At 67.0% G+C, this 109,853-nt stretch carries 119 protein-coding genes, 1 tRNA gene and 2 riboswitches (2 of these 122 cut by a window edge); of the genes, 77 read left to right on the forward strand and 43 right to left on the reverse strand.

Features of this window, described 5'->3' with window-relative positions; all coding sequences use genetic code 11:
• Positions 1–176, reverse strand: the 5' end (the start) of a protein-coding gene (locus EDF57_RS25955) for a DUF2279 domain-containing protein (RefSeq protein ID WP_243840975.1). The gene continues 1,042 nt to the left of window position 1, outside the view; the window shows 176 of its 1,218 coding nt (coding positions 1–176); the start codon lies at positions 174–176; its stop codon lies off the left edge, out of view.
• Between the two features lie 135 nt (positions 177–311).
• Here EDF57_RS25955 and EDF57_RS09315 point away from each other — a divergent pair, with 135 nt between their 5' ends.
• The 3 genes from EDF57_RS09315 to EDF57_RS09325 all read left to right on the forward strand — a co-directional run bounded on the left by EDF57_RS09315 (position 312) and on the right by EDF57_RS09325 (position 3,486).
• Positions 312–1,349: a phytanoyl-CoA dioxygenase family protein gene (locus EDF57_RS09315; RefSeq protein ID WP_243840976.1), complete on the forward strand. Its 1,038-nt coding sequence runs from the start codon at positions 312–314 to the stop codon at positions 1,347–1,349.
• Positions 1,350–1,620: 271 nt separating this feature from the next.
• The gene (locus EDF57_RS09320) at positions 1,621–2,658 is read left to right on the forward strand and encodes a KpsF/GutQ family sugar-phosphate isomerase (protein ID WP_243654375.1); all 1,038 of its coding nucleotides are present in this window, start codon (positions 1,621–1,623) and stop codon (positions 2,656–2,658) included.
• Positions 2,659–2,664: 6 nt separating this feature from the next.
• A complete protein-coding gene (locus tag EDF57_RS09325; RefSeq protein WP_134093991.1) occupies positions 2,665–3,486 on the forward strand; it encodes a manno-octulosonate cytidylyltransferase in 822 nt (273 codons plus the stop codon).
• A gap of 81 nt (positions 3,487–3,567) precedes the next feature.
• Here EDF57_RS09325 and kdsA read toward each other — a convergent pair whose 3' ends face one another.
• Positions 3,568–4,410: a 3-deoxy-8-phosphooctulonate synthase gene (kdsA, locus tag EDF57_RS09330; protein ID WP_132268478.1), complete on the reverse strand. Its 843-nt coding sequence runs from the start codon at positions 4,408–4,410 to the stop codon at positions 3,568–3,570.
• Positions 4,411–4,668: 258 nt separating this feature from the next.
• Between kdsA and EDF57_RS09335 the strand changes: the two genes are divergently transcribed.
• Positions 4,669–5,475 (forward strand): sugar phosphate isomerase/epimerase, encoded by an 807-nt coding sequence (locus EDF57_RS09335; RefSeq protein WP_134093992.1) that lies wholly within the window; start codon positions 4,669–4,671, stop codon positions 5,473–5,475.
• Positions 5,476–5,503: 28 nt separating this feature from the next.
• On the opposite strand, the gene EDF57_RS09340 is transcribed toward EDF57_RS09335, so the two are convergent.
• From EDF57_RS09340 to EDF57_RS09385, 10 genes are all read right to left on the reverse strand, one after another.
• Entirely contained in the window at positions 5,504–7,087 is a 1,584-nt protein-coding gene (locus EDF57_RS09340) for a GMC family oxidoreductase N-terminal domain-containing protein (RefSeq protein WP_134093993.1), read from the reverse strand.
• Positions 7,088–7,551: 464 nt separating this feature from the next.
• A complete protein-coding gene (locus EDF57_RS09345) occupies positions 7,552–7,761 on the reverse strand; it encodes a hypothetical protein (protein ID WP_134093994.1) in 210 nt (69 codons plus the stop codon).
• A gap of 201 nt (positions 7,762–7,962) precedes the next feature.
• Positions 7,963–8,169 (reverse strand): hypothetical protein, encoded by a 207-nt coding sequence (locus EDF57_RS09350; RefSeq protein ID WP_132268485.1) that lies wholly within the window; start codon positions 8,167–8,169, stop codon positions 7,963–7,965.
• 113 nt (positions 8,170–8,282) lie between these two features.
• Complete coding sequence (locus EDF57_RS09355) at positions 8,283–8,711, reverse strand: DUF1810 domain-containing protein (RefSeq protein WP_134093995.1); 429 nt, start codon at positions 8,709–8,711, stop codon at positions 8,283–8,285.
• Between the two features lie 3 nt (positions 8,712–8,714).
• Positions 8,715–8,984, reverse strand: a complete 270-nt coding sequence (locus tag EDF57_RS09360; protein ID WP_134093996.1) for a hypothetical protein — start codon at positions 8,982–8,984, stop codon at positions 8,715–8,717.
• A gap of 156 nt (positions 8,985–9,140) precedes the next feature.
• On the reverse strand, positions 9,141–9,977 hold the full coding sequence (gene dapD / locus EDF57_RS09365) for a 2,3,4,5-tetrahydropyridine-2,6-dicarboxylate N-succinyltransferase (RefSeq protein WP_134093997.1): 837 nt from the start codon (positions 9,975–9,977) through the stop codon (positions 9,141–9,143).
• Between the two features lie 142 nt (positions 9,978–10,119).
• Entirely contained in the window at positions 10,120–10,935 is an 816-nt protein-coding gene (locus tag EDF57_RS09370) for a hypothetical protein (protein ID WP_243840977.1), read from the reverse strand.
• A gap of 174 nt (positions 10,936–11,109) precedes the next feature.
• The gene (gene gmk, locus EDF57_RS09375) at positions 11,110–11,763 is read right to left on the reverse strand and encodes a guanylate kinase (RefSeq protein ID WP_132268493.1); all 654 of its coding nucleotides are present in this window, start codon (positions 11,761–11,763) and stop codon (positions 11,110–11,112) included.
• Positions 11,764–11,857: 94 nt separating this feature from the next.
• Positions 11,858–12,337, reverse strand: coding sequence for a hypothetical protein (locus tag EDF57_RS09380; protein ID WP_134093998.1), 480 nt, complete (start codon positions 12,335–12,337; stop codon positions 11,858–11,860).
• Between the two features lie 34 nt (positions 12,338–12,371).
• Entirely contained in the window at positions 12,372–12,872 is a 501-nt protein-coding gene (locus tag EDF57_RS09385) for a ClpXP protease specificity-enhancing factor SspB (protein ID WP_132268771.1), read from the reverse strand.
• Positions 12,873–13,073: 201 nt separating this feature from the next.
• On the opposite strand from EDF57_RS09385, the gene hisB reads away from it, so the two are divergent.
• The 16 genes from hisB to EDF57_RS09465 all read left to right on the forward strand — a co-directional run bounded on the left by hisB (position 13,074) and on the right by EDF57_RS09465 (position 23,040).
• On the forward strand, positions 13,074–13,676 hold the full coding sequence (hisB, locus tag EDF57_RS09390) for an imidazoleglycerol-phosphate dehydratase HisB (protein ID WP_132268497.1): 603 nt from the start codon (positions 13,074–13,076) through the stop codon (positions 13,674–13,676).
• Complete coding sequence (locus tag EDF57_RS09395; RefSeq protein ID WP_134093999.1) at positions 13,676–13,969, forward strand: YciI family protein; 294 nt, start codon at positions 13,676–13,678, stop codon at positions 13,967–13,969. The genes hisB and EDF57_RS09395 overlap by 1 nt, the downstream gene beginning before the upstream one ends.
• Complete coding sequence (gene hisH, locus EDF57_RS09400; protein WP_134094000.1) at positions 13,966–14,604, forward strand: imidazole glycerol phosphate synthase subunit HisH; 639 nt, start codon at positions 13,966–13,968, stop codon at positions 14,602–14,604. The genes EDF57_RS09395 and hisH overlap by 4 nt, the downstream gene beginning before the upstream one ends.
• 1 nt (position 14,605) lies before the next feature.
• The gene (gene hisA / locus EDF57_RS09405; RefSeq protein ID WP_132268503.1) at positions 14,606–15,334 is read left to right on the forward strand and encodes a 1-(5-phosphoribosyl)-5-[(5-phosphoribosylamino)methylideneamino]imidazole-4-carboxamide isomerase; all 729 of its coding nucleotides are present in this window, start codon (positions 14,606–14,608) and stop codon (positions 15,332–15,334) included.
• A complete protein-coding gene (locus tag EDF57_RS09410; protein WP_132268505.1) occupies positions 15,331–15,576 on the forward strand; it encodes a hypothetical protein in 246 nt (81 codons plus the stop codon). The genes hisA and EDF57_RS09410 overlap by 4 nt, the downstream gene beginning before the upstream one ends.
• 4 nt (positions 15,577–15,580) lie before the next feature.
• Entirely contained in the window at positions 15,581–16,342 is a 762-nt protein-coding gene (gene hisF, locus EDF57_RS09415; RefSeq protein ID WP_134094001.1) for an imidazole glycerol phosphate synthase subunit HisF, read from the forward strand.
• 148 nt (positions 16,343–16,490) lie between these two features.
• Entirely contained in the window at positions 16,491–16,661 is a 171-nt protein-coding gene (locus tag EDF57_RS09420; protein WP_166675222.1) for a PEP-CTERM sorting domain-containing protein, read from the forward strand.
• 63 nt (positions 16,662–16,724) lie between these two features.
• Positions 16,725–17,051, forward strand: coding sequence for a phosphoribosyl-ATP diphosphatase (locus EDF57_RS09425; protein WP_134094002.1), 327 nt, complete (start codon positions 16,725–16,727; stop codon positions 17,049–17,051).
• A 35-nt stretch (positions 17,052–17,086) separates the two neighbouring features.
• On the forward strand, positions 17,087–17,464 hold the full coding sequence (locus EDF57_RS09430; RefSeq protein WP_132268511.1) for a histidine triad nucleotide-binding protein: 378 nt from the start codon (positions 17,087–17,089) through the stop codon (positions 17,462–17,464).
• Between the two features lie 176 nt (positions 17,465–17,640).
• Complete coding sequence (locus EDF57_RS09435; RefSeq protein ID WP_134094003.1) at positions 17,641–18,105, forward strand: YbgC/FadM family acyl-CoA thioesterase; 465 nt, start codon at positions 17,641–17,643, stop codon at positions 18,103–18,105.
• A complete protein-coding gene (gene tolQ, locus EDF57_RS09440) occupies positions 18,102–18,812 on the forward strand; it encodes a protein TolQ (protein ID WP_132268514.1) in 711 nt (236 codons plus the stop codon). The genes EDF57_RS09435 and tolQ overlap by 4 nt, the downstream gene beginning before the upstream one ends.
• Positions 18,812–19,270, forward strand: a complete 459-nt coding sequence (locus EDF57_RS09445) for an ExbD/TolR family protein (RefSeq protein ID WP_134094004.1) — start codon at positions 18,812–18,814, stop codon at positions 19,268–19,270. The genes tolQ and EDF57_RS09445 overlap by 1 nt, the downstream gene beginning before the upstream one ends.
• A 14-nt stretch (positions 19,271–19,284) precedes the next feature.
• A complete protein-coding gene (locus EDF57_RS09450) occupies positions 19,285–20,238 on the forward strand; it encodes a hypothetical protein (protein ID WP_134094005.1) in 954 nt (317 codons plus the stop codon).
• Positions 20,235–21,650 carry a Tol-Pal system beta propeller repeat protein TolB gene (gene tolB, locus EDF57_RS09455; protein ID WP_132268520.1) on the forward strand — a complete coding sequence of 472 codons (1,416 nt, stop codon included), beginning with the start codon at positions 20,235–20,237 and terminating at the stop codon, positions 21,648–21,650. Before EDF57_RS09450 ends, tolB begins: the two co-directional genes overlap by 4 nt.
• Positions 21,651–21,800: 150 nt before the next feature.
• Positions 21,801–22,334 (forward strand): peptidoglycan-associated lipoprotein Pal, encoded by a 534-nt coding sequence (gene pal, locus EDF57_RS09460; RefSeq protein ID WP_243840978.1) that lies wholly within the window; start codon positions 21,801–21,803, stop codon positions 22,332–22,334.
• A gap of 172 nt (positions 22,335–22,506) precedes the next feature.
• Positions 22,507–23,040, forward strand: coding sequence for a J domain-containing protein (locus tag EDF57_RS09465; RefSeq protein ID WP_132268522.1), 534 nt, complete (start codon positions 22,507–22,509; stop codon positions 23,038–23,040).
• 157 nt (positions 23,041–23,197) lie between these two features.
• Here EDF57_RS09465 and infC read toward each other — a convergent pair whose 3' ends face one another.
• Both infC and pdeM read right to left on the reverse strand, forming a co-directional pair.
• A complete protein-coding gene (gene infC, locus EDF57_RS09470; protein WP_132268524.1) occupies positions 23,198–23,719 on the reverse strand; it encodes a translation initiation factor IF-3 in 522 nt (173 codons plus the stop codon).
• Between the two features lie 234 nt (positions 23,720–23,953).
• Positions 23,954–24,670 (reverse strand): ligase-associated DNA damage response endonuclease PdeM, encoded by a 717-nt coding sequence (pdeM, locus tag EDF57_RS09475; RefSeq protein ID WP_134094006.1) that lies wholly within the window; start codon positions 24,668–24,670, stop codon positions 23,954–23,956.
• A gap of 59 nt (positions 24,671–24,729) precedes the next feature.
• On the opposite strand from pdeM, the gene hemF reads away from it, so the two are divergent.
• From hemF to EDF57_RS09490, 3 genes are all read left to right on the forward strand, one after another.
• Positions 24,730–25,623 (forward strand): oxygen-dependent coproporphyrinogen oxidase, encoded by an 894-nt coding sequence (hemF, locus tag EDF57_RS09480; protein WP_134094007.1) that lies wholly within the window; start codon positions 24,730–24,732, stop codon positions 25,621–25,623.
• A gap of 113 nt (positions 25,624–25,736) precedes the next feature.
• The gene (locus EDF57_RS09485; RefSeq protein ID WP_132268529.1) at positions 25,737–26,522 is read left to right on the forward strand and encodes an SDR family oxidoreductase; all 786 of its coding nucleotides are present in this window, start codon (positions 25,737–25,739) and stop codon (positions 26,520–26,522) included.
• A 215-nt stretch (positions 26,523–26,737) separates the two neighbouring features.
• Positions 26,738–27,127, forward strand: a complete 390-nt coding sequence (locus tag EDF57_RS09490; protein ID WP_134094008.1) for a hypothetical protein — start codon at positions 26,738–26,740, stop codon at positions 27,125–27,127.
• Here the strand turns inward: EDF57_RS09490 and EDF57_RS09495 are convergent.
• Positions 27,121–27,606, reverse strand: coding sequence for a hypothetical protein (locus EDF57_RS09495; RefSeq protein ID WP_134094009.1), 486 nt, complete (start codon positions 27,604–27,606; stop codon positions 27,121–27,123). The two genes, EDF57_RS09490 and EDF57_RS09495, sit on opposite strands and share 7 nt — an antisense overlap.
• 301 nt (positions 27,607–27,907) lie before the next feature.
• On the opposite strand from EDF57_RS09495, the gene EDF57_RS09500 reads away from it, so the two are divergent.
• The gene (locus EDF57_RS09500) at positions 27,908–30,001 is read left to right on the forward strand and encodes a bifunctional (p)ppGpp synthetase/guanosine-3',5'-bis(diphosphate) 3'-pyrophosphohydrolase (RefSeq protein ID WP_134094010.1); all 2,094 of its coding nucleotides are present in this window, start codon (positions 27,908–27,910) and stop codon (positions 29,999–30,001) included.
• Positions 30,002–30,016: 15 nt separating this feature from the next.
• Here the strand turns inward: EDF57_RS09500 and EDF57_RS09505 are convergent, their stop codons facing one another.
• Both EDF57_RS09505 and EDF57_RS09510 read right to left on the reverse strand, forming a co-directional pair.
• Positions 30,017–30,340, reverse strand: coding sequence for a DUF1905 domain-containing protein (locus EDF57_RS09505; RefSeq protein ID WP_208324828.1), 324 nt, complete (start codon positions 30,338–30,340; stop codon positions 30,017–30,019).
• Complete coding sequence (locus EDF57_RS09510; protein ID WP_243840992.1) at positions 30,337–31,338, reverse strand: peptidylprolyl isomerase; 1,002 nt, start codon at positions 31,336–31,338, stop codon at positions 30,337–30,339. Before EDF57_RS09510 ends, EDF57_RS09505 begins: the two co-directional genes overlap by 4 nt.
• 132 nt (positions 31,339–31,470) lie before the next feature.
• Here EDF57_RS09510 and EDF57_RS09515 point away from each other — a divergent pair.
• From EDF57_RS09515 to EDF57_RS09525, 3 genes are all read left to right on the forward strand, one after another.
• Positions 31,471–31,561, forward strand: a tRNA-Ser gene (locus EDF57_RS09515).
• Positions 31,562–31,710: 149 nt separating this feature from the next.
• Positions 31,711–33,513 carry a diguanylate cyclase gene (locus EDF57_RS09520; protein ID WP_279587439.1) on the forward strand — a complete coding sequence of 601 codons (1,803 nt, stop codon included), beginning with the start codon at positions 31,711–31,713 and terminating at the stop codon, positions 33,511–33,513.
• A gap of 167 nt (positions 33,514–33,680) precedes the next feature.
• Positions 33,681–34,808 (forward strand): GGDEF domain-containing protein, encoded by a 1,128-nt coding sequence (locus EDF57_RS09525; RefSeq protein WP_134094013.1) that lies wholly within the window; start codon positions 33,681–33,683, stop codon positions 34,806–34,808.
• A gap of 9 nt (positions 34,809–34,817) precedes the next feature.
• Here the strand turns inward: EDF57_RS09525 and EDF57_RS09530 are convergent, their stop codons facing one another.
• From EDF57_RS09530 to EDF57_RS09550, 5 genes are read right to left on the reverse strand one after another with little or no spacing between them, the layout of a single operon-like run.
• Positions 34,818–35,603, reverse strand: coding sequence for an SDR family oxidoreductase (locus tag EDF57_RS09530; RefSeq protein ID WP_134094014.1), 786 nt, complete (start codon positions 35,601–35,603; stop codon positions 34,818–34,820).
• Between the two features lie 15 nt (positions 35,604–35,618).
• Positions 35,619–36,389, reverse strand: a complete 771-nt coding sequence (locus EDF57_RS09535; protein WP_134094015.1) for an SDR family oxidoreductase — start codon at positions 36,387–36,389, stop codon at positions 35,619–35,621.
• Positions 36,386–37,207: an NAD(P)-dependent oxidoreductase gene (locus EDF57_RS09540; protein ID WP_134094016.1), complete on the reverse strand. Its 822-nt coding sequence runs from the start codon at positions 37,205–37,207 to the stop codon at positions 36,386–36,388. Before EDF57_RS09540 ends, EDF57_RS09535 begins: the two co-directional genes overlap by 4 nt.
• Complete coding sequence (locus EDF57_RS09545) at positions 37,197–37,982, reverse strand: carboxymuconolactone decarboxylase family protein (RefSeq protein WP_134094017.1); 786 nt, start codon at positions 37,980–37,982, stop codon at positions 37,197–37,199. Before EDF57_RS09545 ends, EDF57_RS09540 begins: the two co-directional genes overlap by 11 nt.
• Before the next feature lie 10 nt (positions 37,983–37,992).
• Positions 37,993–39,465 carry an aldehyde dehydrogenase family protein gene (locus EDF57_RS09550; protein ID WP_134094018.1) on the reverse strand — a complete coding sequence of 491 codons (1,473 nt, stop codon included), beginning with the start codon at positions 39,463–39,465 and terminating at the stop codon, positions 37,993–37,995.
• A 194-nt stretch (positions 39,466–39,659) separates the two neighbouring features.
• On the opposite strand from EDF57_RS09550, the gene EDF57_RS09555 reads away from it, so the two are divergent.
• From EDF57_RS09555 to paoC, 7 genes are all read left to right on the forward strand, one after another.
• Positions 39,660–40,316 (forward strand): GntR family transcriptional regulator, encoded by a 657-nt coding sequence (locus tag EDF57_RS09555; RefSeq protein WP_243840979.1) that lies wholly within the window; start codon positions 39,660–39,662, stop codon positions 40,314–40,316.
• Between the two features lie 122 nt (positions 40,317–40,438).
• Positions 40,439–42,733 (forward strand): TonB-dependent receptor, encoded by a 2,295-nt coding sequence (locus tag EDF57_RS09560; protein ID WP_134094020.1) that lies wholly within the window; start codon positions 40,439–40,441, stop codon positions 42,731–42,733.
• Positions 42,727–43,293, forward strand: coding sequence for a hypothetical protein (locus EDF57_RS09565; protein ID WP_132268556.1), 567 nt, complete (start codon positions 42,727–42,729; stop codon positions 43,291–43,293). Before EDF57_RS09560 ends, EDF57_RS09565 begins: the two co-directional genes overlap by 7 nt.
• Positions 43,290–44,768, forward strand: coding sequence for a PepSY-associated TM helix domain-containing protein (locus EDF57_RS09570; protein ID WP_134094021.1), 1,479 nt, complete (start codon positions 43,290–43,292; stop codon positions 44,766–44,768). The genes EDF57_RS09565 and EDF57_RS09570 overlap by 4 nt, the downstream gene beginning before the upstream one ends.
• A gap of 151 nt (positions 44,769–44,919) precedes the next feature.
• Positions 44,920–45,585 (forward strand): aldehyde dehydrogenase iron-sulfur subunit PaoA, encoded by a 666-nt coding sequence (paoA, locus tag EDF57_RS09575; protein ID WP_134094022.1) that lies wholly within the window; start codon positions 44,920–44,922, stop codon positions 45,583–45,585.
• Positions 45,582–46,532, forward strand: a complete 951-nt coding sequence (locus EDF57_RS09580) for a xanthine dehydrogenase family protein subunit M (RefSeq protein ID WP_134094023.1) — start codon at positions 45,582–45,584, stop codon at positions 46,530–46,532. Before paoA ends, EDF57_RS09580 begins: the two co-directional genes overlap by 4 nt.
• Positions 46,529–48,727, forward strand: coding sequence for an aldehyde oxidoreductase molybdenum-binding subunit PaoC (gene paoC / locus EDF57_RS09585; protein ID WP_134094024.1), 2,199 nt, complete (start codon positions 46,529–46,531; stop codon positions 48,725–48,727). The genes EDF57_RS09580 and paoC overlap by 4 nt, the downstream gene beginning before the upstream one ends.
• On the opposite strand, the gene EDF57_RS09590 is transcribed toward paoC, so the two are convergent.
• Positions 48,717–50,039: a cobyrinate a,c-diamide synthase gene (locus EDF57_RS09590; RefSeq protein WP_243840980.1), complete on the reverse strand. Its 1,323-nt coding sequence runs from the start codon at positions 50,037–50,039 to the stop codon at positions 48,717–48,719. The two genes, paoC and EDF57_RS09590, sit on opposite strands and share 11 nt — an antisense overlap.
• Positions 50,040–50,211: 172 nt before the next feature.
• Positions 50,212–50,436, reverse strand: a riboswitch (cobalamin riboswitch).
• 102 nt (positions 50,437–50,538) lie between these two features.
• A riboswitch (cobalamin riboswitch) is annotated at positions 50,539–50,730 on the forward strand.
• A 173-nt stretch (positions 50,731–50,903) separates the two neighbouring features.
• Here EDF57_RS09590 and EDF57_RS09595 point away from each other — a divergent pair.
• From EDF57_RS09595 to cobU, 9 genes are read left to right on the forward strand one after another with little or no spacing between them, the layout of a single operon-like run.
• The gene (locus EDF57_RS09595; protein ID WP_134094025.1) at positions 50,904–52,859 is read left to right on the forward strand and encodes a TonB-dependent receptor; all 1,956 of its coding nucleotides are present in this window, start codon (positions 50,904–50,906) and stop codon (positions 52,857–52,859) included.
• Positions 52,859–53,266, forward strand: coding sequence for a DUF1636 domain-containing protein (locus EDF57_RS09600; RefSeq protein WP_134094026.1), 408 nt, complete (start codon positions 52,859–52,861; stop codon positions 53,264–53,266). The genes EDF57_RS09595 and EDF57_RS09600 overlap by 1 nt, the downstream gene beginning before the upstream one ends.
• Positions 53,263–54,291 (forward strand): nicotinate-nucleotide--dimethylbenzimidazole phosphoribosyltransferase, encoded by a 1,029-nt coding sequence (gene cobT / locus EDF57_RS09605; protein ID WP_134094027.1) that lies wholly within the window; start codon positions 53,263–53,265, stop codon positions 54,289–54,291. The genes EDF57_RS09600 and cobT overlap by 4 nt, the downstream gene beginning before the upstream one ends.
• Complete coding sequence (locus tag EDF57_RS09610; protein WP_134094028.1) at positions 54,288–54,869, forward strand: histidine phosphatase family protein; 582 nt, start codon at positions 54,288–54,290, stop codon at positions 54,867–54,869. Before cobT ends, EDF57_RS09610 begins: the two co-directional genes overlap by 4 nt.
• 13 nt (positions 54,870–54,882) lie before the next feature.
• Positions 54,883–55,620 (forward strand): adenosylcobinamide-GDP ribazoletransferase, encoded by a 738-nt coding sequence (locus EDF57_RS09615; RefSeq protein WP_134094029.1) that lies wholly within the window; start codon positions 54,883–54,885, stop codon positions 55,618–55,620.
• Positions 55,617–56,606 (forward strand): aminotransferase class I/II-fold pyridoxal phosphate-dependent enzyme, encoded by a 990-nt coding sequence (locus EDF57_RS09620; RefSeq protein WP_134094030.1) that lies wholly within the window; start codon positions 55,617–55,619, stop codon positions 56,604–56,606. The genes EDF57_RS09615 and EDF57_RS09620 overlap by 4 nt, the downstream gene beginning before the upstream one ends.
• Complete coding sequence (gene cbiB, locus EDF57_RS09625) at positions 56,603–57,565, forward strand: adenosylcobinamide-phosphate synthase CbiB (protein ID WP_134094031.1); 963 nt, start codon at positions 56,603–56,605, stop codon at positions 57,563–57,565. The genes EDF57_RS09620 and cbiB overlap by 4 nt, the downstream gene beginning before the upstream one ends.
• Positions 57,553–59,007: a cobyric acid synthase gene (locus EDF57_RS09630; RefSeq protein WP_134094032.1), complete on the forward strand. Its 1,455-nt coding sequence runs from the start codon at positions 57,553–57,555 to the stop codon at positions 59,005–59,007. The genes cbiB and EDF57_RS09630 overlap by 13 nt, the downstream gene beginning before the upstream one ends.
• Positions 59,004–59,510: a bifunctional adenosylcobinamide kinase/adenosylcobinamide-phosphate guanylyltransferase gene (cobU, locus tag EDF57_RS09635; RefSeq protein ID WP_132268579.1), complete on the forward strand. Its 507-nt coding sequence runs from the start codon at positions 59,004–59,006 to the stop codon at positions 59,508–59,510. Before EDF57_RS09630 ends, cobU begins: the two co-directional genes overlap by 4 nt.
• Before the next feature lie 60 nt (positions 59,511–59,570).
• Here cobU and EDF57_RS09640 read toward each other — a convergent pair whose 3' ends face one another.
• The 6 genes from EDF57_RS09640 to EDF57_RS09665 form a co-directional block, all read right to left on the reverse strand.
• The gene (locus EDF57_RS09640) at positions 59,571–61,424 is read right to left on the reverse strand and encodes a methyl-accepting chemotaxis protein (protein WP_134094033.1); all 1,854 of its coding nucleotides are present in this window, start codon (positions 61,422–61,424) and stop codon (positions 59,571–59,573) included.
• 300 nt (positions 61,425–61,724) lie between these two features.
• A complete protein-coding gene (locus tag EDF57_RS09645; RefSeq protein ID WP_134094034.1) occupies positions 61,725–62,606 on the reverse strand; it encodes a flagellin in 882 nt (293 codons plus the stop codon).
• Positions 62,607–62,974: 368 nt separating this feature from the next.
• The gene (flgH, locus tag EDF57_RS09650) at positions 62,975–63,748 is read right to left on the reverse strand and encodes a flagellar basal body L-ring protein FlgH (RefSeq protein ID WP_132268584.1); all 774 of its coding nucleotides are present in this window, start codon (positions 63,746–63,748) and stop codon (positions 62,975–62,977) included.
• Positions 63,749–63,759: 11 nt separating this feature from the next.
• A complete protein-coding gene (gene flgA / locus EDF57_RS09655) occupies positions 63,760–64,197 on the reverse strand; it encodes a flagellar basal body P-ring formation chaperone FlgA (protein WP_132268586.1) in 438 nt (145 codons plus the stop codon).
• Positions 64,198–64,201: 4 nt separating this feature from the next.
• Entirely contained in the window at positions 64,202–64,987 is a 786-nt protein-coding gene (gene flgG / locus EDF57_RS09660; RefSeq protein ID WP_134094035.1) for a flagellar basal-body rod protein FlgG, read from the reverse strand.
• A gap of 55 nt (positions 64,988–65,042) precedes the next feature.
• The gene (locus EDF57_RS09665) at positions 65,043–65,786 is read right to left on the reverse strand and encodes a flagellar hook-basal body complex protein (protein ID WP_132268589.1); all 744 of its coding nucleotides are present in this window, start codon (positions 65,784–65,786) and stop codon (positions 65,043–65,045) included.
• Positions 65,787–65,933: 147 nt separating this feature from the next.
• Here EDF57_RS09665 and EDF57_RS09670 point away from each other — a divergent pair, with 147 nt between their 5' ends.
• From EDF57_RS09670 to EDF57_RS09685, 4 genes are read left to right on the forward strand one after another with little or no spacing between them, the layout of a single operon-like run.
• Entirely contained in the window at positions 65,934–66,446 is a 513-nt protein-coding gene (locus EDF57_RS09670; protein ID WP_243654380.1) for a flagellar basal body-associated FliL family protein, read from the forward strand.
• Positions 66,443–67,462, forward strand: coding sequence for a flagellar motor switch protein FliM (fliM, locus tag EDF57_RS09675; protein ID WP_132268591.1), 1,020 nt, complete (start codon positions 66,443–66,445; stop codon positions 67,460–67,462). The genes EDF57_RS09670 and fliM overlap by 4 nt, the downstream gene beginning before the upstream one ends.
• Positions 67,459–68,064 (forward strand): hypothetical protein, encoded by a 606-nt coding sequence (locus EDF57_RS09680; protein WP_132268592.1) that lies wholly within the window; start codon positions 67,459–67,461, stop codon positions 68,062–68,064. The genes fliM and EDF57_RS09680 overlap by 4 nt, the downstream gene beginning before the upstream one ends.
• Positions 68,061–68,750, forward strand: a complete 690-nt coding sequence (locus EDF57_RS09685; protein WP_243840981.1) for a magnesium transporter — start codon at positions 68,061–68,063, stop codon at positions 68,748–68,750. Before EDF57_RS09680 ends, EDF57_RS09685 begins: the two co-directional genes overlap by 4 nt.
• A gap of 98 nt (positions 68,751–68,848) precedes the next feature.
• Here the strand turns inward: EDF57_RS09685 and EDF57_RS09690 are convergent, their stop codons facing one another.
• Positions 68,849–69,301 (reverse strand): hypothetical protein, encoded by a 453-nt coding sequence (locus EDF57_RS09690; protein ID WP_134094036.1) that lies wholly within the window; start codon positions 69,299–69,301, stop codon positions 68,849–68,851.
• Positions 69,302–69,388: 87 nt separating this feature from the next.
• On the opposite strand from EDF57_RS09690, the gene EDF57_RS09695 reads away from it, so the two are divergent.
• On the forward strand, positions 69,389–69,682 hold the full coding sequence (locus EDF57_RS09695; RefSeq protein ID WP_132268596.1) for a hypothetical protein: 294 nt from the start codon (positions 69,389–69,391) through the stop codon (positions 69,680–69,682).
• Positions 69,679–71,517 carry a hypothetical protein gene (locus EDF57_RS09700; protein WP_243840982.1) on the forward strand — a complete coding sequence of 613 codons (1,839 nt, stop codon included), beginning with the start codon at positions 69,679–69,681 and terminating at the stop codon, positions 71,515–71,517. The genes EDF57_RS09695 and EDF57_RS09700 overlap by 4 nt, the downstream gene beginning before the upstream one ends.
• A 124-nt stretch (positions 71,518–71,641) precedes the next feature.
• On the opposite strand, the gene EDF57_RS09705 is transcribed toward EDF57_RS09700, so the two are convergent.
• From EDF57_RS09705 to flgE, 3 genes are all read right to left on the reverse strand, one after another.
• Positions 71,642–72,550, reverse strand: coding sequence for a flagellin (locus EDF57_RS09705; RefSeq protein WP_132268598.1), 909 nt, complete (start codon positions 72,548–72,550; stop codon positions 71,642–71,644).
• A 20-nt stretch (positions 72,551–72,570) separates the two neighbouring features.
• Positions 72,571–74,667, reverse strand: coding sequence for a flagellar hook-associated protein FlgK (gene flgK / locus EDF57_RS09710; RefSeq protein ID WP_166675224.1), 2,097 nt, complete (start codon positions 74,665–74,667; stop codon positions 72,571–72,573).
• Positions 74,668–74,728: 61 nt separating this feature from the next.
• Positions 74,729–76,054, reverse strand: a complete 1,326-nt coding sequence (gene flgE, locus EDF57_RS09715; RefSeq protein ID WP_132268599.1) for a flagellar hook protein FlgE — start codon at positions 76,052–76,054, stop codon at positions 74,729–74,731.
• 174 nt (positions 76,055–76,228) lie between these two features.
• On the opposite strand from flgE, the gene EDF57_RS09720 reads away from it, so the two are divergent.
• From EDF57_RS09720 to EDF57_RS09745, 6 genes are all read left to right on the forward strand, one after another.
• The gene (locus tag EDF57_RS09720; RefSeq protein ID WP_132268601.1) at positions 76,229–76,717 is read left to right on the forward strand and encodes a flagellar biosynthesis repressor FlbT; all 489 of its coding nucleotides are present in this window, start codon (positions 76,229–76,231) and stop codon (positions 76,715–76,717) included.
• 20 nt (positions 76,718–76,737) lie between these two features.
• On the forward strand, positions 76,738–78,075 hold the full coding sequence (gene fliI / locus EDF57_RS09725) for a flagellar protein export ATPase FliI (protein ID WP_132268602.1): 1,338 nt from the start codon (positions 76,738–76,740) through the stop codon (positions 78,073–78,075).
• Positions 78,059–78,493: a hypothetical protein gene (locus tag EDF57_RS09730; RefSeq protein ID WP_132268604.1), complete on the forward strand. Its 435-nt coding sequence runs from the start codon at positions 78,059–78,061 to the stop codon at positions 78,491–78,493. Before fliI ends, EDF57_RS09730 begins: the two co-directional genes overlap by 17 nt.
• Entirely contained in the window at positions 78,493–79,527 is a 1,035-nt protein-coding gene (locus EDF57_RS09735; protein WP_134094182.1) for a peptidoglycan-binding protein, read from the forward strand. The genes EDF57_RS09730 and EDF57_RS09735 overlap by 1 nt, the downstream gene beginning before the upstream one ends.
• A 172-nt stretch (positions 79,528–79,699) precedes the next feature.
• Complete coding sequence (locus EDF57_RS09740) at positions 79,700–80,578, forward strand: sigma-70 family RNA polymerase sigma factor (RefSeq protein ID WP_134094037.1); 879 nt, start codon at positions 79,700–79,702, stop codon at positions 80,576–80,578.
• A 265-nt stretch (positions 80,579–80,843) separates the two neighbouring features.
• Positions 80,844–82,274: an alginate export family protein gene (locus EDF57_RS09745; protein WP_134094038.1), complete on the forward strand. Its 1,431-nt coding sequence runs from the start codon at positions 80,844–80,846 to the stop codon at positions 82,272–82,274.
• Positions 82,275–82,403: 129 nt separating this feature from the next.
• On the opposite strand, the gene EDF57_RS09750 is transcribed toward EDF57_RS09745, so the two are convergent.
• From EDF57_RS09750 to flaF, 3 genes are all read right to left on the reverse strand, one after another.
• Complete coding sequence (locus EDF57_RS09750) at positions 82,404–83,024, reverse strand: response regulator (protein WP_132268609.1); 621 nt, start codon at positions 83,022–83,024, stop codon at positions 82,404–82,406.
• The gene (locus tag EDF57_RS09755; RefSeq protein WP_134094039.1) at positions 83,021–85,675 is read right to left on the reverse strand and encodes a PAS domain S-box protein; all 2,655 of its coding nucleotides are present in this window, start codon (positions 85,673–85,675) and stop codon (positions 83,021–83,023) included. The genes EDF57_RS09750 and EDF57_RS09755 overlap by 4 nt, the downstream gene beginning before the upstream one ends.
• Before the next feature lie 230 nt (positions 85,676–85,905).
• Positions 85,906–86,364: a flagellar biosynthesis regulator FlaF gene (gene flaF / locus EDF57_RS09760; RefSeq protein ID WP_347876948.1), complete on the reverse strand. Its 459-nt coding sequence runs from the start codon at positions 86,362–86,364 to the stop codon at positions 85,906–85,908.
• A 219-nt stretch (positions 86,365–86,583) separates the two neighbouring features.
• On the opposite strand from flaF, the gene motA reads away from it, so the two are divergent.
• The 13 genes from motA to EDF57_RS09825 all read left to right on the forward strand — a co-directional run bounded on the left by motA (position 86,584) and on the right by EDF57_RS09825 (position 96,232).
• Entirely contained in the window at positions 86,584–87,468 is an 885-nt protein-coding gene (gene motA / locus EDF57_RS09765) for a flagellar motor stator protein MotA (protein ID WP_021233049.1), read from the forward strand.
• Entirely contained in the window at positions 87,452–87,814 is a 363-nt protein-coding gene (locus EDF57_RS09770) for an STAS domain-containing protein (RefSeq protein ID WP_134094040.1), read from the forward strand. The genes motA and EDF57_RS09770 overlap by 17 nt, the downstream gene beginning before the upstream one ends.
• On the forward strand, positions 87,811–88,176 hold the full coding sequence (locus EDF57_RS09775) for a response regulator (protein WP_132268615.1): 366 nt from the start codon (positions 87,811–87,813) through the stop codon (positions 88,174–88,176). The genes EDF57_RS09770 and EDF57_RS09775 overlap by 4 nt, the downstream gene beginning before the upstream one ends.
• Positions 88,173–90,422, forward strand: coding sequence for a chemotaxis protein CheA (locus EDF57_RS09780; protein WP_134094041.1), 2,250 nt, complete (start codon positions 88,173–88,175; stop codon positions 90,420–90,422). The genes EDF57_RS09775 and EDF57_RS09780 overlap by 4 nt, the downstream gene beginning before the upstream one ends.
• Complete coding sequence (locus EDF57_RS09785) at positions 90,419–90,910, forward strand: chemotaxis protein CheW (RefSeq protein WP_132268618.1); 492 nt, start codon at positions 90,419–90,421, stop codon at positions 90,908–90,910. The genes EDF57_RS09780 and EDF57_RS09785 overlap by 4 nt, the downstream gene beginning before the upstream one ends.
• Positions 90,910–91,797: a CheR family methyltransferase gene (locus EDF57_RS09790; protein WP_132268620.1), complete on the forward strand. Its 888-nt coding sequence runs from the start codon at positions 90,910–90,912 to the stop codon at positions 91,795–91,797. Before EDF57_RS09785 ends, EDF57_RS09790 begins: the two co-directional genes overlap by 1 nt.
• Positions 91,794–92,825 carry a chemotaxis response regulator protein-glutamate methylesterase gene (locus EDF57_RS09795; protein WP_134094042.1) on the forward strand — a complete coding sequence of 344 codons (1,032 nt, stop codon included), beginning with the start codon at positions 91,794–91,796 and terminating at the stop codon, positions 92,823–92,825. Before EDF57_RS09790 ends, EDF57_RS09795 begins: the two co-directional genes overlap by 4 nt.
• Positions 92,826–92,837: 12 nt before the next feature.
• Positions 92,838–93,227, forward strand: a complete 390-nt coding sequence (locus EDF57_RS09800) for a response regulator (RefSeq protein ID WP_207913048.1) — start codon at positions 92,838–92,840, stop codon at positions 93,225–93,227.
• Between the two features lie 5 nt (positions 93,228–93,232).
• Positions 93,233–93,763, forward strand: a complete 531-nt coding sequence (locus tag EDF57_RS09805) for a chemotaxis protein CheD (protein ID WP_132268626.1) — start codon at positions 93,233–93,235, stop codon at positions 93,761–93,763.
• A 29-nt stretch (positions 93,764–93,792) separates the two neighbouring features.
• On the forward strand, positions 93,793–94,128 hold the full coding sequence (locus tag EDF57_RS09810) for a hypothetical protein (protein WP_243840983.1): 336 nt from the start codon (positions 93,793–93,795) through the stop codon (positions 94,126–94,128).
• A gap of 12 nt (positions 94,129–94,140) precedes the next feature.
• Positions 94,141–95,007, forward strand: coding sequence for a flagellar motor protein MotB (locus tag EDF57_RS09815; RefSeq protein ID WP_132268628.1), 867 nt, complete (start codon positions 94,141–94,143; stop codon positions 95,005–95,007).
• Between the two features lie 113 nt (positions 95,008–95,120).
• Positions 95,121–95,558 carry a hypothetical protein gene (locus EDF57_RS09820; protein WP_314463893.1) on the forward strand — a complete coding sequence of 146 codons (438 nt, stop codon included), beginning with the start codon at positions 95,121–95,123 and terminating at the stop codon, positions 95,556–95,558.
• An 83-nt stretch (positions 95,559–95,641) separates the two neighbouring features.
• Complete coding sequence (locus EDF57_RS09825; RefSeq protein WP_166675225.1) at positions 95,642–96,232, forward strand: PilZ domain-containing protein; 591 nt, start codon at positions 95,642–95,644, stop codon at positions 96,230–96,232.
• A gap of 69 nt (positions 96,233–96,301) precedes the next feature.
• Here EDF57_RS09825 and fliP read toward each other — a convergent pair whose 3' ends face one another.
• Genes fliP through EDF57_RS09840 form a run of 3 tightly spaced genes read right to left on the reverse strand, consistent with a single transcriptional unit; the run spans position 96,302 to position 97,617 of the window.
• The gene (gene fliP, locus EDF57_RS09830; protein WP_134094043.1) at positions 96,302–97,045 is read right to left on the reverse strand and encodes a flagellar type III secretion system pore protein FliP; all 744 of its coding nucleotides are present in this window, start codon (positions 97,043–97,045) and stop codon (positions 96,302–96,304) included.
• Positions 97,038–97,379 (reverse strand): flagellar biosynthetic protein FliO, encoded by a 342-nt coding sequence (locus tag EDF57_RS09835; protein WP_134094044.1) that lies wholly within the window; start codon positions 97,377–97,379, stop codon positions 97,038–97,040. The genes fliP and EDF57_RS09835 overlap by 8 nt, the downstream gene beginning before the upstream one ends.
• Positions 97,380–97,383: 4 nt before the next feature.
• Positions 97,384–97,617, reverse strand: a complete 234-nt coding sequence (locus EDF57_RS09840) for a FliM/FliN family flagellar motor switch protein (RefSeq protein ID WP_132268634.1) — start codon at positions 97,615–97,617, stop codon at positions 97,384–97,386.
• A gap of 118 nt (positions 97,618–97,735) precedes the next feature.
• Here EDF57_RS09840 and flgC point away from each other — a divergent pair, with 118 nt between their 5' ends.
• The 8 genes from flgC to EDF57_RS09880 all read left to right on the forward strand — a co-directional run bounded on the left by flgC (position 97,736) and on the right by EDF57_RS09880 (position 102,684).
• Positions 97,736–98,143, forward strand: a complete 408-nt coding sequence (gene flgC, locus EDF57_RS09845; RefSeq protein ID WP_132268636.1) for a flagellar basal body rod protein FlgC — start codon at positions 97,736–97,738, stop codon at positions 98,141–98,143.
• An 11-nt stretch (positions 98,144–98,154) separates the two neighbouring features.
• Entirely contained in the window at positions 98,155–98,514 is a 360-nt protein-coding gene (locus EDF57_RS09850; RefSeq protein WP_132268638.1) for a flagellar hook-basal body complex protein FliE, read from the forward strand.
• A gap of 113 nt (positions 98,515–98,627) precedes the next feature.
• A complete protein-coding gene (locus tag EDF57_RS09855; protein WP_132268639.1) occupies positions 98,628–98,891 on the forward strand; it encodes a flagellar biosynthetic protein FliQ in 264 nt (87 codons plus the stop codon).
• 4 nt (positions 98,892–98,895) lie between these two features.
• Positions 98,896–99,681, forward strand: a complete 786-nt coding sequence (fliR, locus tag EDF57_RS09860) for a flagellar biosynthetic protein FliR (RefSeq protein WP_132268641.1) — start codon at positions 98,896–98,898, stop codon at positions 99,679–99,681.
• Between the two features lie 4 nt (positions 99,682–99,685).
• Positions 99,686–100,780, forward strand: a complete 1,095-nt coding sequence (gene flhB, locus EDF57_RS09865) for a flagellar biosynthesis protein FlhB (protein WP_132268643.1) — start codon at positions 99,686–99,688, stop codon at positions 100,778–100,780.
• Positions 100,781–100,878: 98 nt separating this feature from the next.
• A complete protein-coding gene (locus tag EDF57_RS09870; RefSeq protein ID WP_243840993.1) occupies positions 100,879–101,970 on the forward strand; it encodes a flagellar basal body P-ring protein FlgI in 1,092 nt (363 codons plus the stop codon).
• Between the two features lie 2 nt (positions 101,971–101,972).
• Positions 101,973–102,272: a rod-binding protein gene (locus EDF57_RS09875; protein WP_134094046.1), complete on the forward strand. Its 300-nt coding sequence runs from the start codon at positions 101,973–101,975 to the stop codon at positions 102,270–102,272.
• Complete coding sequence (locus tag EDF57_RS09880; protein ID WP_132268648.1) at positions 102,262–102,684, forward strand: flagellar biosynthesis protein FlgN; 423 nt, start codon at positions 102,262–102,264, stop codon at positions 102,682–102,684. The genes EDF57_RS09875 and EDF57_RS09880 overlap by 11 nt, the downstream gene beginning before the upstream one ends.
• Before the next feature lie 297 nt (positions 102,685–102,981).
• Here the strand turns inward: EDF57_RS09880 and EDF57_RS09885 are convergent, their stop codons facing one another.
• The 4 genes from EDF57_RS09885 to EDF57_RS09900 form a co-directional block, all read right to left on the reverse strand.
• Entirely contained in the window at positions 102,982–104,211 is a 1,230-nt protein-coding gene (locus tag EDF57_RS09885) for a bifunctional diguanylate cyclase/phosphodiesterase (protein ID WP_166675226.1), read from the reverse strand.
• 280 nt (positions 104,212–104,491) lie between these two features.
• Positions 104,492–105,595: an XRE family transcriptional regulator gene (locus EDF57_RS09890; protein WP_243840984.1), complete on the reverse strand. Its 1,104-nt coding sequence runs from the start codon at positions 105,593–105,595 to the stop codon at positions 104,492–104,494.
• A 681-nt stretch (positions 105,596–106,276) separates the two neighbouring features.
• Positions 106,277–106,699: a flagellar biosynthesis protein FlgB gene (locus EDF57_RS09895; RefSeq protein WP_132268651.1), complete on the reverse strand. Its 423-nt coding sequence runs from the start codon at positions 106,697–106,699 to the stop codon at positions 106,277–106,279.
• Between the two features lie 11 nt (positions 106,700–106,710).
• Positions 106,711–109,416 (reverse strand): SBBP repeat-containing protein, encoded by a 2,706-nt coding sequence (locus EDF57_RS09900; protein ID WP_134094048.1) that lies wholly within the window; start codon positions 109,414–109,416, stop codon positions 106,711–106,713.
• 99 nt (positions 109,417–109,515) lie between these two features.
• On the opposite strand from EDF57_RS09900, the gene EDF57_RS09905 reads away from it, so the two are divergent.
• Positions 109,516–109,853, forward strand: partial view of a flagellar motor switch protein FliG gene (locus tag EDF57_RS09905; RefSeq protein WP_132268655.1) — the 5' end (the start) only. The gene runs 697 nt beyond the window's last position; 338 of the gene's 1,035 nt are visible here — the first part of the coding sequence; its start codon is at positions 109,516–109,518; the stop codon falls past the right edge of the window.

The following is a 109,853-nucleotide window of genomic DNA, read 5'->3' on the forward strand; positions in this document are numbered from 1 at the left end:
CCGGCCGCCGTGATCACCCCAGCGGCAAGCGCCTGATCCTCGATCCGACCCGTCGGAGCCGAAAAACCGGCCTCCGGAAGGGCTGCCGTGCCGCCGAACGCATCTGCCCAGGCGGGAGTGGCCGGCAGGCAGGCGGCCAGCGCCAGAACCGCCCGGCCGCGGGAACCCATCCTCATGTATCGTCTTACCCTGAAAAGTTATGCCATTTACCAGCCAAGGACATTCGACGATCCGAGGACCACGAAATCAGTTGCCAGCGACCTGTCAAAGGGGCCATTGCGAAGCCCCCCGAAATCGGTAGCCCTCTTCATATGATTGTTCTCAAGCCGGTCAAGTCGTTACTCATGCTACCCGTCTGGATCTTCCAGCTCGGCACCACTGCAAAGAGTTTTCTCGACAATCCGCTTCTGGGTTCGCGGCGATTGAACGGTTGGGGCCTGCACCGGGCGCGGGTGAAAGTGGCGGGGGCGCTGTGCAGCTGGCGACGGGCGCGCCTTGCGGGAAAAGTGCGGAAGGACTGGCGCGAGGCTTTCGACCGCGACGGTTTCGTCGCCATCGAGAATGTCATTCCGGCCGAAGAGTTTGCGGCGCTGCGCCAGGCGATCCTGGCATACGAGGGTGAAGCGCGCGAAATGCGGCAGGGAGATGCGATCACTCGCCGCCTCGCCGTCGATCCCGCGATGCTCCGGGTCATTCCCGCGCTGCGCCGCCTGCTCGACCGCGACGATCTCAAGGCGCTGTTCCACTATGTCGCCGGTTTTCGCATCGCACCGCTGCATTATATCCAGACCATCGTGACGCACGACGCCAGCAACGAGGCGGACCCGCAGGAATCGCTTCATGCCGATGCCTTCCACTCATCGCTGAAATCCTGGCTGTTCCTGAATGCGGTCACGGCCGACGAGGCGCCTTTCACCTTCGTGCCGGGATCGCACCGGTTGACCACGGCGCGGCTGGACTGGGAATATCGCCGCAGCTTGGCCGATCCGCGCGCGATCGACCGGCTGTCCGCGCGCGGTTCGCCGCGGGTGCGGGCGGGGGACCTTGCCGAGATGGGCCTGCCCGCGCCGCGGCCGCTGGCCGTTCCCGCCAATACCTTGGTGGTGGCCGATACCCTGGGCTTCCACGCGCGCGGCGATTCGGTTCGGGCGATCGAGCGTGTCGAGATCTGGTCCTATTGCCGCCGCAATCCCTTTGTGCCCTGGCTGGGAGGCGACCTTCTCAGCCTTCCGGGCCTTGCCGAGCGCCGCGTCGGGTGGCTTTGGTCCTTGCGCGATCGGTTCGAGAAAGTTGCTGGGCAGCCCTGGCGCAGTGTCGGAATAAGGCGCGCGGTAGATTCGTTAGACTGATCCGCCTGCACTTCCTTGCCTCGGAACTGTCACGATTAAATTTCGTCAACTATATGTGACTTCTACCTGTCGGCGCTTGTGCGGAATTTGCGGCAGATCGAGCAATTCAGGGATTATGTGGGGTTTACATAGGGTGGTGTGCTGCGTAGCACAAATTCGCGGACTATGCCGGCGTCTAACAGTACATGTCAGGACTGTGGCGTTGTGCAGTGCGGCCAGCAAGGTGTAGGCGATGCGCAGCAATCGAAAGCACGCGAGCAGGGGGGTAAAGTTGTCGAATTCGGTCGTCCCGATAACAGTCGGGGCAAGCAATCTCATTATATCCAGAGCACGCGAAGTCATCGACATCGAAGCACGCACTCTGGATAGCCTGGCCGCATCGCTGGGCGCGAGTTTCACCAAAGCCTGCCAGCTTCTCGCCAGCGCCACTGGACGGATCGTCGTGGCCGGCGTCGGCAAGTCCGGGCATATCGGCCGCAAGATCGCCGCCACCCTCTCGGCAACCGGCTCGCCCGCCATGTACCTTCACCCCGGTGAGGCCGCCCACGGCGATCTCGGCATGGTGGTGGAGGGTGACGTGATCCTCGCCATTTCCAATTCCGGCAACACTGCCGAGCTGCAGGTCCTGTTCGACCATGCGGAGCGCTGCGAAATTCCGGTGGTCGGCATGACGTCTCATGCCGATTCGCTGGTGGAACGCCGCTCGGACATCTGCGTGTTGCTGCCGGTCGCGACCGAGGCCTGTCCTTCGAATATCGCGCCCACCAGCTCGACCACGCAGCAGCTGGCACTGGGCGACGCCATCGCCATGGTGCTGATGGACATGCAGGGCGTCTCGAAGGAGAGCCTCAAAGCGCTTCATCCGGGGGGTTCGATCGGCCTGCGTCTCGCTTCGGTCAGCCAGCTCATGCACGGCACCGACAAGCTTCCGCTCGTCGACCTCGACCTGCCGATGGACGGCGTCATCACGTGCATGACGTCCATGGGCTTCGGCATTGCCGGCGTCGTCGATCCGGCCGGACGCCTTGCCGGGATCATCACCGACGGTGACTTGCGCCGCCACTTCAAGGTGCTCGACCAGGTCTGCGCGCGCGACGTCATGACGCCGCGCCCCAAGATGCTGCGGGCGGACATGGCGGCGGAGGATGCCCTGCGTTTCCTCAACGATGCGCAGATCACATGCGCTTTCGTGGTCGGCGAAGACGGCCCGCGCTGCGCGGTGGTAGAGGACGAGATGGTGGCCACGATCAACCAGATCCCGGTCGGCATCATCCACCTGCACGATTTCCTTCGCACCGGGCTCAGCTGAACCTCCGTGACATCCCCGAATAGCGGCAACAGTTTTGCCATCATCATCCCTGCGCGCTTCGCGTCGAGCCGGTACCCCGGCAAGCCGCTGGTTCGCCTGGCCGGCGCCACCGGCGAGGAACGCAGCCTGATCCGCCGCAGCTGGGATTGCGCCATGGGCGTTCCCGGCGCGGCCGGCGTCTGGGTCGCCACTGACGACGACCGGATCGCCGCCGAAGTGGAGAGCTTCGGCGGGCAGGTCGTCATGACGTCGCCCGATTGCGCCAACGGCACCGAACGCTGCGCGGAAGCCATTGCCACGCTTGGGCCGGTCGCCGATGTCGTCGTGAACCTTCAGGGCGATGCGCCGCTTTCTCCCGCAGGTGTGGTCCCCGCGCTGGTCGAGCGCCTTTCGGCAGATCCGGAGGCCATCATGGCCACCCCCGCCGTGCGCGCCTCACGTACCGTTTACGAACATCTGGTCCAGGACCAGGCCGAGGGCCGGGTCGGCGGCACCACCGCCGTGATCGACGGCCGCGGCCGGGCGCTTTACTTCTCCAAGCGCGTGCTGCCCTATCTTCCGGCAGAGGCCGCCGCGCGGGAATTCCCGCCGGTCCACCTGCACCTCGGTCTCTATGCCTACCGCCGCGCCGCGCTGGAGCGCTACGTCGCCGCGCCGCCTTGCGAGCTGGAACTGCTGGAAGGCCTGGAACAACTCCGCTTCCTCGACCTTGGCCTGCCGGTCTCGGTCGTCACGCTCGATCCGCTGTCCTGGGATGCGATCGAGCTGAACAACCCGGGCGACAAGCCAGTGATCGAACGCATCCTCAAGGAACGCGGCATCGCCTGAAGGCGATTGCCGAAGGGGGCGGCGCCGCGAAGCCACCGCCCTGTTTTCCTCAGTTCCGATTTCGCTCAATCCCGGTTTCGCTCAATCAATGTCGAGGGGCGGGAAGGCCTTGACCAGGCGGTCGATGGCCTGGACCTGTTCGAGATAGGCGCGTAGCCGGCCGAGCGGCAAGGCGCAGGGGCCATCGCAGAGCGCCTTGTCCGGATCGGGGTGCGCTTCCAGAAACAGCCCGGCGATACCGAGGGCCATGCCCGAACGGGTGAGGGCAGCAGCCTGCGTACGGCGACCATCGGCGCTGTCGACCCGTCCGCCCGGGCGTTGCAGCGCATGAGTCGCATCGAACACCACCGGGGCCATGGCCTTCATCTCGTCCATTCCCAGCATGTCGACGACGAGGTTGTTGTAGCCGAAGGAGGAACCGCGCTCGCACAGCAGCACGCGGCCATTGCCGGCCTCTTCGCATTTGCGGATGATGTGACGCATCTCCTGCGGGGCGAGGAACTGCGGCTTCTTCACGTTGATGACCTTGCCGGTGCGGGCCAGGGCGACGACGAGGTCGGTCTGGCGGGCGAGGAAGGCCGGGAGCTGGAGAATATCGGCGACTTCCGCCACGGCCTCCGCCTGGAACGGTTCGTGGACGTCGGTCAGCACGGGCACGCCGAAGCGGTCCTTCACTTCGGCGAGGATCTTCATTCCTTCGTCCAGCCCCGGACCCCGGAAGGACGAAATAGACGAGCGGTTCGCCTTGTCGAAGCTGGCCTTGAACACATAAGGAATGCCAAGCTCGCCGGTGACCCGTACGAATTCGGCGGCAACGTCCATCACCGCCTCGCGGCTTTCCATGACGTTCATGCCCCCGATCAGCACGAATGGCCGGTCGTTGGCGAAAGTCAGGTCGGGAAGCAGGGTAACGGAGGGAATCATGGCGTGGCTCGGTCCTCGTCGATCGGGAGAGAGGCCGTCGCCGGGCAGGCCGCCGCCGTCAAGGCGTTTCCGGCTTTCAGGCCCCAGAACCGGCGCGATACGCCATCGCCGCACTCGCCGGCCTGCCTGTCCTGCGGGCCGTTTGGGCGCGCCGCCGTGTCATCTGGGGCTATCGCGTGATGAAGGCTTCGCGGCGGCTGAAATGACGGCTATTCAGGGCGGCGTAACAGTCGCACCCGCCGTCACGAGGATAATACCATGCCCCACCCCTTAGGCATCGACAGCCGCACGGTCGCGGGGATGGGACCGCTCGAACATGTCCGCCTGGCGGGCGAAATGGGCTGCAAGGCGGTGTCGATGGGCCTGGAGCAGGAGGCCGGGCGGAGCGAGGGCTACGCAGCCTGGTCGCTGCGCGAGGATGCGGCCCTGCGGCGCGAAGCCCAGGCCGCACTGGCGGACGCCGGCCTGCGCATCGGCCTGGGCGAGGGCATCAATGGTTCGGCAACGCGCCCGCCCGAGGATCATGCCGCGGACATGGACATCTTCGCCCGGCTCGGCACCCGCCGCATCGGCGCCCGCGACAACGGGCTCGAACGGGAACATGCCTTCGACTACATGGCCCGCCTGGCCGAAATGGCGCGTGAGCGCGACATGGACTTCGGCTTCGAATTCTCTCCTGTCATGACTGTTCGCACGCTTCGCGAAGCCCTGGCTCTCGTGGCGCATATCGGCGAGGATCGGGTGAGCGTGACGGTCGACGCATTGCATTTCTTCCGCGCGGGCGGGGTAGCGCGCGAACTGGCGGAACTCGACGCCGCGCTGATCGGCCACGTCCGCCTTTGCGACGCCGCGCTCAAGGCCCTCGGCGATCATGCCGAGGAAGCCGAGCGGGGCCGCCTGATTCCGGGCGAGGGCGAACTGCCCCTTCGCGAATTCGTGGATGCCCTCCCGCGCGGCAAGACGCTGGGCCTGGACCTTTCGCTTCCTCAGGCGGCGCTGGGGGTGGAAGCCGCGCGGGACTATCTCGTGGAAGTGGTCGCCCGCACGAGGGCGCTGCTGGCCTGAACGGCGCGCCGGGCTGGTTCTCGACGGATCACCGGCTGTCAGCCAGGATCATTTCCGCGCCTTTTTCCGCGATCATCATGGTCGGCGCATTGGTGTTTCCGGACGTGATGGTGGGCATCACCGAGGCATCGATCACGCGCAGGCCCTCCACCTGGAGAACGCGCAAGCGGGCATCGACCACGCTGCCCATCGCCGCGGTACCGACCGGGTGGAAAATGGTGGTGCCGATCGCGCCGGCTGCGCTGCGCAAGTCTTCCTCGCTCGCGCGTTCGGGGCCGGGCCGCAGTTCTTCCGGGGCATAGCGGGCGAGGGCGGGCCGGGCGACGATCTCGCGCGTGAGGCGGATCGACTGGGCCGCGACGGCACGGTCCTCCTCGGCCGAGAGATAGTTCGGGCGTATGCTCGGCGCGGCGGCGGGATCGCGGCCGGTCACATGCGTGCTGCCGCGACTTTCCGGCCGCAAGTTGCAGACGCTGGCGGTGAAGGCCGGGAAGGGATCGAGCGCGCCGCCGAAGGCTTCGAGGCTGAGCGGCTGTACGTGGTATTCCAGGTTCGGCGTGGAATAGCGGGCGTGGCTGCGGGTGAAGACGCCAAGCTGGCTCGGCGCCATGGCCATCGGACCGCTGCGGCTGAGCGCATATTCCAGGCCGATCAGCGCCTTGCCCATCAGATTGGCAGCGCGCTGGTTGAGCGTGGACACCCCCGTCACCCGCCAGGCGCAGCGCAGTTGCAGGTGGTCCTGCAGGTTCTCCCCCACTTGCGGCAAATGGCGCAGAGCAGTGATGCCATGGCCGGAAAGCCGGTCTCCATCGCCAATGCCGCTGCGTTCGAGAATCGCCGGCGAACCGATGGCGCCTGCCGAAAGCACGACTTCGCCGCGCGCGCGGGCGGTTCTGGGCTGGCCGCTCACCGTATAGGTGACGCCGACGGCGCGGCCGTCCTCGATCAATACGCGCTCGACGCTGGCACCGGTCTCCACCTTGAGGTTGGCGCGGCTTCTTACCGGCTTGAGAAAGGCATCCGATGCGCTCCAGCGCCAACCCCGGCGCTGCGTGACCTGGAAGAAGCTGGATCCTTCGTTGTCACCCCGGTTGAAATCGGGCACCGCGGGGATGCCCTGCTGGCTGCAGGCCTCTCGAAAGGCTTCGAGGATGTCCCAGCGCAGCCGCTGCTTCTCCACGCGGATTTCGCCGCCGCTGCCGTGAAACGCGCTGGGGCCCTCGTAATGATCTTCGGCGCGGGTGAAGTAGGGAAGGACCTCGTCCCAGCTCCAGCCTTCGTGACCGGCCTGCCGCCACTGGTCGTAGTCGGCGGCCTGGCCGCGCATGTAGATCATGCCGTTGATCGAGGAACTGCCGCCCAGCACCCGTCCGCGCGGATACTTGAGACTGCGGCCGCCCAGCCCGGCTTCGGCCTCGGTGGACAGGCACCAGTCGGTACGGGGATTGCCGATGCAATAGAGATAGCCGACGGGGACGCGAATCCAGAGGTAGTCGTCCTTGCCGCCCGCTTCCAGCAGCAGCACCCGGCGCCGCGGGTCCGCGCTCAGCCGATTGGCAAGGACACAGCCCGCGCTTCCACCGCCGACGACGATGTAATCGAATTCTCCCATCACCAAGGGCTAGGCCGCGATTTCCCCGCGATCAAGCGTTCCGCGAATCGCGCCGTAAACCCGCTCCGGCGATGCTGGAAAGGATGCGCCCGGCAGGGTTTCCGAAGCGTGTCGTTAAATTTCTGCAACGGACTGTCTTCCGTTGGGGACATGGCGAATACACCCGCCACCGAGACGGAGTATTCGGACGAGTAGAGGATGACGCGAAGGCGCCGTCCATACGAGGGCCGTCGGTGCAAGGGATCGATTGTTCGTCGGGGGGCGAGAGATCGATCCGGGGCGGGAGCGCAGCATGAAGCCATGCCGCGCTCGGGACACGCTTCCATCGGCGGCTCATTTTTTCACGCACATCTTCGGCGATGTCCGGTCGCGGGTCGATTTTTCGGGCGAGTTCTTTCGGCCGAATTCCAGAGGCCGGAGCGGGGTTCAGGGCGCCTCCAGATGGAAGCGCCCCACGTCACGCTTCAGGGTGAAGATTGCGCCGGGGCTTGCTGCTGGGCACCCGCCGGCGCGAGATGATCGGGATTGGGGCGGCTCCAGACGCCGATCGACAGCCAGAGAATGACGATGGCGATGGCGAACACGCCGAAGATTGCTGCCAGGATATGCGGAAGGATCGGCAAGGCGGCATCGCCGCCGCGCCGCAGGTCGCCTTCCTGAGCATGTATCGTCATGGAATGCGTCGTAGTGGAAAGGCCCGTCCGCGCGGGATGGGATTCGGCCTTGTCGGCCCCTGCCGCAAAAGCTGTGTCCTGCATTCCTGTCTTCCTCTCCATGAGGATCCTGCGCCGCCACCAGGCAACGTCGGTCCTTCTCGTTTCTCCCGAGCACAGATCAGGACAAGTCGGCCCGTCAGGCAAGCAAATTCGGCAGGGTCAGTTGCCGAGTGCGTGCTCCTCGGCGGTCACGGGATGTCCCTGGGACGGCGGCTGGTCCCACCAGGCGCGCGAAATCCAGATCGCGGACATCGCCAGAATCGCCAGAACGAGGCTGGCCAGCAGTACATAGCGGACGATGTGCGGCGTGCTGCCCGAACGGGCTTCGTCTTCGTCCAGATGAACTTCATCACCGACGCGTTGCATCTCGGCTCTCCCGTGGCCCGACAGCTTTGGGAGCGGCTCTGCGGCCGCCGTGCAATAAGGGCCAACAGGGGAAACGCGCTGGCGGTGCTTCGGGTTCCCGAACGAGCGAAGCGCTAGGGCTCCGGTGCGGTGCCGAGGAGCTGGAGCGTCCGTTCGTCCCGCTCGCCTTGGAAGAACCCATCGAGCGCGCGGCCGAAACGCGCTTCGCCGCCGGCCGCTTCGAACAGCGTCATGGCGCTGCGAAACTTCATGGCATCGAGACCGCCCAGGATCTCGGCCGCGCTGCGTTTGCCGAGCCATTCCAGCATGATCTCGGTGCATTCATCGAGACGGGCGCCGAGAATCGGATGGGCCAGATAGGCGCGGGCCTCGCTCAGGTCTGAAATGGCGTAGAACTGCGAGGTTTCGCTTTGTCCCAGGCCGGCCACTTGCGGGAAGATGTACCAGATCCAGTGGCTGCGCTTGCTGCCGTGTTCCAGCTCCGCGACCACGCGGGCATAGTCGCGGGACTGGGCATCGACGAAGCGCGCCAGCCCCGCCACGGGTCAGCTTCCGGTCTTGCCCGCGGCCGGCTCGGGGCTCTGGACGCCGGGTTGGGACTGGGGATCGACATCGCCCCGCTGCACGGCCTCGCGGGTGTCGGCGGCGCCGCCGGTATCGTCCGGGGCCTTGACCGCGCCGAAGATCCAGATCGCGGACATGGCGGCAATGGCCAGGACCAGGCTGACGAGCAGGACGTAGCGGACGACATTGGGCGTCGCGCCGGCACGGGCTTCGGTCTTTTCGACGTGAACTTCCTCGCCGCGGGTATCCATGGGCATCTCCCGGTTTCCGGCCCGATCTTCGATCGCTTCAGGCCGATGTTCCAGGGATCAACGCCCCATCGTCCCTGCCGTTCCGAGGGAACCGGATGCAGAAAGGGGCCGGACGCGCTGGCATCCGGCCCCTTTCGGACGGGATCGGTGGAGCGATCAGTCGCGCAGCAGCTCGTTGATGCCGGTCTTCGAGCGGGTCTGCGCGTCCACGGTCTTGACGATCACGGCGCAGTAGAGCGACGGGCCGGGGGTGCCGTCAGGCAGCGGCTTGCCGGGCAGCGAGCCGGGGACCACCACCGAGTAGGGCGGAACCTTGCCGATGTGGACTTCGCCGGTCGCGCGGTCGACGATCTTGGTCGACGCGCCCAGGAACACGCCCATCGAGATCACCGCGCCTTCGCCGACGACGACGCCTTCGGCCACTTCCGAACGGGCGCCGATGAAGCAGTTGTCCTCGATGATGACCGGGCCGGCCTGCAGCGGCTCAAGCACGCCGCCGATGCCGACACCGCCCGAGATGTGCACGTTCTTGCCGATCTGCGCGCAGGAGCCGACGGTCGCCCAGGTGTCGACCATGGTGCCTTCGCCCACATAGGCGCCGATGTTCACGAAGCTGGGCATCAACACCACGTTCTTCGAGATGAAGGTGCCGCGACGGGCGACGGCGCCCGGGACGACGCGGAAGCCGGCCTTGCGGAAGTCTTCGTCGGCCCAGCCGTCGAACTTCACCGGCACCTTGTCGAATGCAGGCGCGCCGCCCGCGCCGTGAGCGACGGGGGCGTTGTCGTTCAGGCGGAACGAGAGGAGCACGGCCTTCTTCAGCCACTGGTTGACCTTCCAGCCACCATTGCCGCCCGGTTCGGCGACGCGGGCAGCGCCCGATTCGATCAGGCCGAGGGCTTCGTCGACCAGCTTGCGCACGTCGGCGCTGGCGGGGGTGACGGTGTCGCGCGCATCCCAGGCGGCTTCGATCGCGGTTTCGAGTTCGGACATGTTCGCGTCTCCGGAAAGGTCGTTCAGATTTTCTGTTCCGGGCGCGCGTAGAGCCTGCGGTGGGCGAGGACAAGTAAGAAGGGAGCGCGGGACATAAGGCCGGCGCTCTCCGGGCAGGCGGGCGGCGGTTTCGGGCTCCGCCTCAGCGGACCGGCGAAAGCTGGGCGGAATCGATGTGCCAGCGCAGTTGTCCGGGCGTGGCCCCGTCCACACCGTTGACGCGGCGCAGGACGTACTTGCCGCGGAACCGCTGGCTCGATCCGTCGTCCAGCGTCGCGTCCACCGTGACGGGCACCGTCTGGTAGACCGAGCCGGCCCCGGCGTCGCCAGGCTCCATCGCGCCGATGGCGACATGGGTGGCGCGGGTATGGGCGAAGCCGGCCGTGAACTGCGCCATCGTCTGGCGCGGCGGGCCGTCGTCGCCCCACTGCTGCCAGGCCGTCCCGAAGTCGCGGGCATTGAGCGCGGAGTAATAGCGTTCGACCACCGCGGCGGCGGCTTCCTTGCTCTTGGGCGCGGGGCGGCATCCCGGCATGGGATCTCCCTTCGAATCGAACAAGGCGCAGCTGCGGGCGATCTCGTCCTCGATCATCGCGCAGCTGTTGGCGACGTTGCAGGGGGGGCGTGTGGCCGGGGAGACGTTGCGGCACAGATCCGCGCGGCGCTGGGCGGCAGTGGCGCCCAGTTCCTCCGCGCAGGAGAGCGGGCCGGAGCGCTGGGCCGCGCCGTTCTCCGCCAGCGCGGTCGGCGATCCAGCAGGCGAAGCCGATGGAGATGCCGAGGTCGGGGCCGAGCTGCTTGCGGGGCCTTGCGGGTCCGAAGCGACCGCTTGCGAGTGTGTCTCCGAAGCCGGCTGCCGATCGGGCGCGGCGTTGCAGGCACCCAGCATGAGCAGGCCCGCCAGGGGCAGGCCCGACAGGCTGAGCGACCGGATCGCGGACTTTCGTGGCGGCATCATCGCTCTCTCCCGTGGCGCGCCCGAGCAGGGCCAGTTCCACATCTACGCGCCAGACGCCCGCAGGTGCCCGAACGGACGGGAAAAAATGCCGGACCGCCTGCTGGGCAGGGCGTGGAGAGGCAGCGGCGCGACGCGCGGCTGCCCGTCACCCTCGCTGCTTTCCCGATACCGCGATCAGGGCGTCATCAGCTCGCGCACGAAGCCGATCAGGCCGGTCTGGCGCGCGCGGCGCATGCGTTCCGCGGCGAGGATCTTCTTCACTTTCTCGAAGCAGGCTTCGATATCGTCATTGACGACGACATAGTCGTAGCCGTCCCAGTGGCTGATTTCCGAGCGTGCGCGTTCCATGCGGGCGGCGATCACGTCCATCGAATCGGTGCCCCGGCCGGTAAGGCGGCGGCGCAGTTCGTCGATGCTCGGTGGCAGCAGGAACACGCGCACGACGTCGCGCTCCAGCTTCTGGTAGAGCTGCTGCGTGCCCTGCCAGTCGATGTCGAACAGATAGTCCTGCCCGTCCTTCAGCCCGGCTTTCACCTGGGCCTTGGGCGTGCCGTAGCTGTGGCCGAAGACATGCGCCCATTCGAGGAACTCGCCTTCGTCCACCATGCGGTCGAACTCGGCCTGGCTGACGAAGAAGTAGTCCTTGCCGTCCACCTCACCCGGGCGGGGCTTGCGGGTGGTGCAGGACACCGAGTTGCAGATGTGCGAATCGTGCTCAAGCAGCATGCGCGAGATCGTCGTCTTGCCGGCGCCGGAAGGCGAGGACATGATGAGCATGAGGCCGCGCCGGGCGAGCGTGTCGGCGGGATTGTCCGGAGAATTGACCATGTGCCCCGATGCCGCCGCCGGGCGCGCAAATCAAGGGGTGAGGTGAAGGCAGCGGATCGCGGAGCGAGCGGAAAGCCCTTCGCCCCGGATCAGGTCATTCCAGAATGTCGGGCACCAGGCCGGTTTCGTCTTCGCCGTCCTCGGCCATGTCCTGGATCTCGGCTTCGCCCTTGACGCTGGCCTTGCGGGCGCGACTGCGGTCGTAGAGCGTCTTGGCCGCCAGTCCGCCGATCACCAGCGCCGCACCGGGCGCGGAGCCCAGGGCCACGCGGGCAATGGCGGTATGGAGCATGGACTGGGTGAAGGAACGGCCGCGCAGGATCTGCTTGGCCTTTTCCGGGGTGTAGCGCTTGCCCAGCAGTGCGTGCTCGACCGCCCGGCGCGCGAAGAAAGTGCCGCTGCGCAGGGCGATGTCGGCAATGGCCAGGTTGGTGGCCGTGCTGGGGCTGGGCCCCCGCAAGGTGTTGGCGCGGGCGCGGGCCTTGGCGGCCGTGTTCTTGACCGCCGCTCCGGCCTTGCTCACGCCGCTGCCGACGCTTTTGCCGACTTTCTTCGGAACCGAGGTGACGCCCATGGACCTTGCTTTCCCGGGCTTTCTCCTGCCCGCCTTACTTCTTCTTGCCGAAATCGACCGAAACGACGTTCGATCCATCCTCGCTGGGAGTAATGCGCGAAGCAACGTCGCGTTCCGAATCGTTCTCGGGCGCGGAAAGCTCGTCTTCCTCGTCGTCGTCGGACATGGCCTGGAACTGCAGGCCGAAATCGACGGCCGGATCCACGAAAGCGGTGATCGCGGCGAAAGGGATCACCAGCTTGGACGGGAGCTGGTTGAAGCTCAGGCTGACGGTGAAGCCGTCTTCGCGCACCGCCAGGTCCCAGAACTTGTTCTGGAGGACGATGGTCATTTCGTCCGGGAACCGCGCCCGCAGCTCGGCAGGGATCGAGACCCCCGGCGCTCCGGTCTTGAAGGTGATATAGAAGTGGTGCGTACCCGGCAGCATGCCATTGCTGGCTTCCACCTGGCCTAGCACCCGGCCCACAACGGCGCGCAGGGCCTCCTGCACGATCTCATCGTAGGGGATCAGGCTGTCTTGTGGCGTATCGTTCATCGCGCCCTTGGTGCTCATGCTTCCGGTGCCGGTCAAGCGTGTTCAAGCGTAAAATAACACGTTCCGACGGGTTTTCCCTAGGTCGTTTGTGCCGGGCATGAAAATTCGCCGCGACCAAAGATTACCTGGAAAACGCTTTTCGCGCACACTTGGTGCCGGGCGGAATTGATTCCCTGACATAGCGGGCTATAGGCCCTTGGCATGCGCACTGCCTCGATCACCCGCAAGACTCACGAGACCGACATCGCCGTGGAGGTCAACCTCGACGGCACCGGGGCCTATCAGGTTTCCACCGGAATCGGCTTCCTCGACCATATGATCGAGCAGTTCAGCCGCCATTCGCTGATCGACATCGCCTGCCGCATCAAGGGCGATCTCCATGTGGACCAGCACCACACCACCGAAGACAGCGCCATCGCCATCGGCCAGGCCATCAGCCAGGCCCTGGGCGACCGCGCGGGCATCGGCCGCTACGGTGACGTTCATTCGCCCATGGACGAGGCCCTGAGCCGCGTTTCTCTGGATATTTCGGGCCGCCCCTACCTGGTCTGGAAGGCCGGCTTCACGCAGGACAAGCTGGGCGAGTTCGATACCGAGATGGTCGAGCACTGGTTCCACTCGATCGCGCAGGCCGTGGGCATCACCCTGCACATCGAACTCCTCTACGGTTCCAACAACCACCACATCTGCGAAGGCATCTTCAAGGGCTTCGCGCGCGCGATGCGCACCGCGGTGGAACTCGACCCGCGCAAGGGCGGGGCGATTCCTTCCACCAAGGGCATTCTCGGACAGGACACGCTCTGATGGCCAGCTTCATCATCTCGCTTCGCTACACCGCCCCCGTCGAGGAAGTGGACGGCCTGCTGGCCGATCATGTCGCCTGGCTGCGCGCGAATCATGCGGCGGGCCATTTCCTCGGCTGGGGCCGCAAGGTCCCGCGTGACGGCGGCCTCATCCTGGCGAAGGGCAGCAATCGCAACGAGGTGGAAATCCTCGCCGCCGCCGATCCTTTCGTGGCGGGCGGCGTGGCCGAGTTCGAAGTGATCGAATGGGCGCACGGCTTCCTTGACGACAGCATCGCCGGGCTCGCCGGATGACGGCAGGCCGCCCGATCCTGGCGCTGATCGACTACGGCGCGGGCAATCTGCACTCGGTGGCCAATGCCCTGCGCGCGGCCGGGGCCGAAGACGTCGCGATCACGGCCAATCCGGACGTGGTGCGCGCGGCGGACCGTATCGTCCTGCCCGGTGTCGGCTCCTTCCGCGCCTGTGCCGAGGGTCTCTGGGGCATTCGCGGCATGGTGGAGGCGATGACCGAGCGCGTCCATGTCGGCGGGGCGCCGTTCCTCGGCATATGCGTGGGCATGCAGCTGCTTGCCACGCGCGGGCTGGAACACGGGGTGACGCGCGGGCTCGACTGGATCGGCGGCCAGGTCCAGCGCATCGAGCGTACCGACCCTGCGATCAAGATCCCGCACATGGGCTGGAACGACGTTTCGCTCGGTCGCAAGGACCCGGCACAGGGCCTGATCGAGCCGGGCGAGGCCTATTTCCTGCATTCCTACCACTTCCAGCCCGATGATGGCGCGCATGTGGCGGCCATGACCGACCATGGCGGCGGCCTGGTCGCGGCCGTGGCGAAGGACAATATCGTGGGCGTGCAGTTCCACCCCGAAAAGAGCCAAGCCTACGGCCTCGCCCTGCTTTCCCGTTTCCTCGAATGGAAGCCCTGAGATGATCGTTTTTCCCGCCATCGACCTCAAGCAGGGCCAGGTCGTGCGCCTTGCCGAAGGCGACATGGACCGCGCCACCGTTTATGGCGACAATCCCGCCGCGCAGGCCATGCTCTTCGCCGAAGCGGGTTCGCAATATCTCCATGTCGTCGATCTCGACGGCTCCTTCGCGGGCCGGGCGGAGAACCGCGAGGCGGTGGAAGCGATCCTCGAAGCGTTCCCCGGCCATGTCCAGCTCGGCGGCGGCATCCGCACGCGCGAGGCGGTGGCCGGCTGGTTCGACCTGGGCGTTTCGCGCATCGTCATGGGCACGGCCGCGCTGAAGGACCCGCAGTTCGTCAAGGACATGGCGCGCGAATATCCCGGCGGCATCGTCGTCGCGGTGGACGCGCGCGACGGCATGGTCGCGACCGAGGGCTGGGCGGAAGTGTCCGACGTCTCGATCGTGGACATGGCCCGACGCTTCGAGGATGCGGGCGTGGCCAGCCTGCTCTTCACCGACATCGGCCGCGATGGCCTGCTCAAGGGCTGCAACATCGACGCCACCGTCGATCTCGCCCGCCGCACCGACATGCCGGTGATCGCCAGCGGCGGCGTGAAGGGCCTCGACGACATTCGCCTGCTGGCGCTCCATGCCGGTGACGGCATCGAAGGCGTGATAACCGGCCGCGCGCTCTACGACGGCCGCCTGGACCTGGCCGCCGCGATCGCCATGGCGGAGAAGGCGTGAACGAGAACCGCCTCGTCGCGGTCCTGGCGCTGGCCATCTTCGTGCCCGGCGCGCTCTATGCCCTGCGCGATTATCGCGAAGGCCGCGCGCGCCTGATGCTGTTCAGCCGGGCGCGGTCGAAAGTGGAAACCTCGCTTCAGGAGAACCCGCGCAAGTTCTGGGGCTACACCGCGTTCAACCTCGCCGTGTGCCTGACCGTGGGCGTGTTCTGCGTGCTGCTGTTCTTCAAGCCGGTGGAGTGATCCCATGACCGTCCGCATCCGCGTCATTCCCTGCCTCGACGTTGCCAACGGGCGCGTGGTCAAGGGCGTGAACTTCGTCGATCTCGTCGATGCCGGCGATCCCGTGGAACAGGCGCGCGCCTATGACGCCGCCGGGGCCGACGAATTGTGCTTCCTCGATATTTCCGCCAGCCACGAAGGGCGCGGCACCCTGCTCGACGTGGTGCAGCGCACGGCCGAAGTCTGCTTCATGCCGCTCACCGTCGGCGGCGGCGTGCGCACGGCCGAAGATGCCCGCGCCCTGTTGCTGGCCGGCGCGGACAAGGTGGCGGTCAACTCCGCCGCCGTCTCGCGGCCGGAAGTGGTGGCGGACATCGCCGAGAAGTTCGGATCGCAGTGCATCGTCGCCTCGGTGGATGCGCGCAGGGTTGCGCCCGGAAAGTGGGAGATATTCACTCACGGCGGCCGCAAGGCGACCGGGATCGACGCGCTCGAACACGCGGTGAAGCTTGCGGACTACGGCGCGGGCGAGCTGCTCGTCACCTCGATGGACGGCGATGGCACGCAGAGCGGCTACGACCTCGACCTCACCCGGCTGATCGCGGACAGCGTCTCGGTGCCGGTGATCGCCAGCGGCGGGGTGGGCAATCTCGATCATCTCGTGGCGGGCGTGACCGAGGGCAAGGCCAGTGCCGTGCTGGCGGCCTCGATCTTCCATTTCGGCAAGCACTCGATCGCGCAGGCCCATGCGGCGCTGCGCGCGGCGGGATTGCCCGCGCGCGGGTGAGGGCGGATGCCTGGGCGTCCTTTGGGACGGCCGTACGGAAATGACCCATCCGATCATGCCCCGGATCGGGACAGGCCCCGATCATCCCTTGCCGTTCCCGGCAGGCCTGCCATGGGTCCTGTCAACAGTCCCCCCGCAGGAGCCCCCCGTGCCTCGCTACCGCTGCCTGCCCGCTTTTGCGGCGATGGTCCTCGTTCCCCTGCCGGCTTTCGCCGCCGACGCCACGCGCCTGCCGGAGCCGAGCGGACTGTTCCTCCTGGCCCTGGGCGTCACCGGCGTGGCGATCGGCCGCCGCTTTTCCTCCAAGCGCCCGGACTGATCGCCGGCCCGCGCATGTCGGGCCGGCCTTGACCCTGCCGCCCGCGCGTCGCATGGGCATGGCATGAGCAGCCCCGACACTCTCGCCCGCCTCGAAGCGACGATCGCCGCGCGCCGCGCCGCCGATCCCGACAGCAGCTATGTCGCCAAACTGCATGCCAAGGGGCTGGGCAAGATCGCGCAGAAGCTGGGCGAAGAGGCCACCGAAACGGTGATCGCCGCCCTGACCGAGGACGACAAGGCGCTGGTGGGCGAAGCCTCGGACCTGATTTTCCACCTCATGGTCCTGCTGGGCGCGCGCGACGTGCCTTTCGCGGCCGTGCTGGCCGAACTCGACCGCCGCGAAGGCATCTCCGGCATTGCCGAGAAGGCTGCTCGCGCCGCGGACTGAATGCTCGCCCGTATTCGCATCTCCGGGAGAACCCCATGCCGATCGACCCCAAGCTGCCCTACGACGATAACAATATCTTCGCGAAGATCCTGCGCGGCGAGCTGCCTTGCGACAAAGTCTACGAAGACGAATTCGCGCTTGCTTTCAACGACATCCGCCCGCAGGCGCCGGTCCATGTGCTGGTGATCCCCAAGGCCGCTCATGTGTCCTGGGACGACTTCACCGCCAATGCCGACGATGCGGAAATCGCCGGCTTCATGCGGGCGGTCGGCCATGTGACGCGCCAGCTCGAACTCGACGAGCCGGGCTACCGCCTGATGGTGAACATGGGCACCAATGGCCACCAGGAAGTGCCGCATCTTCACGTCCACATCTTCGGCGGCCGCCAGTTCTTCCAGATGATCGCGGAGTAAGGCGCGGATCGGGAAGTCTGCACATGGTCCCGGACCCGATCCGGGACCATGCCGACGCCAGGCAACGACAAATCCGACAATTACGACGCAATTAACCGTCCATCCGCCCGCACGCGCGGGATAAGTGCGACGAACGGATTGCGCTGCCGGTCTCGCCCGCTACACATTCCGGTGGCATGAGCAGCGACCCTCTTCCCCCCAGCGGCGTCCTCGATGGACCGACCCACCGCTATGCGCTCCGTGTGTTCTATGAGGACACCGACGCCGGCGGCGTGGTCTATCACGCCAGCTATATCCGCTGGATGGAACGGGCCCGCTCCGACCTGCTCGACCTGCTCGGCATAGACCAGCGCGCCGCGCTGGAGGCCGGGGAGGGGCTCTACACCGTGGCGGAAGTGAATATCCGCTACCTCTCGCCCGCGCGCCTCGGCGACGCGGTCGTGATCGACACTCACGCGCTTCAGGTCGGAAGGGTGAGCTGCACCCTGCGGCAAGTCGTGCGGCGCGGAGAAATTCGCCTTGCCGAAGCCACGGTAAAGGTCGGGTTCATCAGTCCTGAAGGACGACCGCGCAAACAGCCCGCCGCCTGGCAACATGCTTTCGCCTCGCTCATGCAAGAGCATCCGAGAGGACTAGAATGACGTTCGAACTGCTCGCCTCTGCCGTGACCATCGGCAGTGATTCCGATCACCTCAATCCGGTAAAACTGTTCCTCCACGCCGATATCGTCGTGCAGGCGATCATGGCCGGGCTGATCCTGGCGAGCGTCTGGGTCTGGGCCATCATCATCAGCTTCATGCTGCGCATCGGCAGCCTCAACCGCAAATGCGCGGATTACGAGGAAGGCTTCTGGGAAGCCCAGAACTTCGAGGCCTACCAGAAGGAACGCCGCCGCGGTGACGTGCCGATGGGCAAAGTCGCCGGCGCGGGCCTGGCCGAATGGCGCCGCAATGCCGCCATGCCCAAGTTCGACCCCGAAGGCGCGCGCGAGCGCATCGGCCTGGCCATGACCTCCTCGGTCGGCGAGGAGAGCGACCGCATCTCCAACCGGCTGAACTTCCTGGCGACCGTGGGCTCGGTGGCGCCTTTCGTGGGCCTGTTCGGGACCGTCTGGGGCATCATGAACAGCTTCTTCCAGATCGGCCAGCAGCAGAACTCCTCGCTCGCCGTGGTTGCCCCCGGCATTTCCGAAGCACTGTTCGCCACCGCCATCGGCCTGTTCGCGGCCATTCCGGCGGTCATCGCCTACAACCGCTTCTCGCACCGCGTGAACCTGTTCGAATCGCGCCTGCAGCGCTTCGCCGATCGCCTGCACTCCGCGCTCACGCGTGAGCTGGAGCAGCGCTGATGGGCATGGGCCTATCCGGCGGCGGCAGGCGAGGCGGGCGCCGTAGCGGCGGCGGACGTACCCCCATGGCCGAAATCAACGTGACGCCGCTGGTCGACGTCATGCTGGTGCTGCTGATCATCTTCATGGTCACTGCGCCGCTGCTCAAGGCCGCGGTGCCGATCGAGCTGCCCGACAGCCGCGCCAAGGCCATGAACGAGGAGCAGGACCAGATCACGATCTCGGTCCAGCGCGACGGCACGATCTATTACGAGACCGATGCACTGGCGCCGGGCGAACTGGCGGAACGTCTCGCTTCGGTTCCGGACGGTGCCGATGGCCGCAAGCCGCAAGTCACCCTGCGCGCCGACAAGGCGCTCGACTATGGCCGGGTGATCGACGTGATGGGGGAACTCAACCACGCCGGATTCACGTCGATCTCGCTGGTGACGGGTGTCAGCAGCGGTTCAGGCGGCTGAGTTAGGCTGGCACGATGGCAATGCTGGGATTGCGCAAGGACGAAGGGCTGGGCCTTACGCTGGCTGTCGCACTGCATGTGGCGGTGCTGGCGGTGATGGTGCTGCGTCCGGCGCAGAACGAGGTGGTGAAGCCGCCTGAGCGCATCGAAGTGACACTGAGCGACCAGGTGGGCATGACGTCCACCTCGCCCGACCCCTATAGCCAGGCCGCGCCGGACATGGCGCCAGAACTGGGCGAAGCGGCCCCGCCGCCGGCTCCCGCTCCCGAGCCTCAACCTCAGCCCCGTCCGGAGCCGCAGCCCGCGCCGGTGCCGCCGGCGCCCGCGCCGCGCCCGCAGCCGCCCCAACCTCGGCCTGCGCCGCGTCCCGCTCCGAAGCCTGCTCCGAAGCCTGCGCCCCCCAAGCCGGCGCCGCCGAAGCCCGCCGAAAAGCCCGCGCCGCCGAAGAAGGCTCCGGCCAAGCCCGCACCCAAGGCGCCCGCCAGCCGTGACAGCGCGATCGACCGGATCGTCGGCAAGCCCGGTTCGTCCGCGAGCAAGGCCACCACGCCGCCCAAGAAGGCAGGCGGCAGCCGCGTTGGCGCCGACTTCCTGTCGGGCGTTTCGGGTGCCACCTCGACGCAGGGCAAGGGCCAGCCGGCCGCGGCGCTCGGCCCGGCAGCGGTTTCCGCGCTCAACGGCGCGATCAGCCGCCAGCTCAAGCCGCACTGGGCGGCCCCGCAAGGCGCCGATGCGGAACTTCTGGTGACGACCGTGCGCTTCCGCCTCAACAAGGATGGTAGCCTCGACGGGGAGCCGCAGGTCCTGCGCACGACCGGCCAGAACGCGGCCAACTCGGCGCAAGTCCAGCGGCACCAGGAACAGGCGATCCGCGCCGTGAAACTTGCCGCCCCGTTCAATCTGCCGGAAGACCTCTACAACGGTTGGAAGGTCATCACGACCAACTTCGACAGAAGGCTATCGCAATGAAAAAGATCATCCACCTTGCTGCATTTGGCCTGCTGCTTTCCGGTTCCGTGGCAGCTCTCGCGCAGAGCGCCCCGCCGGCAACGCCCGTCCAGCCCGCTCCCGCGGCGCCCGGCGCGCCTGCCGCGCCTGCCGACGAGGATGGCGGCCTTCAGGTGACCGTCTCGGACGATAGCGACTGGCAGGACCTCGGCATCGCCATCACCACCTTCGCGACCGATGCCGACGTGCCCACCGGCACCAATGCCGGCTCCACCGCCGCACTCGGCCGGGCGCTGTCGCAAGTGGTCGCCGCGGATCTCAAGAACAACGGCCTGTTCAAGCCCTCGGGCCCGGACGGTCTGCCGCAGCCGGTCTATGCCCAGATCCAGACCCCGGACTTTCCGGTATGGTCGGCCCGCAGCGCCGACATGCTGGTGCAGGGCTATGTCCGTGCCGGCGCCGGCGGCCAGCTCACGGTGGGCTGCTATCTCTACGACGTGGCGCTGAAGCAGCAGCTCGTGAAGGGCGGCTGGCAGGTTCCGCCTTCGGACTGGCGCCGCGCCGCGCACAAGTGCGCCGACATGGTCTATTCGCGCCTGTCGGGCGAGAGCCCGTTCTTCGATTCCAAGATCGCCTATATCGCCGAGACCGGTCCCAAGGACCATCGCATGAAGCGCCTGGCGATCATGGATTCGGACGGCGCGAACCACCGCTACCTGACCAGCGGCCAGTCCACCGCGCTGACCCCTCGCTATTCACCGGACTATTCGAAGATCCTCTATCTGTCCTACCTCAACGGGCAGCCGAGCATCTATGTCTACGACCTGGGCAGCAACACCCAGAAGCTGATCGCCCGCACCGGCAACCCCACGATGGCGCCGCGCTGGTCGCCTGACGGCAAGTGGGTGCTCTATTCGATGGCTTCGGGCGGCAATACCGACATCTATCGCATCTCGTCGGCCGGCGGCGGCACGCCGCAGCGCCTGACCAACACGCCGGGCATCTCGATCGGCGGGTCCTATTCGCCCGACGGCAGCCAGATCGTGTTCGAGAGCGACCGCTCGGGCAACCAGCAGATCTATGTGATGGGCGCGGATGGCTCCAACCAGCGCCGCATCAGCTTCTTCGGCGGCCGCTCGGCCACGCCCGAATGGAGCCCGCGCGGCGACCAGATCGCTTTCACCCATGTTGCCGGCAACTTGCGTATCGCCGTCATGAACCCGAACGGCGGCGGCATGCGCCACCTCACGGATTCGTGGCAGGACGAAGCGCCGACCTGGTCGCCCAACGGCCGCATCATCCAGTTCTTCCGTACCGCGAAGACGGCGGGAACGGCCTCCATCTGGCAGGTCGATCTCACCGGCCGCAACGAGCGCAGGCTGCCGACCCCGGTGGGTGCCTCGGACCCGGCATGGGGCCCCGTTCGCCCCTGATTACCCTCTGAGACCAGCGCCCTGTCAGATCTGCCTGGACGACGTGCCCAAGACGGGGCGTTCGTTCAGGTTGACAGGGTAATAAATTAATCGGAACTTCAAACTACGCAGGCCATTCATAATTGGCTGCGCACGATAGGAGATTGCCTCATGCCTGCCCTCATGTACCCCCGTCATGTGAAGACCGGATCGACAATGCTCCTCCTCGCCGGGGCCCTTGCCATGTCGGCTTGCGCGTCCAAGGCACCCAAGGAACTGCCGCCCGAGCCGGGCCCGGCCACCACCACCCAGACCACGCCGCCGCCCAGCGGCCCGCAGCCGGGCAGCCAGGCCGATTTCGTGGCCCGCATGATGGGTTCGGACACCATCTACTTCCAGCTGAACGAAGATACCGTCGATTCGGCTGACCAGGCGGCGCTGTCGAAGCAGGCCCAGTGGCTGCAGCAGTACCCGAGCAAGCGCGCCACGATCGAAGGCCATGCCGACGAACGCGGCACCCGCGAATACAACCTCGCCCTGGGCGAGCGCCGCGCCAATGCGGCCAAGAACTACCTCATCAGCCTGGGCATCGACGCCTCGCGCCTGAACACCGTGAGCTATGGCAAGGAACGCCCGATCGCTCTGGGTTCGGACGAAGCCTCCTGGGCCCAGAACCGCCGCGCGGTTACCGTCACGGTAGACTGATCGCTCGGTCGCAAGATGTGAAGAAGGCCCGGTTCGCGATGGCGAGCCGGGCCTTTTGCATGAGGGATCCGCGCGATTCCCGGCTACCGGGCGGCTGGAACCGGAATTCCCGCATGGACCTTGAGCCTTACGCACTTGCATTGGCTTCGGGTCGGCAGGTATCGCCCTTCGAATGAGTCGCGCAGGTCGATCGATGGATTGGGGTTTCCCGCGCTGGCGCAGCTACGGCAGCTCGCGCGAGGCTGCGCAAGTGCGTCTGTGCGATCGGCATGGTTGCACCGAGCCCGGCAATTGCCCCGCGCCCAAAAGCCCGAACAGCCCGGATCGCTGGTACTTCTGTCAGAAGCACGCCGCGGAATACAACGCGGGGTGGGACTATTTCGCCGGGCTCGACGCCGAAGAGGCAGCGCGCCGGGAATCGGACGAGCGCACCGAGAGCGCGGGTTTCAAGGAATCAGCGCACTATGGCTGGGGAGGCTCCGGCGACGGTTCGCGCAGCCGCGACGAATTGCGCGCGCTGGAAGCGCTGGGTCTCGATCCCGATGCGGAGTTCGATGCGGTGCGCAGGGCCTGGCGGACGAAGGCCAAGGAAGTGCACCCCGATGTGAAGCCCAACGATCCCGAGGCGGCCAAGGCGTTCCAGACCTACCAGCTGGCCTATGAAGTCCTGCGCGCGGCGGAAGAGCGCCGGGAGTGGAAGGGCTGAGAGCCGGGAAGCCGGGCGCGGTTCACGGCTGATCCCGGTCATTCATCATCGGGACGGCCATGACCATGCGGCCCAGAAACAACATGCGGCCCATAGACAAAGAGCGCGCCTTGCGGCGCGCTCTTCGTGTTTTTGCCGTGAATGACGGGCCGAATGCTTACTTGGGCGAAAGCACCATCAGCATCTGGCGGCCTTCCATGCGCGGATAGGCTTCAACCTTGGCAATATCCGCGACGTCTTCCTGCACCTTGCGCAGCAGGTTCATGCCCAACTGCTGGTGCGAAAGCTCACGACCGCGGAAGCGCAGGGTGACCTTCACCTTGTCGCCATCGAGAATGAACCGATGGACGTTGCGCATCTTCGTGTCGTAGTCGTGATCGTCGATGTTCGGACGCATCTTGATCTCTTTGATCTCCTGCGTCTTCTGGGTCTTGCGCGCGGCATTGGCCTTTTTCTGGGCCTCGTACCGGAACTTGCCGACATCCAGGAACTTGCACACCGGCGGATCCGCGTTGGGCGAGACCTCAACCAGGTCGAGGCCGACTTCGGCCGCCTGTTCGATCGCCTGGCGCGTATACATGACGCCGATGTTCTCGCCGTCCTGGTCGATAACCCGGACCTTGTCCGACTGGATCATGTTATTGTAGCGCGGGCCACTCTTGACCGGTGGCGTCATCATGCGCCGGGGTGGGGGTGCTATAAGCGTTCTCCTGAATCGTTTCTGTCGCTAGGCGAGTGGAGGCGTCATTAATGCGAATCGCGTCGACACGCAAAGCACGATTTCAAGGAAATCTATAGGACGCCTAAAGTGTCTTGTCCGGGCTCACGCCCGATAGTGGGCCGGTGCCGCAAACAACGACCGGATGGCCGTTTCTGTTCGGCCCTCGGATCGACCGAAAGTGCATATAGGTACTCAGGCGGCCGCGCGCCAGAGGGGGTAGCGCAGCAGCTGGTCCTTTGCCGAGAGAATCGCGTCGATCTCTCGCGCTGGTTGCAGGGCCTTGAGGATCGCCGGATCGGCGGCGTCCATACCGCCCGTCAGGGCGCCGAAAGCAGGCAGGATCAATCGATTGCCGCTGTGGACCACGCAAGGCCGCGCGATTCGCCGGCCGCGGGCGTTGATGATCAGGCGCGGGTGGAAATGGCCCGACAGTTCGGGGCCGGTGGTACCCGGCCGCGCCTCGTGTCGCAGGGCGATACCCGAAACTTCGATTTCCTCTACCCGCGTGCCGCCAGCCTCGCTGCCGAGATGGGGGTCATGGTTGCCGGTGATCCACACCCAGTCGAGCGCGCGGGTGAGAGCGCCCAGCATTCCGGCGGCATGGGGATCGAGCCGCTCGGTCCCCTTGCTGTCGTGAAAGTTGTCCCCCAGCGCGAAAACCCGGCGCGCGCCGGTCTGCCGTACCGCTAGCGCGATACGTTCCAGCGTCTCGCGGCTGTCGTAGGGAGGGAGCATCTGCCCGCCCCGGGCAAAATAGCTGGCCTTTTCCAGGTGCAGGTCCGCCACCAGCAGCGCCTGTTCGCGCGGCCAGTAGAGCGCGGCGCCCCGCGCGGCCCCGGAACCGGCCGGAGACCCGGCGGGCGGCGGGACCAGTTGCAACTCCTGTGAAAGGAACGAAAAGGGAACCATGGCTTTCCCTTGCCGCAGGCCGTGCGATTTGGCAAGCGCCCGGCGGAAGAGGAAATGCGATGACCGACAGGATTGCCCAAGACTGGAATGACCAAACCGGCCGAGCCCGCGCGTGGTTCGAAACCCTGCGCGACCGTATCTGCGCCGAGTTCGAGGCGATCGAGCGGGAGGCGGGGTCTTCGGCGGTTTTCGAATATACCCCCTGGCAGCGCGCTGCAGTGGAGGGCCGCGGGGAAGGCGAGGCCGGTGCCGAGACGGGCGGTGGCACGCGCGGGCTGATGAAGGGCAAGGTCTTCGAGAAAGTCGGCGTGAACGTCTCCACCGTCGTCGGGGCACTGTCGAAGGACTTTGCCGGCACGATCAACGGCGCCTCGGCCGAGCAGAACGCCTTTTCGGCCACGGGCATCAGTCTGGTCGCGCATATGGCCAATCCTCACGTCCCGGCCGTGCACATGAACACGCGCTTCCTCACGACGACCAAGGCCTGGTTCGGCGGCGGCGCCGATCTCAACCCGCCGATCCCCTATGCGCAGGATACGGAAGAATTCCACGCCGAGCTAAAGGCGGCCTGCGATGCGCACGGGGCGGGCTACTATGATCGCTACAAGGCCTGGGCGGACGATTATTTCTACATCCCGCACCGCAAGGTCCATCGCGGTGTCGGCGGCATCTTCTACGACCACCTCGAATGCGCCGACGCGGCGGGATGGGAGGCGAACTTCGCCTTCACCCGCGCCGTGGGAGAGGCTTTCCTGGCGGTGTTCCCGCGCCTGGTGCGCAGGCGCATGGGCCTGGACTTCACCGCCGGTGACAAGGCCGTGCAGCTGGAATGGCGCGGTCGCTATGCCGAATTCAATCTGGTATACGACAGGGGCACGCTGTTCGGCCTGAAGACCGGCGGCAATATCGACGCGATCCTCATGAGCCTGCCGCCCGAAGCCACCTGGTCCTGACCGCATCTGTGCGCCGCAAGCAAAGCTGACCGGCTTGAAGCGGTCCTAATCGGCTTTCATTCTTTCCCCTATCTAGCGCCCCGACACCGCAAGTTTGCAAGAAGGATAGCTTCATGGATCTCAAGATCGCCGGAAAGACTGCGCTCGTAACCGGATCGACCGCCGGCATCGGCCTTGCCATCGCCGCGAAGCTGGCGGCGGAAGGCGCCGAAGTCATCGTCACCGGCCGCAACCAGGCCAAGCTCGATGCCGCTGCCCATACCGTGGGCCAGCTGGGCAAAGTGCGTGCCGTGCTGGCCGACCCGGCGACGGCCGAAGGCGCCAGGGCGCTGACGGAGGCGGTTCCCCAGGTGGACATCCTGGTCAACAACCTGGGCATTTACGAAGCGCGCCCCTTCGTGGAAATCACCGACGAGGAATGGCGCGAGATCTTCGACGTCAACGTCCTCAGCGGGATCCGGCTTTCGCGCCACTATTTCCCGGGCATGCTGGAGCGCGATTGGGGGCGGGTGATCTTCATCTCCAGCGAGAGCGGCCTGATGACGCCGGGTGAGATGGTCCACTACGGCATGACCAAGACGGCGCAACTGGCCGTGGCGCGCGGCATGGCGGACGCCACGCGCGGCACGCAGGTTACCGTGAACTCGGTGCTGCCGGGGCCCACGCGGTCGGAAGGGATCGTCGAGTTCATCCGCTCGGTGGTGGAGAACAAGGACGCCTCCGAAGCGGAGCGCGAAGAGGAATTCTTCACCAAGCTGCGCCCGCTCTCGCTGATTCGCCGCCTGATCGAGGCGGACGAGGTTGCTGCCATGGTCGCCTTCCTGGCCAGCCCGCTGGCGGCCGTCACCAACGGTGCGGCGATCCGGGCCGAGGGCGGCATCCTGCCGACCATTGCCTGATCGGCCTGGGCGCCTGATCGGCCCGAGTGCTTGACCGGCTCAGGCGCCTGATTCGTTCGGGCGCCTGGACCACCCCGGCCGATAGGGGGCTCGGCCGGTGGCCGGCGATAGGGGAAGCCATCAGGCCGTCTCGGTATTTGCCCCGATAGGGTAGCTGCCATCCTGCGCGCATGATCCTCCCTCGTTGCCGCTGTGGCAGCGAGAGGGAGAGGCTCATGCAGGATCAGTCTTGGAAAGTCTTCAGCGGCGCCAGCTTCCTCCTGCTGGCCTGTGCCATCGTGCCGCGTGCCTGGAGCCAGGATCCGACGCCGCCCGCGGCGCCGGCAGCCCCTGCGGCCCCTGCAGTCCCCTCCGAAGCCGATGCGCGCGACCGGGCCGTGGCCGCCTGCATGACCGAGGCCAAGGCTCGGGGCGCAAAGCTGGGCGCGGTGGACGTGGAAATGCGCCAGGTGGAAGACACCGACAAGAAGAGCGACGACCGCGCCTCGGTGCGGGCGCTCGTCGATGTCGTGCTGCGCAAGAAGGACGGAACCACCAAGACGGTGAAGAAGACCTTCAAGTGCGACACCCGCGGCGGGGTGATCACCGCCTTCAAGTACTACTGATCCCGGACGGCCCCGTCGCCCATCGCCGTCGCGGCACCGTCCGGCTCCAGCATATGCAGGAAGTGGACATTGCGCCGCCGATTGGCAGCGCCAAGCGCTTCGACATCCAGCGTGCAGAACAGCTCGACCCCGAAGGCATGGCCTTCCACCCAGCGGACCTGGGCGAGATGCTCGACATTCTCGGGCAGGCGGATGCAGACGATCTCGTCGCCGAGCGGCAGGGCCTGGTAGCCGCCGTTCCCGAAGGCGCCCTTGCAGGCAAGGCACATGCCGCGTTCGGAGACGTTGCGGACGATGATGGTCTGCGCGGGCAGCATGTCGCGCAGCAGCGTGGCACTGATCAGGGTGCGCAGGCGCGGCGCGCGCGGCAGGTGATCGGGGGCGCAAGGACGCGGCGGCAGCAGGGCGGCCTCCACCAGCTCCGAATCGGTCATGCCCAGCAGGGCCGCATAGATCGCCGTTTCCATTTCGCTCGCCATGGCTGCCTCTCGTGCTTTCGAATCGGAGGGACGGCGGCTCCGGCGCTTCCAGACGGCGGAAAATCTCTTTCCAGGGTTCGGCGCAGTCCCGGCGCGATGGTGCCGCAGGTCATGTTCCCCGCGGCTTAACCGCAGACACCGGGGAATTCCGATGGAATCGATTGCTCGCCCGCCGGCGTCATACTCGCCGTCGTGGGCTCGAAAACGAGGTGGTGCCAATGTCACAGTTTCGTTGCATAATCTGCATGTGAAGACTCGGCCTCTTGCCGCGCCGCGAAAAATCCTGACATGAAGTCCGGGAATGCTGCGCCAGTACGAACTTGTCGAACGCGTGAAGGAATACGCGCCCCAGGCCGATGAGGCCCTGCTCAACCGTGCCTACGTCTATACCGTACAGAAGCACGGCACCCAGAAGCGCGCCTCGGGCGACCCCTACTTCAGCCATCCGGTGGAAGTGGCGGGCCTGATGACCGAGCTGAAGCTCGATCAGCAGACGATCATCACCGCGTTGCTCCACGATACCGTGGAAGACACGCTGGCGACGATTGAGGAGATCGAGAAGCTGTTCGGCCCGGACGTGGCCCGGCTGGTGGACGGCGTCACCAAGCTCTCCAAGATCGACGTGATGACCGAGAACGAGCGCGCGGCCGAGAACCTGCGCAAGTTCCTGCTCGCGATGAGCGAGGACTTGCGCGTCCTCCTCGTCAAGCTGGCCGACCGGCTGCACAACATGCGGACCCTCCACTACATCAAGAAGGAGGACAAGCGCCGCCGCATCGCCCGCGAGACTATGGATATCTATGCCCCGCTGGCCGAGCGCGTGGGCATGTACGAATATATGCGCGAGATGCAGATGCTCGCTTTCGAGCAGCTGGAGCCGGAGGGCTATGCCACGATCACCGGCCGTCTCGCGCAGATCCGCAGCGAGGAGGGCGGGCAGGTCGACGCCATTGCGCTGTCCATCAAGCAGGCGCTGGCGGAAGCGGGCCTGAATGTCGAGGTTTCGGGACGCGAGAAGCATCCCTACTCGATCTGGCGCAAGATGGCCGAGCGGCATGTGACCTTCGAGCAGATCACCGACATCATGGCCTTCCGCGTCCTGACGGACAATGTCGACGAATGCTACAAGGCGCTCGGTGTGCTGCACCAGACCTGGCAGATGATCCCCGGGCGGTTCAAGGACTACATCTCCACGCCGAAGTCGAACGGCTACCAGTCGCTGCACACGGCGCTGATCTTCGAGCGTTCGATGCGGATGGAAGTTCAGATCCGCACGCGCGACATGCACCGCCTCAACGAGTTCGGCCTGGCGGCGCACTGGGCCTACAAGCAGGGCGGTTCCCGTCCCGACGGGCAGGTCGGCTGGCTGCGTGACCTCATCGAGATTGTCGATGCCAGCCACGATGCCGAGGAACTGCTCGAAAATACCAAGATGGCGATCTACCAGGATCGCATCTTCGCCTTCACGCCCAAGGGCGCGCTGTTCCAGTTGCCCAAGGGTTCGACGGCGGTGGACTTCGCCTATGCCGTTCACACCAATCTCGGCAATGCCACGGTGGGTGCCAAGATCAACGGGCGCCACATGCCGCTGCGCACCCAGCTCGCCAATGGCGACGTGGTGGAGATCATCAAGAGCCCCACGTCCGAGCCGCAGCTCTCGTGGCTGGGTTTCGTCGTCACCGGCAAGGCTCGCGCCTCGATCCGCCGTGCGGTTCGGGCCAAGGAGCGGCAGGAAGTCTCGGAGATCGGCGCCAAGCTGCTGGACGAGATCGTCGGCCGCCTGCCGGGCCGCATCGGCAAGAAGGCCATCGACGGCGCCATCCAGCGCCTGGAAATGCGCGACGAGGAAGACCTGATGTTTGCCATCGGCTCCGCCCGCCTGACCGACCGACAAGTGATGGAGGCGCTGGTGCCGGGCAGTACCGCCGAACTCCCCGACGATGGCGAATGGGCTCATACCGAGCGTGCGATCTCGATCCGCGGCCTCACCCCCGGCGTCGGCTTCGAGCTGGGCGAATGCTGCCATCCCGTTCCCGGAGATCGCATCGTCGGCATCCGCCGTCCCGATCACAAGGTGGAAGTCCATGCGATCGACTGCTTCACCCTGGCCAATGGCGCCGATGTGGACTGGCTGGACCTCTCCTGGGGGGAACGCACCACGGGCGCCGTCGGCCGCCTGAGCCTGGTGCTTTACAACCGTCCGGGCACGCTGGCGGAAGTGACGCAGATCCTGGCGACCAACCGCGCCAACGTCACCAACCTGCAGATGGTCCACCGCGACGAGCCTTTCGGCACGTACGAGGTGGACCTGGAAGTCAGCGACCTGGCCCACCTTACCCGCATCGTCAGCGCCTTGCGCGCCAGCGAGGCGGTAGCGGAAGCCTCCCGCATCTGACGGCTGCGAGGGAGGTCAGTATTCCAGGCTGACCTCCACCTCGTCGCCTTCCGCCAGCCCTTCGGCGCGGCGCACGCTGGCTTTCACCGGCAGCAGCCAGCCTCCGTCCGATTTGCTGGGAAAAACGGAGGTGGCGAAATGCGTCTCGCCGATCCGGGCCTTGACCTTCAGCGAGCCGAAGCCGCGGGCCGTGCCTTCCAGCTTGCGCATCACCGCCGTGCCCGAAAGGGCCTCGCCCGCCGCCCCGTCGATGGTAAGGAAGTGCCAGGTGCCGCTGTTGGCGCCGCCGGTCCAGCGCCAGAGCAGGCCGGTGTGGTCGAGCTGCTCGGTCGGGATCACTGTGCTGCCTCGCGGATCGGCACCGGCACGTTGCAGGCGTCTACCCCGCCGGCGGGATGAACGTAGAAATCGTCCTGCCGATTCGCGCGCTTGTCCACATAGGCGGCGAAGCTGCGGCTATCGGTGGAGAGATATTCGTAAGCGGGCAGGCCGGGCATCTCGCTGCCCAGGCGAACCGAGCGGATCGCCGCGCGCTCGGCAGGGGTCTTGTAGAAGCCGATCTCGCCGGTGCCGCGCGGCAGGGCGGAGAGGTTCTCGATACCCGAGATGACGCGGCCGACAATGGCCACGTTCCGGTCGAGCTGTCGCGGCGCGTGGCCGATCACGGCGTAAAGCTCGGCGCCGGTGCCGGTGTCGGGCGCGTTGTTCCGGCCCACGCCGACATAGCCGTAGCAGTGGATCGGCCAGAGCGAGGCCTCTCGCTGCGAAAAGACGTCCGGGTTCCCGGCGGGGCTTGCGCTATCTGCAGGCCCGCGCTCTCCCATGGCCGCCGGCCAGCCATCGACGAACAAGGTGCGCTGGGCATAAGCATCCCGGTCGCCGAGCATGGGCCGGGCGGTGTTCCTGCCGCCGTCATTCAGAACAAGGTCGAGCCGGGCGCTGTCCCGGCTTCCGGTCTTGTCGAGGTGAAGGACGGAGGTCTTGACCTTCGCCGCATAATCCTCGCGCACAACCGCGAGCCCCTTGGGCAGTGGCTTGGCCTTTGCCGGGTTCTCCCCTTCGGGATCGCCCCATTGCGCCACGTAGTTGTCCTGGACCCGCACGACGGCGATCCCGTCGTACCAGCGCGCCGCCACGAGCCTGCGGATATTCCCGACCCAGCCTTGCGAGAAAGGCGCCGGGATCAGCTGGATCACCACCCGCCGCGCCTTGCCGGAAGGATCCGGGGCGAGGTCCATGACCAAGAGGTCGGACGGCGCGATCCTCACCCAGTCCCCGGCCGGTGCGCCCGCGACGATATCGTTCGGCGTCCGCGCTGCGGGGGCGTCCTGGGCCATGCCCGGAGTGGACAAAAGGGCGGAAACCACGAGGGCTGAAAAGAATTTTCGCATCGAGAGCGTGATGGCATGCCGAGACGGCTTGCGAAACCCTGCAACGCAGGCTAGGGCGCCCGCCTTACCAGTGCATGCGGAGCGGTGGCCGAGTGGTCGAAGGCGCTCGCCTGGAAAGTGAGTATACGCCAAAAGCGTATCGAGGGTTCGAATCCCTCCCGCTCCGCCATCTGTTCTCGATCCTACCTGCGAATGTGAAACGGACCTTCGGGTCAAGCAGGCGGATCGCCGGGACATGTCCCGGATCGGCGCACCGAAAAATCTCCATCTCTGCGTTATTCGGTCGAAATCGTTCGAGCGGACGGCTATCTCCGGAATGTGGGTAGCAGTAATCTCCGTAGGACGATTCTGGTCGCGGTCTTGGCGGGCCTCTTCTATTTCGTCCTCGCCGCCATAGCTCTTCAGTTGACGAGGGGGGCCGACGGTATCGCCACCGTCTGGCCGGCCAGCGGCGTGGCCGTGGCCGCACTCCTGCTGGCGCAGCCCGGCGAGAGGCGATGGGTGCTGCTGTCGCTGACCGCGGCCAGCTTCCTCGCCAACTTCACCTGGAGCGGACTGCCCTTGCTCGCGCTGGGACAGACGGCCGCCAACGTGATCGAGGCGCTGGTCGCCTTCTGGATCATGCGCGACATCGAGCGGCGCAACGATTCCTTCTTCCATATCGCCGCCATCCTGCGTTTCTGCTTTGCCGCGATCCTGGCTGCCTCGGTCAGCGCGGCGATCGCCGCCCTGCTGATCGGGAATGGCTTCGGGCACATGTTCGTCTCCTGGCTGACGACGGCCGCGCTGGGCATCATGATCGTGGTGCCGCTGATCATGAACTTCGCTCACCCCGGCCCCGGCGGACCGACGAAGACGAGCAGCCATGCCGGCAGCACGGCGGTCGTGCTGGTGCTGGTCACGTTCCTGGCGGCGGCGGTCTTCACGCAATCGAGCTATCCGCTGCTGTTCCTGCCCCTGCTCGGCGTGCTGTTCGCGACCTATTTCCTGGGCGCGACCGGGGCCACCTGCAGCATCCTGATCATTGCGGCGATCGGTTCCGTGGCGATCTGGCAGGGTCGCGGGTCGATCAGCCTTCTGAGCGCGCATAGGGACACGGAACTGGAAGTGCTGTTCTTCCAGTTCTACCTCTTCACCCTGCTGGTCTCGGCGCTGCCCCTGGCCGCGCTGATGGCCATGCGCGACCGCAGCTTCGCGGAAGTGGAGCGCGGCAAGCGCTGGCTCGAGATGTCGGAGGGCATTGCCAAAGTGGGGCACTGGCGGCTCGAACTGGCCGAGCAGCGGCTGTTCTGGTCGGGAGAGGTGTTCCGCATCCACGGCCTTGAAGCCAGTACGCATCCGGCGCTGGACACGGCGATGAACTTCTACCACCCCGAAGACCGGTCGCTGGTGCAGGACAAGCTGGCCCAGAGCCTGGAATCGCTGGAGCCTCTCGATTTCGAAGCGCGAATCGTGCGCTCGGACGGGGAAATCCGCTACGTCTACAGCTGCAGCGAAGTGGAACTGCGCGAGGATGGCAAGCCCGGCGCGATCTTCGGCATCTTCCAGGACGTGACCAACCGCGTGCTTGCGGCAATGGAACTTGCGAGCGCGCGGGCGCGCGCCGAAGCCCGAGCGGACGAGGCGATCCATCTGGCCGAAACCGATTCGCTGACCGAGATCGCCAATCGCCGCAAGGTTCTGTCCTTCCTCGATACCGAGATCGCCAAGGCCGCCGTCCTGGGCGGGCCGCTGTCCATCGCCGTGCTGGACATCGACCGCTTCAAGCAGATCAACGACCGTTTCGGCCATGCCGTGGGCGATCAGGTGATCCGCCGCGTCGCGCAAGTCTGCGCCCTGGCGATCCGGGGATCGGACCTCGTAGGCCGGATCGGCGGCGAGGAATTCCTGATCGTCCTGCCGGCCACCGACGCGGAGATGGCCTTCGCCGTGGCCGAGCGCGTGCGCCGCACCGTCGAGGCCATCGATTGGGAGCCGCTCGACCTTCAGAAGGTGACGGTGAGCATCGGCCTCAGCCCGCTCAAGGGCAATATCGACCGCGAGGAACTCATGGGCCGCGCCGATCGCGCGCTTTACCAGGCCAAGGACGAGGGACGGAACCTGCTGCGCCAGACCGGCTGACAGCTATCCCGGTGCCTCGCCGTGAGGATCCGGCCCTTTACCCAAGGCCGGCCCTTTACCTTGTCCAGATCGAACGAGGCGAGACGGCGGTGGGTTGCGGTGCATACTGCGGAGACGATTGTTAACCATTGCATGGCATTGGGCTGCTCTCGATCCAAGCGAGTCCGATGACCTTTCCCGACGTCGATACCCTCCGCCTGTGCAGCATGCTGTCGTCGAGCGCCTTCGGGTTCGTGTTCGGCGTGCTCTGGTTGCGGGACCGATCCGCGCGGCATTTCGTCCATTGGGCGCTCTCGTCATTTCTCTACACCGCCGTGCTCTATGCCTTTACCGCCGCTCCGCGCGATTCGCTGGCGGCGAGCATGGCGATCTATGCCGTGCTGGGACTGACTCAGGCGCTTCCGGTCGCCGGTGTCTATGCGCTGGAAGGCGGGCGGCCCTGGCGCTGGTGGATGATCGTGCCGGTGGCCAGCGCGGTCCTCGGCCACGTTCTGCCGGGCATGCTCGATGCGCTGGGCTGGATGGCGCGAACCGAGCGCGGGCAGAGCGTCTGCGATGCGGCGGGGCTGGCGATTTCCATGGGTCTGGCCGGATTCATACTGGCCTTCGGTCACGGCGCGCGGCGCTCGGTGGGCCGGCGCCTCGCCGGTCTGGCGATGTTGGGATATCTTCCCGGATATGCGCTCTCGATCTGCGGCATGTTCTTCGAGCTGCCGGGGAAGAACCTCGTGGCGCTCCTGGCGCTGCTTTCGGACCAGGTGCTGCTGGGCGTGCTCAATCTGGCGCTGCTGGCGATTCCCGTCGAGCAGGTCCAGCGGGCCCTGCGCGCCGCTGCTTTGCGCGATCCGCTGACGGGTTGCTGGAACCGGGCGGGGCTGGAGCAGGTGGCGCTGCGCTTCCTGCGCCCCGGCGCGGCGGTCATCGCCATCGACGTCGACCATTTCAAAGCCATCAACGACCGCCACGGCCACGGCGCGGGGGACCAGGTGCTCATAAGCCTGGGCCGCGAGGCGGCTGCGCTGGCCGGTGAACACGCGGGCCAGGCCGCGCGACTGGGCGGCGACGAGTTCCTGGTGCTGCTGCCGGTGGAATGCCGCGATCCCGAGGGCTTCATGACGCGCCTGCGCCGCCGTCTCGAAATGAGCGGGGCTCTCACCGACCGCTGGAGCGTGAGCATGGGGCTTGCCGCCGTGGAAGCGGACGACCGGCGGATCGACGACGTGATCGTCCGCGCGGATCGCTCGCTCTATCGGGCCAAGGCGTGCCGCGACCTCGAGGTCAGGGAACTCCGCTGATCGCCGCGTTCAGGGGCGCAGCACCCAGCCGCCATCGACATGGATGGTCTGGCCGGAAATCCACGCGCCTGCGTCCGAGCACAGCAGCAAGGCCGTGCCGACCAGTTCGTCCGGCGCGCCGCGTGCCCTGAGCGCGCAAGTCATGTTGAGGAACTGGATGAACGGCGAATCGTCCGGGACCAGCATCTTGCCCGCGTCCGAGGTGACATTGCCCGGCGCGATGGCGTTGCAGGTGATGCCGTCCTTGCCGAACTGCTTGGCCAGCGAGGTGGTCAGGCCAACGAGGGCGAGCTTGGTGATGCCGTAAAGCCCGGTTGCCGGGAAAGCACCGCCCGAAGTCTGGTTGACGATTCGCCCGCCGCCGCGCTCGCGCATCGAGGGGATTACCGCGCGGGCGCAAAGCAGTGCGCCGTTGAGGTTCACCGCGAAAGCCTTGTTCCAGGCGTCGAGGCCGATGGTCTCGCAATTGTCGTAGCTGACGTCGACCATCAGCGCGGCGTTGTTGATGAGGATATCGACGCCGCCGAAGGCTTCCTTGGCAGCGGCGCCCATGGCCAGGGTGGAGGCTTCGTCGGCAACGTCCACCTGCACGCCCACGGCCTTGCCGCCCGCCGCGACGATCTCCTCCGCCACGGCCTTGGCACCATCGCCATTAAGGTCGGCCACGACGATCGAAGCGCCGGCATTGGCAAGGCCAAGCGCATAGGCACGGCCGATGGAATTGCCGCGTCCGCCCGCGCCGGTGACGACCGCCACTTTGCCGTCGAGGCGGAACTGGTCGAGTGAAAATGTCATTGCAATCGTCTCCTGTCAGCCTGCCGTGATGCCCGCGTCAAGCGAGAGGCAGGCGCCGTGAAAGCCGCGACCGGCGGGCGAGGCGAGCAGGACGACAAGGTCGGCCACGTCCTCCACCTCCACTTGCCCGCGCAGGCCCGAAAAGCGCTTGAGCAGTTCGAAGTCGCAGCCTTCCGGCGGGGTGAAGTTGGTCGCGATATTAGTGATCATGCCGCCGGGCGCGACGGCGTTGATGCGGATGGGTTTCTTCTGGAATTCCATCGCCATGGCCTTGGTCATGCCCACAAGGCCCCACTTGCTGGCGCAATAGGCGGCGGCATAGGCCTCCCCGATGTAGGATGCGCAGGAGGCGACGTTGACCACTGCGCCGTTCACGTCCAGCAAGTGCGGGATCGCCGCTTGCGAGAGGAAGAACGGGGCGTTGAGATTGACGTCGATGGTCCGCTCGTACTGCGCCTGCGGCATCTGCGGTGTGTTGGCGAGGTAGATCAGCCCGGCGACGTTGCAGAGCGCGTCGAGGCGGCCGAACAACTCCACCGCGTGGGCGATCACGGCGTGGCAGGCGGCGGCATCGGACAAGTCCGCCACTTCGCTGCCGACCTTGCGGTCATGCGGGGCGAGCAATTCGGTGGTTTCGGCTAGCCCGGCTTCGTTCACATCGACCAGCCAGAGGTCGCAGCCCGCTTCGGCCAGCTTGAGCGCGGTCATGCGGCCAAGGCCCGATGCGGCGCCGGTGACGACGGCGGCCTTGCCGGTCATGTCCAGGGTCTTGAAGATCACGCTCATGAGGCGGGTTGCTCCATTGCGGCCAGCGCCGCGTCGAGGAAGGGATCGGCGGCGTGGGCCAGGGCATTGCCCGGCGCGGCGATCGTGCCGAGCAGGTCCACGTCCTTGCGCAGCAGCTTGCCGCCATGCGCAAAGGCGGTGGGTGAGGGCAGGCGGGCGTAGACTTCGAAACCGAAGCTGCGACCGCTGGAGTGCTTGACCAGATCGGCCAGCGCCGCGCGGTCGATGCCCAGTCCTTCGCCCAAGGAGAGCGCCGCATGGGCAAGGCCCATGTTGGCTGCCATCAGCGCGTTGTTGACGATCTTGGCACGCTGGCCGGAGCCGACCGGGCCGAGCAGCACGGTCTTGCCCGCAAAGCTCTCGATCACGGGAAGGGCCTTGGCGAAGGCCGCTTCGTTGCCGCCGCACATGACGGTGAGCGTTCCCGTCGCCGCGCCCGCGCCGCCGCCGCTGACGGGCGCGTCGAGCACGGCGATGCCGCGTGCTTCGGCTTGCGCCGCCAGTCGCTCGCAGGTCTGCGGCAGGATCGTGGAGTGGATGACGAGGACGCTGCCCGGCTTCATCACGGGAAGAAGCTCGGCGCAGATTTGCTCGACACCGGCATCGTCCACCACGCAGACGCCGATATGCTGGCAGCGTTCGCCAAGTTCGGCGACCGAGGTCGCACGGTGCGCGCCCTTGGCGACGAGGTCATCGGTCGCCTCCGGCCGCCGCGCCCAGACGGTAAGTTCGTATCCGGCCGCCAGCATCCGCTCGGCCATCGGCCCGCCTTGCGAGCCGAGGCCGATGAAGCCGGTCGCGATCTTGTCATTTGGCATGCCAGGGGAGCCCCTTTGCTACCTTGTCGATCATCTCCAGCACCACGCTCTGAATGCGCGAGGCTTTGGGCCAGCCGGCGTGCGTGCCGTATTGCAGGCAGAACTCGAGCATCTCGGCAGGCTGGCAGTTGCCGCTTGATATGGCGGCATGGATATGGCTGCGGATCGGGATTTCCGCGCCGGATTCGCAGACGCCGACCAGTGTGATCCAGCGACGCGAAGGCTCGTCCAAGCCGCGACGGCACCACATCTCTCCGAACACGAAGTTGTTGATGCCTTCCAGATAGGGCGTTGCCGGAGGGCCGGGGGCGAAGGTCATGACCTTGGCGAATTCGTCATGCCCGCGCTGGCTGCGGACGTCCGGGTCCCATGGGTCGGGGCAGATCGCGGGGACTTCGGCAGGTGGCAGGCCGAGTTCTTCGGCCACGCGCGTGACCGCGCGGTCCAGCTTGCCGCCATTGCCCCAGCCCGCGTAGACGGCGAGGTGCAGTGCGGCCTCGCGCAGTTCGGCCAAGGTCAGTGCCTCGGTCTTCAGCGCGCCGCGCACGAAATCGTCGATCTGGCTGTCCTGCAATCCGCAGGTCACCGCGCTGGCGATCGCCACCAGGAAGCGCGGGCGGCGCGGCAGTCCGGGGCGGGTCCAGACTTCGGCGAAAACGAAATCGCGCCACGATTGTTCGAACAGCGTCGCCGGTTCGTGGGCGGCGCGGCCGGTGACTTCGGCCTCGGTCTCAAGGCCGCGCTGGCCGCGTTCGATGGGGTCTAGCAGTGCCATGACCGTCTCCTCAGTCCTGAAGGTTGACCCAGACGTTGCGGACCTGCTGGAATTCGCGCAGGCCCTCGATCCCGCCGAGGCGGCCGTGTCCGGAATGCTTCATGCCGCCGAAGGGCACGCAAGGCGTCATCGCCTCGCCCGATCCGTTGACTTGCACTTGTCCTGCCATCATCCGCCCGGCGACGCGGTGGGCGCGGGTGAGATTGGTGGTGTGGACATAGGCGCCGAGGCCGTAGTCGCTGTCGTTGGCCAGCGCGATCGCCTCTTCCTCGCTGTCGAACGGGGTGACGACGAGGACCGGGCCGAACACTTCATTGCGGGCGATCTCGCTGGAGGGGGCGACACCGGCAAGAACGGTGATCGGATAGAAGTAGCCTTCGCCGTGATCGCCTTCCATCCGCGCGCCGCCGCAAAGCACTTCGCCGCCTTGCTCGACCCCGCGCTGGACCATGCCGTCGATGCGATCGAGCGCGGTTTCGGAGATCACCGGGCCCATGAAGGTGTCCATGGCGAAGGGATCACCCACCTTCACATGCGCGGCCATGGCCTTCAGCATCTGGAGATAGGGCTCATAGACGGAGCGCTCGACCAAGAGGCGCGTGCCGTTGACGCAGCCCTGTCCGTTGGCGCTGACGGCGCCGGACAGCCCGCGCTTGGCGGCCGCCTGAAGGTCCGCATCGCCGAATACGACCACGGCCGACTTGCCGCCGAGTTCGAGGCCGACGGGCTTCAGCGTCTGCGCGGCGCTGGCGAGGATTTTCTTGGCCGTCGCGCCGCTGCCGATGAATTCGATCTTGTCGATGCCGGGGTGATCGACCATCGCCGCGCCTACGTCCGGCCCGCCGGTGACGAGGTTGACGACCCCTGCCGGGAAGCCGGCTTCGTGGATCGCCTCCATCAGTTTCATCAGCGACCACGGCGCCAGCTCGGGCGCCTTCAGCACCACGCAGTTGCCGGCGGCGAGGGCGGGCGCCATCACCATCGTGGCGGCGAACAGCGGGCCGTTCCAGGGGACGATCACGCCTAGGGTGCCGTAAGGCTCGTACATCACGTAGTCGTGCGCAGGGCCGCCCCAAGTGGAGACGGTGCGTCCGTCGATCTTGTCCGCCCAGCCGCCGTAATAGCGGAACTTCTGCGCAGCATCGAGGCTCATATGCCCGCCCGCAATCAGGATCGAGCCGTTCTCCGCCGTGAGCAGCGGGCTCATTTCCGCCGCCTTGCTCTCGATCACCGAAGCAAGGCGGAACATCAGATCGCGCCGCTTGTCGCCGGGCAGGGCGCGCCATGTCGGCTGCGCGGCCTTGGCGGCGGCAACGGCGCGGTCGACATCGGCCGGGCTGGCAAGGCGAACTTCACGCGTGACGCGGCCGGTGCCGGGGTAGACATGGCCCCAGTCGGCGCCGCTGCCGGAACGTGCGCGTTCGTCGCCAATGACCAGCGAAATCTCGGGGAATGCCGAGATGTCGGGATGTTGGAAGCCCATCCTCTTTCGATCCTCTCCAGTGGCGGCGCTTGATGCCGCTCGGTTTCAGGCGAAAGGTATGAAGGCAAATATACGCGGTCAATTGACTTGAATTTGCCAAAATTGGGCCGAGAATGGCCATGAAAGCCAAATAATAGGCACATTATGGAGAGTTTATGGATCTGGCGCCCGGACGCCGCAGGGGAACCAACCTGGTGGCACGCACGACCGAAACCTTGCGGGAACGCATTTTCGCCTGCGAAGACGGCGCCTTGCTGGGCTCGCTTCACCAGTTGGCCCGCGCGTTGGAAGTGGGCATCGTCACGCTGCAGCAGGCCGCGCGGGTGCTGGAGCATGAGGGCCTGCTGGAAGTGCGGCGCGGCCCGGGTGGGGGCTATTACGGCACGCGGCCCGACGATGCGGCGCTGGAGCGCGCCATGGTTTCCTACATGCGGATGAACCCGGCGGGTTACGAGGAGGCGCTCGACATGACCTCCCTGCTGTTCACCGAACTGGCGACGGCGGCCGCGCGATGCACCGACCAGGCCCTGCGGGACCGGCTGGCGGGGCTGGGCGAACGCGCGGCCGCCTTCCGCTCGATGGCGGAATTCGGGGCATTCGAGCTGGAGTTCCAGGAGCTGCTGTTCCAGATGGTCCGCAGGCCCTTGTTCGAAATGCTGACGCGCGTGACCCTGCACTATGCCTCGACCCGGGCCTCCCCGGTGGTCGAATCGTTCGGCGCGGGTGTCGGGCTCTGGCGGGCGGGGCGGCTGCGGATCATCGCGGCTATCCTGGACAACGACCCCGATCTCACCCGCTTCGAGGCAAACCGCCAGAACCGGGAAGTGGTGATGGCCAGTCTGCGCATCTGAGCGGGCGGGGGGCCGAAGCAGGAAGGACACGCTATCGGATTTACGGTCACGGCTATTGAGAATGCGATTGACTCGCAATATCGAGGAAATCTATGTCGCCGCCTGAGGAAACAGGGGGTTTCATGTTCAGATTTTCCGTATTGCTTACGGGCGTTGCCGCTGCCGCGCTCGCCGTTCCCGTCCAGGCGCAGCAGGGCGTGCCCGGCGATCCCGCGGCGGGGACTACCACCAGCCCGGACGATATCATCGTCACCGGCGAGAAAAGCGCCCGCACGCTTCAGGAAACGCCGACCAGCATCGCGGTGATCACGCCCGAGCGGATCGAGCGGGAAAACCTGATCACCATCCAGGACGTCTACAACCGCACCGCCAATCTGGCCGAGACTTACGGTTCGTCCGGCTTCACCATTCGCGGCATCAGCAATACTGGCGTGGGCGCGGGCGGGCAGGCCGATACGGCCAGCGTCTATGTCGACGGCGCGCCGATTCCCAAGTGGGCGCTCTATGGCGGCCCGACCGACATGTGGGACGTGCAGCAAGTGGAAGTGCTGCGCGGGCCGCAATCGACCATCCAGGGCCTCAACGCCCTGGCCGGCGGTATCGTCATCACCAGCAAGGACCCGTCGCTGGACCGCTGGACCGGCGATGCGCGCGTGCTCTGGAGCGAGCATGACGACCGCACCTTCTCGGCGGCCGTGGGCGGGCCGATCGTCCGCGACGAACTGGGCCTGCGCCTCTCGGCCGAGCGCCGCGCCGATCGCGGACTAATCCGCAACGTCACCCGCGGCGGTTATGACGATGAACTCAAGTCGCTGAACCTGCGCGGCAAGCTCAAGTGGACGCCGAGCGCCATTCCCGGTCTCGAAGCGGTGGCCAGCTACAACCGCGTGCGGCGCGACGGCGGCTATCTCTACGAATATGCCCGGACCGACGTGCCGGACTATTACGACCACCGCATCTCCACGGGCGACCAGCCCAGCCGCGGCAAGATCGACAGCGATCTGGCGGTCTTCAACATCAGCTATCCGTTGACCGACAGTCTCAAGCTGTCGAGCGTGACCTCCTGGAATCGTTCGAAGGTCCATTCGGTGATCGATACCGACGGCACGCCCGAGGACATCCAGGCGATCGACAATCGCTATCTCTACAAGACGCTGACGCAGGAGTTGCGCCTCAATTACGAGAGCGACTGGCTGAGCGGCCTGCTCGGCGCGTGGTATTATCGCCGCACCGGCGCAATCGACCAGAACAGCCGCGTCAACATCGCCACCCCCACTGCAACGATCGCGGGCCTGCTGCAATCGCGCGGCTTCAACGCCGCGACCTCGCAGTTCATCGCCAATGCCTACAGCGCCCAGCTTCCCGTGATCCCGGTGGCCTACAGCGCCGAGCAGCCCGAGAAGGTCGAGACCATGGCCCTGTTCGGCGATGCCCGCTTCAAGCTGGCGGACCGGCTGACGCTGATCGGCGGTTTCCGTTTCGATCACGAGCGCAACCGCTATGCGGCCGAGACCGTCGCCGCCTTCAACGGCACGCTGCCGGACGTGAACTTCATGGGCACGGCCTACGCGCCGGTCATCTCGGTCATCAATCAGGGCGTGCTCGGCCTCGTGTCCGACGCGTCTTCGCCGCTTGCGTCGAACAGCCGCACGTTCAATGCCTTCCTGCCCAAGGCGGGGATCAGCATGGACTGGACGCCGGACCTCACCACCGCCTTCACCGTGCAGCGGGCCTATCGCTCGGGCGGGTCGAGCCAGAACCCGGCCCGCGCCGAACTGATCCCCTACGATCCCGAATATAGCTGGAACTACGAGGCCTCGCTGCGCTCCAAGTGGCTGGACGGGCGGCTGACCCTCAACGCCAATCTGTTCTACATGGAGTGGAAGGACCAGCAGGTCACCGCCTACTTCGGGCTCAACGCCTACGACTACAACACGGTCAACGCCGCCGGATCGCACCTCTACGGCTTCGAGGTGGAGGCGAATGCAAACGTGGCGAAGGGCGTCGACCTCTATGCCTCGATCGGCCACGTTCGCACCAAGTTCGACGATTTCACCCTGCCTACGGGCGCGACGAGCACGGTGGACCTTCAGGGCACGCAGTTCCCCTATGCGCCGCGCTGGACGCTCTCGGGCGGTGCCAATGCGCAGTTCGGCGGCGGGTTCACGGCCAACGTCAATGCCAATTACCGCACCTCGGTCTATACCGGCGTCGGCCAGGACCAGTCGCAATACAAGGTCTCGGCCCGCACCCTGGTGAACGGCAAGCTCGGCTACGAGACGGAGAACTGGTCGCTGTTCCTCTTCGCGCGCAACATCTTCGACGAGAAGTACAAGCAGTACGAATATGCGGCGATCCATCAGGCGATCCTGGGCGAGCCGCAGACCTTCGGGCTGGGCGCGGGAGTGCATTGGTGATCTGGCCGGCCAGCCTCCTGCTGCTTGCGGGAGGTGCGCTCGGCGCCTTCCTGCTGCGGCGCTCGTGGCTGCGGCGTGACGGTTCGGCCCTCGGCATGATTGCCGGGGGCTGGGTCGTTCTGCTGGGGCTGCTGCTGGCCGCGGCGTTCCTGGTCGGGCCGGTGAAGGGTCTCGCGCTCGGACTGGTCATGGAGGGCATCGGCGCGCTGGCGGTGGTCTGGCTGGGCCGCGTGCGGCGCAAGGCCGCGCGCCTGCGGGAGATGGAAGCGGCGCCCGAGCCGCTGGACGAGCCCGGGCGCTTGTGGCGCGGCGTGCTGCGGACCCTGCTGGCCGGCCCTCTGGGGATGACCGCCGCGATGGCGGTCGCCTTCTGCGTCACCGTCTACCTGCCGGGCGACCCGCGCACCCGAATCGTGATCGGCGGATTGCTGATGCCGGTGCTCTGGGGCCTCGCCATGACCTGGACCCTGGCCGACCGCCGCATCCTGCGCGCGACCGCGGTGCTGGTCGCCACCAGCGTAGTCGGCTTCGGCCTTGCCCATCTGGGAGCGTCGGCATGAGCAATATCCGCAAGAAACAATGGCGCTGGCCGCTTTCGCCCGAAACGGTGCGTTCGGTGCTCAGCAGCCATTCGATCCTGGGCCTCGCCTTCGCGGCGGTGATCTACCTCGTCTGCGTGACCGGCACGGTGGCCGTTTTCGCGCCCGATCTCGAACGCTGGGAAGGGCCCGCCACCCCGGTCGCGCGCAGCCTGAGCGATGCTGCCGCCGCGCGCGCCATTGCCGAAGGTGCGCAGCACGCGCCCGCCGATACCGCCCTTTACCTCGCCCTGCCCACGCCTGCGAAGGAGGGCGCGTCGCTGGTTGCTTTCAGCCCGACTTTCGAGCGCAAGTGGGCCGTGGCCGAAGACGGCTCGCTGTCGGATCTCGAAGCCGGCTGGACCGATTTCCTGATCCACCTCCACGTCAACCTGCACTTGCCGCGTAGCTGGGGCGAATTCATCGTCGGGCTGACCGGGGTGGCGCTGCTGTCCTCGCTGGTTTCCGGGATCCTCGCCCATCCGCGCGTGCTGCGCGATGCCTTCCACTTGCGGCTCGGCGGTTCGCGCCGGTTGCAGGAGGCCGACTTGCACAACCGCCTGGGGATCTGGGCGCTGCCGTTCCACTTCACGCTGGCGCTGACCGGGGCGCTGCTCGGCCTCAGCACCATCATCGTCGCGGTGCTCGCCCTGCTGCTCTATCCGGAGGGCGGGATGAAGAAGGTCTACGAACTCTTCCTGGATGCGCCGCCGCCGGTCGATACGCGGGCGGTGCCGATGCCCGATATCGCGGCTCTCATCGCGCAGGCCCGCGCCCGTGCGCCGGATGCCGCGCCGCAGAACGTCATGGTCGAGCGTGCGGGCCGCGCCGACATGCGCGTCACCGTGCTCAGCGGCCGCGCGAAGCTGCTGGTCCAGCAGGACGAGACCCGGTTCGACGCGGCGGGCAAGGTGGTGGCCGACGAACACCCCGAAGACTTCGTGACCGGCACCCGCGTGCTCGGCGGCATCGGCCAGGTCCATTTCGGCTGGTATGGCGGACTGGCCGTGCGGCTTGCCTATGGATTGCTGGGCATCGCGCTGTGCGTGGTGACTTCCAGCGGCGTGACCATCTGGCTCGCCCGTCGCCGCGACCGGGGCCGCCCCGCGCCGCAGTGGGAGCGGATCTGGGCGGCGGTGTGCTGGGGGCAGCCGGTCGTGCTTTGCCTCACCGCGCTGCTGGCACGGTTTGCGCCCGAAGCGTCCCTGCCTGCCGCCTGGCTCGCCTTCACCGTGCTTTCGATCCTGGCTTCGGCGCTGGCGAAGACGGTTCCCGGCTCTCGGCTGGCGCGTGCCTGGCGCTGGGCCTTGACGGCATTGCTGGCGATCCTGGCCCTCATCCACGGAGCGGCGGCGCTTCCGCAAGGGGGTGCGGTCCTGATCGACGCCATGTTGCTGGCCGGCAGCGCGGGCCTGCTCGCCTCGCTCCTGCGGGGAAGGGCCAGGACCGCCGCCTGAGAAATCCATCGTCCCGGCCCTGATCCGGGAACGCTCTTTGATGAGCCTCGTTCATGACGGCATGTGATTTCACACAGTGCCGGAATCCGTCGCCGTGCGTTATCGTACCCGATGGACGGAAACTGCCGTCCTGGTGCGACAAGGACGGGCAATGAGCGAAACGGCGGATTTCGAGGTATCGCGGCGCGCGGTCCTGGCAGGCAGCGCGGCGAGCGTGGGGCTGACCGTGGTGCCCACGATGGCGGAAGGACAGGCTCCCATGGCGCGCAAGCCCCCGACGATGGCCGTTTCGTTCAAGGTCAACGAAAAGGCGCAGGCCTTGATGGTCGATACGCGCACCACGCTGCTGGACGCCTTGCGCGATCACCTGGGCCTGATGGGCACCAAGAAGGGCTGCGATCACGGTCAGTGCGGGGCCTGCACGGTGCTCGTGAACGGTACGCGGATCAATTCCTGCCTCAGCCTGGCGGTCATGCACGAAGGCGATGCCGTCACCACGATCGAGGGTCTCGGTACTCCGGAAGACCTGCATCCGATGCAGGCGGCCTTCGTGAAGCATGACGGCTTCCAGTGCGGCTATTGCACGCCGGGCCAGATCTGCTCGGCCGTCGCGGTGCTGGAAGAGATCAGGGCGGGTATTCCCAGCCATGTTCAGGAGGACGTCGGCGGCGCTCCCGAGATGACGGTTCTGGAAATGCGCGAGCGGATGAGCGGCAATATCTGCCGCTGCGGCGCCTATTCGAACATTGCCGAAGCGATGGCGGAAGTGGCGGGCGTCAAGCTTGCCGAGACTCACGGCGCGGAGATCGAGGCATGAAGGCTTTCACATACGAGCGCGCCAGGACGCCGGCCGCTGCCGCCGCCGCGGTCGCGGGGCACAAGGGCGCCAAGTTCATCGCCGGGGGCACCAACCTGCTCGACCTGATGAAGCTGGAGATCGAGACGCCGACGCATCTCGTGGACGTGCAGGATCTCGGCCTCGATCGCATCGAGGAGACGCCGGAAGGCGGGCTGCGCATCGGCACGCTGGTCAGCAACACCGCGCTGGCCGCGGACAAGCGCGTGCGGGGCGATTACGGCGTGCTAACGCGCGCCATCGTGGCAGGCGCCTCGGGCCAGCTGCGCAACAAGGCGACGACCGGCGGCAACCTGCTGCAGCGCACCCGCTGTCCTTATTTCTACGACACCAACCAGGCCTGCAACAAGCGCAAGCCCGGCTCCGGCTGTGCGGCGATCGGTGGTTTCAGCCGCCAGCTCGGCGTGGTCGGCACGAGCGAGGCCTGCATCGCCACGCACCCCAGCGACATGGCGGTCGCCCTGCGCGTGCTGGATGCCGCGGTGGAGACCGTCGATGCCCAGGGCAAGACGCGCAGCGTGCCGGTGGGCGAATTCCACCGCCTGCCGGGCGATACGCCGCACCTGGAGAACGTGCTCCAGCCGGGCGAGCTGATCACGGCCGTCACTCTGCCCAAGCCGCCGGGTGGACGGCATGTCTATCACAAGGTGCGCGACCGGGCCTCCTATGCCTTCGCGCTCGTCTCCGTGGCGGCGGTGCTGAACGAGGACGGCAGCGGCCGAGTGGCTTTCGGCGGCGTCGCGCCGCGGCCCTGGCGGGTCGAAGCCGCCGACGCGCAGCTGCGCAACGGCGCGGGCGCCGTGACGCGCACGGCTTTCGCAGACGCGCGGCCGACCCATGAGAATGCCTTCAAGGTCACTCTGGCGGAGCGCACGCTGGCGGCGATCATCCAGGAGAACCGGGCATGAAGTTCGATACGCCTGCGGGCTCCAATCCCATCGACGCCATGAAAGTGATCGGCCAGGCGGTCGACCGCGTGGACGGCAAGCTCAAGACCACGGGGCAGGCCCCCTATGCTTACGAGCACAAGGACGTGCCGGCCAGGCCGGCCTACGGGTATGTGATCGGTGCCGGGATCGCCAAGGGGCGGGTCACGGCGATGAACACGGCCGAAGCCATGCGCATGCCCGGCGTGCTCGCGGTGGTCAGCGCAGAAAATGCACAGCCGCTGGGCAAGGGCAGCATGAACACGGCCAAGCTGCTGGGCGGTCCCGCTGTCGACCATTACCATCAGGCGCTGGCGGTGGTCGTGGCCGAGAGCTTCGAGCAGGCGCGCAATGCCGCCAATGCCGTGCGGATCGAATACGAGCGCGGTAACGGCCGTTTCGATCTCGCCAAGGCGAAGCCCGGTGCGCAGCCGCTGACGGGCAGCGATGCCGATACCCATACCGGGGATTTCGAGGGCGCCTTCGCCTCGGCCGCGGTGCAGCTCGACCAGACTTACACCACGCCCGACCAGAACCACGCGATGATGGAGCCTTTCGCCACCATCGCCTGGTGGGAAGACGATGCGCTCTCGGTCTGGACGTCCAACCAGATGATCGCCTGGAACAAGAAGGAGCTGGCCGCCACCTTCAAGCTGCCGCCGGAGAAAGTCCATGTCCGCTCGCCCTTCATCGGCGGTGGTTTCGGGGGGAAGCTGTTCCTGCGCGCCGATGCGGTGATGGCGGCGCTGGGCGCGAAGGCCTGCGGCAGGCCGGTGAAGATCGCGATGCCGCGGCCCCTGATGCTCAACAACGCCACGCACCGCCCGGCCACGATCCAGCGCATCCGCATCGGCACCGGCAAGGACGGGCGCATCACCGCGATCGGCCATGAAAGCTGGTCCGGCGACCTTCCCGGCGGCGGCCCGGAATCGGCGACGCAGCAGACCAAGTTGCTCTATGCCGGCGCCAATCGCCTCACTGCCCTGCGGTTGGCCGAACTGGACCTGCCCGAAGCCAATGCCATGCGCGCACCCGGCGAAGCGCCCGGCCTCATGGCGCTGGAGATCGCCATCGACGAAGTGGCCGAGAAGCTGGGCATGGACCCGGTGCGGTTCCGCGTCCTCAACGATACGCAAGTCGATCCCGAGCATCCCGAGCGGCCCTTCTCGCAGCGCAACCTCGTGCGATGCCTGGAGGACGGTGCCAAGCGCTTCGGCTGGGAACGCCGTCAGACGCGTCCGGGCAAGATGCGCGACGGGCGCTGGCTGATCGGCATGGGCGTGGCGGCGGCCTTCCGCAACAATATCAACATGACATCGGCCGCGCGCGTGCGGCTGTCGAGCGACGGCGTGGTCACGGTGGAGACCGACATGACCGACATCGGCACCGGCTCCTACACCATCATCGCCCAGACCGCGGCGGAGATGATGGGCCTGCCGGTGGAGAAAGTGCGCGTGAAGCTGGGCGATTCCTCGTTCCCGGCCTCGGCAGGCTCCGGCGGGCAATGGGGCGCCAACAGCTCCACGTCGGGCGTCTATGCGGCTTGCGTGAAGCTGCGCGAAGCCGCGGCGCAGCGGCTTGGCATGGATCCGGCCACCGCGGAATTCGCCGATGGCGAAGTGCGCGCGGGCAACCGCTCCGCCGCCCTGGCCGAGGCGGCGAAGTCTGGCGAGATCGTTGCCGAAGAGACGATGCAGTGGGGCGATCTGGGCAAGAAGTTCCAGCAGTCGACCTTCGGTGCGCACTTCGTGGAAGCGGCCGTGGACGCCTATACCGGCGAGACGCGGGTGCGACGCATGCTGGCGGTCTGCGCGGCCGGACGCATTCTCAATCCCAAGACGGCGCGCAGCCAGGTGATCGGCGCCATGACCATGGGCGTGGGCGGCGCGCTGATGGAGGAACTGGCCGTCGACAAGCGCTTCGGGTTCTTCGTCAATCACGACCTTGCCGGGTACGAAGTGCCGGTCCACGCCGACATTCCGCACCAGGACGTGGTTTTCCTCGACGAGGCGGACGACAAGGTCTCGCCGATGAAGGCCAAGGGCGTGGGCGAACTCGGGCTCTGCGGCGTCGGCGCGGCCGTGGCCAACGCGGTCTACAACGCCACGGGAGTGCGCGTGCGGGACTATCCGCTCACGCTGGACAAGCACCTTGCGAAGCTGCCGGCTATCGCCTGAATCCCAGGTCGGCGGTTTGGCAGGTCAGCAGGTCGGCGATCAGCTCCGGCGCCGAGGGGAAGTAGAAGTGCATGTAGCTGGCCGTGAGCGGTCCGTGGCGGAACAGGCGTTCGCCCGGCCGCCCGTCCGGCGTGACGGCGCTGACGGTGGGCAAAAGGGACGTTTCCAGCCGCGAATAGTGGAACGTGTGGCCCCGCGCGACATGACCGCCCAGTTCCATCTCTTGCATGCCCAGCGCTGCCAGCCGCCTTTGCATCACGGCCCGCGCCGGCAGCAGGCCGAGCAGGGCGGCACTGGCGCCGTCGGTGCTTTCGAGCCTCTCGGAGGCGTAAAGCATGCCGCCGCATTCGGCCAGGATCGGCCGCCCTGCCTGGAAGTGGGCGCGGATCGCCGCGATCATCGGGCGATTGGCGGAAAGAGCGTCCAGGTGCAGCTCGGGATAGCCCCCGGGTAGCCACAAGCCGTCGCAAGGGGGCAGCATGGCATCGCGCAGCGGCGAGAAGAAGGCGAGCCGCGCCCCGGCCCGTTCCAGAAACGCGAGGTTGGCGGGATAGATGAAGCCGAATGCCTCGTCGCGGGCAATGGCGATGCGGCGGCCTGACAGCGCGGAAGGCGGCGCTTCGGCGGCTTCCGGGGCGGGGAAGGGCACCGCCTCGGGCAGCCAGAGCGCGGTTTCGGGCAGACTGTCGGCGGCGCGGTCTATGCGCGCCTCGATATCCGCCACCTCCCCGGCCTGCACCAGTCCGAGGTGCCGTTCGGGCAGGCCGAGCCCGGCATCGCGCCGGAGGGTGCCAAGCCATTCCACGCCGTCCGGCATGCCGCGCTCCAGCAGTTCGGCATGGCGCGCGCTGCCGACGCGGTTGGCCAGCACGGCGGCCAGGGTCACGTCGGCGCGGTAGGTGGAAAGGCCGTGGACCAGCGCACCGAACGTCTGCGCCATCGATGCCCCGTCGATCACCGCCATGACCGGCAGACCGAACAGGCGGGCAATGTCGGCGGAGGAGGGGGTGCCGTCGAACAGGCCCATCGCCCCTTCGACAAGGATCAGGTCGGCGTCCCGCGCGGCCTCGTGCAGCAGGGCGCGGCATTCCCGCTCTCCGCACATGAACAGGTCGAGCTGGTGGACGGGCGCGCCGCTGGCCCTTTCCAGCACCATCGGGTCCAGGAAGTCCGGCCCGCACTTGAACACCCGCACTTTGCGCCCGGCGCGGCGGTGGCGGCGGGCCAGCGCGGCGGTGACGAGGGTCTTGCCCTGTCCCGACGAGGGCGCGGTGACCAGCAGGGCGGGACAGGCCGTCATGCGGGCAGGCACGAATATCGTCCGGACGGAGCGGTATCCGAAAGGCGGAAGGGGCAGGGCGGCATGACGGTTCGATCCTCCTGGGCGCAAGTACGGCTTGTCGTCTCGCGAAAGACCGGGTCCGCGGGGAGCAGCGCTCCGCATCGGGCATGGCCCCCGTCCGCCCGGTACATCCCGCCCGCGCGAAGGATCGACGGCTGGGGGCCGGTTTCCTGACTTCCTGGGCCCGATTTCTTGGAATCGGCGCGCCTTCCGCCGCCTTCTCGGCACCGCGCGGTGCCAATGGCGTGCTGGCGGGGCGCATCCCCGGTTACAGTTGCGGGAGCAGTGCCGGATTCCAGCGGGATTACCCCTCTGGCCCGGACTTCCCGATTAAGCCCTTGCGGGCACCCCTGGCCCGGCGGGCCTATGGTACTTCGCCAGGGAGCGCAAGCGTCGGACAAGGCAAGCGCAAGCGCGGGACATGACCAGCGCAAGCGCCGGGCTCTTGCACGCGGCACCCCACCGGGATAGGGGCGCTCCAGCGACAGGTTCCCCGCAAGGGGATCAAAAGGGAACGCGGGTGAATGCCCGGGCTGCCCCTGCAACTGTAAGCGGCGAGCCGTGCGGCCAATTCGCCATTGGGGATGCAAGTCCCTGAGAAGGCGGCCGAAACGGCACTGACCCGTGAGCCAGGAGACCTGCCTGACGCCGTCGTTCTTCGACCGGACAGGGTGAGCCGGGCGAACGGGGCCATTCCTCGCGCAACGACAGCCATTGCCGTGCCGGCACGCGCCGCGCGGGAGGGGGGCGTCGTCCGCTGCATGGGCGGCAGAGGCCCTGCCTTTCGCATGCGTGCCGACCCGGCCGGGTCGATGCTCGTGCGAAGGACATGCCGTGAACTGCCGAATTCCCGCCGCCAGCCCCCTGGCTCTCGCGCTTGCCCTTGCAGGGGCGCTGCACCCGCTCGCGGCCCTGGCCGAGGAGGCCGATGCGGTGCCCCTGGACGAGCGCATCGTGGTCACCGCCCTGCGCACGCCCGTTGCGGCCGACCGGGTGGCCGATACCGTCACCGTGCTCGACGAGGCGCAGATCGTTGCGGCCCAGCCGATCGCGCTGACCGATGTGCTGCTGCGCACGCCCGGCATCAGCATGTCGCGCAACGGCGGTTACGGCACCACCACGTCGCTGCGCATTCGCGGTGCCGATGCCGGGCAGACGGTGATGGTGATCGATGGGATGCGCCTGTCGGACGCCTCATCGACGGCGGGAGGCTATGGCTTTGCCAATTTCCTGATCGACGATGCCGATCGCATCGAGATCCTGCGCGGTCCGCAATCGATCCTCTGGGGCAGCGATGCCATCGGCGGTGTCGTCAACGTCCGCACCCGCCGCGCGGCCGCGCCGCTGGAAGGCAGCTTCGCGGTGGAAGCAGGAACCCATGACACCGTCTCGGCCCGCGCGGGTCTTGGCGGCACCTCCGAGGCCGTCGACTGGCGCATTGCCGCCTCGCGCTTCGCCACGGACGGCATCTCCGCGCGCGCGAACGGCACGGAGGACGACGGCTACCGGCGCAGCGCGGCCAGCGGCACGATGACTTACCGCGTCGCGCCCGGCATCTCGCTGGATCTGCGCGGCTACTGGTCGGATTCGCGGAACGCGTTCGACGGTACCTCCGGCGACTCCCTGGCCTATGGGCGGACGCGCGAATGGTCGGGCTATGCCGGGGTGAACTTCGCGCTGCTGGACGCCCGGCTGGCGAACCGCGTGGCCGTGCTCCAGACCGGGACCGACCGCGAGAACTTCGACCCCGCGCGGCAGGTCCGCCAACTGACGTTCGACGCCCATGGCCGCGTGCGCCGTTTCGAGTACCAGGGCACCTATACGATCAGCGAGGCCATCCAGGCCGTGTTCGGCGCCGAGCGCGAGGAACAGCGGATGACCACCGCCTCGCCCGCGAACAGCACCGCGGCCTATGCCCTCGTGCCCAGCCGGGCGAATACCGACAGCGTCTACGGCGAACTGCGCGTGACCCCGCTCACCGGGCTGACGCTCAATGGCGGCGCGCGCTACGACCATCAGTCGCGCTTCGGCGGCAACACGGTGTTCAGCGCGGGCGCGGTCTACACCCCCAATGGCGGCGCCACGATACTGCGCGCCAGTTATGACGAGGGTTTCAAGGCGCCCTCGCTCTACCAGCTCTTCAGCATGTACGGCGTGGCCGATCTCAAGCCGGAGAAGGCAAAAGGCTGGGAACTGGGCGCCGAGCAGGGCTTCGGCGAAGCCCTCCGCCTGTCGGCGACCTGGTTCGAGCGCGATACCGACAACCTGATCGACTTTGCCTACTGCCCCGCCAGCGGCACCCTGCCGGACATCTGCTACGTTCCCGGCACGGGCACGGGCACGTCGCGCTTCGGCTACTATGCCAACGTCAAGGCCAGCCATGCGCGCGGGCTGGAACTCGCCGCGTCGGCCAAGTGGGGCGTTCTCTTCGCCCAGGGCAACTACAGCTGGATCGCGGCAGAGGATCGCACGCAAGGCAGCAGCACTTACGGCCGCCAGCTCCAGCGCGTGCCGCGTCATCTCGCCAATGCCGAGCTGGGCGTGGCGCTGCCGCAGGGCCTGCGCGCCAGCCTGGCCGCGCGCTATTCGGGTGAAAGTTTCAATGCAGCGACCGGCACCGCCACGCTGGACGACTACTGGCTGGTGGATGTGCGCGCCCAGTGGCAGGTCATGGAAGGCCTGATTCTTCAAGGACGTATCGAAAACGTGGGCGATCAGAAGTACGAAACCGTGAGCGGCTACGGCACGCTTGGCCGCACCGTCTATCTCGGACTGAGGAGCCGGTTCTGATGCTGCTTCCAGTCGAGCCCGGCCCGTCCGTGGTCGTGTGCAACACCTGCCGCCATTCCGCCGAAGTCCGCGAGGACGAGGGCGGTCGGCGCGGCGGTGCGGTCCTGGCAGAGGCCATGCGCGCGGCGCAGGCCGCCGATCCCGCGCTTCAGGGCGTGGCGGTACAGGAAATGCCCTGCCTCTTCGCCTGCCAGCGCCATTGCACCGTGGCGATCCGGGCGCCGGGCAAGCTGGGCTACGTGCTCGGCGATTTCGCACCCGATGCGGAGGCGGCCCGCGCGATCCTTGAATATGCGGTGCGCCATGCCGCCAGCGAGGAGGGGCAGGTGCCCTATCGCGAATGGCCGCAGGGCGTGAAGGGCCACTTCATCACCCGCACCCCGCCGGAAGGGTACCTGGGCACATGATCCGCTTCGAGAACCGCGCCGCTTTCGCCGCCGCCCTGGCCGACCTGCCCGGACCGGACGGGTCCGCGCTGGCCGCCGCGCGTGCGCGCCAGGCGTCGCTCACCAAGCCTGCGGGCTCGCTCGGGCGGCTGGAGGACATCGCCGTGTTCATGGCCGGCTGGCAGGGGCGCACCCGGCCACGGGCCGAGCGGATCCGCGCCGTGGTCTTCGCGGGCAATCACGGGGTCGCGGCGCGCGGGGTGAGCGCCTATCCGAGCGAAGTCACGGCGCAGATGGTCGCCAATTTCGAGGCCGGCGGCGCGGCGATCAATGCGCTGACGGCCGCCTGCGGGGCGGCGCTCTCGGTCGTCCCGCTCGATCTCGACCGCCCGACGAGAGACATTACGCGAGAGCCCGCCCTCAGCGAGGCCGAGTGCCTCGAAGCTCTCGATCGCGGTGCTGCCGCGGTGTCGGCGGACAGCGATCTGTTCTTCGTGGGTGAAATGGGGATCGGCAATACCACCCCGGCGGCCGCGCTGGCGGCGCAGGTCTTCGGCGGCGCTGCGGCCGACTGGGTAGGGCGCGGCACCGGGCTCGACGATGCCGGCGTGGCGCGCAAGGCCGAGGCGGTGACGGCGGCGCTCGCCCTGCACGGCGCGGCCTGCGAGGATGCTTTCGAGACCCTGCGCCGCCTTGGCGGGCGTGAGATCGCGGCCATGGCGGGCGCCGTGCTGGCAGCGCGGCACTTGCGGGTGCCGGTCCTGCTTGACGGGTTCATCACTTGCGCGGCCATGGCGCCGCTGTTCGCCGGCAATCGCGATGTCCTGGCCCACTGCCTTGCCGCGCACTGTTCGGCCGAAGCGGGCCATGCGCGCCTGCTCGATCGCTTCGGGCTGGACCCGCTGCTCCACCTTGGCATGCGGCTGGGCGAGGGATCCGGCGCGGCGGTGGCGGCGCAGATCGTGCGTTCGGCCCTGGCCGCGCATGACGGCATGGCGACTTTCGCTGAGGCGGCAGTGGCATCCTCCGTTTCCGGGGCATCATGAGCGGCATCCTCGTCCACCTGATGCGCCACGGGGCGCCTTACGAGCCGGGCCTGCTGCTGGGCCACCGGGACGATGCGCCGACCCCGGTAGGCATCGCCCGCTGCGTGTCGCGCAGCGCCGCCCTGGCGTTCGAGCGGGTGATTTCCTCGGACTTGCGCCGCTCCAGCATTCCGGCCGCGCAGATCGCGGCCATGCGCCGCCTGCCGCACAGCCTCGACCCGCGGTGGCGGGAGATCGATTTCGGCGCCTGGGACGGCATGGCGCCGCATCAGCTCGATCCGGCCGTGCAGGCGCGGTTCTGGGACGATCCCGAGGCTTTCGCCCCGCCGGGAGGCGAGCGCTGGTCGCAGCTCTGCGCCCGCGTGGGAGAGGCCGTGGCGGGTATCAACAGGGCCAGTCTCATCCTCACGCACGGGGGGGCGATGCGCGCTGCGCTCTCGGTCCTGTTCGGGTTCGACCACCGCCAGGTCTGGGCTTTCGAACTCCCTTATGGCGCGCTGGTGAGCCTGCGTATCTGGCCGGGCGAGGGCCTGCCTGCCGCGCAGATCCTCTCGCTCGACAGTAGCAAGGCAGGATGAGGGGTAAGGCAGGATGAAGCAGCTCGTTCTCGCCCTCCAGTTCCTGACGCGGCTGCCGCTTCCGGCGGTTCGCGCCGATGCGGACGACTTCGCCCGGTCGATGCGCTGGTTCCCGGCGGCGGGACTGGCCGTTGGCGGCTCGGTGGCGCTGGCCTGGTGGCTGGCCCGCTCCGTGGCCCCGTCCATGGGCGGCGGCAGCGGCGACGGTTGGATCGCGGCGCTGTGCGGCCTCGGCGCCTGGGTGGCGGTGACGGGCGCGCTGCATCTCGACGGGCTTGGCGACGTGGCCGATGGCGCGGGCGCGGCGCACAAGGATCCGGCGCGGCTCTCGGCGGTCATGGCCGATCCCCATGTCGGCAGCTTTGCGGTGGTGGCGATCGGCATGCAATTGCTGGCGAAGCTGGTGTTGCTCCATGCACTGGCGCCCGGGCAGGTCTGGGCGCTGCTGCTTGTCGCTCCGCTGGCGCGCGCGGCGCCCTTGGCCTGGACGCTGGCGCTGCCGCCGCTGCACGAAGGGCTGGGCAGCCGCTTTCGCAGCGCGGTGACATGGTGGCACCTGGCCTTGTGGAGTGTCATCGGGGCTGTCGCGGCGCTGCTCGTGGCACCCGCCCTGCTGGCGGTGTTCCTGGCGGTTCCGGCCTGGGGCTGGTGGCTTCGGCGCCGTATCGGCGGTATTTCCGGCGACGGGCATGGCGCCGGGATCGAGGTCGTCGAAACCCTGCTGCTGCTGGCGCTGGCGGTCGTGCGATGAGCGCGGCCTTCCTGTTTCATGGCGGCCGCGTAAGCGAGGCGGCGCGGGCTTTCGGCGGCGCGCCGGAAGACTGGCTGGACCTCTCGACCGGCCTCAATCCACTGGCATGGCCCGCTTCGGGCGTCGGGCCGATCGACTGGACGGCCTTGCCCGATCCCGATGCGCTGCTTCGCCTCGAAGCCGCGGCCGCGCGCCATTTCGGCGTGGCGCCGGAACTCTGCTGTGCGGTGCCGGGCAGCGAGACCGCGCTGCGCCTGCTGGCCAGGGCGCTGGACCTGCCCGGCCGCGCGCTGGTGCCCGCCTACCGCACTCATCGGGAGGCTTTCGCCCCCTCGCGCCCGGCGCTGTTCGGCGAGCCGCCGAAGGCCCGGGAAGTCTTCGTCTTCGCCAATCCCAACAATCCCGACGGCGTGCTGCGCGACCCCGAGGATGTGGTGGCCTGGGCGGAGCGCATCGATGCCACGGGCGGTTTTCTCATCGTCGACGAGGCTTTCGCGGACTGTCATCCCGGCGCCAGTGTCGCCCGCACCGTAGCGCCGGGGTTCCGGTTGATCGTGCTGCGCTCGTTCGGGAAATTCTTCGGACTGGCGGGTCTGCGCCTGGGTTTCGTGCTCGGCCCGCCGGCGCTCATGATGCTGCTTAGGCAATTGCTGGGGAGCTGGCCGGTCCATGCCGGGGCGCTGGCCATCGGCGCGGCGGCCTATGCCGATGGCGACTGGATCGCGCGCACCCGCAGCGCGTTGCCCGTGCGCGCCGCCGCGCTCGATGCCGTGCTGTACCGCCATGGGCTGGAGCCGCAGGGGGACTGTCCGCTGTTCCGTCTGGTGACCGGCTGCGCGGGCGGCGCGCTGTTCGATCGCCTGGCCCGCGCGCGCATTCTGGTGCGCCCTTTCGCGGATCGCCCCGACTGGCTGCGCTTCGGCGTGCCCGGCGATGCGAATGCGCTGGCGCGTCTGGACGCGGCATTGGCAGGCCGCGCGGCGTGATCGAGCCGATCGCTTTCGCCGCCGTGGCGCTGGAGGGCGCGCTGGGCTGGCCGGGGCGGCTCCACGGGCTGATCGGTCATCCGGTCGGCCTCTTCGCCCGCGTGATCTCTGGCTGCGAGCGCAAGCTGAACCGTGCGGAGTGGTCGGACATGGCGCGGCGCATCGCGGGCCTTGGCGCCATGCTCGGCCTGATCGCGGCGGTGGTGCTGGCGACGATGCTGGTGGTCTGGCTGGTGTGCGGTGCGGCAGGGGACTGGGCCTGGCTCCTGCTGGCGGCGCTGGCATGGCCGGCCCTGGCGGCGCGCAGTCTGGACGACCACGTCCGGCCGGTGCTGGCCGCGCTGGAAGCGGACGACCTCGCGCAGGCGCGCCGCGCCGTCGGCATGATCGTCGGGCGGGACACGGCCGGGCTCGATGCTGCCGGAGTGGTCCGCGCGGCGGTCGAGAGCCTTGCCGAAAGCTTTTGCGACGGGGTGGCGGCGCCGCTGTTCTGGCTCCTGCTGGGCGGCCTGCCGGGCGCCTGGGCCTACAAGGCGATCAACACGGCCGACAGCCTGATCGGCCATCCGGAAGAACCGCTGCGAGCCTATGGCTGGGCCGCCGCGCGGATCGACGATCTGGCCAATCTGCTCCCGGCCCGGCTGGCGGGCACGGTGCTTTGCCTCGCCGCCGGAGCGGGCGGGCGGTCTGGCTGGCGCGTCATGCTGCGCGACCACGGCCGCCATGCCTCGCCCAATGCCGGCTGGCCCGAAGCGGCCATGGCGGGCGCGCTCGGCGTCAGGCTCGCCGGGCCGATCCTTTACGACAGCGTCCTTGCCCCGAAGCCCTGGATCGGGGAGGAGGGCCGGATTGCGGGCGCGGCGGACTTGCGACGGGCGCTGGCGATCTATCGCCGGGCCTGCGTCCTGCTGGCCCTTGGCGCATTCGCCGCGGCGTGGGGAGCAGTATGGCTGGCTTGATGTTGCAGGGGACGGGGTCGGATGTCGGCAAGTCCGTGCTCGTGGCGGGGCTATGCCGCGCGCTCACTCACCGCGGATTGAAGGTCCTGCCGTTCAAGCCGCAGAACATGTCGAACAATGCCGCCGTCACCCCGGAGGGCGGCGAGATCGGCCGCGCCCAGGCGCTCCAGGCCCTGGCGGCGCGGGCACCGCTTCATGTCGACATGAACCCGGTCCTGCTGAAACCCCAGGCCGACCGGACCTCGCAGCTCGTGGTCCACGGCGAAGTGCGCGGCACCCTGGGCAGTGCCAATTTCCGCGAGGCGCGCCGCACGCTCCTTCCGGAAGTCATGGTGAGCTACCGCCGGCTGGAGGCGCGCTGCGATCTGGTGGTGGTGGAAGGGGCGGGCTCCCCGGCCGAAATCAACTTGCGCGCCGGGGACATCGCCAACATGGGCTTCGCGCGCGAGGCCGGGGTTCCGGTCGTGCTGGTCGGGGATATCGACCGGGGCGGCGTGATCGCGGCCGTGGCGGGCACCCGCGCGGTGATCGACGCCGATGACGCGGCGATGGTCAGGGGCTTCCTCATCAACAAGTTCCGCGGCGATCCGGCGCTGTTTGCCGATGGCTATGCCGCCATCGCGCAGCTTTCCGGTTGGCCCGGCTATGGCGTGATGCCGTGGTCCCGCGCCGTCTCGCGCTTGCCCAGCGAGGATGCCGTCGTGCTCGAAAGAGGGCTGCGCGGGGGCAACGGCAAGCTGCTCGTCGCTTGTCCGATCCTGCCCCGCATTGCCAATTTCGACGATCTCGATCCGCTGCGGCAGGAATCCGGCGTGGACGTGGCGATGATCCCGCCCGGCACGCCGATCCCGGCCGAAGCCGCGCTGGTCGTGCTGCCCGGCTCCAAGGCGACCATGGCGGACATGGCTTTCCTCCGCACCGAGGGCTGGGACATCGATGTGCTGGCGCATCGGCGGCGCGGCGGGCTGATCCTGGGCATCTGCGGCGGGTACCAGATGCTCGGCCACACGATCGCCGATCCGCTCGGCATCGAGGGGCCGCCGGGCGAGATTGCCGGGCTGGGCCTGCTCGACGTGACCACCGTGCTGGGAGACCGCAAGGCCCTGCGCGAGGTTTCCGGCACGGCGCTCGGCGCACGGATGACCGGCTACGAGATGCACATGGGCGTCACCCGGCGCGGCGGCGCGGCGCCTTTCGCCTTGCTCGGCGATGACCTGCCGGACGGCGCGGTCGATGCCTCGGGCCGGATCATGGGGACATATTGCCACGGGTTGCTCGCCTCGACCGGACTGCGCGCCGCGCTGCTGGCGCGACTGGGGGCGCAGAGCGACGGGCTCGACCACGGCGCTGCCGTCGATGCCGCGCTCGACGAACTGGCAGCGGACATGGAACGACATCTCGACATCGACGGCCTGCTGGCCCTCACGGAGTATCGCGCATGACGAGCACGCTGGTTCTGGGCGGCGCGCGGTCGGGCAAGAGCCGCCATGCGCAGGCGCTCGTCGAGGCGGGGCCGGGACGGTTGATCTATATCGCCACCGCCCAGCCGCTCGATGACGAGATGGAGGCGCGGATCGCTCGCCACCGCGAAGATCGCGGGCCACGCTGGTCCACTCTGGAAGCGCCGATGGACCTGAGCGAGGCCATCGCGCGGGCCGCTAACGAGGCGGACGGGGTCCTGGTCGACTGCCTCACCCTGTGGCTGTCGAACCTGATGCTGGCGGAGGCTGCGTTGCAGCCGCAGTTCGATGGTCTGTGCCGGGCGATCTCGGCATGCCCGAAGCCGCTGGTGCTGGTGGCGAACGAAGTGGGACTGGGAATCGTGCCGGACACGCCTCTCGGGCGGCGGTTTCGCGATGAGGCCGGGCGGCTCAACCAGCGTGTTGCCGCCACGGTGGAGCGGGCGGTCTTCGTCGCCGCCGGTCTGCCGCTGGTGTTGAAATAGGGCAAAGAAAAAGCCGCCCGGGACAGGGCGGCTTTTCCGTTTTCAGATTTCGATGAACGCTTAGAAGTCCATCCAGTCGTCCGCCGTGGCGAGCGCTTTCATCGGCTTGCGGATCGCTGCCGGCTGCATCGGCTGAGCAGGGGCGAACGAGGCCGCTGCAACCGTACGGACCGGCGCGCGCATGCCTTCGTGTCCGGTGCGGAACATGGAGGCGCGATCCGAAAGCGAGGTGACCTCGCTGTTGAGGTTGCGTGCCGCGGCCGAGGTTTCCTCGACCATCGCCGCGTTCTGCTGCGTGGCCTGGTCCATCGTGCCGATCGTTGCGCTGATCTCGGTGATCGTCGAGGACTGCGCCTGGTTGTCGCTGGCGATGTCGCTCAGCAGCGAGTGCACTTCGGTGACGTCGCCCGAGATGTTCTGCAGGGCGCCGTCGACGCGCTGCACCGCTTCCACGGCGGTGCCGATGTCGGTCTGGGTGGCCGTGAGCTGTTCACGGGCGCGCTTGGCTTCTTCTTCCGAGCGCATGGCGAGCGCCGAGACGAGATCGGCCACGACTGCGAAGCCGCGACCGGCATCGCCGGCACGCCCTGCTTCGACGGCGGCGTTCATGGCCAGCACGCGGGTCTGGAAGGCGATCTTGTCGAGACCTTCGATCACCGAGTCGATGCCCTTGGCGCTTTCGCTGACGCGGCCCATGGCCTGCACGGCCTCGTCGGCGATCTCACGGCCCGAACCGACCACGTTCATCGCTCCATCGGCGCGCTGGACGGTGCGACCGGCGGCGGCGGCGGTGGCGCGCAGGCGTTCGTCCATCTGGGTGATGGCGGCGGAGGTTTCCTCAAGGCTGGCGGCGTTGCTTTCGGTGCGGCGGGCCAGGTCTTCCGAAGCCTGGGCGATTTCGCTGGAGCCGGTGCGGATGGCCACGGCGCTTTCGGCCACGGCGCCGATCAGGTCGCGCAGGGCGCCGACGGCGGAGTTGAAGTTGCTCTTCAGTTCGCCATAGGCGGGCGGGAAGTCGGCATTGATGGTCTGGGTCAGGTCGCCTTCGCTGATCGCCTGGAGGCTGGAGCGCAAGGTGGACGTGACCAGTTCCTGTTCGCGGGCACCCTTGGCGTCCACTTCGGCGCGGCTTTCGGCGGCGGCGCGGAACTGTTCGACAGCCTCGGCGATCTCGCCGATTTCATCGCCGCGCTCGCGGTAGGGGACTTCGGCCTTGCCGCCTTCGGCGAGCGTCGAGGTGACCTGGGCGATGCGGCTCATCGGTGCGGCGACCGAGCGGTTGATGAGCAGCCAGATGAAGACGATGAGCGCCATCGCGCCGAGCGCCAGCGTCACGCAGAGGATCATGGCGGTCCGGGCGGTCTGGGCGCCGTCTTCGGCCTTGGCGGCAACGCGTTCGCGGGTCAGTTCGATCAGCTTGTCGGTCTGCTCGATCATGTCGTGCGAGGCTTTCTTGCCGTCGCCCTTGATGAGCGCCATGGCGCCGTCGTTGTCGCCGGCGGTGCGCAGGGCGAAGATCCGGTCGTTGACCTGGGTGAGCGCCAGGGCGCGCGTGCGCAGATCGGCTGTTTCGGCAGCGAAGGCTTCGTCGCCGATGACCTTGTAGGCTTCGACCGACTTCAGCAGGTCCTCATCCCCGGACTTCAGGCGGTCGCGCAGGTTCTGGGCGTCGGCGGCGGAAGCGGCGTTATAGTAGCTGTAGACGATGATCCGCAGTTCCTTGACGTTGCTGATCACGTCGGTGAGCCCCGACATGCCGGCCATCCCGCGCGAGACATGCGCCTCGGCCACGGACTTCAGCTCGCGGGTCGAAAGGAAGCCGTTGATGCCGACAATGGCGATCATGATGTTGATGATCGAAAAGGCAGCCCACAATTTCTTGGGCAAACGCCAATTGTTCAGAAATTCAAGCATTTGTAGTCCAGTTCCTGCTTGGGGGGTCGGTCCCGCCGTGGGCGCGCCATTTTTATTATAGATCGACGGGCAAATCGCGGGCGTGGGAGGCGTGGAATTCCTTGCGCAACCGCCGTGAAGACGGCCTGCGTGGCTGCGGCGCTCGATGAATCGTGGCGGCAATCTCAGGAAGGCTTCCGGTGCGTCTTCGGCCTCACCCGTTTCATGGTTCCCGAAACGACAGAAGGCCGGGATGGCGAACCATCCCGGCCTTCCAGACGACCTGCCTCCCGGCGAACCGGGAGACCATCGAACTTCCGATTAACGGAAGAGCGACAGGATCGTCTGCGGCGCCTGGTTGGCGATCGACAGAGCCTGCGTGCCCAGCTGCTGCTGGACCTGAAGGGCCTGAAGGGTCGCCGATTCCTTGGCCAGGTCAGCGTCGACGAGGTTGCCCACGCCGGCAGTGACCACGTCGGTCAGCTTGCTGTTGAACGACAGCTGACCATCGATCTGACGCGAAGCCGCGCCCATCTCGCTCAGGCTGTCCTTGACCTCACCGAAGAAGGTGTCCAGCTTGGCGGTGAAGGCATCAGCCGCCGTCTTTGCCGCATCACCGTCAGCAGCACCGCTGATGGCATCGATGTCGGTGTCGGTGCCTGCTGCGCCCAGAGCGGTTGCAGCCTTGGTGGTGAAGCCCTGGTTGTCCACTGTCAGCGTCTCGGTACCCGAAATCGACTGAAGTGCACTGACCTTGCCGTCGGTGGCTACGGTGGGATTGCTATCCTTCAGCAGGTTCGTACCATTGAAGTCCGAACCGTCGATGATCGTGCCGATCTGCTTCTTCAGAGCGACCAGATCCTTGGCAATCGCCTTGCGGCTTTCTTCGTCCAGACCAGCGTCCGACGTTTCGAGAGTCTTCGACTTCATCTCGTTGACGAGGTCGGAGATCTGCTCGGCACCGGCAACAGCAACGTCCGTGACGCTCTTGGCGTTGTTGAGCGAGGTGGTGACCGCGCCCAGCTTGCCGAGGTCGCCGCGAAGCGTCTGGGCAACCGTGTACTTTGCCGAATCGTCCTTGGTCGAAGCGACATTGAAGCCGGTGTTGATGCGGCTCTGCACGGTGTTCATGCCCTTGTTGGTCGCGTTGAGGCTCTGGAGAGCGGCCATTGCGCCAGCATTGGTGTTAACCGAAAACGCCATTGTATCTTCCTTCTAGAATACAGGCCAAGTTCTGCGGCCAGATAGCGGAAGCGCCGCCATGCGCGCAGCTGGTTCTTCCGGCTGCATGTTCATTCTAGGAAGACGGAAGAAGGCTTCGGGATTTCTGGAATAAAAAATTTGTCGCGGCGTTTCGGTGTACAGTTACCCCTCGTCATTGCGAGCGTAGCGAAGCAATCCAGAGTCGGTCTCACGCCGCTCTGGATTGCTTCGCTACGCTCGCAATGACGAATGGGGGGGGAATGGCGCGAGGGTTTCGGTTAACGCGGTGTAAGGACTTTGCAAATACGTAGAAGACCCCTCCGGCTGCTGCCGGAGAGGTGCAATTCACATCGCAATAGTGCGCCTCGTCAGAACGGGAAGAGGGCGTCGTAGATCTGTTGTCCCCAGCGCGCCTGCTGCGCGTCGGTGAGCTGGCCGCGGCCGCCGTAGCTGATGCGGGCCTCCGCGATCTGGGAGTGCTTGATCGAATTGTCGCGGGCGATGTCCTCGGGGCGGATCACGCCGGTGACGACCAGCTCGCGCAGCTCGTAGTTGACGCGCACTTCCTGCTTGCCGCGGATCTGGAGGTTGCCGTTGGGCAGCACGCCGATGACGGTGGCGGCCACGGTCATGTTGATCTGCTCGCTGCGGGTCGTGTTGCCGACGCCGGTGGCGCTGGACTTCGAATCCGTACTGACCAGCTTCGAGGGGTCTGGGTTGCCGGGCAGGATCTTGGGGATCACCGTTTCCAGACCGAGCAAGGCGGCGATGCCGCTGTTCTCGCTGCCGTTGCGGGTGCGCGTGGTGGAGTTCGCGACTTGCGCATTGTCGGCGATGTTGATGCGGATCGTCACGATGTCGCCCACGCGCGAGGCGCGCTGGTCGCGGAAGAAAGCGCCGCCGCCGGTGCGGAACAGGGAAGCGCCGCGCGCCGCGTCGGCCTGCTGACCGCCCGCCGCCAGTGCCCGGTCGTCCACCGAGTGGTTGCCGATCGAGGGTTCGAGGCGCGGGGCGACCGGGTCCTCGGCTTCCGACATCTTCGGCGCCTTGCCGACGTTCTTGAGCCGGCCCACCGAGCCGCAGCCCGAAACCAGGCTGGCGGCGAGGATCACGGAAGCGACGGTTGCGAAGCGGTTGTTCACGGCCAGTCTCCCTACTGCGCGGTGATGCGCACGTCGCCCGAGCCTTCGGCCACGGCGTCGAGCGTGCGGTTGGTGGCAAGGTTGAGCACGCGCACCTGCTCGCCCTTGGTACCGTCGCTGAGCGCGCGCCCGGGCGAGGAAATCTTCAGATTGCCGGACACGAGCGAGATGGTCACCGCTTCCCCGCGGCGCACGAGACGCGGCGGGGTGAGGTCGGTGGAGCGCACCGGCGCGCCCGCGTTGAGGCGGCGCACCGCCTCCTGCCCCGCCGCTTCGGCCGGGCTCAGCGCATTGCGCGCAATGGCCGGGAAGACCGGGGCGGTGACGAAGTCCGCCTTCGACAGCACTTCGCCGCGTTCGACGGTGCGGGCGAGGACGGGCGCCGCTTCCCCGGCGGGGATCGCCGGGGCGGCGGCCAGTGCCGGGGCGAGAAGGAGTGCGGTGAGCATGGCTTCAGCTGATCTGCGTGGAGGTCTGGAGCATCTCGTCCGCGGTCTTGAGCACGCGGCTGTTCATCTCGTAGGCGCGCTGCGCGGTGATGAGCGAGGTGATTTCCGAGACCGGATTGACGTTCGAGGCTTCGATGAAGCCCTGGCTCAGCGTGCCGAACGAAGGCTGGCCCGGCGTCGAGACGGCGGGCTGGCCGGATGCGCCGGTTTCCAGGAACAGGTTCGAGCCGATCGCTTCCAGGCCGGCCTCGTTGACGAAAGTGGCCAGTTCGAGCTGGCCGACGGTCTGGAGTTCGGCCTGGCCGGCGATCTTCACCTGCACTTCGCCGGACTTCGAGACGGTCACGTCGAGCGCGCCCTGCGGGATCGTGATGTTCGGCTGGACGAGGTAGCCGTCGGTGGTGACGAGTTCGCCCTGGTCCGAAAGCTGGAACGAGCCGGCGCGGGTATAGCCGACGTCGCCCGAGGGCATGGTGATCTGGAAGTAGCCGGGGCCGTCGATCGCCATGTCATACGTGTTGCCGGTATTGGTCAGCGCGCCCTGTTCGGTGATGCGGTAGACGCCGCCGGTGCGGACGCCAGCGCCGATCTGGATGCCGGTCGGCACTTTGGTGCCGCTGTCGCTGGTATTGGCGCCGGGGCGCGAGACCTGCTGGTAGAGCAGGTCCTGAAACTCCGCGCGCTGACGCTTGAACGCGGTGGTGTTCATGTTGGCGATGTTGTTCGAGATGACGTCGACGTTGGTCTGTTGGGCAAGCATGCCCGTCGAAGCGATGGAGAGCGAACGCATGATGGCTCCTCGTTAGAAAGGGATAGGCGTGAAAATGCTGTAAGGACGCAGGCCGTCAGCTGACCCGGCTCAGCCGGTCGATCGCCCGCTTGCGCATGTCGTTGAGATCGGCGGAAAGGCGCTGGCTGGTCTGGTAGGAGCGCAGGATCTCGACCATGTGCGTGGTCTCGGTGATCGGCTCCACGTTGGAGGCTTCCACCCCGCCGGTCTTGAGCTTGGTCTGCGCCGCCGTGAGCATGCGGCCGTTAGTGCCGGTCATCATGCCGTCGCCGCGAGGCTCCAGCATGTTCTCGTCGGCGAAGTTGGTCACGGCAAGGCGGCCGACCGGGCCGTCTCCCACCATGACCGAGCCGTCCTCGGTGATCGTCACCTGGTTGAGCTGGTCGGTGGGCACGGCAATCGGCTGGCCGTTTTCGTCCAGCAGCCGCTGGCCGCCCGACGTCGCCAGTTCGCCCGTGCTCAGGATCTTCACGAAGCCCGCGCGCGTATAAGCGACGCCGCCTTCGGGAGTCTCGACATTGAGGTAGCCGGGGCCGTCGATCATGACGTCCAGCGCATTGCCGGTCGACTGGAACGCGCCTTGCGACGTGTCGTGTACCGCGCCGAAATCCAGGACGAAGGAGGTCTTGCGCGCATCCTCCACCGGAGCGTCCTTCACCGTCTCGACATATTCGTGGAACAGCGCCTGCTCGCGCTTGTACCCCACGGTACTGGTGTTCGCCATGTTGTTGGCGGTGATGTCGAGCTGACGGCGCAGGGCCTGCTCGTGGCTCAGCAGAACGAAGGAAGAGACGTCCATTCAAGCACCTTGCGAAAAAGTTCCAGATATTCGGCGCTAGGCAGATTTTGCCGCGTAGCTTTCCTATAATAGAGGCGAAATCGCGAAAGCGGATGCGCCGACACCATTTCGGTGAAGCGCGCATCCCGACAGCCAAGGGGATGAAAGTTGTCCAGCGACGACGTGATCGACATTACGGCGGTCGATGTGCCGGAGCCCAAGAAGTCCGGCCGGAAAATGCTGGTGATCGGCGGGGCCGCGGTCCTGGCGCTGCTTGCGGGCGGCGGCGGGGCCTGGTGGTTCATGCGCGGCGGCGACAGCGCCGAGGCAAGCGGCGAGCACGAGGCCGCGGCGGAAGCGCCGGAGGGTGAAGCCGGGTCTTCATCCTATATCGAAGTGCCGCCGATGATCGTAAACTTGCGCGGCAGTGACAGTCAGGCGCGCTTCCTGAAGCTGCGCTTCATCATCGTTGCGGCAGACGGCAAGACCGACAAGGTCAAGGACAAGCTGCCCGCGGTGCTCGATGCGCTGCAGCCCTTCCTGCGCGAGCTGCGCCCGGACGATCTCAACGGGTCGGCCGCGGTGTTCCGCATCAAGGAAGAGATGATGACGCGCGCCACCCAGGCGCTCGGCGCGGGCATGGTCAAGGACGTGCTGATCCAGGACCTCGTCCAGCAATGAGCGACGACTTCGACGACTTCGTCCTCCCCGATCCGCCCAAGATGGGCGCGATCAACGACGACATGTTCGACCAGGCCGGTATCGATGCCCTGTTCGGGTTCGACAGCGACATGCCCACCCAGCCCAAGAGCGGGTTGAAGGCCATGATCGAGTCCAACGTGATCAGCCACGAGCGCCTGCCCATGCTGGAAGTGGTGTGCGAGCGCATGGTGCGCTCTTTCGCCACGAGCATGCGCAACCTCACGTCGGACGCGATCGACGTCAGCCTGGAGGAAATCACCTCCACCCGCTTCGGCGAATTCATGAACCATGTGGCGCTCCCGGCGATGTTCGGCGTGTTCCAGGTGACCGAGTGGGAGAACTACGGCGTCGTCACGGTCGATTCCGGGCTGATCTACGCCGTCGTCGATGCGCTGCTCGGCGGCCGCAAGGGTTCGCGCCCGATGCGGGTCGAGGGGCGTGCCTTCACCACGATCGAGACGATGCTGGTCGCCAAGATGGTCCAGCTTGCTCTCGACGACCTGTCGCAGGCCTTCGAAGCGATCGAGCCGGTGACCATGGTGGTCGAGCGCATGGAATCGAGCCCGCGCTTCGCCGCCATCGCCGGACCCAGCAATATCGCTGCCGTCGCCACTTTCCGTGTCGACATGGAAGGGCGCGGGGGCAAGTTCTCGGTGCTGCTGCCCTATGCCACGATGGAGCCGGTGCGCGACAAGCTGCTGCAGCGCTTCATGGGCGAAAAGCTCGGCCGCGATCGCATGTGGGCGGCGCACATGGCCAGTGAACTCTACAATACCGAAGTCACCGTGGACGTTGTGCTCGGCGAAAAGCAGATGAGCCTGCGCGACGTCATGACTCTCAAGGTGGGGCAGACCATCGCCCTCAGCCACAGCCCGAACGATGCGCTTCAGGTCCAGTGCGGCGGTGTGCCGCTGGGCCGCGCGCATATCGGCCAGCGTTCGAGCAATATCGCCATTCGCATGGCCACCGACATTTCCAAGGGGTATCCGAAATGACTTTCGCCACCATGATCAATGTCGTGCTGATCCTGCTTTGCGTATCCGTGCTGGTGCAGAGCGCCCGCATGGGGCGCCGCATGAAGCAGCTGCGCGACACCCAGATTTCCGAAAGCGTGACTCAGATCGACCGCGCCACCAGCCAGGCCCGCGTCGTGCTGGGCGATCTCAAGCGCGTCCTGTCCACCGACGGCGCCGCCCAGGCCAGCGCCATTGCCGCGGCCGAGGAAATCCGCGACGAGCTGACCCTGATGGTGGGTATCGGCAATGCCGTGGCCGACCGTATCATGGATGCGGCCGCGCAGACCCCCAAGGTCGAGGAAGCGGCGCCGAAGAAGCGCGCCGTCCGCAAGCCCCGCGCTGCCAAGCCCAAGACGGCCGCCAAGACCGCTCCCAAGGCTGCTGCAGCCAAGTCCAGCGACGCGGAAAAGGTCGTTGCCGGCATTCTCGAAGCCGAGAAGGTCGTCGCTCCTGCCCGCACCCGTTCGCGCCGCAAGGTTGCCGTTCCGGCCGCCATCAACGACGTGACCCGCGGCGACACCACCGGTGTCGTGCGCGACATCGCCGCCGCCCGCGCATCGCGTGAAAGCGCGGTTGCATGACACGCCCTGAGGCTTCGGGACTGATGGCCGGCGTGCTCGCTCCGCTGCGCGCGCTGGTGACGCCCTCCCGGTTGATCTTCGGCGTGGCCGGCGTGGCGGCAGTGGCCAATGCCATTGCCCTCGCCGCGCCTGCGGTGGACAGCGGCAAGGGAGATTCGGGGCGTCTCGGCGCCTCGCTCCAGGACGCTTCGGTCCAGCGCGACCGCGTGCTGGCCGCCGAGCGGCGCAAGCTGGAAATGCGCGAGCAGGCGGTCAAGGCCGGCGAATCGCGCCTTGCCGGTCAGGCCCAGCAGAACCAGGCCGCGGCGGCGGCGCCCACGGGCGGCAAGAACGGTGCGCCTGAGCCGGAAGTGCCTTATGACAATCTGGCGCGCATCTACCAGACCATGAAGCCCCAGCGCGCCGCGCCGATTTTCGAGAAGCTCGACATCGAAGTGCAGGCGCAGGTCGCCCGCCGCATGCGCGAGCGTGCGACCGCGCAGATCATGGCTTACATGACGCCGAGTTCGGCCGTGGAACTGTCCATGGCGCTGGCCGGCCGCAAGGTCATCAAGGCGCCGCCGGCTCCTCTGCCGCAAGCGAAGCGCGGCAAGGCCCAGGCGCTGGCGGCCACGGCCAAGCCGGCCCCAGGCAAGCCGGCCGGAGCCAAGCCGGCCGCAGCGCCCGCCGCGACACCGGCGCAGTAACGACGCCCCAGGCAGGAACGAAAAAGCCCCCGTCCAGACCGGACGGGGGCTTTTTTGCTGGACGACCTGGTTTGCTGGACGCCTGGCAGGGAAAGCCGTCAGCCTTCGTCGGCGGAGACTTTCACGATCAGCACTTTCTCGATGCCCTTGTCGAGCCGCTTGATCGGCGGCGCCATCATGGCGGAGAGCCGGGCGACGTTGACGGGCGTATAGGGGGAGGCGTGAAGGCGGGCGAACTCGATGGCGGCGGCCAGCGAGGCGGCCCGAAGTTCGGGCATGCGCTTCGCCAGTTCCGCGGCGTTCGCAGCGGATTTCGTCTTCACCGTGATCGAGACGTGGAGCACGCCGTCCAGGCGGCCGCTGTCCACGATCGGGGCGTCGATCGGCTCCATCACCACGAAAGAGGGATCGGGCGGGGGCAGGGGGTCGGGCTTCTTGGCTTCGGCCAGGGCCGGCGTCGTCACCGCCGTGGCCGCGAGGCTCGCGGCCAGCAGCGCTGCAAGCCGGGCGGCAAGCTCAGCGGCTCTGGGGGAACGGGCGGAACGCGGCATCGAAGACTCCAGATCGGGCCGACCAGGACGGACCGCCCGGCGGCTTGTTCCTCTATAATAGAACGAAACCCCAGGAGTCAGGTTAAGATGAGTGACGATCGGCGCCCGGCGAAAGTCAGGGTCTTCTCTTCCGGAACGCCGGACGGGAACGCCTCCTCCTCGCCGCAGGCCGGTGGAGCAGCCGGTAATGGTGTGCCCAACCCGGGACGCCGCCGCACCGATGCACCGCAGATAAGTGCAGGTGAGGCGCTCCCCACGGCGACCGGCAAAAGCGGCGGCGCGCTCTGGGTGGCTCTGGCGGTCCTGTTGTTCCTGATCGGCAGCGCGCTGGGCGGCGTGCTCTTCGCGACCTCGGTCCTGTTTCCCGGAGCCCTGCTGTGATCCTTACCCGTCTGCTGGCCACGGCCGCACTCGTCCCCGGCGCTGCGCTGCTCGCTGCCCCGGCGGCGTCGCCGTCTGCCACCCCTGCTCCTGCCACGCAGGCGTCGCTGACTCCGCCGGGCGCTGCTGCGCCGAAGGCGGCCTTGCTGCCGCCCGCGCCGCGCCTGCCCGGCTTCGCCGCCGATCTCGCGCAGCAGCCCGCGATCGTGGGACCGGCCGCCTGGACCCGGCTTTCCGACGCCGACGCCTGGACCCGACTGGCGCGCGTACCGCGCCCCGAACGGCAGCAGGCCCGCTGGAACTACGCGCGCAGCCTGATCGGGCAGGAGCGCGGGGGCGAAGCCTTCGGCGTGCTCGAAGTGATGCGGCAGGACGATCCGGACCTGGTGATGGTCGATACCTTCCGCCTGGCGCAAGGCGCGACGTTGACGCTCCTGGGCCGCTATCCCGAAGCACTGTCCGCGCTGGGCGCGCCCGGGCTCGGCACCAATCCCGAGGCCTGTGCCTGGCGTCTGCGGGCGCTGGCCCAGAGCGCGCTGGGGGAACAGGCGCTGCAGCAGCTCGATTGCGCAAGGTCCGCGCTCAAGACGCCGCGGCCCAAGGCCTTCGTGCTCGCGGCGGCCCGCGCCGGCGTGGAAGGCGGGGCGCCGGACAAGGCGCTGCAATGGCTGGCGCCGCTGCCTGACCGCGATCCGGCGGCCAATCTCTATCGCGGCCGCGCCGAGCTGGCACAGGGCCATGCCGACCAGGCCCGCCTGCGCTTCGCCCGCGTCGAGCGCTCGGGCACGATGGAGCAGCGCATGGACGCGCGCCTCAGCGAGATCGAATCCGAAGTCGCTCACAAGGCGGTCGGCCCCGAAGCGGCGCTCAAGCGGCTCGACGCGATCCGCTATGCCTGGCGGGGCGATGCCATCGAGGAGCGCGCCCTGCGCCTCACTTACCGGCTCTACGATGCGCGGGGCGACTTGTCCGGCGCGCTGGCGGCGGGGGCGGCCCTGTTCCGCTACCACGATGCGACGCGGCTGGGGGCCGATTTCCTGCCCGGCCTCCGGACCAAGCTGACGACCGCGCTGGACCCTGCACGCAAGCTGCCGCTGGACAAGGCGGCCGGGCTCTATTGGGATTACCGCGACATCGCACCGGGCGGCGCCGAGGGAGACCTCATGGCCAGCCATCTTGCCGAGCGGCTCCAGCAGGCCGGGCTCTACGAACGTGCAGGCGACCTGCTCACCTACCAGCTTTTCGTGCGGGCGGGCGATCTTGCCCGCGGGCCGCTCTCGGCGCGGGTGGCGACGCTGTTCATCCTGGCGGGCCGCCCGGACCGCGCGCTGGAAACCTTGCGCAAGTCGGACGATCCCTCGTTCCCCGATGCCATGATCGCCGCGCGCAAGCGCGTGGAGGCCGCCGCGCTCAGCCAGATCGGCCGTATCGACGAGGCCATGGCCGTGCTTCAGGACGTGCCCGATGCGGATACCCTGCGCGCCGAGATCCTGTGGAAGCAGCGCGACTGGTCCCGCTATGCCGAGGCTTCGGCCGGTGGACTGCCCAAGGGCCGGGCGCTGGACGAAGTGGCGCAGGCCGTCGTGCTGCGCCATGCCATCTCCCTGGCCATGCTGGGCCGCGAGGAAGGCCTTGCTGGCCTCCATGCGCGCTATGCCGCGGCCTTCCAGGGCCTGCCTTCCGCACCCGTCTTCGAGATGCTGACCGGGCGCCCGGCAGAAAGCAACGGGCCGCAACTGGCGCGGGCCATGGCGGCCATGCCCTCGGCCAGCCCGGCGGGCGATTTTGCCGACCTGCTGGAGCGCGCGCCCGGAAGCGCCGCGCCCAAGGGCTGACCGGCGCCGGGGGCGCGCTGCAAGCCGGCCCCGGCTTTGTCGAACGGAGCTTTGCCGATCGGAAAAGGGCGCCGGGATCGAGATCCCGGCGCCCTTTCTCATGCGCTGCGCTGCCGCCCGGTGCTTATTTGAGGAACTGGGCCAGCGACATCGAATTGAGCTGGGCGAAGACCGAATAGCTCGCTTCCAGGATGGTCTGTCGCTGCGTGATGTCGATCGCGACCTGGCCGAGATCGGCGTCTTCCACCGAACCGATCACTTCCTTGAACAAGTTGATCCGGTCGTCCGCGCGGTCGGTCAGATTGTCGATCTTGTTCTGGTTACGGCCATTGGTGGCGTTGACGTTGCGCAAGTCGGTGACGCCGGTGTCCAGCTGCGCCAGCGCATCGGTGATGGCCTGCTTCTGCGTATCCGTCAGCTTCTCGCCGAAAGGACCGGCCTCGGCCAGGGTGCGGAACGCGGGGATCAGGTTGGTGGCGACGTCGCTGGCGCCGATGCCGTATTCAAGCTCGATGTTCTCGCCCACGCGGGTCGACTGGCGCACGTCGTCGTTGGCGAAGGCGTCCGCGGCGTCGAGGCCGACGGTGTCCTGCAGCGTCTTGGGCAGGAACGGGGAGCCCGAGGTCTGCGAGCCGGCGAAGAGGGGAATGCCGCCTTCGTTGGCGTTGAGCGCGGTGCGCAAGTCACCGAAGGCGCTTTCGATGGCGGCCTGAAGCCCCGGCGAATCCCCGGTGCCGATTGCGCTCAGAAGCTGGGTGCTGAGATCCGACAGCGAGGAATCGACCTGGTTGAGGTTGGCATCGTAGAGCGACAGCGTGGTCGAGACCCGGCCGGCATTGTCCTTGTACGATTCCTGCTGCGCCAGCATCGACCGGGCCGAGAGCGTACGCACGGCATCGAGGCCGAGGCCGGCATAGTCGGTGGCCTTCTTGCCCGACGTCAACTGCAGCTGGCTGGTGGCAAGGTTCTCCTGCGAGCGCGTGATGGCGCTGGCAAGCGTGCGCTGCAGGGGGATGGTGGCTACGCGGGTCATCTTCGTATCCTCTCTCTAACTCAGCGGAGCATGCCGATCAGGGTGTCGTACATGTCCGAGGCCGTGGTCATCACGCGTGCCGCGGCCGAATAGCTGTTCTGCAGGATCACCATCTGCGCGAGTTCCTCGTCGACATTGACGCCGGAGAAGGAATCGCGGCGGTCGAGCGCGTCGCTCAGCCGCGAGGAGGCGTCGTTGTAATTGGTCAGCGCCAGCGAGGCCTGCGAACCGGCGCTGCCGAGCAGGCGGTTGGCGAAAGTGCCGATGGTGAGGCTGCCGTCCTTGCCGAAATCGACCGCGCCGGAAAGCGCGTCGACGAAGCCGGAGACATTGCGGATGTCGCCCGAGCCGATGGCCTTTTCGCCCACCGCGGCCGTCAGCTGGAGCTGGGCCAGCGGCAGCCGCGTGGTATCCGCCAGCAGGCTGGCGGGCACTTCGGCCGAAGCGAGGCCGCTCGCCGCGCCGGTGAGACCCGAAAGCGAGGAGAAGGACAGGCCGGTGCCGTTCCGGTCGGTCGAATCCGAAGGGATCGAGATCGTCGAGCCCGAGCTTGCCGCATTGGTGTTGAACTGGATGCGGCCGCGGTCGTCGAGTTCGAAGCTGCCATAGGCGGAAAGCGGGCTGGCGTTGAGTTCGCCCACCAGGTCGCCCCAGGTCGATCCGGTGGAACCGGTGAGGGTATATTGGGTCAGGACCTTGCCGGTGGGATCGCGCAGGACGATCTGCGCGGTCTCGCCGGTGCCGAAGCCGTGGGGATCGCTGGCGGTGAAGCCCGAAGGCGCCAATGCGCTCGTGTCCGAGCGGATCAGGTTGTTGAGGCCGAAGAACTGCGAGAAGCCCACGCCGGCGCGGTCGCTCGGGCTGTCGGGGTCCTGGGCGATGGCGATGCCGTTCGCGCTCGATGCGGCGCCGATCGACAGGACGCCGTTGGTGAAGCTCGCGGTGCCGTCGGGCGAGAGGCCGGCGTTGATCGCGGCGATGGCGTCATCGACGGTGGCCGTAGGGCCCAGCGCATCGAAGTCGACGGTCGTCTTGGAAACCAGCGTGCCGTCCTTGCCGACGACCGCGAACGTGGCCTTCCCGGTGAAGCCCAGGCGGTCCGTGCCGATCAGGCCGTTCGGCTCGCCGGTCATCGTGTTCGGCGGGGGCAGGGTGGTGCCCGCGTTGGAAACCTTGTTCAGCGTCTCGGCAAGCCCGCTGAACAGCTGGCCCAGCTGTTCCGAGAAATTGGGCAGCGCGCGGTCGCGGATGTCCAGCAGTCCGCCCAGCTTGCCGCCGACGGCGGTGGAATCGATCTTCTCGCCGGTGGAAGCGCCCATCACGCCGCTGTCGGACGCGAAGCGGATGTCGATCGCCGGATAGGTCGCCTGCGAGGACGCGGCGCCGGAGGGATAGCTGAGCTGGCGCAGGCGCTTGTCGAGCAGGACCTGGCCCGAGGCGGTGTCGATGGTCACGCGGCCGTCGCTCTGTTCGCGCACGGTCACGTCGACCAGGCCGCTGAGTTCCTCCAGCGCGGACATGCGCTCGTCGGCCGGGCCGGACACGCTCTTGCCCAGACCTTGAAGCCGGGCGACTTCGCTGTTGAGGTCGTGGATCTTCTTGAGAAGCACGTTCGTGCGCTCGACCGTGTCGGAGACTTCGCTCTCGACATCGGCCTGAAGGTTGGAGACGTCGCCCCGGAGCTGGTTCAGGCTGTCGATGGTGTCGGACACGTTGCCGGTGAACAGCGCGATCGACTGCGCCGAGCCCTGGAGGCTGGCGATCTGCGATACCGACGTGGAAAGGGCAGTCAGCCTCGACGCGATGCCGGACTTGGAATCGGTGGCGCCGAGCAGCGACTGGAGACGGTCGAGGTAAGTGGCAGCCGCCTCGCTGCGCCCGGCGTTGCCCGCGCGCTGGTAGACGGCGTTCTCCAGGAACTTGTCCGCCACGCGCGAGGGTTCGCCGACCACGACCCCGTTGACCTTCCCTCCGGCCACTGCCGTGGAGAGCGTCGGCTTCTGGCGGGCGTAGCCCACCGTGCTGACGTTGGCGATATTGTTGGAGACCGTCTGCATTCCGGCTTGCGAGGCCGAAAGGCCGGACATGGCGGAATTGAGTATCTGGTTGAGGGACACGGTGCTGGTCTTCCTGAAAATATCGCCGGGAGAGGGAAGGTCTTGAGGGTAAGGGCCGAGATCAGCGCTTCAGGTTGCTGACTTCCTGAAGCATGTCGTCGACCGTGGTGATGATCTTCGACGAGGCGCTGTAGGCGCGCTGGAAGAGGATCATGTTCGAGAACTCGGCCGCCAGATCGACGTTCGAGGCTTCCAGCGTACCGGCCGAGATCGAGCCGCCGCCAAGGGCGCCGGGCTGGTTGATCGCGACGTTGCCCGAAGTAGCCGAGGCGACGTAGGCATTGCCGCTGATGCGGGTCAGGCCGTCCGGGTTCTGGAAGGTGGCGATCGGCAGCTGGTAGATCGCGCGGGTGGTGCCGTCGTCGAAGACGGCGCTGACGATGCCCGTGTCCGAGATTTCCACCGAGGACACGGTGCCCAGGACACCGCCGTTGACGCTCGATGAAAGCAGGGCGGAATCGCTGCCGAACTGGGTCAGGCCGTCAAGGCCGCCGTTGGTGCCGAGGCCGAGGGTGATCGGCGTCGAACCGGCGCCATTGGCCCAGCCGATGTCCAGGTTGGCAAAGAGCGAGGGGTCCGAACCGGCCAGGTCGAGGCTGCCGTCGGGATTGAACTTCACCACGCCGCTGGCCAGGACGCCATCGGTGATGCCGGTGCCGTTCGAGCTGGTGATTTCGCCGGGCGTGCCGGAGATTTCCGCAACCCACTCGTTGGGGCCGGTCTTGACGAAGTTGAAGGTCAGGCTGTGCGAGGTGCCCTGCGCGTCATAGACTTCCATCGGGCGGGAGAACTGCTCCGCGACCGCGCCCGATGCCATCGAGCCGCGCACGTAGCCTGCACTGCCGCCCGCCAGTTCGGCGGCCGTCGAGTCCAGGTTGGTGCGCATGGAAATCTTGGTGGTGGGCTGGGCGGCGCCGGTCAGCGAATTCGGCTTGATCGGCTCCAGCGAGTTCATGCTGCCGTTGTTGGTATAGCTGCCGTTGGCGTCGAGCGGCCAGCCGGTCAGGTAATAGCCGGCCGTGTTGCGCAGATAGCCGTCGGCGTCGGGCGTGAAGGAGCCGGCGCGGGTATAGGAAATCTGGCCGCTGGTATCCGAGCTGGAGCGCACGACGAAGAAGCCGGCGCCGTCGACGCCGATGTCGGTCAGGCTGCTCGAAGCCTGGAGCAGGCCCTGCTTCGAGATGAGCGCCTTGGGCGCGGCGGTGACGCCGCCGGCCGAATAGCTGCTCTTCATCTTGCCATCGGTGACGAGCGTCTGGAACTGGGCGGAAACGCCCTTGTAGCCGATGGTGTTGACGTTGGTAATGTTGTCCGCGACGGTGGCCATGGCGCTCGCCTGCGCGCCGAGGCCGGAAACGCCGGCGTAAAGAGCTGAATAAAGGCTCATTTCATTCTCCTGTGCGTGTCGGCCGGGAAAAGTGGCGTACCGGCCACCGAACAGAGGCATTGTAGGAAGAATGGCGCGGCCCGCGTTCGCAGGCGCACGAAAATTTATGACGCTTCGCCACGGACCTGTCTCAGTCATCCTATAACTGATGCAGATGTCTTGGGGGCAATTGACATGACACTTCGTATTTCGCTTCGCAACGGAGAGCCGGTGATCGTGAACGGCGCGGTTCTGCGCGCTGTCGGTCGCACCGATCTCGTCGTGGAGAACGAGGCCACCATCCTGCGCGGACGCGACGTCATGAAGCCGGAGGAAGCGACTTCTCCGGCTCGGCAGCTCTATTTCGCCTGCATGATGGCCTATATCGACCCGGCCGACCTTTCGCGGCACCAGCAGGTGCTGCTGGCCCGGCTGGAAGCGCTGATGCTGGCGCTGGAGACCGCGGAGGCCAAGGCCGTCTGCATCCGCTTCGCCCAGAAGGTGGCGACCGGCCAGTTCTATAATGCCCTGGCCGACTGCCGGTGGCTGATCGGCTACGAATCCGACGCGCTTTCGCGCATCGTGGTGGCGCCGAAGCCGGCACCCGCCGAACCTGCACCTGCGGTGGAAGCCGCGCCCGTCGTGGAGGTGGCCTCGGCCATCGCGGCCACGCCGGCCGCCTGACGCGAAGAAGCGCTCCACCGATGGCCAGTCTCGCCGCCGCCGCTGCAGGTCTTCGCCTGCTTACCCCCGACCAGCGCTATGGCCGGGTCGTGGCCGTGCGCGGCGCCCTGATCGAGGTCGAGGGCCTTTCGGGCGCGGCGCAGATCGGCTCCCGCGTGACGCTGAATTCGCCGACCGGACAAGTCGAGGCGGAAGTCACCGGACTGGACCGGGGCATTGCACACTGCATGCCGTTCAGCGAGCCGCAGGGCATCGCCTCCGGATCGCGCGCAGACCTTTCCGCCAGCCAGTTCGCCTTGCGCCCATCGAGCGCCTGGCTCGGTCGCATGGTGGACGGCCTCGGCCGCCCGGTCGACGGCAAGGGGCCGCTCGAACAGGGCGCCCTGCTGCGCAAGATCAAGGCCTCGCCGCCGCCCGCTTCGGCGCGTGCGCGCGTGGGCTCGCGGCTTTCCACGGGCGTTCGCGCGCTCGATCTGTTCGCGCCGCTGTGCCGCGGCCAGCGGCTCGGCCTGTTTGCAGGCTCGGGCGTGGGCAAGTCGGTGTTGCTGTCGATGCTGGCGCGCTGGACCGAGTGCGATGTCGCCGTGATCGGTTTGATCGGCGAGCGCGGGCGCGAGGTTCAGGAATTCGTGCAGGACGACCTCGGCGAGGAAGGCCTGGCCCGCAGCGTCGTGGTGGTCGCCACTTCCGACGAGCCCGCCCTGATGCGCCGCCAGGCGGCATGGACCACCTTGACCGTGGCCGAACATTTTCGCGACCAGGGGCTCAATGTCCTGTGCCTGATGGACTCGGTCACCCGCTTCGCCATGGCGCAGCGCGAGATCGGCCTGGCCAGCGGCGAGCCGCCAGCGACCAAGGGCTACACGCCCACCGTCTTCGCCGAACTGCCGCGCCTGCTGGAGCGCGCCGGGCCCGGGCTTCCGGGGCAGGGCGCGATCACCGGCCTGTTCACCGTGCTTGTCGACGGCGACGATCATAACGAGCCGGTGGCGGACGCCGTCCGCGGCATTCTCGATGGTCACATCGTCATTACCCGCCAGATTGCGGAACGCGGGCGCTATCCCGCGATCGACGTGCTCAAGTCCGTCTCGCGAACCCTGCCGCACTGTCTGGGCGAGGAGGAAAACCATATCCGCCTGGCCGCCCGTCGCGAGATGGCGACGTACAAGGACATGGAAGAAATGGTCCGCCTCGGTGCCTATCGCGCCGGGTCGAGCGCGGAAGTGGATCGCGCCGTGGCGCTGGCCCCGCGCATCGAGGACCTGCTCAAGCAGGGCAAGCAGGATCGCGGTTTCGCGCAGGAGAGTTTCGACGCGCTGGCGGCGCTGATGGAGGTCCCGGATGAAGACACCCTATGACGCCGCGCTGCGCGTGCAGCAGCGTGAGATCGACGAAATGAGCGCAGCGATCAGCAACCAGTCCGGTGTGCTGGGCGAAGTGGAAAAGGCGCGGGACCGCGTGGCCGTGTCGATGAGCCGCGAGGCCGATCTGGCGGCCGGCGATCTGGCGGTCTGCTCGCACGCCTATCTCCAGCGCATGCGCGGCGAGCGCCGGCTGCTGACGGTCCGCCAGGTGCAGCTCAAGGCCCGGCTCGACGAGCTGCGCGATCAGGCGGTCGATGCTTATGGCACGTTCCGCGCCATCGAGACGGCCGCGGACGGCTACCGGCAGGACGCCGAGCGGGTGCTCGCCAATGCCGAGCAGGCCGGGATCGACGACTTCGCCGCCATGTCCTTCATCAAGGCCCGCCGCGCCGTCCGGCGCGAGACTTCGTGATGATCGAGGGCGCGACCGCCCATGGGGCTCAGGCCGGCAGCCTCCAGGGCATGACGCCGGCGCAGAAGGCGCAGCTGATCTACAGCCAGGCCCGCAGCGAACTGTCGGGCCGGCTCTGGCGTGCGGCGCTGGGCGGCGAAGACGACACGCAGTCGAGAGGACTGGCCGACAAGCGTTCCGACCCGCTGGGACTGGACGGTTTGCTCACCCTGCTGGACGAACGCACCAGAGCGGCGAGCGGACAGGCCTCCGTGGCCGATCCGGCCATGCCCAAGGCTCCGGTGGAGGATCCGTCCTGCGGATCGGCTGCCGGCGGCTGGGACCGCGAGGCGCGGCGCGACAGCGGCGAGGGCAGGGGCGGCCGCAACGATGACGCAAGCGGCGCCCTGGCCATGCAGGAAGGGCCCAATGCCCGCTACGCCGGTACGCTCGGCACGGCGGCTTCGCGCACCGGCATTCCGGCGGCGGCACTCGCCACGATCGTGAATGCCGAGGCGGCGAAAGGCTCTGACGGCCGGTGGCTCCCTTATTCGCGCAACCCGCGATCCAGCGCCGCCGGGCTCGGCCAGTTTCTCAACCGGACCTGGGAAGGGCAGGCAGAGCGGCAGGGCACCTGGCTTCATGCCATGGCCCAGCAGAACGGCTGGCTCAACGAGCGGGGGCACGTTCGCGGCGAGAGCCGCGGTGCCTTGCTGGCGCTGCGCTACGATCCCCAGGCCGCGATCGAGACGATTGCGGACTATGCCCGCACCAACCTGGACGCCTTGCGCGGATCGGGCGTGCGGATCGGGGGAGACGTGGTCGAAGTCGCGCAGGCAGCTTACCTCGGCCACCATCTCGGCCTGGGCGATGCGGTGCGTTTCCTGAAGGGCGGGCTCTCTCCCGACCGCGCGCGCACCCTGCTCAATGCCCAGGTCGGCACCGCCAGTGCGAATCGCCGCATCGAAATGGCGGGCAGCGCGACCGCTGCGCACCGTTCTTGGCTGCTCGATTATGTCGGCCGCAACATCCGTCCGGACCGTTTCGCCGGCTGATATTACGGCAAAATGCACTTGGTTCCCGACGAAGTGAAAAAAATTATAGGAAATATAGGAAACACGTTTATAGGATTAACCTCGCGTTCAGAAATTCACGAGACAACAGGTCTTGTTGAAGTGGAGCAGCGGCGATGGGCGCCCGAGGCTCCTCTCTAACCGGGGGTTCAACATGTCGAAGATCACAATCGCTCTGGAAGCCGCGGTCGCCGCCGTCAGAGCGAACATGCCGGCCGATGGCCAGCCGCAGTCCGCACGTCAACGCGTGCTCGTGGACCGCGCCTTCGCGCAGATCATCAAGCTGATCGCGCCGCGCATCCGCCACTTCATCCGCCAGTACGGTCTGGTCGCCCATTGGGACGACGCCGAGCAGGTATGCGCCATCGCGGTGCACCGCGGCATCCAGGCCTACGATCCCGAAAAGGCGCAGTTCACCACTTTCGTGAACTGGCAGATCCGCGGCGAGCTGCAGAGCCTGCGCTTCCGCCTGATGACCGACCAGCGTCCTTCCGCCAAGAAGGTCGAGGCGGTCACTGTATCGCTCGACGCGATCGCCGGGGGCGAGGACGGCGAGGGTCAGTCGATCGTGGCCTCGATCGAGGACGAGGATGCCCTGGGCCGCACGGAATCGGGCGCTTCGGACTATCTTGCCCGTCAGGCCATGGCCTCGCTGACCGACAGCTATGTCGATCACTTGCGCAACATCGGCGTGGAGCGCATCCGCCGCAAGGCTCAGCCCAAGAAGGCGCCCCGTGCCGAGGCCGGCACGCGCCGCTCGGTCTGGCGCACCGGCAAGTCCATGCTCGATCCCACCGAACTGGCGGAACTGGAAGAGCGCCTGGAGCACAACCGCAAGGTCGTGGAAGGCCGTCTCTTCGAGATGACCGCGCTTGAGACGGCGGACGATGAAAACGGCGTGGCCAAGGAGCGCGTGCGCCAGATCGCCAAGCGCGCCGCCAAGACCATGAGCGACCTGGCCGTGGCCGATCCGCGCTTCACGATGATGGCGGAATACCGCCAGTCGATGCTGGCGCCGGCCGCCGCGCACTGAGCGCGCTGGCGCGACCTGGGGCGCCGCCGCCGGGAAATGCGCGTACCGCGCGTGTCCCGGCCTGATCCAGAGACTTCGCAGCGGCCTTGTAATGCGGGGCCGCTGCACCCCCCGCTCCACCCGGCGCAAGGGGCTTTTTCATCGTTGCCGGGTGTGCTTTGAAGCTGCCAGGAAAATTGGACAGGGCTGAGGGCGAAAACCGGGATCCGGTCGCCTGCGGTTGCGGTCATTATCCTATAATGGACCGCTACTTCGGGAGATCGTGATGAGTGCCTGCCTGTTCGACCCGGTCCGCAAGGACTGGAATTTCGGTCCGCAATCCTGGCGCGCCCGCGCGTTGCTGGGCATGATGGGCGGCGGTCTGCTGCTCGTCGGACATACCGGCACTGCCCATGCCGACGGCCTGCTGGAAACGGCAGTCGGCGCGCCGGAAGGGCTGACCATCAAGGGCGAAGTCCGCGCCCGCGTCGAAGGGATCGACGGACAGTTCCGTCCCACCGCGGCCGAGGACGACGCCATGTTCTCCCTCAAGACCTCGCTCCTGGTCGAATACGATGGCGGGCCCTGGCGGGTCGGCGGCGAACTCTGGGACGCCCGTGCCTATGGCGAGAGGTCCAATTCCTCGGCCGGCACCGGCGAAGTCGATGCACTGGAGATGGTCCAGGCCTATGTCGGGCTGGACTTCGGCATGGGCGGCGGTTCCAAGGCGCAGCTCACGGCGGGTCGCTTCACGATGAACCTGGGATCGCGCCGCCTGGTGGCGCGCCAGTCGTTCCGCAACAGCACCAATGCCTTCACCGGCGTCAATTTCCAGTGGAAGGGCCGCGGCGGAGACCAGCTGACCCTGCTCTGGACGATGCCGCAGCTGCGGCTGCCCGATGATTCCGAAGGCATCCACGACAATTCGGTGAAGCGCGACGAAGAGACCACGGACCTCCAGTTCTATGGCGGCTCGCTGACCAAGGCCGGCGTGTTCGGCGGCTCTCTGGAAGTCTACGGCTATGGCCTGGCGGAACGCGACAGCGCCGACCGGCCGACCCGCAACCGCCACATCTTCACGCCTGGCCTGCGTGCCTATCGCGCGCCGAAGGTTGGCCATCTGGACTACGATGTCGAGGGTGCCTACCAGTTCGGCCGCACCCGGGCGACGACCGCGCCCACCGACCGGACCGACCTCGACGTCTCCGCCTACTTCATCCACGCCGAAGCGGGCAACACCTTCGCCGGCGGATGGAAGCCGCGCGTCTCGCTCGACTTCGACATCGCCAGCGGCGACCGTTCCAAGGCGGGGACCTACAATCGCTTCGACACGCTGTTCGGCGCCCGGCGGTTCGATTTCGGCCCGACCGGGCTTTACGGCGCGGTTGGCCGCTTCAACACGATTTCGGGCGGCGCCCGGCTTGAAGTGAAGCCGGACAAGAAGTCCGACGTGATGGTGATGTACCGCGCGCTCTGGCTGGATTCCAAGACCGATGCCTTTTCCAACACCGGCGTGAAGGACGTGTCCGGACGGAGCGGCAGCTTTGCCGGCAACCAGGTGGAAGCCCGCTATCGGCGCACCCTGATCCCGGACGTGCTGCGGGTCGACACGGGCGTGGCCTATCTCGCCAAGGGCGGCTTCCTCAAGGACGCGCCCAATGCCCCGCAGACCGGCGACACCCGATACGGCTACGTGGATCTCTATTTCGACTTCTGAAGAATAACCGGCGTACCCTGTGGACCTGCCCCGTCCGGCCTCTCTCCTGAGCCGGGCGGGGCATCCCTGGTATCGCGAAAGCCGCCGCCCGAGCATCCGAGATGCGCGGCGGACTTTCGAAAGGCCCGGTCAATCCATCGGCACGAGGCCCGCCGCAAAGGCGATGCGCAACACTTCGGAAAGGCTGCGCACCTGCAGCTTTTCCATCAGCTTGGCGCGGTAGATTTCCACCGTGCGCGGGCTGATGTCGAGCGCATGGGCAATGATCTTGTTCGATTGCCCGTCGATCAGGCCCTTGAGCACATCCAGCTCCCGCGGCGAAAGCTGCTCCAGAAGCGAGATCGCCTTTTCCTTGCGCCGCTCTTCCGCGGTCGAGACGGCCTGCTGGGTGAAAGCGGATTCCACCGCGTTCATCAGCTTGAGATGGTCGCAGGGCTTTTCGATGAAGTCGATCGCACCGAGCTTCATCGCCTGCACTGCCACGGAGACGTCGCCTTCCCCCGTGAGCACGATCGGCACGAAACGGGTCGGCCGCCCGCCCACCGTGCTGAGCACTTGCAGCCCTGACGCCCCCGGCATCTGCAAATCCAGCAACAGGCAGCCCGGCTCCAGCAAGGGCGCCGCTTCCAGGAAGCTGTCCCCGGAATCGAAGCAGCTGATCCGGCTCTCCCCGATCATCGACAGCAGATATTCGAGCGAAGTGCGTACGGCCAGGTCGTCGTCGACGATATAGATGCGCCGCGACGTCATCCTGCCCTGAGCTCCAGCTCGCTGTAGCTGGGCAGCGTGAATTCGACCGCCGCGCCCCCATCGGGGACGTTCCGCAAGGAGAAGCGCCCGCCATGCGCTTCCACGATGCGGCGGCAGATCGACAGACCAAGCCCCATGCCCGTCGTCTTGGTAGACGAAAAGGCCTCGAAGGGGCGGTTTATGATGGCTTCGGGCAAGCCCGGGCCGTTGTCGATAACACTGATCATGATGTGACCATCGTTCAGTTGGCGGGTTGAAAGAGTGATTTCCGGCAGCCTGTCGTTGAGGCCCGCGAGCGCGTCGAAGGCGTTGTTGAGGACGTTCACCAGCACCTGCTGCATTTGGATGCGATCGGCAAGGATGGATGGAGCCACGACACTGGGGCGATAGCTGAGACGGACCCCCGGTACCCGGCTGCGCGAGCGCGCAAGCTGCAGGGTTTCGGCGATCACCTCGTCCAGCGGCTCGGCGCGAATTTCCAGTTCGCCCTTGGAAACGAAGGCGCGCATGCGGCGGATGATGGAGCCGGCGCGCAGCACTTCCTGGCGCGCCAGTTCCAGCATGCAGCGCACCTGCTCGGGATCGCCGCCGCGCGCCATCGCCAGGTCGATGGCGCCCAGCAGATTGGACGTGGCGGTCAGCGGCTGGTTCAGCTCATGCGCCAGGCCGGCGCCCATCTCGCCCATGGCGCTGACCCGCGAGGCGTGGAGCACCTGCTCGCGCAGTTCGTTGAGGCGGGCCTGGGTGGCCATCTGCTCGCGCAAGTTGCGGATGAAGGCGATGGCGATCCGCTCGTTGCCCACATTGGCCGCGCCCACCGCGATTTCGATCGGCAGTTCGTTGCCGTTGCGGTCGAGGCCGGCGGTGATGCTGGTGATGGCGGGATTGCCCTGGCCGGGCAGCGCCGGGTCGGTGGACGGCCGGACATAGCGCGGCAGCAGCAGGCGCACGTCCTTGCCCAGGACTTCGGCCGCGGCATAGCCGAACAGCGTTTCGGCCGTGGTCGAGAACGAGCGGATCTGCCCGCCCCCGTCGATGGTGATCATCGCCTCCGGCACGGTTTCCAGGATCGAGCGCAGTTCCGATTCGCGCGATTTCAGCATTTCGGCATGCTGTTCGCGCTGGGTGGCATCCATCACGATGCCGATCATCGAGACATCGTTCTCGCCCGGGCCGCGGTGGATATGCGCGGTTCCCTCGACGACTTTGACGACGCCTGCCTCCACCGCGACCAGGCGGAAGCCGTAGCGGCCCGCGCTCCAGGCTTCGGGCGGGCCGGGCATGCGGAAGGAGGTTCCGAACGTCTGGCGCAGATGGCGTTTCCATGCGTCGATCCCGCCGTCGAACAGGCCGGGCTCCAGCCCGAACAGGCGCTCGGCATGGCCGTGGAAGACGAAGCGGTCAGTGGCAAGCGACCATTCGAAGATGCCGAGTTCGTGGAGGTCCACCGCCAGCGAGAGGCGCGCGTCGCTGGCGAGCATGGCGTGTTCGGCGCGGGTGCGGGCGGTGATGTCGGTCATGGCATGGACCACCATGGGCGCGATGTCGGAGCGCGGCTGCACGGCCTGGCTGCTGTGCAGGACGCGCAGCATGGTGCCGTCCTTGCGGTAGGCGGTCACTTCGCGCTCCTGCCGGGCGCCGGCGAGCAGCGCCTCGATGTCGCTGGTGGCGATCGGCGGGGTGCCGGTGAGCTTCTGCTGGAAGCGGCCCAGCGCCTGCTCCGAGGTCCAGCCGTAAAGGCGTTCGCAGCCGGCCGACCAGCGCAGGATCCTGCCGTCGACATCGGTGATGGCGACGGGGGCGGAATCGAGGGCGAGGTTCACCGCCCAGCGGGCGCCGCTCTCGCGGGCGATGCGCATCCAGGCCCAGGCGATCAGGCCGCAGGACAGGGCCACCTGGGCCACGGCCTGGACGATCTCGATCATCTCGGCAGAGACCGCGCCCGAGCGCTCGACCCAGAAATGCGCCAGGGCCGAGACGACCGGCAGGGAGACGCAGAGCAGCAGGCAGGCCTGGAGAGTGGCGGAGCCAAACCCGCAATCGGGTTGCCGCGGCCAGGCGCTCTGGCGGCGCAGGGCGATGAGGCCCACCGCGAGCAGGCAGATGGTCACGGCCGTCGGCACGGACATGAGCGCGTGGCGGGTCTCCGGGCCCGGCGTGCTGATGCCTAGCGGCAGGAGCATGCCCGAAATCGCGGCAACGGCGATGGCGATGCAGGCGAAGACCACGGTGAGACGGCGCAGGGCGCGGCGCGAGGAACCGAGGGAGAGGGCGGAAAGAGCCAGCAGCACGAGGCCGAGCGCGGGCAGGACGCCGGGGCGGCCGGGGTAGGGCCGGGTCTGGTGAAGGACGCTGTCCGCAAACAGCAGGCGGTCCATGCCGAGCGAGACGCCTGCCCATTCCTGGATGAGCGAGGAGCATCCTATGACGAGGGGTACGGCCATCGCCCATCGTGCGGCGCTGCGCCGGGAGGCGGCGCCGAGCAGGATACCGATGCCGATGGCGCTGCAGCCCACGGCCGTCAGCGGCTGCATGAGGAAGCCGTCCGTGCCGATTCCGGCAAGGCCCGGCATGCCGAAAGCCCAGCCGCAAAGGACGATGGCGCAGACAAGTTGGGCCGCGAGGACGAGGGCGGGAATGGTCGGTGCCATCCCGACAGGAAGCGACCCGCCCAAGCGCTGCGGCGGTGGATTCAATTCCTGCATTCCGACCCGCTTATTGCGCCTTGCACTTTGGCTTCAAGGCGAACGGGCAAATAGAGCTTTACGCATCTTTGTAAATAGACGGTCGAGATGGCAATCCGGTGCTTTCCGGTGGCAGACGAATAAGCGCTTGATTATCTTTTCTAAAAAAGATGAAGGAAATCGTTAAGTGATTTTCCTTAGTTGCCAGTACCGTTCTCGTTTGCAAGTCCTTCTATGATCGCGCGATTTACCACGATCAAATCGTCGATGGTGTCATGGCCTGTAATGACTTCCGACGTATACTTGTCCACCCACAGACCGATCGAAATGATCCGCGCGCGCAAGTCGTCCGGTAGTTGATTGCCTTGGCCCGCGCACATCGAAGAAAAGGTGGACCAGGCCTGGCGATTGCGGTGAAGCGCGGGCGCAAGCTGTGCGCCGCGCAGGCCGGCATCGCGTGCGGCGATCATTTCGCCGGTGATCTGGCTCATCAGCCGGTATTCATTCCGGCGAGGCGTCGCGGCGATCTGTTGCACGCGTTGGTAGGCATTGAGTGACATGATGGCTCCAGCAAGGACGTCCGCCTCCCTCATATAGGACAAAGACGCGCCGAGCGGTCGCAGCGCGGTCCGTTTTGCGATGCGCCGCAGCGGCATTCCCGATCCGGGACCGCCGAGGAGCCTAGGTCCGTCTTGCCGGAGGCGCCTGGCGATGGCGGGCACCAAAGGGACCCCTGCCCGATCCGCAGGGACGCCGCCGGCCATCGCTGCGCCTAATTTCCATCGCTCCGCACCGCCCCCGGCCCGAGCATCCTATAACTAACGCAGGGCTTCGGCCCCGTAACCTTTTGCGGCCATCAATCGCGGATCTTCTTCATGCTCAACGCCATCGGCCTCGTCGTCATCCTGCTGTGCGTCTTCGGCAGCTTCCTGATGTCGGGCGGTAACATAATGGTCATCGCTCACGCCCTGCCGCACGAAATGCTGGCCATTGCCGGCGCGGCGGTGGGTGCGTTCATCCTCGGCAACTCGATGACCACGGTCAAGAAGACCTGGGCGGGGATCCAGCGCGTCTTCAAGGGCGGACGCTGGACCGAGGTCGACTTCCGCGATCTCCTGGCGCTGCTCTTCACGCTGCTCGCCACTTTCCGCAAGGAAGGCGCGAACTCGATCGAGAAGCATCTCGACGCGCCCGAGGAAAGCAGCATCTTCATGCGCTATCCCCGCCTGCTGGGGGACGAGGGGCTGATCGAGTTCATCTGCGACTACTTGCGCATGATGACCGTCAACTTCGAGGACCCGCACCAGCTGGCCGAGGCGATGGAAGGTGACATCGAGCGCCACCATGCCGAGGAACTGGCCCCGCAGCACGCGCTGCAGATGATGGCCGACGGCCTGCCTGCCCTCGGCATCGTCGCCGCCGTTCTGGGCGTCATCAAGACCATGAGTTCGATCGACCAGCCCACCGAGATCCTCGGCGCGATGATCGGCGGCGCTCTGGTCGGTACGTTCCTGGGCGTGCTGCTGGCCTACTGCCTGGTCGGGCCGATCGCGCAGAAGCTGCAGCAGATCATCGATTCCGATTTCAAGCCCTACCTCATCGTCAAGACCGCGATCGTCGGACACGCGCAGGGCCAGCCGACCGAAGTGGCCATCGAGCTTGCGCGCCGCATGACGCCGTCTCCCTATGCCCCTTCGTTCACGCAGCTCGAGACCGCGCTCGACGAAGTGAAGGATCAGCTCAATGCCAAACCTGCCTGAACCCGTGCCGTTCGAAGAGTTCGGACTGGACGCCGCTGCCGCGGATTTCGCCGGAGAGGACCGCGCGCTGCAACTGCCGGTCCATGGCTCCACCGTGACGGCCGAGGACTTGCGCGTCCGCATGGTCCTGGCCTGCGACTTCGAAGGTGCGATGAACATCGACGCCAGCCGGGTCGAGACGGTGGGCCAGGCCGTGCTGCAACTCCTGGTCGCCGCGCGCGCCGAGGCGCTGGACGCCGGCCACGAATTCGAAATCGTCAATCCCAGCACGGCCTTCGTCGAGCGCGTGCAGGCCTGCGGACTGGCAGAAGCCGTCGGCCTATCTGAAGAGGAATTCCCGTCGTGAGCAAACTCATCCTGACCGTCGACGATTCCGCCTCGATGCGGATGCTTCTGAAGGCCTCGCTGGCCGCGCAGGGCTTCCGCGTGGAAGCGGCCGATGACGGCGAGCACGGCCTCGAGCGCATGCACGAGGTGAAGCCCGACCTGCTCATCACCGATATCAACATGCCCAAGATGGACGGCTTCGAATTGATCGAGGCGGTCCGCTCGGTGCCCGAATTCCGCGGCACGCCGATCCTGGTGCTCTCCACCGAGTTCTCGGACGAGAAGAAGACCCGTGCCCGCGAAGCCGGGGCTACGGGCTGGATCACCAAGCCGTTCGAAGCCGCCAAGCTGGGAGCGGCTGTCCGCCGCGTCTGCCCGTGAGCGACGAACTCGACGAAATCCAGGGCATCTTCTTCGAGGAGTGCGCCGAAGGTCTTGCCGTGGCCGAACAGGGTCTTTCGGCGATGGCCGAAGGCGATGTCTCGTCCGAGACGATCGCCGGCGTGTTCCGCGCCGTCCACTCGATCAAGGGCGGTTCGGGCGCCTTCGGCCATGCCGCGCTGCTCGCTTTCTCGCACCGTTTCGAGAACGTTCTTGACGAAGTGCGCGCCGGCCGCATTCCCGCCAGCGGCGAAGTGACCCAGACCATGCTGGGCGCCTTCGACATCCTCTCGGATCATGTCACGGCGGCACAGGGCGGCACCGAGCCGCCGGCCGACGCAGTCATGCTGGAACAGCTCGACGCGATCCTGGAAAGCAAGGGCGCTGCCTCGCAGGTCTCGCCCGTCGTCGCTGCGCCCCAGCCGGTGGCCGAGCTGGACGATTTCGGCTTCACGCCGGTCGCGGCCGTGATCGACGACTTCGATCCCTTCGGCTTCGAGCCGGTGGCGGTCGAGCTGGACGATTTCGCCTCTCCGGGACCGGTGGAGCCTGCCGGATGGACCGTTCGCTTCGGCCCTTCGCGCGGCGCGCTGGCCAATGGCGGCGAACCGATGCTGGTCATCCGCGAACTGGAAGAGATGGGCGCGGCGGTCACCGCCGTCGATACCGGCGCGCTTCCGGGCCTGCGCGATCTCGATCCCGAGGACAGCTATTTCGTCTGGACCCTGACCCTGCCCGGCAGCGTGGCCGAACAGGACATCCGCGACTGCTTCGACTTCGTGGCCCCGGACTCGCTGATCGAGATCGAGCGTGCCGCCGCCGTGGTGATGGTGGTGGTCGAGGAACCGGCCGCAGAGGACTTCGACGGCTTCGGCGTATTCGAGCCGCTGCCGGTTTCCCTGCCGGATCTTGACCTGGCACCGGCCGAGCCGATGCTGACGCTGGTGCCCGCGGCCGCTGCTCCGGCGGTACCGGCCCCTGTCGTGCAGGCGGCGCCTGCGAAAGCGGCACCGGCCCAGGCCGAAAAGCCCAAGGCGGAAGCCCGCCAGGGCAGCGTCGAAGTGGCGCAGTCGATCCGCGTGGACTTGTCCAAGCTGGACCAGCTGCTCAACCTTGTGGGCGAACTGGTGATCCGCGGGTCGATCCTGTCGGACCGGCTCTCGCCCGCCGACCAGGAACGCGTCGAACTGCCGGAACTCTCGCGCCTGACGCGGCAGATCCAGGACAACGTGATGTCGCTGCGCGCGCAGCCGATCAAGCAGGCCTTCTCGCGCGTGCCGCGCATGCTGCGCGATCTTTCGGCCGAGACCGGCAAGAAGGTCGTGCTCGAAACCATCGGCGAGATGACCGAAGTGGACAAGGGCGTGATCGAGAAGATCGGCGACCCGCTCACGCACATGATCCGCAACGCGGTGGACCACGGCATCGAAAGCGCCGAGGAACGCCTTGCCGCCGGCAAGCCTGCCGAAGGCACGATCCACTTGTCCGCCGAGCAGAAGGGCGCGCGCATCATCGTGCGCGTGCGGGACGACGGGCGCGGCATCAACCGCGAACGCGTACGCGCCAAGGCGATCGAGCGCGGCATCATTTCCGCGGATGCGCCGATTTCCGACGAGGAGATCGACGGCCTGATCTGCGCGCCGGGCTTCTCCACGGCCGAGACGATCTCGAACATCTCGGGCCGGGGCGTGGGCATGGACGTGGTCCGTTCCAACGTCGAGGCCCTGGGCGGCCGCCTGGAGATCAACTCGGTACCGGGCGAGGGCACGACCTTCACGATGGCGCTGCCGCTGACGCTGGCGATCCTCGACGGCATGATCGTGCGCCTGGGCGACCAGCGCTTCGTGCTGCCGCTGGCCAACGTGATCGAAACCGTCCAGCCCGAACCGGGCCAGGTCCAAGCGACTTCGCCCAGCTCCGAAGTGATCGAGCTGCGCGGGCAGTACCTGCCGGTGCGCCGCGTGGGCGAGCTGTTCGGCATGCGGTCCCACCGCGTGCCCGAGGACTCGCTCGTCATCATCGTCGAGAGCGAGACGGCCGGGAACGTCGGCCTCATGGTCGACACGATCGATAACCGCCGCGAAGTCGTGATCAAGAGCCTGGAGGACAACCTCCACCCGATCCGCGGTCTCGGCGGCGCGACCATCCTGGGCGACGGCTCGATCGCGCTGATCCTCGACATCGATGCCCTGGTCGCGCCGACCGGCGGCTCATCCAAGTATGCGCTGAAAGGAATGGCAGCATGAGCACCGAAGATAGCGAACTCGACGAACGCAAGATCGTCACTTTCACCCTGGGCAACCGCCTGTTCGGCATCGACATGCGCTCGCTGATCGAAATCCGCGAGTGGGAAGAACCCACCCCGCTGCCGAGCGTGCCGCCTTATGTGAAGGGCGTGACCAACTTGCGCGGCTCGGTCGTTCCCGTGGTCGGCCTGTCCGAGCGCCTGGGCTGGGCGCCCAGCGAGCTGCATTCGCGCTCGTGCATCCTGGTCGTCACCATCGGCGGGCGCCATGCCGGCTTCCTGGTGGACGAAGTGCAGGACATCGTCGTGATCCAGGGCAGCGAGATCCAGCCCGCGCCCGATGTCGAGATCAACGAGCAGGGCGCCATCGCCGGTCTCGTCAAGATCGAACGCCGCACCCATGATGCCGCGGCCAATGCCGAAGCCATGTGCCTGCTGCTCGACCTCGACGCGCTGAGCCTCACCCGCCAGGTGCCGGACTTCGCGTAATGACCGTGCTGGCTTCCCCTGAAGCGACGAGCGGCAGCGCGTTGGGCGGCACGGCCGAGCTGCGTCCCGCCCAGTTCCGCGACATTGCCGCGATCATGCAGCGAGAGGCGCGCATCCATCTGGTCGAGGCCAAGATGACGCTCGTCCACTCGCGGCTGAGCCGCCGCTTGCGCGAGCATGGGCTGACGAGCTTCGTGGACTACGTCGCGCTGGTCCAGCGCGACGCCGGGGAACGCCACGCCATGGTGGTGGCGCTGACCACCAACCACACGCATTTCTTCCGCGAGAACCACCACTTCGACCACTTGCGCCGCGACGTCCTGCCCAAGCTGCAGGACCGTGCGCGCAAGGGCGAGAAAGTGCGGATCTGGTCCGCCGGTTGCTCCAGCGGCGAGGAAGTCTATTCGATCGCCATGTGCCTGGCAGGAGACGGGCCGACCAGCGCGGCCTGGCTCCAGCAGGGCGACGTGCGCCTGCTCGCCACCGACATCGCCCCGCATGTCGTGCAGTCCGTGCAGGAGGCGCGCTATTCGGCGGCCACGGTCGAGCCGGTTCCCGAGACCTATCGTCGGCGCTGGATGCGGGCCGAAGCGAACGGCGACCATGTCGTGGCCGATCCGCTGCGCGAGCTGGTGGCGGCGCGGGTGCTCAACTTGTTCGAGCCCTGGCCGATGCGCCGCAAGTACGACGTGATTTTCTGTCGCAACGTGATGATCTACTTCGACGATACCGCCAAGGCCGAACTGGAGGCGCGCTTCGTCGAGATGCTGGCGCCCGGCGGCTATCTCTACATCGGCCATTCGGAGCGCCTGATCGGCCCCGCCACCCGGCTGATGAAGCCGGCGGGGCAGACGATCTACGTCCGCAACGACGGAGGCGCGGCATGACCCTGGCGCCTGAAAAGACGCGCGTCCTGATCGTGGACGACAGCGCCGCCATGCGCGCGCTGCTGAACAAGTTGCTGAGCCACGACCCCGCCATCGAAGTGGTCGGCATGGCGCCTGAGCCCCATGCCGCGCGCGAGATGATCAAGTCGCTCAATCCCGACGTGGTCACGCTCGACATCGAGATGCCCGGGATGGACGGACTGTCTTTCCTCGAACGCATCATGCGCCTGCGGCCGATGCCGGTGGTCATGTGCTCCACCCTGACGGCGCGCGGCACCGAGGCGACCATCGAGGCCATGCGCCTGGGGGCCGTGGACTGCATCGCCAAGCCTTCCGGCAACCCGCTGGAGATCGCGCAGGACGGGGCGCTGCTGCGCAAGATCGTCAAGGCCGCGGCCCGTTCGTCGGTGCGCCGCACGGCCAGCCCGCCTACCCCGGTCAATGCCGCGCAGGGAACCTTGCGCGACGTCGTTATCGCGGTGGGCGCCTCGACCGGCGGGGTGGAAGCCCTGTTCTCGATCATCGGCGCCCTGCCGCCCGATTGCCCGCCGGTCATGGTGGTGCAGCACATGCCCGCGATCTTCACCGGCAGCTTCGCCACGCGGCTCGACAAGACCGCGCGGGTGCAGGTGGTGGAGGCCCAGAACGGCATGAACTTGCGCCGGGGCACGGTCTATCTCGCGCCCGGCGGCGGCCAGCACATGGAGCTGCTGGGCGGCACCAGCGGGCAGGTGAAGCTGGTGGCCGGCGACACGGTCAGCGGACACCGGCCTTCGGTGGACGTGCTGTTCCGTTCGGTCGCACGGCTCGGCTCGCGCGCGGTGGGGGTGATCCTCACCGGCATGGGTTCGGACGGCGCGATGGGCCTCAAGGCCATGCGCGACGCCGGCGCCCGCACGCTCGGGCAGAACCGCGATACTTGCGTGGTCTACGGAATGCCCCGCGCTGCCTTCGAGGCGGGCGCGGTGGAGAAGGAATTGAGTTTGTCCGCCATGCCCGAGGGAATCCTCGGCGCGTGTCGGAGGTAAATGGAGCGGTTCATGCCGGCAGCGTCTGCAATAAAAGTAATGGTGGTCGACGATCAGACGTCCATGCGCGCGATGATCCGTCGCACGCTACAGGATCTGGGTTTCAAGGACATTCGCGACAAGGGCGGCGCGGTGGAAGCACTCGCCTCCATCAAGACCGACCGGGTCCATCTGGTGATCTCGGACTACAACATGCCCGAAATGGACGGCCTGGAATTCCTGGAAGCCGTCCGCAACGATCCGGTGATCGGCAAGACCGTGTTCATCATGCTCACGGGTTCCGCCGACAAGGAAGTGGTCCAGAAAGCCGCGGCCCTGGGCGTGAACAACTATGTCGTGAAGCCTTTCGCGCCGGCGGCGCTGAAGGAAAAGATCGAACGCGTCTTCGGCGAACTGGTCTGAACGCCATGCGCCGCGTTGCCATCGTCCAGGGTGAATATCATGTGGTCAACCAGTCCGGCGTCGTCATCTCGACGCTGCTGGGCTCGTGCGTCGCGGCCTGCCTGCAGGACCCCGTCGCGCGGGTGGGCGGCATGAACCATTTCCTGCTGGGTGAGCCGGGCGCCGATGCGCCGGTGAACCCGGCGGACATGCAGCGCTACGGCGTCCATGCGATGGAACTGCTCATCAACGCACTGATGAAGCGCGGCGCGCAGCGTTCGCGTCTGCGCGGCCACCTTTACGGCGGGGCGAACATCGTCGCCGGGCTGGGCGGGATCGGCACCAAGAACGGCCAGTTCGCGCGCAACTTCATGCAGACCGAAGGCATTGCGCTCGATCACAGCGACCTTGGCGGCACGCAAGCCCGCAAGGTGGAATTCATGCCTTACGAGGGCAGGGTGCGCGCGACGCTGGTGATGGACCAGCCGCTGCCGCCCGTCGTCCGTCCCAAGCCCATGCCGGTCTTCCAGCCGACCGGCGAACTGGAGCTGTTCTGATGGAACGGGCGGACATTCAGGGGGAAGCAATGACAATCGAATCCGAGGGACTCGGGACGGAACGGGGCACGGCACTGGGCACGGAACCGGGCCAGGGTCCGGCGGCCCCGCTCTGGCAGGCCCTGGCCCGCGAGATGCGCGTGGCCCGCGAACTGCTGGAACAGCTGGCCGGCGTACTGGTGAACGACGAGCGCTTCGTGCTGGACTATATCGACCAGCTCCAGGCCTTCGACCTGATCGCCCAGCATGTGGATGAAAGCGCCGCGCTGCTCGACCGCGTGGCCGGCGGGCAGAGCCCCGGCGAGGCGATCGGCCAGGTGCGGCTGAGCGTCATGCAGGACCGGCTTCGCGCCGCCCTGGACTGAGGAATTCAAAGCGTGGCACGGGGCAACGAAGATCATCCCACGATCGTCATCCGCAAGGTCAAGAAGCATGCGCACGCCGGTCATCACGGCGGTGCGTGGAAGGTCGCCTATGCCGACTTCGTGACCGCGATGATGGCCTTCTTCATGCTGCTCTGGCTGCTGGCCAACCCGGACAAGGAGCAGCTCAAGGGCCTGGCGGAATACTTCTCGCCCAATGCCGACCGGTCTTCGCCGGCGACGACGCTGACCAACCAGCCCGGCTCGCAGCCGGGGCTCGGCGGGCACAGCCGCCGCAACCAGTCGGCCGACAACCGGGCCGTGGGCCAGCCTTCCGCCGAAGCCGGCACCAAGGGTGCGGCGCGCGGCGGCACGGCCGATGTGCCCGAGGCGGCGCTGCGCGTCATGGCGCAAGAGATGCAGCTCTCGCTCGATCCGCCTGTCGATCCCAGCGAGGGCAAGCGCAGCGTCGATGTGGAGCCTTCGCGCGACGGCTTCCGCATCCACCTGATGGACAACGCCAACCGCTCGATGTTCAAGGGCCCGACCGCCCAGCTCAACGACTATGCCCGCAACCTGCTGGGCCGTATCGCTCGCAAGCTGGCCGGTACCGGCGCCCAGGTCGCCATCGAAGGACATACGGACAGCACCGGCGGGCAGAGCGAGGCCAACTGGAACCTCTCCGCGCAGCGCGCCCTTTCGGCCCGCGCGGCCCTGGTCGCCTCCGGCCTGCCGGCTGATCGTTTCTCCGAAGTGGTGGCCAAGGCCGGGACCGAGCCGGTCTATCCCGACCGCCCGGACCGCCCGGAAAACCGCCGCATCACCATCGTCGTCATGGCCGAACCTTCTGCGCTGCCGCAGGATGCGAGCTTCAAGTTCTGAGAGTCAGCATAAAAAATGGCTCGCATTTTTAGAACGGCACCGATTGGGGCCTGGGCCGGTGCCGCAAAATGCGCCTTCGGCGTATTTTCAGATAAACGAGACTGGAGACTATCGTGATCAAGCGGATCGTGATCGGCCTTGTCGCGCTGATCGCCGGCACCGGTGTCGGCATTGGCGGCGCCTATGCGGCCCGGCATTTCCTGCCGCAGGTCATGCCCGACCTTGGCCCTGTCCGGGTCGAGACCGAATTCGTGCCCACGGGCACCATCCTTGCCCCGCTGACATTCCCGGATGGCCGCCTGTCGGGCTACGTCTCGTTCGAGTGCCAGATCGAAGTCGACAAGGGCAAGGCCGAGGATGTGACCGGCCAGCTGCCGCTGCTGCTCAATGCCGTGAACATGCGCACGTATCGCACGCCGCTGGCCAGCGGGCCGGACGGCATGATCCCCGGCGTGGAGGCCTTCCGCCGGGTGGTGATGGACGCCGCCGTGGAAGTCTACGGCAAGGATCTCGTCCACCGCGTGGTGGTCACGCAGGCCTCGCCGGTCTGAGCGGGGCGGGGGAGAAAGACGCGATGCCCTTGTCATCGTCCGCCATGCCGCAGCCTGCGGGGGCCGTCCCGTCATCGTCGCCGGTGCCGCCGCGCGTTGCGCGCGGGCCGCGGGTCACGACGATCCTGCTCATCGGCAAGCTCGCCAGCCATTCGGGCGAGACGATCTGCCGCATCCGCAACATCTCGGACAACGGCTTCATGGCCGAAGTCCACGGTGCTTTCGCCGTGGACCAGAAGGTCGAGGCGACGCTCAAGGCCGGAGACGTGCTGCGCGGCAAAGTCCGCTGGTCGCTCAATGGCCGGATCGGCGTGGAGTTCGACGCGCCGGTCGACGTTGCGGGACTGCTCGGTCATGTCGCCAATCGCATCGGTCCCGAGGGCATTGCGCGCGGGCCGCGCTTCGACGTCGATTGCGGCGCCGAGCTGCTGGCTGCGCACCAGCGCCACGACGTCCGCCTGATCGACCTTTCGCAGGGAGGCGCACGCCTGGTCGCGGAAGTGCAGATCGCGCGCGACAGCATCGTCAGGCTCACTCTTCCGGGCCTGGGCGAACGCGAAGCCGCGGTGCGCTGGGTGGGAGAGGGCGCCTATGGCCTCTCTTTCCTGGAACCCTTGCCCTTTGCGGACTTCGGCCCCTGGCTGATGAACCGCGTGCTGCGCTACGGCGCCTGATGACAAAAGGGGCGCGGCAGGCCTGATCCTGCCGCGCCCCCTTCAGGCGAACCGGACGGCGAAGGGCCGCTACCCGGGCACCCCGAAACTCTTCACCAGCGACCCGGCGATCAGCGCCCAGCCGTCCACCAGCACGAAGAAGATGATCTTCATCGGCAGCGAGATCGTAGCCGGGGGCAGCATCATCATGCCCATGGCCATGAGCACGGCGGCCACTGCCAGGTCGATCACCAGGAACGGCAGCAGCAGCAGGAAGCCGATCTCGAAAGCGCGGCGCAGTTCGGAGATCATGAAAGCGGGCATCAGCGTCGTCATCGGCAGTTCCGCGCGCGATGCGGGCACTTTGCCGGAGAGCTGGACGAACAGCTTCACGTCGTCGTCCCGGACCTGCTTGAGCATGAAAGTGTGGAACGGCTTGCTGGCACGTTCCAGCGCCTGGGTCTCGTTGATGCGGCCCTGGTTGTAGGGGACCATGCCCTCTTTCCAGGCTGCATCGAACGTCGGGGCCATGACGAAGAACGACAGGAACAGCGCCAGGCTGATGATGACCGGGTTGGGCGGCACGCCCTGGGCGCCAAGGCCCGAGCGCAGCAGCGAAAGGGCAACGATGATGCGCGTGAACGAGGTGACCGTCATCAGGATGCCGGGCGCCAGGCTCAGCACCGTCATCAGCAGGACGAGCTGGATCACCCTTCCGGACATCGCGCCTTCGCCAAGGGCGCCGGCGGCCTTCTGGGCCATGGCGGCTTCGGGCAACACGGCAAGAATTGCCGCCCCGCACAGCGCGGCGGCAATGGCATAGCGTTTATGCATCGACAGGGGCTTTCGGTGTACTTTTCGGGGAGACCGGGCCGATGCACGGCGCGGAATCGAGCATGACGACGCCTTCGGGCGAGATCAGCAGGCTGATCTCGCGGTAATCGCGGCGGATGAGGACGACCGAGCGGCGGGGATCGATGGCAAGGCGCTCGATCAGTTCCAGCCGGCGATCGGGACGAGCCTGGCCCATGCCGGCAAAAAGCCGGCCGTTCAGCCACTTCTGCGGCAGTTTCAGGTCATAGCGGCGCACCACCCAGAGCGCGCCGACCAGCATGCCGAGCACCACGCCCAATGCGCCGATGGTGCGCAGCAGAGAGAGAAAATCCATCCTCTCAGCGCTCGCGTTCGACGACCTTGGTGATCTCCAGCGACATCACCTCGCCGTTCACCAGGATCTTGCCTTCTGCCACCAGCTGGTCGTTCACATAGACGCGGGTGGGATCGTTGTGCCCGCAATCGAGCGGGATCATTGCGCCGCGGCTCATCTTGAGAACCTGCCGGATGGGGATGCTGGTCGATCCGAGTACGATCGACATGTCGATGGGAATGCCTTCGAGAACGGACATGACGCGTCTCCTTTCAAGCCTGCTTATAGGAATTATTTTATAGGAGCATGCCGCCGCTAGGCAAAAAATGCCTATAAGGATGCTGACTGCCGCAAGGGGCAGGGCAGGAGCTGTGTTGATGGAACTTCAGAACTCGATCGGCGTCTCGGCATCGGGCCTTCGCGCCCAGTCGCTGAGAATGCGCGTGATCGCGGAAAACCTGGCGAACTCGGATTCCGTGGCGAAGACGCCCGATGCCGATCCCTATCGCCGCCGGGTCGCCACCTTCACTGCCGAAGTCGACCGTGCCAGCGGTGCCACCCAGGTCGCCGTCAAGTCGATCGAAGGCGACAAGAGCCAGTTCGGGCGCGTCTACCAGCCGGGTAGCCCGGCCGCCGACGCGCAGGGCTATGTCAGCCAGCCTAACGTCAACCCGCTGATCGAGGCTGCCGACATGAAGGCAGCGCAGCGGTCCTACGAAGCCAACCTCAATGCGATCGAATCCGCGCGCGGCATGACCATGCGCACTATCGACCTGCTCAAGTAAGGAACATCTCCATGGCAATCGGAGCACTCGACGCCGCGGCCGCCTATGGCCGCGCGATGAAGACGGCTGGGCCGTCGGTCGGTGGTAGCGGGGGCGGCCTCGCCGGCCTCGGCGACATGGCCGGAGGCCTGTCCGGCGCGGTATCCGGCGCCGGCGGCAACTTCGGCACCATGGTGGAATCCATGGTGACCGACGCCTCGTCCTCGCTGCGCACCGCCGAGGCGGAAAGCGCCAAGCAAGTGGCCGGCAAGGGCGATCTGATCGACGTCGTCACCGCCATCGGCGCAGCGGAAAGCGCGCTCGACACCGTGGTGGCCGTGCGCGACCGCGTGGTCAGCGCCTATTCCGACATCATGCGGATGCAGATCTAGACGACCGCGCAGTGGCGGCGCCGGCCGGGACGGAATCCCGGCCTGCAACCGCCACATCCTGCCGCCACATCCTGCAAACGCCACATCCTTCCACCGAAAGACAGACGGCAGTCATGACCTCACCCGAAGCCATCGAGATCGCGCGCGCGGCGCTGGTGCTGGTGCTGACCATCGCCGGCCCCATGCTGATCGCCGCGCTGATCGTCGGCGTCGCCATCGGCCTGCTTCAGGCCCTTACCCAGGTGCAGGAAATGACCCTGACATTCGTGCCCAAGATCCTGGTCCTGGGCGTGGTCATGCTGGTTTCGCTGCCCATGATCGGCCATGCCCTCGGCGCCTTCATGGACCGCATCGCCGACGCCATCGTCACCGGCTGACACCATGGCCGGCGCATCCCTCGACATGGTGACCCTGGCGGCGCTGCCGATCGATGCGGCGACGTTCCTGATCCTGTTCTGCCGGGTGGGTGCGGTGATCATGCTGCTGCCGGCCTTCTCCGAAGATTCGGTGCCGCCGCAGATCCGGCTGGTGATGTCGCTGGGCTTCACGGTCGGCCTTTACGGCATGCTCCAGGGCCAGGTCGCGCCGGCGGTGAAGTCGGACGTTTCGCTGCCGCTCCTGGTGATCGGCGAAGTGCTGGTGGGCATCGCGATGGGCATGATCGTGAAGATCCTGTTCAGCGCGGCCGCCGTCGCCGGATCGATTGCCAGCCTGCAGGTCGGCCTGGCCTCCGCGCTCGTGGCCGACCCCTCGATGGGCGGGCAGTCTCCGCTGCTCTCGCGCCTGTTCGGGATCGCGGCGGTGATCGTCTGCATGAGCCTGGGCGTCCACCACTTGTGGATCGCCTCGATCTTCCAGTCCTATTCGGTGTTCCCGGTAGGCGGACTGCCACCCGCCGCGCAGTTCGCCGATCTTGCGGTGAAAGTCACCGGCCAGTCGCTGGCGCTGGGCGTCAGCCTGGCCGCGCCGCTGATCCTCTATGGCGCGCTGTTCAACGTCGGCCTCGGCCTGGCCGCCCGCGTGGCGCCGTCGATCCAGGTCTTCTTCATCACCCAGCCCCTCAACCTGCTGCTCGGCATCTCTTTGCTGGCGATGACTCTCGGCACGATGCTGACGGCCTTCGCGAACGCCATGGGTGCCTTCATGCAGAACGGATGGAGCCTCTAGCGCCATGGCCGAGAGCGACAAGGACCAGCGGACTCACGAGCCGACCCAGAAGAAGCTCGACGATGCCCGCAAGCGCGGCGAAGTGGCGATGGCGCCGGAAGTGCGCCACGCCACGATGATGGCCGGCGCGCTGATCGTCACGGGCTGGGTCGGCATTTCCGCGATCCGCCATCTCGGCATGATGTTGACCCGCCTCTGGGGCAGCGCCGAGGACTATCCGCTCGATCCCGATGGCGCGCAGAACCTGATGACCGGGGTGGCGCGCCATTTCATGCTCTCGATGCTGCCGGTGTTCGGCGTGCTGTTCGCCTGCGCGGTGGCCACGATGTTCCTTCAGGGCCGCGCCACGCTGAGCTGGTCGCGCCTGAAGCCGAAGTGGTCCAAGCTCAACCCGGCCAGCGGGATGAAGCGCATCTTCGGCATGCGCGCGCTGGTGGAATTCGGCAAGACCCTGGCCAAGTTCAGCGCCATCGGCCTGGTGGTCTTCCTGGTGCTGAAGCCCCGCGTGACCGGGTTGGACCAGTTGGTCGGCTTCGCGCCGGGCGCGATCGGCGCCGCGGCGGGAACGCTGGCATACGAGGCGATCCGCGCAGTGCTGATGCTGGTCATGGCCCTGGCCCTGTTCGACTTCATCTATCAGCGCCGCGCTTTCATGAAGCGCATGATGATGACGTTCCAGGAAGTGAAGGACGAGCACAAGCAGAGCGACGGCGATCCCAAGATCAAGGCCAAGATCCGTCAGATCCAGATGCAGCGTTCGCGCAAACGCATGATGGCCGCGGTGCCCGAGGCCAGCGTCATCATCACCAATCCGACGCACTACGCCATCGCGCTGAAGTACGACCACGGTGCCATGGCCGCGCCGGTGGTGGTGGCCAAGGGCGTGGACGCCATTGCCCTGCGCATCCGCGAGATCGCCACCGAATCCAGGGTGCCGATCGTCGAGAGCCCGCCGCTCGCCCGCGCGCTCTACGCCGCCGTCGACATCGACCGGCCGATCCCGATCGAGCACTACGCCGCCGTGGCCGAGATCATCGGCTACGTCATGCGCCTGGCGCGCACGGGCAGCGGCGCCGGTGCGGCTCGGAAATACCCGTGAAAATCCCTGCCGCAGCCGCCGCCAGCCGCCTCTTTCTTCCTATAAGGACAGTGATGCCCAAGCCTTTCAAATCGAGGATGCAAGGTCCGCGTCTCGCCATGATGGCAGGCCTGGTGGCACTTGCTTCGGCGCTGGCGCCCACGGCGGCTTTCGCCGGGCCCCAGCCGCGCATCAAGGACATCGTCGATGTCGAGAACGTGCGGTCGAACCAGTTGGTCGGCTACGGTCTCGTCGTCGGCCTCCAGGGCACCGGCGACCGCATCCGCAACGTTCCCTTCACCGAAGAGACCTTGCAGGCCATGCTGGAGCGCATGGGCGTGAACATTCGCGGCACGCAGATGCTGACGCAGAACGTGGCCGCCGTGACGGTGACCGCGACCATGCCGGCCTTCGCCCGCGCGGGTTCCACCATCGACGTGCAGGTCTCCGCGCTCGGCGATTCCACCAGCCTGCAGGGCGGCATCCTGCTGGTTTCCTCGCTCCGCGCGCTCGATGGCGAGATCTACGCCGTGGCGCAGGGCCCCGTCGCGGTATCCGGCTTCAAGGCGCAGGGCGCGGCGGCCAAGCTCAGCCGCGGCGTGATGACCACCGCGCGCATCGCCGGCGGCGCCATCATCGAGCGCGAGGTTCCCTATGACTTGCGCTCCGCCCAGACGCTGAAACTGGCGCTGAAGAATCCCGATTTCACCACCGCCCGCCAGATCGCCGCGACCATCAATCGCGAGGCGCCCGGCGCGGCCCAGGTGCTCGACCCCGGCACCGTGGAGATCAACCCGGCCGGCGGCTCGGTGATCGATCTCATCACCCGTGTCGAGAACCTGCCGGTACAAGTGGACCAGCCCGCGCGCATCGTCATCAACGAAGCCGCCGGCACCGTGGTCATGGGCGCGGACGTGCGCGTCAGCCCCGTTGCCATCGCGCAGGGCGGGCTGACCATCAGCGTCACCGAGACGCCGATCGTCTCGCAGCCCGCGCCGTTCTCCAGCGGCCAGACCACCGTGGTGCCGCGCACCAACGTCCAGGCGGACGACGGCAGCGGCGCCTCGCTGGCGGTGCTGAACGGCGGCACTTCGCTCCAGACCCTGGTTGCCGGGCTCAATGCCCTGGGCGTCAGCCCGCGCGACCTCATCACCATCCTGCAGGCGCTGCGCACGGCGGGCGCGCTGCAGGCCGAAATAGCGGTACAGTAAAGATGGCAGATCCGATTCTTGCTTCGCTTCCTTCCCGTCCCGCGGTCCAGACGCCGGATCGCAGCCCCGCCAAAGTGGCGCGCGATTTCGAAGGCGTCTTCGCAGGGCAGATCACCAAGATCATGCTGGAGACCGTCGAGCAGGGCGAGGATTTCAACGGCGGCCACGGCGAGGAAATGTTCCGCGGCGTCCTGGCCGAGCAGATCGGCACCCAGATCGCCAAGGGCAAGGGCCTGGGCATCGCCTCGGCCGTGGAAGCGCAGATCATCCGTTTGCAGGGAGGCAATGGCCATGCCCAATGAGCTGATCGAGATCATGACCTCGCTCTCGATGGTCATGCGCGAGGAGACCGAGCGTCTCGAAGGCCGCGAGCGCGCGCTCGAACTGGCCGAACTGGCGGCGGCGAAGACGCGGCTGGTGGGGTCGCTGGAAGAAGTCCTGGCGCGGCGCAACCGGCTCGACCCGGAATGGACCGAGCAGATGGACGACGAGACGCGCGAGCGCCTGGCCGAAGCCCTGGGCGAACTGCGCGCGGCCTCGCTGGTGAACTCGGCCCTGCTGGAGCGCCAGATCGAACTCTCGATGGAAATGATGGGCGCCATCGCCAACGAGGCCAAGCGTCTCTCTGGCAACCGCACTTATACCTATGGTTCCAAAGGCGACATCGCGCGCCTCGACCTGACCACGCCCATCTCGTTCAACAGCGAATACTGACCGGCAAGGCCCGGCGGGGGACCAGCGGTCTCTCGCCGGGCTTTTCCTGGAGTCAGGGCTAGACCTTGTGCCAGCACCGGCACGCACGGCTGCCTTCCGGCCGCGCGGAAGCTGCGGCACGCGGCCTTCGCGGGATGGAAGTTCCGGGGCATGGCTCCGACGGTCCAGAAAGCGCACGACCCTTCACGCGCTTCCATTGCGTTCCAACGGGACGCCCCCTGGCAATCCCGGCCAAACGCCTCTCATGCGGAATTCGGACCCGCCCCGTGCGACATCACGGGCGGCGATGCGCGCCGATCAACAGGCCAGCGGAACCGTCAGGCCCCCCGCCAGGAGGGCGGCGGTCTCGTCGGCCGGTGCCGGGCGGCCGAACAGGTAGCCCTGGCCGAACGTGCAGCCCAGATCGGCGAGATAGCGTGCCTGCTGCTCGGTTTCGATCCCTTCGGCCGTCACGGGCATGGCAAGGCTCTGGCCGAGATCCACGACCACTTTCACCAGCTTGCGCCCGGCATCGCTGTCGAGCGACTGGACGAGCGTGCGGTCGATCTTGATCATGTCCAGCGGGATCTTGCACATGCGGCTGAGGCTGGCATAGCCCGAGCCGAAGTCGTCGAGCGCCACCTTGATGCCCGCCTCGCGCAAGGCGGCAACGGTGGCCTGGGCAGCGGCGACGTCGTGCATCACTGCATTCTCGGTGATCTCCACCGTCAGCCTGTCGGGCCTGAGTCCGCTTGCGAAGACGATCCGCAGCAGCCGTGAGGCGATGTGCGGTTCGCAGACCTGCCATGGCGACATATTGAGCGCGAGGCCGGTGCCGCCGCCCCACTCGTGCGCATCGCGGCAGGACTGGCGGAACATCGCATAAAGCAGGTCATCGTTGAGGCCCACGTCCTCGGCGATCGGCAGGAAGCTGTCCGGGGCAAGCAGGCCGCGCTGCGGATGTCGCCATCGCACCAGGGCCTCGAAGCGGACCACCCGGCGCGAGGCGAGCGCGACGATGGGCTGGTAATAGGGCACGAGTTCGCCGCGCAGCAGGCCGCCGCGCAAGTCCTCTTCCAGCGAGGCCCGCTCGGCCAGGCTGGCGAACATCTCGGGTGAAAAGCGCCGGGCGCAATCGCCGCCTGCATCCTTGGCATGAGTGAGGGCGATCGAGGCGCCGCGCAGCAGTTCCTCCGCGGGGATTGTTCCCGCGTGGTCCGTGGCGATGCCGATGGAGGCGGTCAGGTGTACCATGTGGCGGCCGAGGCTGACCGGTTCGCCGATCGCTTCCAGCAACTGCGCGGCGAGGCGCTCGGCAGGGATCTCGGATGCGGTGATGCCTGATGCCGCGCCGGGCCGATCTTCGGGCAGGAAGCAGGCGAATTCGTCGGCACCGAGATGGATGACATGCGAGCGGCGCAGGACGCGGCGGCAGCGCTCGTGAACGATGTCGATCAGGAAGTCGCCGGTAGCAGGGCCGCAGAGATCGTTGATGAGCTTGAAACGGTCGAGATTGACCATCAGCAGCGAGACGGCCCGCGGTGGCATGGCCCGTGTGAAAGGCGCGCTTTCAGAGAGAGCGCTGCCGTCGGGAGGACGGGCTCCATCGGGCGCCCGGAGGCGGGCGAGGGCGTGCGAGACCAGTGTCAGCGGCGGAACGCGCGCGGCGGAGAAGCCCGCCGGGTCGGCCGTGGATCGCGGCGGGGGCCGCTTTCCATTCGGCTTGAACAGTTTAGGTATGCGCATCGTGCCTTCCGGGGGGTCTGACACATACCATTATATGGGGCCGGTCGGGACTATGGGCCCGGCCTCATGTCAATTGCTGTTACTATTCGAACACGGCCGCCAGGACCGTGGCCAGATTGGCCGGATCCAGCTCGTCTATGGCGACTTCGAGATCGGGGTTCTCGCTGTAGCCGAGCATCCGTCCATGACGGTCGAGCGTGACCGAGAGGACGCGCAGCCCTTCGGTTTCCGTCACCACGGCAAGGCCGCCGGCAGAGGGGAAGCGGTCGGGATCGACGATCAGGACCGAGCGTCCGGGAAGCCCTGCACCGAGCGTGGCCCGGCCCAGGCGCAGGCCATAGGCGCGCGGCCCGGCATTGCGCGGCGCTTCGACCTGGGCACCGGCCGGCGTGAGGGCGATCAGTCCATCGGCCAGGGGGCTGCCGAAGACGGGCACGAGGCGAACGGAGGGGTGCTCCGCCACCATGGTATCGCCGCCGGCATCTTCCGCCAGGGCTTCCGCAGCGCGGCGCCTGCCGGCACCGCGTTCCAGCATGGGGCGCTCGCTCATGGCGCGGCCCAGGGAAGGACGATCGAGCGGCGGACGATCCAGCAGCGGATGCGGCACGGCGCGTGCGATGCCTTGCGCGCGAGACGGGCCGTGCAGTTCGTCGCGCAGGGCGGCGATGCGACCGCGGGACTTGGCGATCCGCAGTTCCGGGTTCGCCACGAGCGGCAGCACCGGGTCCAGGTCTCCGCGCTGATGCGCCTCGGTGACGATGGCGATCAGTTCGCCGTCGTCCGCAGCCGCGAACAGCCTGCGCAGGGAAGCACGGACTTCCTCGTTCCAGCGATCGAAAGGCTTCAGGGCATTCTCGATACGCGACAGGATAACCGGAGCGATCCCATATTCGTGTTCGAGAGCGGCGATCGTCAGGGCATCGTCCGCCGCGCGGCGTGTGCGCAGGGCCGCCGCCAGCAGCACGGCGAAACGCTCGGCAGCGGGATCGACACGGTCGCTGCCATGGAGCGGATCCGCCCAGGCCGAGATGTCGAAATCCGGATCGTCGATGTCGATCAGGAGTTCGCCGGCATCGATGCCGAGGGCGGCCGCGATATCACGCAGCTCTCCGGCACGCGCAAAGATCTCTCCCCTCTCGATCTTCGAAAGGCGAATATAGGTGATCGTCGGAAGCTTCTCCGACAACTCTAGCAGCGATCCAATATTCAGCTGCTTGCGAAATTTCCGGATGCGGTTCGGAAAGACGAGTGTTCGATATGCATCGATCTCGATTGCGGTCGGCGCCGTGGCAAGCGCCTTCCCAGTCCGCTTCTGCGATCCAAGCGGTTTTTGGGTCATTGAAGCTCTTATCTGGCTATGAATGAGGAATTTGTTCCACGGAACGCCCACTTGGTCAATAATCCATTATGTATATCGTACCAAAGTGGGTCGGATTGTCGTGACCGGCAATAACTTCCACCAGTTGCCTTCCTATTTTGCACCATAATGGCTAGTCTTGTGGTGTTTCCCGGAAATTTCAGCTTCGTTGCAGGAAAAACTTTCCTATCAAGTGTCGCTTGTCCAGGAGGCGTCCTCGTCCCGCAAAGGCAGAGTTAAAAAGCTGAAATACAAATAGTTTCGCTTTTGAACGTGCTGCGGCTTATCCAGTTCCCTCCTATCAGAATCGCTTCGTCGATTTTTTAGGATAAGGCAGGGGTAGATTGAAGGCAGGCTGAACGAACCCGCCTGATCGGCGATTCGCCTGCAGAGGGCGGCCTACCCCTTTCGAGGTATCGCACGCCGGATTTCACGCCTGTCGGATCGTCCTTTTACAGGGCGCGGCCCTCTGTGAGGTACCGCGCCCCGGACATCCTCTCCCGAAGCGGTTTAGCCGCGGCCGAGGGCCGTTTTCATGAGGCCCATCTGCTTGCGGTAGAGATTGGTCATGGCCGCAAAGTCGGCCTGGACCTGCCCCAGGGTAAGCAACTGGTCTTCCAGCGTGACATTGTTGCCGTCCGGCTTGGTTTCGGTTGTGTCGCCGTCCAGCACGACATGGCTGCCGGCCAGGGGCGGGCGGGCGCCGAGCGCGGCCATGCCGCTGGACAGCTCCACTTTCGGCCGGGAGACGCGGGGCGTACCCGCTACGCCATATTGCGAGACGAGCGAGGAGAAGTCCGGCGCATCCACGGTCCGCGCCTTGAACCCGGGCGTCTCGTTGTTGGCGATGTTCTCGGCGATCACACGCTGGTGCTCGGCCATGTATTTCATGGCCTGGCCCATGCCATCGAAAATAGGAGGAAGAGAAGACATGAAGGTTTACCTCAGGAACCGGTAAGCCGCGACAAGGCGGCCTGGTAGTTGGCGAGCTGTTTCTGCTGGTAGACCGTGCCGCCGCCGGTAATCGCGCCGTCCACCAGGGTCGCCTTCGACGAGTCCCAATAGAGCGAGCGATAGGCGGTCTGGGTCATGGAGAGGGCCGACTTGATCTGGGCCAGCGCGACTGCAGCCGTCTTGGCATCCTTCACCGACAGGGTCGTGGCGAGGCCCAGGCTGTAAGTGCCGCCGGGCGTGACCTTGGGCGCATCGGCATCGGGTGCCTTGGAAGCGACCAGGCGTACAGGGTCTATGCCCAGTTTGGACAGGGCATCCTTGTTGTCCGGACCGGAACCGAGTTCGACCTGGTAGCCGGACTTCACCTGGATCTTGAGCGTCGTCTGGCCGTTGACGCGCGGGGTGGTGATGGTGGCCTTGGTGCCGGTGATCTTCTGGATTTTCTGCGCCAGCGAGACCATCGTCTCGTCCTTGCCGATGGTGATGGTGCGCGTGGCCCCGCCATCGACGCGGATCGTGAACTTGTCGCCCGCCTGCAGGTTGGTTTGCGAGGAAAGGGTGGTCGATTCCTGCTCGTTCAATGTGCCGCGGTTGAGGCCCAGCGCGCCCAGCACCGTGGAGCCGCCCGCCACGGCGGAGATCTTCACCGGCTCCGTGGTCGAGGTATACATGCCCCACTGCGAAATCTTCTCGATCGCGCCGGTGGAAGCATCGATCCGCGCGACGAAGCCGTCGACAGTGCCGGACTTCGTTCCCGACAGGTCTCCCGCCGTGCGGCCGCCGACATAGAGCGTGCCGTTCAGATACGTGACGCTGTCGGCCTGGTCGGTGGCCGACGTGCCGATATACGTCGTGCTGGCCGAGGACAGGGCGGCATCGATGCGGGTGACGAACGCGTCCTGTCCGCCACTGATGCTGTTGACCTGCGTGCCGCTTACCGCCGAACTCGTGGTGCCGACGACGGCAATCTCGCCGCTGTCGGACACGGCGATGGCGCGTGCGGAAACCTTGCCGAGCGTGATCGAGCCGAGATCGGTGGAGAGCGAGGTAGAGTCGATCCGATGGATCGTGGCCACGCCGCTTTCGCTGGTCAGGGCAAGGAGGTTGCCGTCGTTGTCGATGGCGAGCGAGGTGACGGAATCGAGGCCGCCGCTGTCGATCGCGCGGCGTTCCTGAAGTTTGCCGGTCGCATCGAGCTTGGCGATGAACGCATCGCCGCCGCCCGTCGATGATTTGCCCGCGACATAGATGCTGCCATCGTCGCCCACGGTCACGGCGCTTGCGGTTTCGTTACCGACCTGCCGGATGACGGTGGCGGAAAGCTGGTCGCCCTTGATGTTGTAGCGCGCGACCAGCATGTCGGTCTGGCTGTCGTCGCCGCCGTTGTAGGCACCGTCGACCGTGCCGGCGACCACGATGTCGCCATTGGCGGCAATGCTGACGGCGGCGCCCTGCGCGCTGCCCGCGGCGCCCAGGCTGCGCTGCCATACGACATTGCCCTCGCTGTCTACCTTGGTGAGGAAGAGATCGTCGGAGCCGTCCGAGATGCGCGTGCCGACATCGCCGGCCGTGGTGCCGACGACATAGCTGAAGCCCTCGGAATCCGTCGCGATCGCCTTGGCCTGGGTGGCCGCGGCGACCGTATAGTCCTTGTCCTCGTCGTCAGTGGAGGATGCGTTCGCCTTGGCGTCTGCCGTGGCGGTGCCGTCTACCGCGTTGAGCTTGCTCAGGCGCTGCCAGGACAGGGAATCGTCCAGGTCTTCCACCCGGTACACGCGCGCAGCGGTGGCGGCATCCTTCGCGGTCTCGCCGCTGGCCACCATCAGTGCGTCGCCGCCGCCAACCTGGTCGATGGCGACTTTCTCGCTGCCCGCCGGATTGAAGACGAGCCCCCATTTGCCGTCGTTCTTTTCGACGGTGAAGTTCGACTTCCACTTGCTGATCGGGTCGCCATTGGCATCGACCGCGGGATTGCCGCTGGTGTCCAGTGCCTGGCTGCTGCCGATGGCGGCATTGAGCGCGGCTGCGACAGAATCGAGCGTGGGCGGCTGTGTCGTTGCCGAAAGGTCGACGTTGACGGTCTCGGTGGTGCTGCCCTTGGTCAGCTTGATCTGCAGCACTTCGCTGCCGGTCATGCCGGAGATGGCCGCATTGCGCGTGGCCGATACGCCTTCACCGATGACCGCGCCGCTGGAGTTCGTGGACTTGATCGCGACGGAAGTGGCGTTGCTGGTCTTCGATCCGAAATAGAGCGAGACGAGATCGGTGTCGGCCGAACCCAGGAAGGACTGAAGGTCCAGCAGCCCTTGCGCGAACGTCTTCTGGAGCGAGGCGCGTTCCGTGGACGAGGTCGTGGCCTTGGCGGCGCTTTCGGCCAGGATGCGGAGCCGGTCGAGCGCCTTGTAGGTGGTGAAGGCGGTCTGGACATCCGGCAGATCGCCCAGCGAGCTGTCCTTGGTGGTGTCCACCAGCGACAGCATCCGCTTGAGCGCGACGATCTGGGCGCTGACCGGGCGGGTATCGGCGGCTTCCTGCCAGGGCGGTGTCGTTTCCGGCGTGGCGAGGGTGAAGGCCTTCTTGGCCTTGAGAACGGCAGCGCTGTCCAGGGCGGCGAGGGAGGACGACAGGGCGGAATAGGCACTGGTGCCACCCAGAACCGACAGTCCGATCAACCCGTTGTTTATATTTATCGTCAATTCTGTCTCCATCGGGCGGTTGCGCAAGCCTTCCTCCTATAAATAGAAGGAACAGCGCCCAAACCGTGCGGAATTGAGCAATTTTTCGGGGGTATCGAAGTGACGATGATGGCCGCGGTGGCTGAGCCGCCGGAGCTCAAGAAATACTCGGGAATTCAGCGCGCTGCCGCGTTGATGCTGGCCCTTGGACGCGACCATGGCGGTCCGATCTGGGAACAGCTGACCACCGAGGAAATCAAGGAGCTGTCTTCCACGATCGCCCAGCTCGGCCGGGTGCCCGCAGTCGTCGTCGAGCACCTGCTCGTCCAGTTCTCGGGCGAAGTGGCGAGCATGGCGACGCTGCATGGCTCCTACGAGACCACCGAAAGGCTGCTGGAAGGCATTCTCTCGGCGGACCGCGTGAAGGAGATCATGGAGGACATCCGCGGTCCTTCCGG

Source organism: Novosphingobium sp. PhB55, assembly GCF_004368805.1.
Classification (GTDB): domain Bacteria; phylum Pseudomonadota; class Alphaproteobacteria; order Sphingomonadales; family Sphingomonadaceae; genus Novosphingobium.

What these genes read in the sequence shown, in the direction of transcription:
- EDF57_RS09855 (WP_132268639.1), top strand. Translation starts at nt 98,628, where the DNA reads ATGACCTCACCCGAAGCCATCGAGATCGCGCGCGCGGCGCTGGTGCTG.
- flgG (WP_134094035.1), bottom strand. Translation starts at nt 64,987, where the DNA reads ATGCGTTCGCTCTCCATCGCTTCGACGGGCATGCTTGCCCAACAGACC.
- EDF57_RS09535 (WP_134094015.1), bottom strand. Translation starts at nt 36,389, where the DNA reads ATGAGCGTGATCTTCAAGACCCTGGACATGACCGGCAAGGCCGCCGTC.
- EDF57_RS09360 (WP_134093996.1), bottom strand. Translation starts at nt 8,984, where the DNA reads ATGGATACCCGCGGCGAGGAAGTTCACGTCGAAAAGACCGAAGCCCGT.
- EDF57_RS09335 (WP_134093992.1), top strand. Translation starts at nt 4,669, where the DNA reads ATGCCCCACCCCTTAGGCATCGACAGCCGCACGGTCGCGGGGATGGGA.
- EDF57_RS09530 (WP_134094014.1), bottom strand. Translation starts at nt 35,603, where the DNA reads ATGACATTTTCACTCGACCAGTTCCGCCTCGACGGCAAAGTGGCGGTC.
- EDF57_RS09755 (WP_134094039.1), bottom strand. Translation starts at nt 85,675, where the DNA reads ATGGCACCGACCATTCCCGCCCTCGTCCTCGCGGCCCAACTTGTCTGC.
- EDF57_RS09770 (WP_134094040.1), top strand. Translation starts at nt 87,452, where the DNA reads ATGCCAAACCTGCCTGAACCCGTGCCGTTCGAAGAGTTCGGACTGGAC.
- EDF57_RS09690 (WP_134094036.1), bottom strand. Translation starts at nt 69,301, where the DNA reads ATGCCGCGTTCCGCCCGTTCCCCCAGAGCCGCTGAGCTTGCCGCCCGG.
- flgA (WP_132268586.1), bottom strand. Translation starts at nt 64,197, where the DNA reads ATGCTCACCGCACTCCTTCTCGCCCCGGCACTGGCCGCCGCCCCGGCG.
- EDF57_RS09835 (WP_134094044.1), bottom strand. Translation starts at nt 97,379, where the DNA reads ATGGATTTTCTCTCTCTGCTGCGCACCATCGGCGCATTGGGCGTGGTG.
- EDF57_RS09665 (WP_132268589.1), bottom strand. Translation starts at nt 65,786, where the DNA reads ATGGACGTCTCTTCCTTCGTTCTGCTGAGCCACGAGCAGGCCCTGCGC.
- flgC (WP_132268636.1), top strand. Translation starts at nt 97,736, where the DNA reads ATGGAACTTCAGAACTCGATCGGCGTCTCGGCATCGGGCCTTCGCGCC.
- EDF57_RS09870 (WP_243840993.1), top strand. Translation starts at nt 100,879, where the DNA reads ATGATGGCAGGCCTGGTGGCACTTGCTTCGGCGCTGGCGCCCACGGCG.
- cobU (WP_132268579.1), top strand. Translation starts at nt 59,004, where the DNA reads ATGACGAGCACGCTGGTTCTGGGCGGCGCGCGGTCGGGCAAGAGCCGC.
- EDF57_RS09380 (WP_134093998.1), bottom strand. Translation starts at nt 12,337, where the DNA reads ATGGGCGTCACCTCGGTTCCGAAGAAAGTCGGCAAAAGCGTCGGCAGC.
- flaF (WP_347876948.1), bottom strand. Translation starts at nt 86,364, where the DNA reads ATGCCGCTGCGGCGCATCGCAAAACGGACCGCGCTGCGACCGCTCGGC.
- EDF57_RS09795 (WP_134094042.1), top strand. Translation starts at nt 91,794, where the DNA reads ATGACCCTGGCGCCTGAAAAGACGCGCGTCCTGATCGTGGACGACAGC.
- EDF57_RS09550 (WP_134094018.1), bottom strand. Translation starts at nt 39,465, where the DNA reads ATGGGCTTCCAACATCCCGACATCTCGGCATTCCCCGAGATTTCGCTG.
- EDF57_RS09885 (WP_166675226.1), bottom strand. Translation starts at nt 104,211, where the DNA reads ATGCCACCGCGGGCCGTCTCGCTGCTGATGGTCAATCTCGACCGTTTC.
- EDF57_RS09395 (WP_134093999.1), top strand. Translation starts at nt 13,676, where the DNA reads ATGGCCAGCTTCATCATCTCGCTTCGCTACACCGCCCCCGTCGAGGAA.
- EDF57_RS09560 (WP_134094020.1), top strand. Translation starts at nt 40,439, where the DNA reads ATGTTCAGATTTTCCGTATTGCTTACGGGCGTTGCCGCTGCCGCGCTC.
- hisH (WP_134094000.1), top strand. Translation starts at nt 13,966, where the DNA reads ATGACGGCAGGCCGCCCGATCCTGGCGCTGATCGACTACGGCGCGGGC.
- fliP (WP_134094043.1), bottom strand. Translation starts at nt 97,045, where the DNA reads ATGCATAAACGCTATGCCATTGCCGCCGCGCTGTGCGGGGCGGCAATT.
- tolQ (WP_132268514.1), top strand. Translation starts at nt 18,102, where the DNA reads ATGACGTTCGAACTGCTCGCCTCTGCCGTGACCATCGGCAGTGATTCC.
- EDF57_RS09685 (WP_243840981.1), top strand. Translation starts at nt 68,061, where the DNA reads ATGACACGCCCTGAGGCTTCGGGACTGATGGCCGGCGTGCTCGCTCCG.
- hisF (WP_134094001.1), top strand. Translation starts at nt 15,581, where the DNA reads ATGACCGTCCGCATCCGCGTCATTCCCTGCCTCGACGTTGCCAACGGG.
- EDF57_RS09450 (WP_134094005.1), top strand. Translation starts at nt 19,285, where the DNA reads ATGGCAATGCTGGGATTGCGCAAGGACGAAGGGCTGGGCCTTACGCTG.
- EDF57_RS09880 (WP_132268648.1), top strand. Translation starts at nt 102,262, where the DNA reads ATGCCCAATGAGCTGATCGAGATCATGACCTCGCTCTCGATGGTCATG.
- EDF57_RS09730 (WP_132268604.1), top strand. Translation starts at nt 78,059, where the DNA reads ATGAAGACACCCTATGACGCCGCGCTGCGCGTGCAGCAGCGTGAGATC.
- EDF57_RS09785 (WP_132268618.1), top strand. Translation starts at nt 90,419, where the DNA reads ATGAGCACCGAAGATAGCGAACTCGACGAACGCAAGATCGTCACTTTC.
- EDF57_RS09875 (WP_134094046.1), top strand. Translation starts at nt 101,973, where the DNA reads ATGGCAGATCCGATTCTTGCTTCGCTTCCTTCCCGTCCCGCGGTCCAG.
- EDF57_RS09510 (WP_243840992.1), bottom strand. Translation starts at nt 31,338, where the DNA reads ATGGCCCAGGACGCCCCCGCAGCGCGGACGCCGAACGATATCGTCGCG.
- flgE (WP_132268599.1), bottom strand. Translation starts at nt 76,054, where the DNA reads ATGAGCCTTTATTCAGCTCTTTACGCCGGCGTTTCCGGCCTCGGCGCG.
- hisB (WP_132268497.1), top strand. Translation starts at nt 13,074, where the DNA reads ATGCGCACTGCCTCGATCACCCGCAAGACTCACGAGACCGACATCGCC.
- cobT (WP_134094027.1), top strand. Translation starts at nt 53,263, where the DNA reads ATGATCCGCTTCGAGAACCGCGCCGCTTTCGCCGCCGCCCTGGCCGAC.
- EDF57_RS09445 (WP_134094004.1), top strand. Translation starts at nt 18,812, where the DNA reads ATGGGCATGGGCCTATCCGGCGGCGGCAGGCGAGGCGGGCGCCGTAGC.
- flhB (WP_132268643.1), top strand. Translation starts at nt 99,686, where the DNA reads ATGGCCGAGAGCGACAAGGACCAGCGGACTCACGAGCCGACCCAGAAG.
- EDF57_RS09495 (WP_134094009.1), bottom strand. Translation starts at nt 27,606, where the DNA reads ATGGCGAGCGAAATGGAAACGGCGATCTATGCGGCCCTGCTGGGCATG.
- EDF57_RS09750 (WP_132268609.1), bottom strand. Translation starts at nt 83,024, where the DNA reads ATGACGTCGCGGCGCATCTATATCGTCGACGACGACCTGGCCGTACGC.
- paoA (WP_134094022.1), top strand. Translation starts at nt 44,920, where the DNA reads ATGAGCGAAACGGCGGATTTCGAGGTATCGCGGCGCGCGGTCCTGGCA.
- EDF57_RS09610 (WP_134094028.1), top strand. Translation starts at nt 54,288, where the DNA reads ATGAGCGGCATCCTCGTCCACCTGATGCGCCACGGGGCGCCTTACGAG.
- EDF57_RS09500 (WP_134094010.1), top strand. Translation starts at nt 27,908, where the DNA reads ATGCTGCGCCAGTACGAACTTGTCGAACGCGTGAAGGAATACGCGCCC.
- EDF57_RS09720 (WP_132268601.1), top strand. Translation starts at nt 76,229, where the DNA reads ATGACACTTCGTATTTCGCTTCGCAACGGAGAGCCGGTGATCGTGAAC.
- fliI (WP_132268602.1), top strand. Translation starts at nt 76,738, where the DNA reads ATGGCCAGTCTCGCCGCCGCCGCTGCAGGTCTTCGCCTGCTTACCCCC.
- pdeM (WP_134094006.1), bottom strand. Translation starts at nt 24,670, where the DNA reads ATGGTTCCCTTTTCGTTCCTTTCACAGGAGTTGCAACTGGTCCCGCCG.
- EDF57_RS09345 (WP_134093994.1), bottom strand. Translation starts at nt 7,761, where the DNA reads ATGACGATACATGCTCAGGAAGGCGACCTGCGGCGCGGCGGCGATGCC.
- EDF57_RS09735 (WP_134094182.1), top strand. Translation starts at nt 78,493, where the DNA reads ATGATCGAGGGCGCGACCGCCCATGGGGCTCAGGCCGGCAGCCTCCAG.
- EDF57_RS09800 (WP_207913048.1), top strand. Translation starts at nt 92,838, where the DNA reads ATGCCGGCAGCGTCTGCAATAAAAGTAATGGTGGTCGACGATCAGACG.
- tolB (WP_132268520.1), top strand. Translation starts at nt 20,235, where the DNA reads ATGAAAAAGATCATCCACCTTGCTGCATTTGGCCTGCTGCTTTCCGGT.
- fliR (WP_132268641.1), top strand. Translation starts at nt 98,896, where the DNA reads ATGGCCGGCGCATCCCTCGACATGGTGACCCTGGCGGCGCTGCCGATC.
- EDF57_RS09805 (WP_132268626.1), top strand. Translation starts at nt 93,233, where the DNA reads ATGCGCCGCGTTGCCATCGTCCAGGGTGAATATCATGTGGTCAACCAG.
- EDF57_RS09790 (WP_132268620.1), top strand. Translation starts at nt 90,910, where the DNA reads ATGACCGTGCTGGCTTCCCCTGAAGCGACGAGCGGCAGCGCGTTGGGC.
- gmk (WP_132268493.1), bottom strand. Translation starts at nt 11,763, where the DNA reads ATGGTCAATTCTCCGGACAATCCCGCCGACACGCTCGCCCGGCGCGGC.
- EDF57_RS09570 (WP_134094021.1), top strand. Translation starts at nt 43,290, where the DNA reads ATGAGCAATATCCGCAAGAAACAATGGCGCTGGCCGCTTTCGCCCGAA.
- EDF57_RS09465 (WP_132268522.1), top strand. Translation starts at nt 22,507, where the DNA reads ATGAGTCGCGCAGGTCGATCGATGGATTGGGGTTTCCCGCGCTGGCGC.
- EDF57_RS09615 (WP_134094029.1), top strand. Translation starts at nt 54,883, where the DNA reads ATGAAGCAGCTCGTTCTCGCCCTCCAGTTCCTGACGCGGCTGCCGCTT.
- EDF57_RS09425 (WP_134094002.1), top strand. Translation starts at nt 16,725, where the DNA reads ATGAGCAGCCCCGACACTCTCGCCCGCCTCGAAGCGACGATCGCCGCG.
- EDF57_RS09350 (WP_132268485.1), bottom strand. Translation starts at nt 8,169, where the DNA reads ATGCAACGCGTCGGTGATGAAGTTCATCTGGACGAAGACGAAGCCCGT.
- EDF57_RS09315 (WP_243840976.1), top strand. Translation starts at nt 312, where the DNA reads ATGATTGTTCTCAAGCCGGTCAAGTCGTTACTCATGCTACCCGTCTGG.
- EDF57_RS09525 (WP_134094013.1), top strand. Translation starts at nt 33,681, where the DNA reads ATGACCTTTCCCGACGTCGATACCCTCCGCCTGTGCAGCATGCTGTCG.
- fliM (WP_132268591.1), top strand. Translation starts at nt 66,443, where the DNA reads ATGAGCGACGACTTCGACGACTTCGTCCTCCCCGATCCGCCCAAGATG.
- EDF57_RS09740 (WP_134094037.1), top strand. Translation starts at nt 79,700, where the DNA reads ATGTCGAAGATCACAATCGCTCTGGAAGCCGCGGTCGCCGCCGTCAGA.
- EDF57_RS09370 (WP_243840977.1), bottom strand. Translation starts at nt 10,935, where the DNA reads ATGATGCCGCCACGAAAGTCCGCGATCCGGTCGCTCAGCCTGTCGGGC.
- motA (WP_021233049.1), top strand. Translation starts at nt 86,584, where the DNA reads ATGCTCAACGCCATCGGCCTCGTCGTCATCCTGCTGTGCGTCTTCGGC.
- hisA (WP_132268503.1), top strand. Translation starts at nt 14,606, where the DNA reads ATGATCGTTTTTCCCGCCATCGACCTCAAGCAGGGCCAGGTCGTGCGC.
- EDF57_RS09430 (WP_132268511.1), top strand. Translation starts at nt 17,087, where the DNA reads ATGCCGATCGACCCCAAGCTGCCCTACGACGATAACAATATCTTCGCG.
- EDF57_RS09545 (WP_134094017.1), bottom strand. Translation starts at nt 37,982, where the DNA reads ATGGCACTGCTAGACCCCATCGAACGCGGCCAGCGCGGCCTTGAGACC.
- infC (WP_132268524.1), bottom strand. Translation starts at nt 23,719, where the DNA reads ATGATGACGCCACCGGTCAAGAGTGGCCCGCGCTACAATAACATGATC.
- EDF57_RS09840 (WP_132268634.1), bottom strand. Translation starts at nt 97,617, where the DNA reads ATGTCCGTTCTCGAAGGCATTCCCATCGACATGTCGATCGTACTCGGA.
- EDF57_RS09600 (WP_134094026.1), top strand. Translation starts at nt 52,859, where the DNA reads ATGCTGCTTCCAGTCGAGCCCGGCCCGTCCGTGGTCGTGTGCAACACC.
- pal (WP_243840978.1), top strand. Translation starts at nt 21,801, where the DNA reads ATGCCTGCCCTCATGTACCCCCGTCATGTGAAGACCGGATCGACAATG.
- EDF57_RS09620 (WP_134094030.1), top strand. Translation starts at nt 55,617, where the DNA reads ATGAGCGCGGCCTTCCTGTTTCATGGCGGCCGCGTAAGCGAGGCGGCG.
- EDF57_RS09435 (WP_134094003.1), top strand. Translation starts at nt 17,641, where the DNA reads ATGAGCAGCGACCCTCTTCCCCCCAGCGGCGTCCTCGATGGACCGACC.
- EDF57_RS09850 (WP_132268638.1), top strand. Translation starts at nt 98,155, where the DNA reads ATGGCAATCGGAGCACTCGACGCCGCGGCCGCCTATGGCCGCGCGATG.
- EDF57_RS09645 (WP_134094034.1), bottom strand. Translation starts at nt 62,606, where the DNA reads ATGGCGTTTTCGGTTAACACCAATGCTGGCGCAATGGCCGCTCTCCAG.
- dapD (WP_134093997.1), bottom strand. Translation starts at nt 9,977, where the DNA reads ATGTCCGAACTCGAAACCGCGATCGAAGCCGCCTGGGATGCGCGCGAC.
- EDF57_RS09340 (WP_134093993.1), bottom strand. Translation starts at nt 7,087, where the DNA reads ATGGGAGAATTCGATTACATCGTCGTCGGCGGTGGAAGCGCGGGCTGT.
- EDF57_RS09745 (WP_134094038.1), top strand. Translation starts at nt 80,844, where the DNA reads ATGAGTGCCTGCCTGTTCGACCCGGTCCGCAAGGACTGGAATTTCGGT.
- EDF57_RS09695 (WP_132268596.1), top strand. Translation starts at nt 69,389, where the DNA reads ATGAGTGACGATCGGCGCCCGGCGAAAGTCAGGGTCTTCTCTTCCGGA.
- EDF57_RS09680 (WP_132268592.1), top strand. Translation starts at nt 67,459, where the DNA reads ATGACTTTCGCCACCATGATCAATGTCGTGCTGATCCTGCTTTGCGTA.
- hemF (WP_134094007.1), top strand. Translation starts at nt 24,730, where the DNA reads ATGACCGACAGGATTGCCCAAGACTGGAATGACCAAACCGGCCGAGCC.
- EDF57_RS09630 (WP_134094032.1), top strand. Translation starts at nt 57,553, where the DNA reads ATGGCTGGCTTGATGTTGCAGGGGACGGGGTCGGATGTCGGCAAGTCC.
- kdsA (WP_132268478.1), bottom strand. Translation starts at nt 4,410, where the DNA reads ATGATTCCCTCCGTTACCCTGCTTCCCGACCTGACTTTCGCCAACGAC.
- EDF57_RS09385 (WP_132268771.1), bottom strand. Translation starts at nt 12,872, where the DNA reads ATGAACGATACGCCACAAGACAGCCTGATCCCCTACGATGAGATCGTG.
- paoC (WP_134094024.1), top strand. Translation starts at nt 46,529, where the DNA reads ATGAAGTTCGATACGCCTGCGGGCTCCAATCCCATCGACGCCATGAAA.
- EDF57_RS09705 (WP_132268598.1), bottom strand. Translation starts at nt 72,550, where the DNA reads ATGACCCGCGTAGCCACCATCCCCCTGCAGCGCACGCTTGCCAGCGCC.
- EDF57_RS09490 (WP_134094008.1), top strand. Translation starts at nt 26,738, where the DNA reads ATGCAGGATCAGTCTTGGAAAGTCTTCAGCGGCGCCAGCTTCCTCCTG.
- EDF57_RS09485 (WP_132268529.1), top strand. Translation starts at nt 25,737, where the DNA reads ATGGATCTCAAGATCGCCGGAAAGACTGCGCTCGTAACCGGATCGACC.
- EDF57_RS09540 (WP_134094016.1), bottom strand. Translation starts at nt 37,207, where the DNA reads ATGCCAAATGACAAGATCGCGACCGGCTTCATCGGCCTCGGCTCGCAA.
- EDF57_RS09810 (WP_243840983.1), top strand. Translation starts at nt 93,793, where the DNA reads ATGACAATCGAATCCGAGGGACTCGGGACGGAACGGGGCACGGCACTG.
- EDF57_RS09640 (WP_134094033.1), bottom strand. Translation starts at nt 61,424, where the DNA reads ATGCTTGAATTTCTGAACAATTGGCGTTTGCCCAAGAAATTGTGGGCT.
- EDF57_RS09580 (WP_134094023.1), top strand. Translation starts at nt 45,582, where the DNA reads ATGAAGGCTTTCACATACGAGCGCGCCAGGACGCCGGCCGCTGCCGCC.
- EDF57_RS09895 (WP_132268651.1), bottom strand. Translation starts at nt 106,699, where the DNA reads ATGTCTTCTCTTCCTCCTATTTTCGATGGCATGGGCCAGGCCATGAAA.